Raw genomic sequence first — 115343 nt, forward strand, 5'->3', positions numbered from 1 at the left:
TTCGACGCAACGGTGACCCTGATTCGCCGAGCGTGCAGGGGTGAGCGGGTGTGGCATGCACACCGCGAACATTATTATCAACGCATGGTACGCGGCGGCTTTGCCCACGATGCGATGTGCCTGCGCTGGCTGCTCGTGATGCTGGCCGGCGCGTCACTGGCGGTGCTGATGTTGCTGTTCGTCGAGGCGAGCGGATGGATCGGGGCCGCCGCGTGGAGCGCGGTGCTGGTCGTCCTCGGACGTCGCATCGACCGGCAATGGGATCGTCATATGGAAACGGAGCCCGCAAAATGAACCTGAGCGTGGCGTTGCACTGGCGTTCGCTGGCGGTATTCGGATTCGACCTCGCGGCAGTCATCGCCGCCTGGTTCGGCGCCTTCATGTTGCGCTTCAATTTCGAAGGGCTGGGTCCGTACCTGCCCATCGCCAACTACGGGGCGCTGCTGCTGGTGCCGGTCGAGGCGGTGGTCTTTCGCGCCGCGGGCCTGTACCGGGGCATCTGGGTGTTCGCGAGCCTGCCCGACCTGCTGCGCATCGGCCGGGCGGTCGGGCTCAGCATGGTGGTGATCGCGCTCGGCGCGGTGTTCCTCGCCCCCGCGCCGGCGCTGCCGCGGTCGCTGCTGCTGATCTATCCGCTGTTGCTGGTGGCGATCATGGGCGGCGGGCGCGCCGCTTACCGTGTTTTCAAGGAGCACCGGGAATTCGGTGCGCTGCGTGGCGTCGGCAAGCCCGTTCTGGTGCTGGGGGCCGGTCGCGAAGCGGTGAACCTGATCCAGGAGTTGCGCCGCTCGCGCGAGTGGCATGTGGTGGGCCTGCTCGATGACGATCCGGCGAAACGGCAACGCGAGGTCTGTGGCGTGCGGGTGCTGGGGTCCGTGGGCGAGATCGCCGACTGGGCGGACGCGCTGCGGGTCCGCCACGCGATCATCGCCATGCCCGGCGCCAACGCGGAGCGTCACCGCCGGGTTGCAAACCTGTGCGTGCGCGCGGGCGTGCGGGTGTTCATCCTCCCCGCGATCGAGCAGCTGATCGTTGGGCACGACACGCTGTCGCAAATGCGCAGCCTCGACCTCGAGGATCTGCTCGGGCGCGAACCGGTGGAGATCGACACCCCGCAGGTGCGCGAGATGCTCGCGGGGCGGGTGGCGATGGTGACCGGCGCCGGCGGTTCGATCGGCGCCGAACTGTGCCGGCAGATCGCGCGCTTCGGGCCGGCCCAGATCATTGCGTTCGAACTGAACGAGTTCGCGCTGTACACGCTCAGCGAGGAGTTCGCCGAGGAGTTTCCGGAGGTCGGCCTCGTGGCGATCGCTGGTGACGTCAAGGATCGCCGCCGCGTCATGGAAATCCTCGAGCGCCATGCGCCGGCGGTGGTGTTCCACGCCGCGGCCTACAAGCACGTGCCGCTGATGGAAGAGCAGAACGCGTGGCAGGCCGTGCGCAACAACGTCCTCGGCACGTGGATCCTCGCCCAGGCGTCGGCGGCGCTCGGCGTCGAGCGATTCGTCCTCGTGTCCACCGACAAGGCGGTCAACCCGACCAACGTGATGGGGGCGAGCAAGCGCCTGGCGGAGATCATCTGCCAGGAAATGCAGCGCCAGTCGCGCCGGACGCGTTTCGAGATGGTCCGCTTCGGCAACGTGCTCGGCAGCGCCGGCAGCGTCATCCCGAAGTTCCAGGCGCAGATCGAGCGCGGCGGGCCGGTCACCGTCACGCATCCCGAGATCACGCGCTACTTCATGGCAATACACGAGGCGGCGCAACTCGTGCTGCAGGCCGCCGCGATGGGCGAGGGGGGCGAGATCTTCGTCCTCGACATGGGGCAGCCCGTCAAGGTGCTCGATCTCGCCCGCGACATGATCCGCCTGTCCGGCAAGAGCGAAAGCGAAGTCCCCATCGTGTTCACCGGCCTGCGCCCGGGGGAAAAGCTGTTCGAGGAAGTCCTCGCGCACAGCGAACGCACCCGGCCGACCCATCACCCCAAGCTGCGCGTCGCCCGCGCCTCTTTGCCGGACGGCTTCGAGATGGCCGAGATGCTGCAGTGGGTGCGTTCCGGCAACACCCGGACCGACGACGAGGTGCGGCGCGTGCTGCGTCGCTGGGTTCCGGAATATGCACCGTATAATCCCCCGAAGCCTTTCCTCGTGGCGGCGAAAATGGCACGCGAAGCATGTTGAGGTAAGTCCAGAGTGGGAATTTATGCAATCGGTGACATTCAGGGGTGTTACCGCGAATTTCGTGAACTGATCGACCGGTTCGGCTTCGACCCGTCAAGCGACCGCCTGTGGCTGGTCGGCGATCTGGTGAACCGCGGACCCGCGTCGCTCGACACCTTGCGCTTCGTCCAGTCGCTCGGCGACGCCGCGGTGAGCGTGCTCGGCAACCACGACCTGTACCTCCTCAAGATCGCGTACACCGGCGCCTCGAGCCGCAAGCGCCACGACACGCTGCAGCAGGTGCTCGAGGCCCCGGATCGCGACGAACTCATCGCTTGGCTGCGGACACTGCCGTTGATGCATCTCGAGGGCGGATACGCGATGGTCCATGCCGGGTTGCTGCCCGGGTGGACGGCCGAACGCGCCCGCGCGCTGGCCCGCGAAGTCGAGGCCGCGCTCGCGGGGGATTCCTGCGAAGCGTTCCTGCAGCACATGTGGGGCAATTCGCCGAAAGCGTGGCACGATGACCTCGCCGGGTGGGAGCGGCTGCGGGTGATCGTCAACGCGATGACGCGCATGCGTTTCTGCACGCCCGACGGGCGCATGGAATTCGATGCGAAGGGGCCGCCCGACAGCGCGCCGCCGAATCATCTGCCGTGGTTTGCGCACCCGGACCGGGCCAGCAGCGACACGACCCTCGTCTGCGGCCACTGGTCCGCGCTCGGATTGCGCAGGGAGCCGAACCTGCTCGCCCTCGATTCCGGCTGTGTATGGGGCGAAAAGCTCACCGCGGTGAGACTCGAGGATCGCAAGGTGTTCCAGGTGCATGCGGGGAAGCGGCTTGGGTCGTTCTGAGGCACTGCCGGCGGGGGAAATCCGTGCGACTGCGCCGCTGCGGCAAGCGAGGCTCGCGCTGATCTCGAGCCAGGCGTATTCGATCCACAATTTCCGCGGCCCGTTGATCCGCGACTGGGTCGCGCGTGGCCTGCAGGTGTTCGCGCTCGCACCCGACTACGATGACGCGAGCCGCGACGCCGTGACCGCGCTCGGCGCCGAACCGGTCGATTACAGCCTCGAGCGGGCCGGCATACGGCCGTTGCGCGACGCGCGCGACATCTTCCGGCTCGTGCGCCTGCTGCGCCGGCTGCAGCCCGACTACGCGTTCACGTATTTCATCAAGCCGGTGATCTACGGCACCTTCGCGGCGCGCCTCGCCGGCGTGCCGGATCGCTCCGCGATGGTCGAAGGCGCCGGCTATGTCTATTCAGAAGAAAGCCCCGGCTTCTCGCTGCGCCGCCGCGTGCTGCGCGCCGCGGTCAGCGGCTTGTACCGGGCCGGGCTCGCCGCGGCGCATCGCGTGTTCTTCCTCAACCGGGACGATATCGAACTGTTCGTTCGCAGCCGCATGGTCGCTGCTGAGCGCGCCATCATGCTCGGCGGCATCGGCGTCGATCTCGGCTGGTTCGCCGCCGCAGCACCGGTCACGGATCCGCCGACTTTTCTCCTCGCGGCCCGGCTGCTCGCCGAAAAAGGTGTCCGGGAGTACGTCGAGGCGGCCCGGCGGGTTCGCGCCGTGCTTCCGTCAGCACGTTTCATCCTGCTCGGCAGCATCGACGTGAATCCGGGTTCGGTCAGCGAGGCCGAACTGCGCGCGTGGAACGCCGAAGGCGTCGTCGAATGGCGAGGCCATGTCAACGACGTTCGCCCGGCGATCGCCGAAGCGAGCGTCTTCGTCCTGCCGTCGTACTACCGCGAGGGCGTTCCGCGCAGCATCCAGGAGGCCATGGCGATGGGCCGCCCGATCATCACCACCGACATGCCGGGGTGCCGGGATACCGTCGAGCCGGGTGAAAACGGTTGGCTGGTGCCGCCGCGCGATGTCGATGCGCTGGTCGATGCGCTGCTCGGTTTCATCGAGCAGCCCGAGCGAATCGCATCGATGGGAGCCGCAAGCCGGCGCCTCGCCGAGGTGCAATTTGACGTGCGCCGCGCGAACGCGCGCATCCTGGCGGCGATGGGGTTCGAATGAGCGCCTGCCGTATCCGCCGGGAGCGTGAGCGATGAGTGCCGCGCCGCCGCTGCACATCCTGCTCGCGACATACAATGGTGCGCGTTTCCTGCCGGCACTGCTCGACAGCGTGCTGGCCCAGTCGGACCCGGACTGGGTTCTGCTCGTGCGTGACGACGGTTCGAGCGACGATACGGTGGCAGTGCTGCACCGTTACGCCGCGCGCGATGCACGGATGCGTCTGGTGGTGGACGGGGCTGCCACGGTGGGCATCCGACGGAACTTCGAGCGGCTGCTCGATTGCGCACGTCGAGCCGGGGCGGCAAGCTTCGCGCTGTGTGACCAGGATGATTTATGGTGCACGCACAAACTCGCCCGCATGCGTGCCGCGCTCGATGGTGCGCAAGCACGCCACGGCCCATCGACTCCGTTACTCGCATATGCCGATCTTGCCCTGATCGACGACGCAGGTCGTCCCATCGCCGAATCGCATTTTGGTTGGGCCGGTGCCCCGCAGGTGCGGCATGGCGTCGATACCTGGCTCATCGCTCACAACCTGATCCCGGGTTGCGCGATGGTCGGTAACCGTGCGCTGCTCGAACTTGCGCTGCCTTTCCCCTCGCAAGTATTCCATCATGACTGGTGGCTCGTCCTCGTCGCGTCAGCGGCAGGCCAAGTCATCGCGGTGGATGCAGCACTAACCGGATATCGCCAGCATTCTGGCAACGCGATCGGCGCTGCCTCGCCGACGAGCCGGGCGCTCGACTTCATCTTCCATTTCCGGCGCTCGCTGGACGAAGCCCGCGCACAGTATGGCGGCGCGGTGGATCAGGCCGCAGCCCTTGTCGAGCGCGTCGGCGCCGGTGGGCACCACAACTGGATTGCTGCTGCCGGTGCCGCACGTGACCGGCTCGGCGCCCCGCTGCGCCGCGTGCGCATTAGGGCGATCCTTGCGGGTCCTGTGCGGCGGATCGGGTTGGCCCGCAACGTGCTTATGCTCTCTGCATCCCTGTTCGCTTTGCGCAGCCGACGCCGGGAGCGGTCCGGTGCTCCTTCAGTCCGGTGAAGGAGGGGGATGAGGTGTCCTGCTTCCGGGGTTGTGAACAAGCGCCCGAACCCATCGGTGGCACTGCGCACGAAGACAAGGACGATACCGCTTGCACCGCATCGATTATCGGATGCATCGGATGACCGACTTGGCTATTATCTTCCGTTTATCCGCCAAGTTCTCCTCCCGCAATCCCATGCGTTCGCCCATTTCCGGATCTTCTCGCGAGGGCTGTGCGCAGGGCGCAACCGAACTGTCTGAGGACTCCCCCAGTGGACACTAATCACCCCGGCCGACTCGTAGCGGCTGATGATGTCGCCGAACGCTTCCATCGCTGGTACTACGATAACGGCGTGTGGGAGACGGTGCGCTTCCTCGGCGTGCCTTGCCTCAAGTCCGTCATGGACCTGTGGAACTATCAGGAGATATTGTTCGAGCTCAAACCCTCGCTGATCGTCGAGTTCGGCACGCGCCATGGAGGTTCCGCTCTCTATTTCTCGATGATCGGCCAGGGAATCAATCCGCTGCTGCGCGTCCTGACCGTCGATATCGAGGATCATCTGCTCGACCCCCAGGTGTCTCGCGTACCCGCCATCGAATTCATGAAATGCTCATCGACCGATTCCGCCGTCGCCGCCCGCATCGCCGAGTTGCGCAATAGCCTGCCCGGGCCGATGTTCGCGATTCTCGACAGCGATCATCGCCAGCCGCACGTGTTGCAGGAAATGCTGTCATTGCGCAACGTGATGCGTTCCGGCGATTACCTGGTGGTCGAGGACAGTAACATCAACGGTCATCCGGTTCTGCCGGGCTGGGGGCCGGGGCCGTTCGAAGCCATTGTCGAATATGTCCGGCAATTTCCTGACGACTACGTCAGGGATGAGGCGCGTGAGCACAAGTTCGGCTTTACCTTCGCGCCTGCGGGCTTTCTGCGGCGCGCATGAGCCCTACGGCGCATATCCGCCATCTTCGTGAGTAAAAATGCAAGTTGATTCTGCTGTCGACCGCCCCCGCCTCGGCGAGCTTCTCGTTCGTGAAGGCAAGCTCAGTCAGCGCGACCTCGAACAGGCGCTCATCGCGCAGCAGGAAATGGGGGATCTGCTCGGGCGCGTGCTGATTCGCCTGGGGCTGCTGTCGGAAATCGACATTGCCCGCACCCTGTCCGGGCAACTCGATATCCCCCTCGTCCAGGCGGGCGAGTTTCCGGAAGAGCTAATCGTCGTCGAGGGACTGAGCAGCGAATACTTGCTCAGCCACGGTGTGCTGCCGTGGCGGCGCGAGGATGGCGAGTTGCACATCGTCATGGCGGTTCCGCAGGACGGCTTTCTCACCAAGGCGCTGCACCTGGCCACGGGCCTGCGCATCCGTCCCGCGCTGGGGCTCGAATCCGATATCCAGGCGGCTCTCGATCGCCTTTACCTCGAGGCGACGAACCCGGACGACGAAGAAGACGACGGTTTCGTCGGCGCGCTCGGCAGTGACAACGAGTTCATCGAGCACCTGAAGGATCTCGCCAGCGAAGCTCCGGTCATCCGTTTGGTGACCCAGATCATTGGTCGCGTCATCGACCTGCGGGCATCTGATATCCACATCGAGCCGTTCGAGGATGGCCTGCATGTACGCTACCGGGTCGACGGCGTGCTGCAGGCGGCGGAAAGCGCGGCCCCCAGTCTCGGTGCGGCAGTCACGTCACGCATCAAGCTGCTCGCCCATCTCAACATCGCCGAGCGCCGCCTGCCGCAGGACGGACGCATCCGCACCCGGGTCAAGGGCCACGAGCTTGACCTGCGCGTCTCCACTTTGCCGACTGTGCACGGCGAAAGCGTCGTCATGCGTGTGCTCGACCGGGCAAGCATCCGCATCAATCTCGAGGATATGGGGTTTGCTGAAGACAACCTCGCGCGATTCCGCGACCTGCTGCTGCGGCCGCACGGCATCCTGCTTGTCACCGGCCCCACCGGCAGCGGCAAGACGACGACGCTGTATGCCGCGCTGGCCAAGCTCGACGCAACCGAACTTAAAATCCTCACCGTCGAGGATCCCGTCGAATACCAGCTCGCCGGCGTCAACCAGGTGCAGGTCCAGAGTCAGATCGGCCTCAGCTTTGCGCATGCGCTGCGTTCCATCCTGCGCCAGGATCCGGACATCATCATGATCGGCGAGATGCGTGACACCGAAACCGCACAGATTGCGGTGCAGTCCGCGCTCACCGGTCACCTCGTACTATCTACCCTGCACACCAATACGGCCGCCGGTGCGATCGTCCGGCTCGAAGACATGGGGGTGGAACGCTACCTGATAACTTCGACCGTCAATGGCGTGCTGTCGCAGCGGCTGGTGCGCAAGCTCTGCGAACATTGCCGTGAGGCGGTCGAGTTGCTCGACGCCGAGTTCGACAAGGCCGGCATTGCACGTTTCCTGCCAGAGGGCGAGCGGCGCGTGTTCGCTGCTCGTGGCTGTCCGCGCTGCAAACATACCGGCTACCACGGCAGGACCTCGATCCACGAACTGTTCGTCATGGATGACGCCGCCCACCAGGCGGTGCTGTCCGGCGCGGATGCGACCATCCTGCACAACGTCGCGCGCCGGGCCGGCATGCTGACTCTCTACGAAGACGGGCTGCGCAAAGTTGCCGCGGGCATCACGTCGATGGAGGAGCTGTTGCGCGTGACGCAGGACCAGAGCAATGACTGAATTTGCCTATCGTGCTGCGCATGGTGACGGCAACATGGTGGATGGACGCATCGAGGCCGCTTCCCGGGAGAACGCCCTGCGCCAACTGCGCAGCCAAGGCTTGACACCAATCCGACTGGAAGTCGCGGCCGCGGTTAGGACCATTGCGCCGAAGCCCGCGACACCGCTCCCCTCATCGCCACAGCGGATGTCGGGGCCGGCGAAAATCACCGGCAAGCAGGGTGAACCGGTTGTGCACGCTTCGCGCGGCCTGTTTGCCACGGATAGGAAGCCTGGTCACGTCGATGTTTTTCACCTTACCGGCGAGCTTGCGGTCATGCTGCGGGCCGGTCTGCCGCTGGACCGGGCGCTCAAGGTGATGGTGAGCATGAGCCAGAGACCCGCGATTACCGCCCTGCTCGATGACCTGCTCGATTCGGTCAAATCCGGCAAAGGCTTCAGCCAGGCGCTGCAGCCGCACCAGAGGCTGTTCGGCGAGTTCTACATCAACATGGTGCGTTCCGGCGAGGCCGGCGGCCAGCTCGGCGAAGTGCTGAGCCGTTTGGCGGAACATCTCGAACGTACCCGCGCGCTGCGCGAGAGCGTGGTCTCGGCACTCATCTATCCTGCCATCCTGGTGCTCGTGGCCGCAGTGTCGGTCTTCCTGATGCTTGCTTTCGTCGTGCCGCAGTTCGAATCGTTGTTCAACGACATGGGCGACGCTTTGCCGTTGCCGACACGGATCATCGTCGGTGCAGGTCACCTGGTTGCCGACTGGGGATGGTTGGCAGCACTGGTCGTCGCGTTGGGCGTGGTCGTCTTCCGGCGCTGGTTGCACACACCCGCCGGCCGCAACTGGCGGGATGCGTGTGTGCTCAGCCTGCCAGTGCTGGGCAGCGTGGTGCAGAAATTTGAGATCACCCGTTTTGCCCGCAGCATGGGAACTCTGCTCGGCAATGGCGTTCCGATCGTCACCGCGATCAAGATCGCCTCCGACACGATGGATAATGTCCGCCTGCGCGAGGCCATGCTCGGCGTTGCCCCGGCCATCAAGCAGGGCGGGCGGATGGCGGAAGCGCTCGGTGGAACCGGCCTGTTTACGCCGCTTGCGCTCAACATGGTTCGCCTGGGCGAAGAAACCGGGCGGCTCGACGAGATGCTCCTCGAACTGGCCCGGGTTCACGACGGCGAAGTGCAGTCGGGAATCAAGCGTGCGCTGACGATGCTCGAACCTCTGCTCATCCTGGGGTTGGGCGGGGTTATCGCTGCCATCATCGTTTCGATCCTGATGGGTATTCTGTCGGTCAACGACCTTGCCGTGTGAACCGGGAAAGGGATGCGCCTGAATGCTAATTCATCGCAGAAGCCTCAGCTGTTCGTCTTCGCCCGGTTTAGAATGCCGTGCGATCGACAGGGCAAAAATGTCGTCCCATCGCTTTTTTTGAGGTTCCCGTAAATGTTTTCGTTGCACATGATCCATCGTCCCCGCCATTCGTCGGCCACTGGTTTCACGCTTGTCGAACTCCTTGTCGTGCTGGTCATCCTGGGGCTGCTGGCTGGTTTGGTCGGGCCGCGCGTACTCGGGCAGCTGGGCGGAGCGAAAAGCAAGACCACCGCGGTGCAGATCAAGGATCTCGAACAGGCTGCCGAACTCTTCAAGCTCGATGTCGGCCGTTTCCCGAGCAATGACGAAGGGCTCGATGCACTGTCCAGCCGGCCCGGGTCAGCATCCGGCTGGAATGGCCCATACTTGAAGAAGGGTGAAGTGCCGAAGGATCCGTGGGGCAATCGCTACCACTACGAGAGCCCGGGGAAGCGCACCGATATCGATATCTTCTCGCTCGGCGCCGACAACGCGATCGGAGGCGAGGGCGAGAACGCGGACATCGGCAACTGGCAGTGACACCTCCCGGCGGTCCGGGTGGCGGGGGGGCGGGTTTTACCCTGGTCGAGCTGGTCGTGGCGCTCGCCGTCGCGGCCGTCATGCTCGGCGTGCTGCCGGCCGCGCTGGGTCGCATGTACGACGCGATGGAATACCGCTCGACCGTGCGGAACATGCTGGCGGATCTCAAGGCCGCACGTCTGGAGGCGGTCCGCAGCGGGCAGGCGGCCGTGTTTACCGTAGACCTCGAGGGCCATCGCTTCGGTGTCGGCGCCGAGCCTGCAGAGAAGATCCCGGAAAAACTCAAGGTGCGCGCGATCGTTGCCGACACGGAAATTGCTGCCGGCGAGCGCGCCGGGATCCGCTTTTATCCCGACGGCAGTGCGACCGGTGGCAGCATCGAGCTCGAACGTCCGTCCGGAGACGGCCTGCGCCTGCGCGTCGACTGGCTGCTCGGGCGGGTGTCTCAGGAGCCGCTGGGTGGATGAATGTCGTGCACCGTAGCATTCGTGAGCACGGATTTTCCCTTATCGAGGTGCTGGTCGCGTTTTCCATCATGGCGCTGGCGTTGGGCGTGCTCTATCAGGCCCTGGGCGGTAGCATGCGTGCGGCAGGCGAGGCCGAACGGCACGTGCGTGCCGTCCTCGTCGCCGAGTCCATCCTCGCCCGGTACGATTCGGTTCCGCCCGGAGGTCTGGATGTGTCGGGCATCGCCGACGGCTTCGACTGGCATCTGCGCACCGCACCGGTGCCACCGCTCGATGAGCATCCCGATGCCTGGACGCTGCAAAACATCGAGGTCGAAGTCAGTTGGGAAGATCGCGGCGCCGTGCGCCGTTTTCGCCTCGTCACTGTGCGTCCGGAAGTCGACCCGGCGATCATCGATATCAATGCCGGAGGGGGGCGATGAAGCGGCAGCGGGCGGCGCGCGGCTTTACGTTGGTCGAGATCATTATCGCGCTCAGCCTGCTGTCGCTGGTCATGCTGGCGCTGGTAGCGGCATTGCGCACTTTCGGTGAATCCGGTTCCCGCCTCGAGGCACGCAGCGAGCGCACGGATGATATGCGCCTTGTCAGTGGCTTCCTTCGCCAGATCGTCGGTGAGGCGTCGGTTGCGCACCGACGCAAACTCGACGATGGCACCGAAGTGCCGGATTTCCTCGGCGAGCCCCAAGCGCTCGAATGGCTTGCGCCGATGCCTGCCCGTCACGGGGTCGGTGGGCTGCACTGGCTGCGGCTATCGGTTCGGTCCGAGGAGGAAGGCTTCGACCTGGTGCTGCAATTGGTGCCGTTCGTGCCCCCCCCGCAGGCTTTTGCAGCCGATCCGGATGCTCGCCCGGACTGGGTGACCGAACCCGCCCGCATCCTGGTGCGGCGGCTCGATTCGTTCTCCGTCGCCTATCAGCGCCTGGGGCGCAGCGACTGGCAGGACAACTGGAGCGATGCCGCCGTCCTGCCGGGGCGCGTCGCCTTCAAGTTGCGGATCGGTGGAGCGAGCTGGCCGGACCTCATCGTCCCGGTGCTGGCGGCCGAGCCGGGCCTCGATGTGAATACAACGGCAATGGATCGTGCCCAATGAGGCGCGGTGCAGTCGTCGGTTGCCTGTCCTTGCGCGGTGCTGCGGGCATGGCCCTGGTCGCGGTGATGTGGGTGGTGGCCGCGCTGTCGATATTCGCCATGAGCCTGGCCGCGTCGTCCCGGGGTGAAGTGCGCGGGGCGCAAAGTGCGCGGGGCTTCGCTGAGGCCGCAGCTTATGGCGATGCGGCTATCCAACTCGCCGCGCGCGAATTGAAGTTCGCTACGGGCACGATCGACCGTCGGCTCACCCTGAGCTACACCATCGATGGCCGGCAGCTTGTTGTGCGCGTGTCGCCTGGGGGCGGTTTTGTGGACCTGAACGGCGCACCGGAAGCCTTGCTGCGCGACCTGTTTGTATTCGGCGCCGGCCTCGATGCCGACAATGCCGAACTGCTGGCGCAGCGTATTGCCGATTGGCGTGACCCGGACGAGGATGCGTTGCCGCTCGGTGCCGAGAACCCGGCCTACGAAGCCGCGGGTGTGGCTTTTCGCACGCGGGGCGGTCCCTTCGATATCCCGGAAGACCTGCTCCAGGTGCTCGGGGTCAGTTTTGATATCTATGATAAAGTTCGCAATTTTGTGACGACACAAACCGGTGCGGCGGGCGTGGATCCATTTGCAGCTTCAAAGGGCGTGCTGAGGGTGCTTGCCCAGGGCGACGCCGCAGTCGCGGATGCTTTTTCGGCGGCGCGCGATGCGAAGGAACCCTCGATTGACACGACCGCTTTCACTCAGGAGCATATTCTGTCGTCTTCCGGCACCGTTTATTACATTGAGGCGTTTTACCCCGGCGAAGGCGGGCGCACGCTGGCGCGCGCGCGCTGGGTCGACCTCGGCGCCGAGGGACCGGCCGGGCTGCCATGGCGCAGCATGCACGTCGAACCGGTGCGCAGCTTTGTGAGCGAGGACGGGCATGGCGCTTGAGGCCGGCAATCCGAGCCTGTTCGGCTTTGATCTGCGCAGGATTGGCCAAGTCTGGCGCAATGGCTGGAATGAAGCTTTTCAGTGGCCGTCGCTGGCCTGGCTGACGCCGCAGGAGGCGATCCGGGTTCTGATGCCGGACGGTGGTGAAGCGCTGCGTCTGGGTGCATCGGCCACACCGGCGCCGGCAGGTGCCGAAGCGGCGGCGCTGGCCGTCGTGCTGCCGGAAGACAGCGTGCTGCTGCGCGAATTCAGGTTGCCTCGGCTTGCCGGCGACGAATTGCGCCAGGCGGTCGAACTCGAAGTCCTTGCGGTCAGTCCGTTCCCCCCCGATGAAACCGTGTGGGGATGGCGCGCCGAACCAGCGGGCGCGCAAGTGCGGGTGCGCCTGGCGCTTGCCGCGCGTTCGCATGTGAGGACGGCGCTCGCACAAGAGCAGGCGCGGCTGGCGGGTGCCGAACCTGAAATCTGGGCTGTGGCGGATGCTCCGATCGTGCTTCAGGGTTATGGCGAGCATGGCCGGTTGAAACGCATGCATGTCGCCCGCAATCGCATCCTGCTCGCGCTCGCCGGTGCCTTCGTGCTCATGTTCGCATTGGCAGTGACGCCGGTGCTGCAGGCGCGCGAGCGCGTGTTCGATGCACAGCGCCAGTATGCGGCGCTCGAGACCGAAGTCGCCAGTCTGCTGGGGGCGCGCAACGCACTTGCAGTTGGCAACGAACGTGCGCGTGCGCTGCGTGCTCACCTGGAGCAACGGCAGGAACTGCCTCAGTTGCTTGAACTCATTACGCAGCTCCTGCCTGACGACGCTTTCCTCAGTCGCCTGGAAGTACAGGGACGACAGGTGCGTATCGTGGGGCAAGCGGCCGATGCCGCCCAACTGATGAAGATTCTCGGTGCGCCGAGTTCGCCGTTCCGGAATGTACGTGCGCCGTCCCCTATTTCACGCGCAGCAGGTTCCAATAAGGAGAACTTCGTCATCGAATTCGTCATCCCCAGCGAGGAGAAGGTGCAGTGAAGTTTGTCGTGGACACGCATTTTCCCGGGCGCGATGGTCGTTTCGTCGTGGCGAGCGTACTGGGCGCAGCGCTGGCGATGCTTGTCCTGACGACATATTTGCTGATGGGCAAGCTCTTCTGGGCGCAGGACACGATGGCGTCGATCGAGCCGCGTTACGCCCGCCTGCTGGGTCTGCGCGAAGTAGGGCCGCAGGTCCAGGCCTCCTTGGCCAGCGTCGGTGCAGATCTGTCCCGCTACGCCTATCCGGCCGGCACTGATGCGGCACGTATTGGCACGGACATGCAGCAGCGCATCCGTCAGCTTGCCGAAGCTGCGGGGCTGGGGGTTGCCGGCAGCCAGATCCTGCCCGCACGCACCCATGCCGGCTTCACCCAGATTCCGCTCAAGCTCACGGTCGATGGTAATCTCGAAGGCCTGCGTAGCCTGCTGGCAGGGTTTGACCGCGAAACGCCGGTGATTCTCGTCGATAACCTCCAAGTCAGCGCCTCGGTGCCCCGTGCGCGTCGCGGCGATCCGCAACCTGAAGAGCGGCTGGTGGGGCAACTCGATCTCAGTGTGTTGCACCTCCAACCGTGAAGCCGACGACATTCTCCGTTCTGCTCGGTGTCGATGCAGTGCTGCTCGCCGCTGTCGGGGCAGCGTGGGCTGTAGGAGGCACCAACTGGACGCCGCCCCCGGCGCAACGGCCCGATCCTTCATCCCTGCAGACAGAAAAGATCGAGCGCGAAATTACCGATCTCGTTGCCCTGAGGCAGACACTCGATCGTCCCGTCTTTGCCCAGACGCGTCGGCCGCCGCCTCCGCCGGAGGTTGCGGCAGTCGAAGCGCCGCTGACACCCGATCCGCTCAAGGACGTGTTGCTGCTCGGCATTTTCACCGTCGGCAAAGACAAACATCTGATGCTGCGCGCCGACAACAAAGTCAGCCGGCTCAAGCAGGGGGACAGCTTCGGGCCGTGGACGGTGGGCGCCCTCGACGGCAATCAAGCAAGCTTTATTCAAGGGGGGCAGCGGCGCCTGCTCACACTCAAGCACGCGGCCCAGCCTCTGGCTGCCCGGCTGTCGGCCCCCGTGCTGCCAGGCAGGGGTGCCGCCCCTGTCGCCGGCGGCGCCCAGCCTGCCGCTGCCGACAATGGCAAGCCATCGCCGGAACCTTCCGCCGCCCGGGCGGCACCCGAGGCAGCGCCGGCGACCCCGGCCCCGCCCGCTGCCGCATCTGCCCCGGCCAAACGTGGCGGCGGCTCCCTTGCGCAACGCCTCGCCGAGCGGCGTGCCGCCCGGCTCGGGCTCGAAAAAAAATGACCCCCATCGACATGTCAACCAGCAAGCCATTTTTTCGCGTTTGTCTTATCGTGCTCGGCAGCGTTGCTGTTCTCCTTGCCGGATGTGCCTCTGGCGGCGCGGTGAAGGAGGAGGCGGTTGCCAAGGCGGCAGGCGTAACCGCCGAAGCTGGGGTGAAAACGGCCCCGGCTGCAGCGAAAGGGGGGGGCGAAGCGAAAAAAGCGGAAACTGAAGCCGTCCCGCGCCGCGAGCCCACCCTGCTTACCGGCAACGACCGCGTGATCAATCTGCCGGCCTCGAAAGCGGTCAATATTTCCACAGGGGGGGCAGTTTCGCTCAAGTTTGAGCAGGCTCCCGTCACCGACTTTGTCCATGCCATTCTCGGAGATCTGCTCAAGCTCGATTACACGGTGCATCAGCCCATTGGCGGCGAAGTCACGATTCATACCCAGGGGTCGGTGCCGCCGGATAAAGTTCTGTCGATCCTCGAATCGGTATTGGCCGCAAACGGCTTGACACTCGCGCGCGATGCGCAGGGGCTGTATCACGTCGGCCGCCCCGAACTGCTCAGGGGATTGGGGGTCTCGCCGGTCAATGTCAAGGCCCTCCCCGCCGGGCAAGGGATGGTGGTCGTGCCGCTGCAGTTCGTCGGAGCGGCCGAAATGGCCGACATCCTTCGTCCGGTGGCGCCCGCGGAGGCCTTCGTGCGCGTCGATACCTTGCGCAATCTGCTGATTCTGTCCGGCTCGGGCAACCAGATCGAAGGCTGGCTGGATTTCGTCAATATTTTCGACGTCGATATGCTCAAGGGTATGTCGGTGGGCCTGTTCCCGCTCGAATATGCGTCAGTCAAGGAAGTCGATGCCGCGCTGCGCGCGGTGACCGGCGCGCCTGCGGCTGCGGCACCTGCTGCGCGGGGCGAGGGTCAGCAGCAGGCGCCGGCCGAAATCAGGCAGCTGCCCTCTTTCGGTCCGCTCGGCGGCGTGGTGCGCATCCTGCCCATAGAGCGCCTGAATGCGCTGCTCGTAGTCACTCCGCGGGCACATTATCTGCAGCAGGCGAAGGAGTGGATCGAGAAACTCGATCGCCCGACGGACGGTGGTGCCGAACCGCAGCTCTACGTCTATCCGGTGCAAAATGGCTCGGCTCAGCACTTGGGCAGCCTGCTCAGCGCAGTGTTCGGCGGCGGGCAGGCGGGCGCGGCGCGCACCCCGACCGACAGCGGCGTGGCGCCCGGGCTGTCGTCCAGCGGGCGCACCGGCCTTGGTGGCTCGGGCATGATGTCGCAGGCGCTTAACAACGTCGGCCGCAACGACGGCAGCCAAACGCCAGCGACGACGCAGTTCTCGCTCGGTCCGCTGGTTCGGGTGGTGGCCGACGAGTTCAACAACGCGCTGCTGGTCTATGCGCCCGGTTCCGAATATCGCAAGATCGAAGCCGCGTTGCGCCGCCTGGACCTGTCTCCCACCCAGGTCCTGATCGAGGCCAGCATTCTCGAAGTCACCCTCAGCGATGAAACCAGGTTCGGCCTGCAATGGTTCTTCGAAGGCAAACTGGGTGGCGACTATCGCGGCAGCGGCCTGTTCACCGACCGCGCCAGCGAAACCCTCGGCCGTACCGTGCCGGGTTTTTCCTACAGCATCGCCAATGCCGCGGGGCAGGTGCGGGCAGTGCTCAACGCGATGGCGCAGAAATCCCTGGTGAACGTCATTTCCAGCCCCAGCGTCATGGTCCTCGACAATCACACCGCCGTCATCCACGTCGGCGACCAGCAGCCGATCCGCTCGACGCAAACCGTGACCGACGGCGGCACCACCAGCACATCGATCCAGTACAAGGACACTGGCGTAATGCTGCAGGTGACGCCGTCGGCCAACGCGGGCGGCATGGTCGCGATGGACATCAAGCAGTCGGTCACCGACGTCGGCGCAGTCGATGATGCGACCGGCCAGCGCAGCTTCAATCAGCGCGAGGTAGCGAGCAAGGTCGCGGTGCGCACGGGCGAAACCGTGATCCTCGGCGGCCTGATCCGCGATTCGGACACCAACGGCAAAACGGGCGTGCCCTGGCTGCACGACATCCCGGTCCTCGGCCCGCTGTTCGGCACGACCAGCGATGTCGTCAGGCGCACCGAACTGCTGGTCATGATCACTCCCCGGGTGGTGCAAAGCGACCAGCAGGTGCGTGAACTTGGCATTGAAATGCGTCGGCGCATGGAAGGCCTGAGTGTCCTGCCTGGCTGGGAGCGCTTCGAAGCTGACCCGGGCACCGGCAAGAACATGCCGCCGGCGCCCGAAGAGATTCCCGCCCCCCCCCCCGCCCGCATCCTGAGCACGTACGTGGGTGCCGGCCCCGAATAATCAGAAGGAGAATACCCACCGTGAACCCTCGCTTCCCCAGACGGGCCTTTGCTGCGCTACTGCCGCTCGCTCTCCTGGCCGCCTGCGCTACCGCCACTCCGTCGACGCCAGAAGAAGCAGTGGCGAAGCGCGCCCAGGCACGCTTCGACGCATTGATCGCCAGAGACTTCAAGGCAGCCTACGGTTTCTTCACGCCGTCCTACCGCGATATGGTGAATTACGAGAACTGGATCCGCTCCCGCCCGCCTCGTGCGAGTTTCCGCACCGCCCGCGTGCTGAAAGTCGAATGTCCTTCGGCGGATGCCTGCGAGGTCGAGATGGAGGCGGCGTACGACAGCCCTCGTGGCATAAAGGCAGCGCCGAAAGGCCTCATCGAGCGCGTCGTGCCGGAGCGCTGGGTGCGGGTGGAGGGTGAGTGGTGGTTGTTCCAGGCGCGCTAGTGTTGTGAATATGCAACATGGTCTACAGGAACGGCACTTGCATGATGAAAAAAACATCAAAATGCTTGCGAACGGTTACAGAGCGTTTGCTATGATGGCATTGCAGGTTGCGCCTTGCGCTCAAAAGGTACGTCATGAGAAACTTATCGGGCGTAAGCCAGGCACGTAGTCGAATGCAGGTTGGGTGACTTGGTTTGACGGCAGTTTCATTTCAATCAAAAGGTAGATTTCGCGATGAAGAAACAACTTCTTGCTTCCGTGGTTGCCGGTCTGGGCGTGGTTGGTTCGGCGCATGCCGTTCACGTTAACCCGGACGGACTGGGTCAGGTTCTGCTGTACCCGTATTACACCGTGCAGGACGGCTATGACACGTATGTGCACGTAGTTAACACCACCGACAGCGCCAAGGCCGTGAAGGTCCGTTTCCTGGAAGGCAAGAACAGCCAGGAAGTGCTCGACTTCAACCTCTATCTGTCGCCGAAGGACGAGTGGACCGGCGTGATCACCCGTACCGCGACCGGTGCCCAGATCAGCTCGCAGGACACCTCGTGCATCGCGCCCCGCCAGCTGACCACGCCGGAAGCTTTCCGTACCACGCTGTTCAGGAACGACTCGGTGAACGCCGCTGCGCGTACCCGCGAAGGCTATCTCGAAATCATCGAGATGGGCGACCTTCCGTCCACCGTCGCTGCTGCCGCTACCCACACCTCGGCTGGCGTGCCGACTAACTGCGCGACCGTTCGCGCTTTTGCCGACACCGTTACCCTGCTGCCGGCTAGCGGTGGTCTGTACGGCTTCAACACCCTGATCAACGTCGATGCCGGCCTGTCCACCACGGTCGATGCCGTTGCGCTGGATGACTTCTGGTTTGCGGATCTCGCTAGCCATACCGCTACCGGCACCACCACCCCCAGCCTGAACAACGCTTCCGGCGAAGCTCATATCCTGAACGGCAATCAGGTCGTGAATGCCACGTTCGCCTCGGCAGCGGTCGACTCCGTGTCCGCCGTTCTGGCCCGTACCAACGTGATCAACGACTACGTCGTCGGCCTGGACTTCGATGCGATGACCGATTGGGTCATCACTTTCCCGACCAAGCGCTTCTACGTCAATCCGGGTGTTCTGAGCACTAGTACGGACACGGTTGCTCGTGCACCGTTCAGCCAGAAGTGGCTGACCGACAAGTCGCAATCTTGCGACACCATCGGCATCACCTACTACAACCGTGAAGAAAAGACCGAAGTGGGTGAAGGCGACTTCTCGCCGCTGCCGGAAACTCAAGAAGCTGCGTTGTGCAATGAAGTCAATACCATCTCGATCGTCGACAACGGTGGAGAGGGTGGCCTGCTGGGTGCTGCGTTCACCAACGCGCAGATCGAACTGGCTGCTGGCTTCAATGCCGGCTGGATGGATATCGGTTTCATTAGCGCCGCGGCTGACACTGGCGTGACTTCTCTTGAAGGCGTTAATGTGGCTGGTCTGCCGGTGATCGGCTTTGCACTGTCCTCCTTCACCAACGGCACCCTCGAAGTCGAGGGCGTGAATGTGATGTCGAACTACGGTGGCAGCTCGGTGCACAAGGGCGTGCGCTCCATCACCCTGCCGACGGTGGACTAAGTTCAGTCTTACAATTTGTAGTGCAAACACCGGCCGAAAGGCCGGTGTTTTTTTGTTTTTGGGTGTTAAAATTCGAATGTCGAATTCGAAGGGGGGAATATTATGCAACGTCTTGTCCTTGCCGCCGCACTGGGAGCCGTTGCGTTCCCGACGGCGTATGCTGCCAGCCTGACGCTTTCGGTTGATGGACAGAGTACGACCTATACCCTTCAGTCCCTGAATATCAACAGTGCCGGCAATGTGGAGGTTGTTGCATCGGGAGGAACGGCTCCGACCGACCCGACCGACCCGACCGACCCGACCGACCCGACCGACCCGACCGACCCGACCGACCCGACCGACCCGACCGACCCTCCCCCGAGCGGTTCGGTAGGGTGCGTTGCATCCGATACCCTGACTTGCGTCGATACGCCGCTGCCTACGAAGGTACAGAGCCGCCTTTCGTTCAAACCGGCGCCGACGATGGTTTACGCTTTTAAAGTCACCACTCCGGCTTCAGGAACGTACTTCAATCGTGTTATTGCCACGGCGATGTCGGGTGCAACTTCATCCAAGCTGTTGGTGGTATCGAAAGTGCCGGGTGACGTGAGTCTTTCAGACAAGGATCTAGGTTGCTATCGCCAGGCGACCGAAAGCACGAGCGTGCAACTTGCTGTGAATAATCCGACGGCGAACAAATACCTCACTTGCCGCCTTGATCCGAATGCCGTGTATTACATTAATGCGGCGAGCAAGGATCTTAATGGCAAGACGACATGCACCAGCACTTCGAATTGTGGTTTCTATTTCGAAGGTGGCTGATCTGGTTTTTTTGCATAAAAAGCAGGCCGACTTCGGCCTGCTTTTTTTATTCTCGATATTGAGAGCGTTTTGTATGAAAACAAAGTACGTTATTCTGCTTCTTTCGGCTGTTTTTGCAAATATAACTGCACACGCTGCTGACGAAGTGTTGGTGCGCCAGGGCGAGACCGCGATTACCCGTCATGATGTCCAACTGGCGGTGGAGAATTTTGTGCCGGAGCAGGGGCGTGCCGAACTGATGGCAAGTGAAAAGCGCTTACGCGATTTCGTTGCCCAACTGTTCGCCGTGCGCAAACTTGCCGAGGAGGCGCGTGCCCGCACGCTCGAGGCGAGCGAACGCTGGAAAATCGATGCCTCTACTGAGCGTGCGGCGGCCCAGGTCCAGCTCGATCATCTGATTAACGGCCAGGATTTGCCCGATTTCGAAAAGGCTGCACGTGAGTTCTACGTCGCGCATCCCGAACAGTTCGCCCAGCCCGAGCAAATCAAGGCGCAGCATGTATTGATCAAGAGCGAAGGGCGCAGCAAGGAAGAGGCGCTGGCGCTGGCGAAGCAGGTCGCCGCGCAGGCGAAGAAGGATGGCCAGGATTTCGGCAAACTCGCCGCGGAATTCACTGAAGATCCGTCCGGCAAGGCCAATGGCGGAGACCTCGGTTTCTTTGCTCGCGGGAGCATGGTCAAGCCATTCGAGGATGCGGTGTTCGGTCTGAAGGCGGCAGGCGACATTGTCGGGCCGGTGGAGTCGCAGTTCGGCTTCCACGTGATCCGCCTGGTGGAGCGCAAGCCCGAGGGCTCGGTTCCATTCGAACAGGTCAAGGACAAGCTGGTGCGCGACGAGACGCTCAAGTACCGTCGCATGGCAATCGGTAAGGAGTACGGCCGCATCGGCAAGCTGCCCGGCATCGAGGTGGATCAGGACGCGATCAAGGCGCTGGTCAAGCCGCTCGACTTCAAGGCGCACGCCCGCGCGGCTGAAAAGTAATCGTGGAGGTCGCTCGGAAGGGCGATTCCCTCATCGGTATGAGCACTATTGACGGCGAAGTGATCCGGGTGCGCGGCCTGGGCAAGTGCTATGAAACCTACACCGCGCCCCATCACCGCCTGCTCGATCTGCTGTGGCGCGGCCCGCATCGGCGGGCCAGGCACTTCTGGAGCCTGCGCGACCTGAGTTTCAGCGTCCGCCGGGGAGAGGCCATCGGCATTATCGGGCGCAATGGTGCCGGCAAGTCCACGCTGCTGCAATTGTTGTGTGGCACGCTCGATCCGACCGAAGGGCAGGTGCAGGTGCGCGGGAGGGTCGCCGCGCTGCTCGAACTCGGTGCCGGTTTCAATCCGGACTTCACCGGGATCGAAAACGTATACCTGAACGCCGCCATTCTCGGGCTGTCCCGGGCGCAGATCGATGCTCGTTTGGCCGACATCCTGGCTTTCGCCGAGATCGGCGATTTCGTCCACGAGCCGGTCAAGCACTACTCCAGCGGCATGTTCCTGCGCCTGGCGTTCGCGGTGGTCGCCCACGTCGATGCCGATGTTCTGATCGTCGACGAGGCGCTGGCCGTGGGCGACGCGCTGTTCGCACAGAAATGCATGCGCTTTCTGCGCGAATTCCGTTCGCGCGGCGTGCTGCTGCTGGTGAGCCACGATATTCCGTCGGTGACCAGCCTGTGCGACCGCGCGCTGTGGCTCGAACACGGTTCGCTGCGCATGGCCGGGACCGCCAAGGATGTCACCGAAGCTTATCTGGAAGCGGTCTATGCCGAGCGCCAAGAGGTCGCCGGCCTGCGTCCGAACGAAGGCGGCGCCGGAAGCGACATGGCGCGGCCGGCGACGGGGGGCGAACTCCTCGCCCACGACGCCCGCCGCGACCTGTTGATCCATTCGAACCTGCGCAACGATCTGGAGGTCTTGCCCTTCGACGCCGAGGCGCGAGGTTTCGGTACCGGGCATGTGAGGGTGAACTGGGTCGGCATCCGCGATCATGCCGAGCGCCCCCTTGCCTGGCTGGTGGGCGGTGAGGAGGTCATGCTCGAAGTGCGTTTCGAAGCGTTCGCGCAAGCGGCGGATCTCATCGTCGGCTTCATGTTCAAGGATCGCCTGGGGCAAGTGCTGTTCGGCGAGAATACCTACCTGGCGTGCCTGGATGCGACTCCGGTATTCGAGGCCGGCATGCAGGGCGCAGCACGCTTCGCCTTCCGTCTGCCTTACCTGCCTTCGGGCGAATACGCGATCAGCGTGGGCATTGCCGCTGGCACCCAGGAGCATCACGTTCAGCATCATTGGGTGCACGATGCGCTGGTGATTCGCTGTGTCGCGTCGCATGTCACGCACGGATTGCTGGGCGTGCCGATGGCGTCGATCCAGCTTCAGGTGGTGCATGACGACCAGAACCGGGAAGTGGAGCAGGCCGATGCAATGGCCGGAGTGTGCCATGGCTGAGGCTGCATCGCTGCGCGTGCTGCGGCCGGTGGGGCTGGCCTGGAGGCATCGGGAACTGCTGCGTGAAATGACGCGACGCGAGATCGTGCGCCGCTATCGTGGCTCTTCGCTTGGCGCCATCTGGCTCGTGCTGGCGCCGCTGCTGATGTTGGCGGTGTATGCCTTCGTGTTCGGTGTGGTCTTTCAGGTGCGCTGGGGCGGAGTCGGCGACAGCAAGGCGATGTTCGCCGCCGTGCTGTTTTGCGGGGTATCGGTATTTTCGCTGTTTGCCGATGTACTCAACCGCTCGCCGATGCTGATCCTGGAGAACGTCAATTACGTCAAGAAAGTGGTGTTTCCGCTCGAGATCCTGAGCTATGTGGCGGTGCTCGCGGCGTGCCTGCACTTTGCTTTTTCACTGGTGGTATTGCTGGTCTTCGTCGGTGTCAGCATGGGTGTGCCGCCACTTTCGGTGGTCGCCCTGCCTTTGGTGCTGCTGCCTTTCCTGCTGGTGCTGGTGGGGTTGTCGTGGTTGGTTGCGGCGTTGGGGGTATTCCTGCGCGATGTCGCCCAGGTGACCGGTTTCATCACCACGGCGATGATGTTCCTGAGCCCGGTGTTCTACCCGATCACCGCGGTGCCCGAGAGCTATCGTCACCTGTTGTGGCTCAACCCGATGACCCACGTCGTGGAAATGTTCCGCGGCATACTCATTTTCGGGCGTTGGCCGGCATGGCAGGAGCTGCTGCTGTGGTGGCTCGTCGCAGCGGGCGCGTTACTCGTCGGTCATGCGGTGTTCCGTCGCCTGCGCAGTGGTTTTGCCGATGTCCTGTAGCGCACGCCAGGGGTTGCGATGACTGCCGCGTCAAGGCCGATTTTGCGCCTGCTGCGAGTGGTGGTGGAGGGAGGATTCGATATCGCGCCAGTGCGCGGCGTCGATGAGCGTCGCATCGCGCTGCGTTTCGACGCCGATACCGATGAGTTCGTCGTCGGTGATTGCCATCTCGACGGCGTTCGTCGGCTCAGCGTGCATCCGCGCTGGCGAGCGCTGGGTGCGGATTTCCAGCAGCAACTGGCGAACCGTTATTTCACCGACGAACTGCTGGTGCATCGCCCGGACGTGATCGTCATCGACGGTGTGACCGGTGCGAGCATGGACATGGTGCGTGTCGGCGCGCTGCTCGGCTATCCGGTGCTGATGCGCGTGCCCGGTGTGGCGCTGCCGGCGGCAGGCACGCGCGCGCGGCTGTGGCTGGCCGACGTGGTTGCGCTGGCCTCGGGCATTTATGTCAATGGTGACGAGGCGGCCGATGTCGCTTTCCGCGAAACATTTCCCGCCCGGGCGCCTGCGCTCGCGGCGGGCCTGGAACAGGCGCTCCAGGCCCTTCAGCCGTTGCCTGCGGTGGCTTCCTCGGGCAGTACGGTGTCCGGCTATGCCCACTATGCTTTCGGCCTGCGCGATCACGGCCTGCTATACCGCATGCAACTGCCGCTCGCGGGACATTTCGACGGTTGCAGCGAGGTGCTGGAAGTGGCCTGCGGGACCGCGGTGTTTCTCGACATCCTGCGCGAGCGGGGCATTGCCGCGCGAGGCGTCGAGCGCGATTCCGCCTCGGTGCGCTATGCGCGTGGCCTGGGATTCGACATCGACGAGAGTGATGCGCTCGACTACCTTGCCGACGCCGGCGGCCGGTTTGATGGCATTTATTGTTCGCATTTCGTCGAACACCTCGATATCGCCGGAGTGGACCGGCTGATCGGCCTCATCGCGCACGCGCTGCGTCCCGGTGGCGTGGCCGTGTTCGTGTTTCCCGACCCCGAATCGATCCGCAGTCAGTTGCTGGGTTTCTGGCGCGACCCGGAACATGTGCGCTTCTATCATCCGGACCTGATCGAGCTGATGTGCCGCGGTTATGGCCTCGATCCCGAATTCCATAGTCACCGCGCCGATGGCCGCGAAGTGGTTCCGTTTGCCTGGCAGCCGCCGCTGAATGCTGCCGCAACGGTGCCGAATCCGCCCGCTGCGCTGCCTTCTCCTGCATTTCCGGTGGAGCCGGCCGGGCGCACGGAGCGGATGCTGAGGCGTTTCGGCATCATCTCTCCGGCCGCGCTGCGCAGACTCGAGAATGCTTTCACCAAGCACGTTGCGGTGCAGCACGAGTACACTGCGCGACTGCAGTCACGGGTGGACGAACTGGAGGGAGCGGTGCGCAGCCTGTGGGCGGTCAATCAGACCTGGGCATGGGACGACAACGCGGTGATCCGCGTGCGCAAGCCCGCGTGAGCGTAACAGCAGCAAGGAAGCGAGAGTGAACGATAAACACGTCGGCTCCGACGCCGAGAGCGAGATCCAGCGGCGTGGCTCCGCAGGTGCGGGGGCGGACATCATCGATGTCATCGTGCCGATATTCCGCGGTGCCGAAGAAACGCGCCGCTGCCTGGAGTCCGTGCTGGGCTGCAGTGCGCGGGCACGTTTCGAACTGATCGTCGTGGACGACTGCTCCCCGGAGCCGGAAGTCGTGGCGCTGGTCGATGCGCTGGCAGCGGCGGGCCGTATCCACCTGTTGCGCAACGAGAGCAATCGCGGATTCGTCGGTTCGGTCAACCGTGCCATGGCGCTGCACCCGGAACGCGACGTAGTGCTGCTCAACAGCGACACTGAGGTGGCGAACGACTGGCTGGACCGGATCGCCGCATGTGCGCGGTCCGCGTCGAACATCGCAACGGTAACGCCGTTTTCCAACAATGCGACGATCTGTTCGTATCCGTTCGACGGCTGGACCGGTGAGGTGCCGGGAACCCTTGGATTAGCGGGACTCGATCGGTTGTTTGCGCATGTTCATAGGGGGCTTATAGCAGATCTGCCGACCGCAATCGGCTTCTGCATGTACATCCCGCGGACGGCGCTCGAGAGCTTGGGTCTTTTCGACGAGGTGCGCTTCGGACGGGGCTACGGCGAGGAGAACGACTTCTCGCTGCGAGCGGCTAAGGCCGGCTGGCGCAATGTGCTCTGTGCGGACACCTTCGTCTATCACCGAGGAGGGGTGAGCTTCGGTCAGGAACGGCACGAGCTAATGAAGCGGGCAGAACGGGCGCTGCTTGAAGTGCACCCCGACTACAATGACCGCGTGGCTGCGTTTGCTGCTGCAGATCCGCTGCATGACCTGCGCCAAGCGATCGACGAGGCGCGGCGTAAAGCCGGTGCCGGGGAGGTGGCGGCGCTTGCGACGGAGCAAGCTGTGCGGGGCTCCGACAACGTGCCATTTGTCGTCTCGGATGCCGAGCAGAGTCAGCCTGAGGCGCAGCGGCCCCACGCGAGGCGCGGCAAGCCAGTGGTGCTGCATATATCGCATAGTTGGGGCGGTGGCGTCGATCGTTGGGTTCGCGATTTCGCGAATGCCGATGATCAGGGGTGGAACCTCGTGCTGCATTCGCGCACATGGCGCAATGAGGCGGGCGTGCGCCTCGAACTGCTCGACGTCCTGACCGGAGAGGAACCAGTGCTCGCCTGGGACCTGGACCAGCCGATTGCCACCACTACGGTCTCGCACGGCCCCTATCGGGCGATCCTGGACGGTATCGTCGCTGAATTCGGCGTCGAGGCGGTGATTGTCTCCTCATTGATCGGGCACTCGCTTGACGCCCTCGATACCGGATGCCCCACTATTGTTGTACTGCATGATTTTTATCCGTTTTGCCCGGCTCTGTTCGCTTGGTTTGACGGCGCTTGCCAGAGTTGTGATCGCTCTTTGCTGCAACGTTGTCTCGGGACGAACGCCTTCAATGTTTTCTGGCATCACGATGATACGGACGAATGGCAGGCACTGCGCGAGGAGTATGCAGGCAAGTTGAAATCCGATCTGGTGCGCGTCGCTGCCCCCAGTCATACAGTGTATTCACGCTATGCGACGCTTTTTCCGGTGTTGCGCGACAAGGAAGTGATGCTGATTCCGCACGGCCTCGGTGGAGTGCCGGTCGAGCCCACCATCATCCCCGATGATCTGCTTGAATTATTGGAAGGTTCGCGCCGACTGCGGGTGTTGGTTCCCGGACGCCTGTCACTGCACAAGGGGTTCCATCTACTCCAGGAGGTGTTGTCTGTCCTGACCGGTTTTGCCGAGATCCTGCTGCTCGGGAGCGGAGAATTCGGCGCGCCCTTCGCAGAGATGGAAAATGTCCATGTCGTGCCCGATTACACAAACGCCGAACTGGCCGCAAGGGTCGCGGAATTTCGACCGGACTGTGCGCTGTTGTTGTCCATATTGCCGGAGACGTTCAGCTATACGTTGAGTGAAATGCAGGCACTGGGAGTGCCTGTGGTCGCGACTCGACTTGGAGCGTTCCTTGAGCGAATTGAGGACGGGACAAGCGGATTCCTTGTCGAGCCCTGTGCCGATGAAATCATCGCCCGGTTGCGTGCACTTGCGGCACAACCAGAAGCACTTGCGCATGTCCGCGACGTCCTGCGTGCGAAACCAGTGCGCGTCGCGGCGCAGATGGTGTCGGACTATCGCGTGCTGTTCCAGCAGGTGACTGTCGTTCGTCCGGTAAAGGCAGCAGGAAGGATGGTGACTGCGCTCACAGAAGCGATCGAGCAACGGCAAGTACGGGAGCGCTGGTTTCGAGCGGAGTGCGAACGCCTCCAACGCTTGGAGGCAGAAGCCGCGGGGCGCAATCTCAGCCTCGAAGCGGAACGGGATTCGCTTCAGGCGGCGCTACAAGCAGCTCATACGGAAGTGGTCCGCCTCGAACTGCATTTGGTCGAAATCCAGACCTATCGTGACGCACTGCTCGATTCCACTTCGTGGCGCTTGACGCGACCGTTACGCGCAGCGCGCGAGATCATTACCGGTAAGGCATATCGCGTGCCGTGCTCATCTGCGTCCCTGTCCCAAGAGGCGCCTGTCACACCATCGTGCGGTCCAACGGCGCACGATGAGCAGGTGCCAAACGAGAAGAGCTCTCCGGCGCGGGTGATTGCGTTTAGGCACGGGGACGCGCTTGCGCGTAGGCGAGCAGATTGGCTTGGAAGCCGACTCGGCCTTCCAGTTGTGGAGCTAACTGATCCCATGCTGGCAGGAATGGACTTGGGCATGGGGGTGAGTTTGTCAGTGGGGGTGATCGTCCCGAACTCAGGACAGGAGTTCGTGCCGGAATCGATCTGTTTGGAAGGCCCCGTTGACGTTCGTGAGCAGCTGGATGTTGTTGACAACAGGCTTCCGGAACATGTTGTGGTGCCTTCAGCTGCGATCGCATACAGTTTGAATGAGGCGTTTGGCATCAAACTGCCGCCAGCGAAAGTTACGCCATTTCCGTTGGTCGGGAACTGGACACGTAATCATTTACGAGAAGCAGAACGTGTTCGCCTGCGCGAGGCGCTTGGTGTTCCGGATAAAACGCGAATTATTGTCGGCATCGGCCGGGCAGATGCGCACTCAGGCCTGCTGCGTTTTGCCCGCGTTGCAATGGAGTTCGCCGAGCGAAACAACGGTTACTGCTTCGTGTGGATCGGCGGACGAGATTCGGAATGGTTGCGGGGTCACTGGAATGAAGTCGGTGTCCCGATCGCGTTGCGCCGCCTGTTCCTCATCGATGAAGAGGCATTCGAGCTGTGGCTGCTCGCAGCCGATGCCTACCTCGGCTGCCGGCATGGTGGGGTCCATGACGCCGGCGTGCTCGAGGCGCTCGCGGCAGGACTGCCGGTTGCGGTGGAATTCGGCGGTTCGCTGGCGGATGACTTGCGTTCACAAGCATCCACTCATGCGTTTGATCTCGCAGTCGATGAGCACGCACTATCTCGTCTTTTGCTGTGGACCCGTGCGCCGTTCACCCCGCGCGTCGCCGCAGCACGCCTTGTTCGCGAGCGCTTTGGCAGTGAACATGCAGTGGCCGAATTCGTGGCCGCTTTCACAGCCTGATTTAACATTCGACCGCACGGTGACCGACGCTATGCGAGGCCTGGTGGCGGCGTGGGAGTTGAAAGAATGTCAATGATGATCAGCAGGACAGTCTTGCAGCGGCGCCTGCGTTCGGTCGGGCGAGCAGTGTATTGGCGCTTGCCCCCTGGATGGCGAGAGTCGGTAGTCGAATTTTCTTATCGCCACGCAGGCGGATTGTTTCGGGGAATCGGCCACTACGAGATATGGCGTCAGCAGCGTTTACCTGGCGGTAGCCAGAATACGGCGGTTGGCCCTTCCCGCCTGACTGAACTTGGCAACGTCGCGCCGCTGCAACAGGCTCCCGGGCGAATCGCGATTCATGCGCATGTTTATTACCCTGATTTGGCCAAGGAATTCGCGGCCCGCCTGCGCAACATGCCTTACCCGTATGATCTTTTCGTGTCAGTCGCGAATGAGAAAGGAATGGGCGCCTGCCGTAGTGCATTTGCGCGTTTGCCGTGCATGGGGCGACTTCGGGTCGAGGTGGTGCCCAATCGCGGGCGGGATCTCGCCCCGATGTTTTGTGCTTTCGGTGGCGAGCTGAAGACCTACGACTTTATCGCCCATATCCATACCAAAAAGTCACTCTACAATAAGGGCGCGACCGATGGTTGGCGGGACTATCTGCTTTCATCTCTGTTGGGCAGCGAGGGATGCATACGCCGCATTTTCAGGTTGCTCGTTGATGATGCGGGTATGGTTTTCCCGCAGAACTACTCCAAGGTTCCCTACGCGGGCAGCACGTGGCTTGCGAATCGCGCGAGCGGTGTCGCTTGGTCTCACCGGCTCGGCGTGCGTGCGCCATCGTCGGGTTACTTCGATTTCCCGATTGGCTCGATGTTCTGGGCCCGCATGGATGCGCTGCGGCCATTGTTTGACGTCGGTCTGACACTCGAGGATTTCGACGCTGAAGCGGGCCAGTTGGACGGCACACTCGCACACACTATTGAGCGGCTGCTGGGAGTTGTCGCCCGAGGTTCGGGGCGCCGCATGGCGATACTGAGGGACGCCACCACTCCAAGCTGGTCGCCTTGGCGCTTCGATCAATATTTGCATCGCGGACGTACGGTCAGCGAGGACATGCTGGCGATGCCGGAATTGAAGCTGATAATTTTCGATGTTTTCGACACCCTGCTCGTTCGACCGCTACTGGATCCGGAACAACTGAAAGCGGTTGTTGCTCGTCAAGCCGGTGTACCGCTGGGGAAAAAAATATCTCGCTTGGCGAGCGGAGGCTGAGCGTTGCACCCGCGAGCGCGCAGGGCGTGACGTGGATCTGCATCACATATTCTGTGAGTTGGCACGACTTGCAGATCTGGATGAGCCTTCGACTTTACGTTTGAAAACACTGGAGCTGGCGGCGGAAACTGCCGCTGTTTTGCCTCGCCCCGGAGCTCCCGAGTTACTTCAACACGCGCTGGTTTGCGGCAAGACGGTCGTTCTTGCCAGCGACATGTATCTGCCGGCCGCCTGCATTGCGACAATGCTCGCCGAACACGGCATTACCGGTTGGCACAAGCTTTATGTCTCGTCGGAGATCGGCCTGCGCAAGGATACCGGGAGGCTCTATGACTATATCCTTGAGGATTGGGGCGTCCAGGTCGGTGAAGTGATGGTGGTGGGTGACAATGAACGTTCCGATCTGCAGATACCCGGGGATCGGGGCATGCGAACGTTGCACATGCTTAGGCCAGTCGAGTTGGCGCGGGGGACAGTACGGCTGGCACCGTTGATTGATGAGGTGCAACACGGTGGCTCTCTCGATGCAAATATCGGTTTGGGATTGATAGTGCGGAAGTTTTTCGGCCGGGTGTTCCACGACCGCTTCGATCCCGAGGCAATTATTCCAGCGCCGGATGCTCGCGCCATCGGATATGCTGTTGCCGGGCCGCTGGTGTTGGCTTTTACACAGTGGTTACTCGATCGGGCGTCCCAGGAGGGAGTCGAGCGGCTGCATTTTTTGGCACGCGAGGGGCAATTCCTCAAACTGGTCTACGACCGGGTCGCCCTCGGGATGGAGCACGCGCCATCCTCCTCATATCTGGTGCTTTCACGGCGCGCAGTGAACGTGCCTGCGATCAAGTCGATCGAGGATGTATTGCTTATCGCTCGCACAAGTTTTGGACCGGCTTCCTTGAAAGACTATCTGCTTGAGCGATTCGGTCTCGAACTGACGCAAGTGGAGAAGGACGGCCTGTTCGAGCAAGGCTTATGGCGGAAGGGGAAGCCCGTGGATATTCGCGACGGCGATATCGATGCGCTGCGACCGCTGCTGGATGCACTGCTACCGGCGATATTGCGTCAAGCCGAACTTGAGCGACGGGGCTTGGTAGCCTATCTAAATGAACAGGGTGTGAGCGGTACCAGTGCAACTACGGTTGTGGACATCGGATACTCGGGCACCATCCAGCATCGCCTGAATGCCCTACTTGGGGGAGGGGTCAACGGATATTACATGGCAACTTTCTTGAATACCGAATCGATGGAAGCTCGTTTCGACGTCCGGGCGGAGGGGTGTTTTTGTCATCGCGCCGCACAGGGGGAAGGTGCGCCGCTGTTTATTCGCCGGAGTTTTTTTGCCGAGAAGCTGCTGAGTTCGGACGATCCTCAAGTGATCCGCTACGGGGTGGGCGAAGGTGGGGCGCTGGTACCGGAATTTCGCGTGCTGACACGAGAAGAGCGGGAGACGTCAGGCGTTCGAGCCGACGTAAGGGCAGGAGCTCTTGAGTTCGTCGAGGATGTGATGACAGTTCGCGAAGGACTCCTACCTGATTTCCGCTTTCCGCCTCAACTCGCGATGGCGCTGTTTGAGACCTTTGTCGATCGGCTTTCGTCGGCAGAGGACGCAGTGCTGCGCGGACTAGTGCTGGATGATCATTATTGCGGCCGAGGGCTTGTCGCCTGAATAGATGAGAAGCCATAGGCAAAGAGCGGTCTATTTCTAACCAACTGAGCACATTGGTCTTTCCCGTAAACATTCCGCAGTTATCGGTAGGAGCAGTACAGAAAGATGTCGTGTTCGAGCGGTGAGGCACACGTAGTTGTGAGCGGGAATCTGCAGAGCCACCGGCAGTGGCTATTTTGGTGTGCCGCATTGCTGACCGGGGTGTTGCTCATCTATGTGCCGGGTTTGCAAAACGAGCTCGTCTTCGACGATGGGCGATTCGATGCGGGTGAGGCCCTGCTCGACGGCTACGGCAGCCTGCTGAGCCTGAAGCAGCGGCTGCTTTCCTATGGCTCCTTCGTCTGGGTGAACGCGCTGTTCGGCGAGTGCTGGTGGAAGCAGCGCGTGGTCAACCTGATCGTCCATTTTGGCGTGGCCGTGTCGCTGCTGGGACTATACCGACTGCTTGCCGCGCAGGTGAAATGGCCTGAAGAACTGGCCGCGGAAACGCGCTTCGCCGCCTCGCGCGATGCTGCCGTGTTCGTCGGCGTCGCCGTCTTCGCCTTCAATCCGGTCGCGGTTTACGCGGTTGCCTATCTGATCCAGCGTTCGATCCTGATGGCGACGCTGTTCGTCGTCCTGTCCTGTCTGTTCTTTGCCAGGGGCATCGTCGGCAAGGGCAGGCTGAACTATCTGGGCGCCGCGCTGTGCTACCTCGCCGCCGTGTTGTCCAAGGAGCATGCGCTGATGGCGCCAGTGCTTGGGGTGCCGTTATACGTATTCCTGCGCCGTCCAACGGCGAAGCAGCTTGGGCTGATCGCGGCGGTCGGCGCTCTTGCAGCGGCGGGCGTCGCGGCGGTGCTGTCCAGCATCTACGGCTCGATCGTCGGCGTGGCCTTCGACGAACTATCGCGGACCTTTGTCGCCCAGCTGAAGGCGATCGACCCCGCTATAGAAGCCCGCACCTATCCGTTGAGCATCGTCAATCAGGCGACGCTTTTCTTCCAGTACGGCTTCCTGTGGCTGGTGCCCAACGTGCAGTGGATGTCGATCGATCTGCGGCCGCCATTTCCGCTCGCGTTCGGCGCGTTTCCTCATGTCCTCGGCGCGATCGGCTTCGCCGCTCTGATCCTGGGGGCGGCCTATCTGCTGTTCCGTCGCGAGGGGCCGTTGCGCTTCCTCGGCTTGTGCCTGAGTGTGCCGTTGATCCTGTTCGCGACCGAGTTTTCCACGGTATGGATACAGGATCCGTTCGTGCTGTACCGCAGTTATCTGTGGGCGATTGCGATTCCCGGCATCGTCATGCTGCTGTTCGTCGGCACAAGGACGACGGTCGTCTACCTGGTCGGGCTGGCGGTGTCGACGGTGCTGATCGGCCTGTCGGTCGAGCGTGTGACGACGTTCAGGAGCAGCCTCACAGTGTGGGCCGATGCCGTCGACAAAATCGACGCCGAGGCGCCGGCCAATGCGGTCGGACGCTGGCGCCCCTTCCTCAACCGCGGGACGTACTACCTCGAAAACGATCTCCCGCAACTCGCCTATGCCGACTTCGCACGCGCCGAATCGCTCGGGGAGTCATTCGGTTCGTCGCGCTTCAACATGGGCGTCAGCCTCCAGATCGAGAAGAAGATCCCGGAGGCGGTCGCCGCTTTCGACGCCGCTGAAAAGCAGGGCTTGCGCACGTTCGGCCTCTATTATCACCGGGGCGCCACGCGAGCTATGATGGGCAAATTCGAGGGGGCGATCGACGATCTCAATCTCGCGATCGACAAGGCTTCCGATCACAAGCTGCGCACTCACGCACGCACCTTGCGCGGGGACGCAGCGATGCAAATCCGGCGCTACGACGTCGCCGTTGGGGAATACCAGGCGCTGCTGCGCGACGATCCGCGCAATTACGCCGTCCGCCTCGGCTTGGCGATGGCGCATCTCGGAATGCGGAACCTGGCCGCCGCTGGGCCGCTGCTGGACGAATTGCTGGCCGAGAAACCTCACCATGCTGCCTATTACGGCCGTGCCCTGCTAAACAGCGTACAGGGGTCAAGCGCAGCGGCGGTGGCCGATATCGAGCGCGCCATCGCGCTCAACCCGAAGCACCCTGGCTATCGTTCGCTGCGTTCGCAGTGGGGCGTGCCGCCCGGCCCGCCGGCGCGGTGAGGCGGCGCCGCGCGTGAACTGAACGCCACCCGGCCGGCGCGGCCCGTTCAGGCGTCCCGAGAAACGGTTTCTGCTCTCGCGTCCGCTTGCGGCAGGCGCTGCTCGGCCAGACGCCCCACCAGCGCCAGGTGGGCCATCGAGTGCAGTTGCGAATAGGCGAGCGAGATGGCGCCGACCTTGTGCAGCGAAGCCAAGGTGCTGGTGCGTAGCTTGTTCAGCGCTTCTTCGTCGATACGCAGGAATTGATCCATCGTCCACTGCCGGCTGCCGGTACGCACCGCCGCCGTCCACGGCTGCAGCAGGCCTGCCGCTTCGAGCGCCGAGCAGGCGCCAAGAGAGGGGTCGCGATCCTGCGTGAAGCGGGCGAGAAAACGCGTCACGCCCTGCAGTGCTTCGGACGGTGTTTTGTCTTCGTTGAAGAACGCTTCACCGTCCGGTCCGTCGGTGATTAAGTCGCTGTCCTCGTCGACGCACAGCAGTTTTTCGCCGCGCTCGGCATAGCTCACCGAGAACGGCCATGCCCGGAAGGCCGCCGGCGTGTAGGCACCCAGCCATTGGCCTTGTTCATCGACGAACACGTTGGCCTCCGCTTCCAGGCCCAGGATCGCGACTGGAAAGCAGTTGTTCTGGTGCTTGACGAAGCCGATCGGGAAAGCGCTTGCCGCGTTGCGAACTTCAGTCAGCATCAGCGGGACGAGGGCGGTCTGGGCAGCAAAGGCATACGACGAAAAATGCTGCCAGCGTTTTTTGCCGTACTTGGCGAAGGTGACAGGTTGGATGTTTGCCATGGTCTGAAAGTATTCGGTGCTGAAGGGTGAAGGTGATTTGTGCAGCGCACGGGCTGGCGCGGGAGGGGGCAAGTGTAGCAGAGGCAGTGCGCGGGCCCGCGCGACCGGCGTACATGGCACGAGGCGCGATAGACGGGGTTCGTCCGGGATGGACGGTCGAATACGCGAATCTGGTAAAGTCAGCGCCCGCGCCGGCGCATGTACGCGCTTCAGTCAGCTTGTGTACGATCGCCGGCCAGCATTTTCGGTGCCTTTTCGCCCCCAGCATGATGACATTCCGCCCGCCGCAGTACCCGTTCATCGACATCCTGCATGCTGCCGTGGCCGTGAACTGGCATTTCATCAAGAAACCCTTCGTGAAGCCTCGGCTGGTTCCGGCCGACAAGGAGCGGCGATGAAGGCGGAGTCGCATTACGGGCTCGACGTGATACGCGCGGTGGCGTCGTTTCTGGTCGTTGTGCTCCATGTCGCCGCGGGCGGGTTCTACCGCTTCGACGACAACTGGTTCGCCATCAACCTCTACGATTCCCTCGTGCGCGCCGCCGTGCCCCTGTTCCTGATGGTGACGGGTGTCTTGCTGCTGAACAGGGAACAGCCGCTGGCTTCCTTCCTGTTTCGACGCGCGCGCCGGGTGCTGCCGGCCCTGCTGTTCTGGTCCGCGGTGTACGCGTTCATGCAGGGGTATAGCGTCACCGATGCGGTGGGCTTTGTCCGCCGGCTGACCATCGGCCCCGTCCAGTACCATCTCTGGTACCTGTATGCCCTGTTCGGCATCTACGCGTTTGTGCCGGTGATGCGAGCGGTTCACCTTCATGCCTCGGTGGCGGAAAACCGTTTTTTCCTGCTGATGTGGGCCTTCGTCAGCTGCATATGGCCCGTCGCAGCGGCGCATTTCAATTTCTCGTACGACCTGATCGACGTGTACTGGCTGCACTCGTTCCTGGGGATGGCGGTGTATCTGCTCGTTGGCGCGCATCTTGGCCATCTGCTGCGGCGCAGCAATCGCCTGCCAGGCTTCGCGCTGTTTGCGCTTTCGGCAGCAGCCGTCGCCGCAGCGACGCATTACCGCGCGCTGCAGGCCGGAGCGCCCGATGAGATTTTCTATTCCTACCTGTCGCCTTTCGTCCTGCTCGGATCGATTGGCGCGTTCCTGTTCCTCGGCGCCGCCCAGCGCGCGGATTCGTGGATTTCGCCCGCGGTCAGGATGCTTTCCGCTCACTCGCTGGGCATCTACTGCGTCCACGTCCTGTTCATCGATTTCACGCGCGAAACGCTGGGTCTCTCATTGTCCAGCGGCAGTGCGTGGTGGACCGTGCCGGTGATCTCCGTGCTGGTGTTCGCGCTCGCCGCCGCGATGGCCTGGGTGATCGGCAGGTTGCCGTTATTGCGTCGCGTCGTCTGAAAGGCGCTACAATCGCCCGTCCTGCCGCATCCCCCAACCTGATCTTCGGCCGGTGACTATTCGTCGCGCCTAGCCTTGCGAACATGCGCGTATTGCACATCGGCAAGTTTTTTCCGCCCCATCCGGGTGGCATGGAAGTTTTTCTCGCCGACCTCGTCTGTGCCCAGCGCGCCCGGGGCATCGATGCTGCCGCGCTGGTGCATGGCCAACCCTTGCCGGACGACCCGGAGTGGCTGATGCGCGTGCCGGTCTGGGGCCATCTCGTCTACGCGCCGCTGGCGCCGGGTTTCCGCACCGCGCTCGCCGCGGCGATCAGGCAGTTCCACCCGGATGTGCTGCATCTGCATCTGCCCAACACCTCGGCGTTCTGGGCGCTGCTGCTGTTGCCCGCGCGGGATCTGCCGTGGGTCGTGCATTGGCACTCGGATGTCGTCGTGTCGCGTATTCGCGGCGCGCTGGCGCTGGCCTACCGGCTGTATCGTCCGTTCGAACAGGCGGTGCTCGACCGCGCCGAGCGCATCCTCGTCACCTCGCCGCCGTACCTGGAGGCTTCGGAGCCGCTGTCGCGCTGGCGCGACAAATGCACCGTCATACCGCTCGCGCTTGACAGCGGGCGCTTGCCCGAGCACGCCGGCACTGGTTCCGCGCCATCGTGGCGGGAAGGCAACTTCAGGCTGCTGTCGATCGGCCGGCTGACCTATTACAAGGGATTCGAGACGCTGATCCGCGCGGTGTCCGCGATGCCCGGCGTCGAGCTGCTCATCGTCGGCGAAGGAGCGCTTCGCCCCACGCTTGAAACGCTGATCGACGAATTTACCCCCGCGGGCATCGAGCCGAACATCCGCTTGCTGGGTGGTATTGACGACGCCGGCAAGCACGCCTTGCTGCAGGACTGCGACGTGTTCTGCCTCGCGTCGCGAGAGCGTACCGAGGCCTTCGGCATCGTCCTGCTCGAAGCGATGCGCTACGCCAGGCCCTGCATCGTCGCGGACCTGCCCGGCTCGGGCATGCCCTGGGTAGTCCGCGAAGGCGGCGCGGGGGTGGCGGTGCCGGTCGAAGATGTCGCTGCGTGGCGGGACGCAATCCGCGCGTTCCAGCGTGATCCCCACTATCGCGAAGGCTGCGGCGTGCAGGGACAGCGGGCGCTTTGCAAGAAGTTTGCGCTCGACCGGTGCGTGGAATCGATCGCCTCCGAATATGCGGCGGTCGTGCCCGACGCGGCAGTGGACGCGCCCGACAAGGAACTCCTCATCGTGATACCGGCGCGGAACGAGGCCGAAACGGTCGCGGCTGTGATACGCAGTCTGCACGAAGCCGGCTGGCGCGATGTCATCGTCGTCAATGATCAAAGCACTGATGCGACCGGGGCGATCGCGGCGGCGGCCGGCGCCACCGTGCTGTCGCCGGTCCTGCCGCTGGGCGCCTGGGGGGCGATGCAGACCGGTATCCGCTATGCGCTGCGTCACGGTTACCGCCAGGTCGTCACGATCGACGCCGACGGCCAGCACGAACCGGCCTGCATCCCCGTGCTGCTCGCCGCCGCCCGCAGCCACGATGTCGTCATCGGCGCCTTCCCCCAGCGCGGCAGCCGCCTGCGCAGGATCGCATGGCGCTATTTCCGCGCCATCACCGGCTTCGGCATTGATGATCTCACCTCCGGGTTCCGCTGTTACAATCGCGCCGCGTGTGAGGTCCTCGCCGCGGATGAAGCCACGTTGCTGGATTATCAGGATCTCGGCGTGCTGCTGATGCTGCGTCATGCGGGCCTCGAGATCGCCGAAGTGCCGGTCGCAATGTACCCGCGCGCCACCGGTCCGTCGCGCATCTTCGCCAGCTGGTCTCGCGTCGCCCGCTACATGGCGGAAAGCACGCTGCTATGTCTTGCGCGCTGGCACCCCAAACACCACCTCAGCCGATGATCTCCCTCAATCTCACCACCTCTCTCCTGGGGGCTGCGCTCGCGACGGCGATCCTCGTCCTCGTACGCCGCGACCACCTGCATCTGAGTCACGGTGTTTCATGGATCATCGTTGCCGCCACCGCCGCGCTGCTGGGCGCCTGGCCGATGTTGCTCGACCGCATCGCCTTCGTTGCCGGCATCGCCTATCCGCCGGCGCTGCTGCTGCTTGCGGGTGTAGTCGTCCTGCTGATCAAGGCCCTGCTTGCCGATATTGCCAATACCCGGCTCGAAAGGCAGGTGCGCCGCCTCAACCAGCGGCTGGCGATGTTCGAGGCGGAGTACGAACAGCGCGCACGTGCCGGCGCAAAGGTAGCAGGCGCTGGCAGCGACTTTGGTACTTCCAGTTAACACGCGCGACCACGCACAGCACCTGCTTGCCATCGGGTGTGTTGGCCAACTGGAAGGGATAGCCCCGGTAGGCTGCGGGAATATAGACACCCAGCCAGGCGCCCGTCCGGGCCGACGAACAGGTTCTGCCCTTTGTTCAGACCCAGCACCGCCATCAGGGCAGAGCCCTTCGGGTGCACCATGCGCCTGCGAGCAACATACCGTCCTCAATGGCAATCGATGCCCTATCACTTTGATAACGAACGTGAACGTGCGGAAGGTGATGCTTTTCCTTGATCTCGAAAAACGTCGAAATGATGATGCCGCGCTTGTAAGCAAAAGTCGGTGCTGGCGGAACGGCGGTCAAATCGGCAGCGTGGTCTGCTGCTCCTGCGCATTGCCTGGTTCAGCCATTTTACGCGGCCGACCCCGCGGACGCACCTCGCAGCGACGGCCGATCATCCGTTCGACCTGATCGAGAAAGCGCCCCTTGCCCAACGGTTGCCCCTGGTTCAGCGCCAGGCGGATATCCGTCAGCGCCTCATGATCGAGTTCGCTGCGGAACAAGGCCCGATAGGCCGCTTGGCGAGATGTCGCGTCGCCATCCAGCCCGAGATACAACGCATGCGGCGTCAGCAGCGCATCGGACTGCCCCAGGCCATTCGCCTGATAGCTGCTCCAGCGGTAATGCGCCGGATCGTCCGTGATGTTGGCCCGCACCGGATTCAACTCGATGTAACGTTGACAGAGCAATAAATAATCATTGGCCTGCACCAGCGAAGACTTGTAGCGGCTGTCCCACAAGGTGCCGGTGCGACGGTAGGTCTTGTTGATGTACTGCACATAGCGCCGCCCGAGCGAAATCACCAGTTGCGAGACTGCCTGCGCGGTCGGCGGCGTGAGCAGCAGATGCACATGGTTGGTCATCAGCACATAGGCATGCAAGGCGCAGCCGGTCTTTTGCAGCGCCTCGGCCAGCCATTCCCGATAGGCCAGAAAGTCCTCATCGGTAAAGAAGCAGGCCTCCCGGTTATGGCCGCGCTGCACCAGATGGATGGGAACGCCGGGCAGGTGGATACGGGGACGGCGGGGCAAGGCGTGCTTAGTCCGTCAGCGGAACCGAGAGGTCATAGAGGGTTTCGGGAGCAATATCCAGATCACCCGGCCAGCACACGGTGTCGAGCGCGACGAATGCCTGCTTGAATAGCGCGACATCCTGAAGCGACGTAAACACACCTCGGTTCAAATACGGTCGCGCATCGAACAGGCGATGGTCGCCAGTGTTGAACCAGAGTTCGAGGGAAAAGTCTTCCCGGGGTACAACGCGCGTCACAGATTCCATTTCGCCTCCTAGCGCAAGGGTTCGATGGCAAATGGTTTCTCGCCGTTGACGGCGAGTTCCCAATCGGCCAACAGCGACTCTCGATGAATCTCAATCCACGCCTGAACCAATCGGGCCTTGGCGACCGGAATCTCCCCCTGCCAGAACTGATTCGTCCAGAATCGAGAAAGAAGCATCCTGGCCTTGATATTTCGCATGAATGTGAGGCAATTTGTGCCTCTGATCATCGTAGAAGTAAAGGCTGATGATGATGCCGTAGAACATGCTGATCGTCGGCATGGCGTGTGTCTTTGTAGGCAGATGCGTCATTGTAGGCGAAATACTTAATTAAATGAGCCTGGCCCCTTTTTTCGCTTTTGAGTAAATGAGCCTGGCCCCTTTTTTCGCTTTCTCCCGATGCGCCGGTCGCTCGCGCGTGCCGTTCACGGTGCGCTACAGCCCCTCGCTGAGTCCACGGCAGACGAGGAATGCCGGGTGGTTACCCCGGATCGTGGATATCCGTTACGTCTCCGCTTCGGGGCGCGTGGCTTCGTTGCATCCTGAGCATACAGCGCTCGAGCGGTCGACGAAAAAAGGCCGACCCAAAGGTCGGCCTATGCAAGGGTGGGGCGACCCGCGATGGGTCGCCCTGTCCTGATGCCGCTTACACCGGCACGGCGAAATTGTCCGCCGTCAGCGAGGCCACGCCGGTCAGTTCGATGGCCATGTCGCTGTCGTCGATGACGCCGTTGTCGTTGACGTCGACATAGACGAATTGTTCGCCGGTGACAAAGACCGCGTCGAGGTTGGTGTCACCAGACGCCAGCGCGGTGTTGGCGAGCGTCGTGTTGGCGAAATTGCCGAGGAAGACGATGTCGCCGGCCAGGCCCGCTTCAGCCAGCACGCCTTGCAGGTTGATGACGTCGCCGCCGAATCCACCTGCGAAGTTCGTGATGACGTCGTGGTTCAGACCGGTCGATTCGGCCTGGCTGACGTAGACATAGGTATCGACGTCGGTGCCGCCGGTCAGCGTGTCGCCACCCAGACCGCCGGTCACGATGTTGGCACCGTTGCCTGCGTTGATGAGGTCGCTGCCGTCCCCGCCGACGATGACATCGTCGCCGCCGCCGGTCGTGACCGTGTCGTTGCCGGTGCCGGCGTCGACCGTGGCGGCTTCGTCCAGCACACTGCCGTCGCCGAGCGTGATCGTGTCGTTGCCCGCCCCGCCGTCGATGTCGTGGCCGGTCGGCCCTTCGACGCCGAACAAGCCATGGCCCCCAGTGATGATGTCGTCGCCCGCACCACCGATGATCGTGCTCGCGTGATCACCGACGGTGACGTTGAAGCGGCCGCCACCGGTCGTTTCCGCGGACCCGTCGAACGAGAACCACGTCGTCTGATCGGTTGCATCGACGTTCAGCGTGCCGCCGTCGGCCACCACGGTATCAGCGCCGACGACGAGTTGCATCCACTCGTAACCGTTGGGTCCTTGCTCGATGACGACGTTCTCGAAGCCGGTCACGCCCGTCATATCGGCGGCTCCGCCAAACGTCGAGGTCAGCGTCAGCGTGTCGTTGCCGGTGCCGCCCGTGAGGGTGTCCGCCGCGGTGAGCTGCGTCTCGGTCGCGAAGACGCGAAGGTCGATCGCATGCGCCGCGTCGAGCGTGTCGTCGATCGTGTCCGCGCCGTTCGACAGGTGGATCGCGACGTCGCTCGCAAAGCCTTCGATCAGCGTGATCGTGTCGCCATCCACACCGTCGTTGCTGAGCTGGAGCGTCTGCAGGCCCGCGGCCGTCGCGATTGCGCCGAGCGTCAGGTCGTTGCCGCCCGCGTCGAGGTTCAGGTTTTCAACGGACGACCACTCGAAGAAGAAGTCGTCGTTACGGACGCCGAGGCTGTTGGACAGATCGACGGTGTCGGTGCCTTCGCCGCCGTCGACCAGGTCGGCGGCGCTCAGTTCTGCCGCGTCCCAGTTGAACAGATCGTCGCCGGCGTCGCCGTAGACTTCGTCGATGCCGCCCATGGCATCGATTACGTCATTGCCTTCGCCACCGCGCAGCACGTCGTCGTTGCCGAAGCCTTCGAGGTAGTCGTCGCCCGCGCCGCCGTCTGCGATCAGGCGGCTGGCGGCGTCGTAGAGCACGACGTTGTCGTTGCCGCTGCCGCCCTCGACGGTGACCACGTCCGCGACGTCATCGAGGGCGATGGCAACGCCGGCCGTCGTTCCGGTCGCATCGACCAGTTCGAGGTTCGGGGCGTTGACGTTCAGGAAGTTGAGGCTGACGTCGCCGCTTAAGTTCAGCGTCGTGAGGTCCGCAGAGAAGAGGTTGTCGATGTCCAGCGTGTCGTCCGTGCCGGAGCTCGTGTGCTGCGCCGCGATATTGAGCGTTTCGGTCGTGTCGGCGGTGATCACGCCGAACGAATAGGTGTCCGCAAAGCCGACCGAGAATTCGGCGAGATTCAGGCCGAGCGTCGCGGTGTTGGTGCCGTCGTCCGGCGTCTGCGTCAGCGTGAAGTTCTGGCCTTCGGTGTCGCCTTGAACCAGCGACATGTTGACCGTGACGTCGTGCGCGACGTTCGTCAGCGCGATGTCTTCGCCGGAGGTGTTGCTGTTGAACGCGTACGTGCCGACGCCCGCCGCGTTGGCGCCCGAGATCACGCCGTCCAGGCTGCCGCCGTTGTCGCCATAAAGCTCGAGCGTTTCGACGCTGGTGACGTTCGCGAACGCTCCGATGGCGTCAACCAGGGCCAGCCGCTCGACAATCAAACGGTCGCTGCCGTCGCCGCCTGCGATCGCATGACCGGCCGCGTTGCCGAAACCGTCCTCGAGGCCGTTGCCGCCATAGAGTCCGACGTGGTCGTCGTTGTCACCGACGCTGATATTCGCCGAATCGACCGTGCCGTAGACGTGAACCATGTCCTGGCCGGCGCCGCTGGTGAAGAGCAGCGAGCCGACGGAATCGATGTCTAAATGATTGTCCCCGTCACCGAGCGCGATGTCCGCCGAGCCGACGCTGCCGAGACCCACGTAATCGTTGCCGCTGCCCGCGGCCACGCCGATGCTGCCGACATCGTCGCCGACCAGGGTGTTGTCGCCCTCGCCGAGCGCGAAAGTCGCCGACCCCAGATCGTCCGTTGCGATATAGTCGTCGCCCGCGCCGGTCACGACATTGACATCGCTGCCGTCACCCATGAACAGTTGGTTGTTGCCGTCGCCGAGGTTCGCGTCGAGCGTGGCTGCGGACGGTTCGATGTTGACGACATCGTCGCCGGCGCCGGCGGTGATGACCGCGTCGATGCTGGACGCGGCAGCGACCCCGAGGAAGCCGTCGGGCACTACGCCGCCGAGGATGTCCAGGTTGTTCGCGCCTTCGCCGAGTTCGACCGTGAGGTTCGCGTCGCCTTGGACCTCGATCGCGACATCGTCGTCGTACTGGCCGGTGGCGAGCGTCAGCGTCTGGCCATCAGGCGTGACGACCGTGAGGTTCTTGTCGTCGCTCTCGTTGCCGGTGAAGTCCGCGGCAAGCGTGTCCGCGCTCGATTCGACGACCGTCGTCAGCTCGGTGCCGTTCGCGCCGCCAGTGACGTTGAGCGTGCCGAAGCCGCCCATCAGCGCGAAGTCGTTGTAGAAGGCCGGACCCGCGGCGGCGTCGACGAGGTTGACCGTGCCGACGGCTTCGTCGATCGACAGCGTCGGCTGACCAACAGCGCCGGCCGATTCGCCGAATTCGTTCACCGAAATGTCGACCGCAGCCGGGACGTTCTGATTGTCGAAATCGACGTCGACATTGCCCCGAACATCGTCGATCGTGACCGCGATGCCCGCCTGCAGGTCCTCGATCGCGATGTTGCCGGTGCTCTTGACGATGCGCAGATCGGCCAGCGCGCTGTCGAAGTCGGTCATGCTGACGCGCACTTCGTCTCCTGCGGCGGAGGCAACCGCGCGCAACTCAAGGGCCTCGACGTTCGCGACGTTCACTCCGGCATAGGTGGTGTCGGCTTCGTTGAGCACGAGACTCAGAAGATCCGCGCCTTCGCCGGCGTCGATCGCGTCGCTCGGATTGAACGTCGACGAATTGCCGATGACCTTGTCGTCGCCGGCGGTGTCGGCCGTGCCTGCCGAGCCGATGAGGCCCGGGATCAGGTCGTTACCGGTGGTCAGCGTGAAGGTCTGGCCAGCGACGGGGGCGTCGTCCCCGAACGCGGCGAGGATGCCTTCGATGGTCGGCGTGTCGGCCAGGTAGGCATTCGGCGCATCCATCGTGGCGTCGTCTTCGGTGACGCCGGCGATGATCGCCTGAGAGGCCTGGTACACCGGATCCTCAGCAAGGGAGGCAGGGTCGAGCGGATCGGTGCCCGGTGACAGGTTCGAAGCGTCACCCATTTCCTGGGTGAAGTTGAGCGCGACTGCGGACTTGTTGGTCAGGCGATCCTGGCGCAGGAGCGCGTCGGTCTTCTCCTGCTCGGTGATCTCGCCGCTGGCGACGAGTCCGTCCAGTGTTTCGGGGGTGATGGTAAGCAGGCCATAAACGAAATCGGCGACGAAGTCGGAGCGGGACAGTTCGCCGCTTTCGATCAGTCCGAGCCAGTGCGCTTTGCCGTTGGCATCGGCAGGGGCGCCGCCGATGTTGAGGTAGATGGCGTCGATGAAGGCAGCATTGCCCAAACCCCCGTAGAGGCTATCGAAGCTCGGGTGCTGTGCGAACCCTGCGGCGATGTCGCGCATCAGCTCAAGATCGTTCAGCCCGGAGTTCGCCGCTTCGGTTTCCCAGAAGTTCAGGCCATCGAGGTCGGGGGCCCGATTGAAAAACGCAACATACGCCGCGGCGATTTGTTGTTGAGTTGTTACAGCCATTTATGCTCCTTAGCTAGTTTTTGTTGGTTAAGCGGGACGGCACAGAGGAAAAATATGCAAAAAGTGTTACCGGAAGACCTATGAACTGTGGCGAACTCCCTTTGAAGCAGCGGGTATCGCGCCATTTCGTTCGGGGAAGTCGTCCGCGCAATCGCCATGCGATGATACTCCTGTTTTTTACCTTAATCGTTCGTCGTGTGTCAAATTTGCTTACACATTCATATTAGTTACCGCAAAGAGTATGCATTGAATATCCTGTTTGGGCGGATGCGGCGGGCACACATGCGTGCTTGCCCTGCAATGGCAGATAGGGTGACGGCTCGACGCCTGATAGGTGACTGCTGCCGGCGGCTTCAGGCCCGGTGCGTCTGCGACTTTAGTGCCCGCGTTCGCTTGCCTGGCGCGAGATTGAGTGAAGAGCGCCCGAAGCGCTGTGGGGGGAGCGCAAGTGAGCATGACCCTCGCGACTCGTCCCTGATTGGGTTATCGTCAAACTGGGCGACATGCAGCCTGGCTGCTGCTCCGCAAAGATGGGCCGGATGCTCGTTCAGTTCGCTGACGAGCATCCGATTGCACGGCCGTCAATACGGCCTGCGGGGTGCGCTTGCTGTCATATGTCGAAAACGCCTCCACAACGGGCGTTCCACCCCGTGGTGGCTGAGAAAAGCACAAGCGGTCGCAAGACCCAGTACGGTGGCGAAGGCGCCCGCAGTGAGAATCGGAGGGTTCAGCTCCAGCAGCCACGTGACGGGAAAATGCCACAGAAACACGCCATAGGACAGGCTCGCAAGCTGCTCATCGAAGGCCTTGAGCCGGCCTCGCGGCTGGATTCTGCGTAGCCCTTCCAGCACGGGCACCCCCAAACTGACGCCGAGGGCGACTTCCTGGTTGAACGGTATGTAATGTCCGGTCCACCGCAGCAGGACGGTGTAAAGCACAATGACGGCCCACAGCGCCAGCAATGCTGGGCGCAGCGCCGGCCGGCGCAAACCGGCTCCGGCGAGAAAGATGAACAGGACGCCCGGCAGCAGGCGGTAGCCGAAGTGGTCAGCGTCGAGCCATTGCAGCTGCGCTGCAGTGAAGACGAGCAGGCTGGCGAGGATGGCGCCGCCCAAACGTGCAGCGGTGAGTCCTGCCAGCCAGGGCGCGAGCAGGTAGAACTGGATCTCGACGGCGAGCGACCACGCTGGGGGAACGAGAGCAAAGCCTTCCTTCCCTGTGTACATGAAGTAGGCCAGTGGCAGCACGACGAGGTTGATGACCCATTCGAGCGGCCCGGGCGCCAGGGCCAGAAAGGGGGATTGTGCTCCTGCTGCCCATAACAATGCGGCAGCGCCGAGCGCAGCATAGTACTGTGGCAGCACGCGCCAGAGTCGATCGGCATAAAACTGCCGCAGCGCATGCGGCTGGCTGCGCCATTTCTCCCACAGGCCGCCGACGACATGGCCGGCGAGCAGGTAGAAGACGACGACCGCTGTTACGCCGGGATTAAGGCCAGAGACGCTATGACCGAGATGGCTGGCCAGTACGAGGCAGGCCAGAACGAAGCGCAGCGAGCCCATCACTGGCCGGCCGGCGCGGGGGCGTAACCGAATACGGTGTAATTGGCATACAGCCGTGTGGGATCGTCGGCGGGTACGCCCGGCATGGGGTCGGGGAGGTTGTAGAGGATGCGAACCCCTTGCAACCCCAGCCATTGCAGCACGAAACCAAGATAGTTGTCCGAGAGCGGTTTCTGGTGGGTGGGGTCAGTGTAGAAGCCGTTGATCGCAAGCGGGTGGCGCAGATTGATGGTTTCGACAAGCAGCAGGCCGCCGGGAGCGAGACGAGCGACACACGCTTCGAGCGTGGGGAGTAGGTCTTCGGGCGGCAGATGCTCGATGACTTGCAACAGCGTGATCGCAGCAAAGCACTCGTCAGTACGTTGCAGGAATTCGGCCGCCGTCGCGTGGACAACGTCAAGGCCTGCGGCGACGGCACGCTGCACTTCGGTGGCGGAAAGGTCGATCCCCACGCCCGGGATGCCCTTGTTGCGCAAGAAGGCGAGGAATTCTCCGGCGCCACAGCCGATGTCGAGTATGCGCAGGCCGGTTGCCGGGACAGGGCCGTTGCTGCCCGGCAGCAGTGGCAGATAGGCCGCATACTGCTGCTGCAGGATGTCGGTGTGCCCGCCGCCCATTTCGCTGTAATAAGAGTAGAAGGCGGCACGCTTTTCGGCTGGCGCAAGATTGCTTAGCGACCGGCCGATGCGCCGCTCGGCAAGTTCGATCCAGCGCGGGGCCGGCGCCAGCCACGTGAAATCGATAGGCGCGGGGTGGTGCAGACGGGTCAGCGGCTCGAGACGGGCTTCGAGCGCGCGTCCGTGCGCTTCGAGGGCGCGTCCGTACGCTTCGAGCGCCCGGTGTTGTGTTTCTAACACCAGGTTCCGTGCTTCGACCGTAGCGCAGTGCGTCTCGAGGCTGTCGAGGCGCTGGTTGTGCGCGATCACTCCCGTTTCGAGCCAGTGCAGACGTCGCGGCAGACCGCACAGCCAGCGCAGCGGGGCGGCGAGTCGAGCAAGACCGGCTTGCAGGAGCCTCATGCCTGACTCAATACGAACGGTCGCAGTGGCGGAGGGAAGGTGCCGGGGCTCTGTAGCCAGTCGACAATGGCCCGGACGATGGGGAGCACAGGACAAGAAGACTGGCTGTTTTCGAGGCGGGCAGCACGATGGGCGAACAAGCCCGGCAGCGGCAGCTCGGGCTGGCTCGCAGACAACGTCAGCCAGGCATCCTGGTGGCCCGGCAGCAAAGGCTCTTCCGGTAAGCCTTCGGGAATGCCGAGTGCCGCGCAAACACTCGCGCGATTGGTGCGCCATGCGCTATCGACATGCTCGACGCATTCCATCAGCCAGGGTGTGGGCAACTGCCGCACGAATTCGGGAAGCCATTGGCGAAGAAGCATCGGTGACATGCCAGTGATGTCGAGCAGCAATCGGGGCGGGCGGGTATCGAGCCGGTTGCGGGCGATACAGGCGGCAATCTCGGTGCATTCGTCGGGACTCAGGCTGGGGCCGGCGTCGAGGTTGGCAATGTCGTCGAGCAATCGCGATTCGCTGGCCAGCGGCGCATTCCGATAAAAGGATTCGATGGCGTCTGCATAGCAGCGTGCAGCAAGTCGCGGGGCGTGTTGTTGGCAGACGAAGTCGTGTCCCCGGCGGGCGAGATCCGCACGCAATGCTGGGTCGTCGAATAGTCGCTCGAGCGCATGGGCAAGCGAGGCGATGTGCAATCGATCGGGCAGCTTGATGGCTACATCGTCGGGCAACTCGGCTGCGCTGCCATGCGCATTGAACACCAGTGGCAAACGATAAGCCAGACAGTCAAAAATGGCAGCCGAGGTCTCGCCCCGCGACTGGGCGCGTAACTGGACGCCGACGTCGGCCGCAGCAAGCCACAGCGAGTAGTCCGCAGGGCTGACGAACCCGGTGATGCGGATCGCGGAACCGCTGCCGCGACGTGCGGCTTCGACCTGCATGCCGTAGTCTTCGGACGGATGCTGGCCGACAAAGACGAGCTGCGCCTGTGGGTGGGATGACAAGGCCGAGCCCTGCCAGGCCTGGATCAGTTCAAGATTCAGCTTGGTCGGTGCCATGAAGCCAAAAGCGCAGACGACGAACGCCTCCGCGTCGAGTCCGAGCCGTGTGCGCGCATCGGCCCGGGAGGGCGTAGACAATGCGCGCCGGGCGAAGGGTACGTACGCAAAGCGCGCCGCATAGCGCGAACCATAGTCACTCCCGGCGAGTTCGATGCTGTAACGCGAATGCACGAGCACACCGAGCGCGAAATCGAGTATCGAACGATTGGCGGCATAGTCCATTTCCAGCGCCATGGCGTCGCGCTGCGCCAGATCGACGAGCGCGGCATAGCCGTGCGTGCGGAACAGGCTGTTGCGGAAGGCGTGGGTCTCATGACCGAACGTTTCGGCGTAACGCAGCATGCCGCTCAAAAAATAGTCGTGCAACATGACGACGCCTGGATGGCGCCGCAGTAGCGGCAGCATGTGCACATGGAATTGACTGTTGCCGATATGGTAAAGAACGCGGTCGTAGTGGTCGGCGTGGCGCTGGAACCATTCAGTGCTGCGCACCGGGAAGTTCGCCTGGAGCCAGTCTTCGTCGAGTGGCGTGGCGTCGGTGACGAGTTCGATCTCGTAATGGCGGGCCAACTCCGGGAGCAGTTCTGCGCTGTAATCGGCAATTCCGCTGCGCTCGTTGGGCAGCGGCGAAAAATAGGCCAGGCGCTGCCGCGGGACCGACACGACCGACGGGGCGATGTCGGCCCGCGCGAGCGGCGGGGCGATGGCCTGGAAGGCTTCGAGCGCGCGGCTTGCCGTCGCCCGCCATGAAAACTGCCGTGCGCGCTCGAGTCCGTGGCGGCCGAGTTGTTGACGAAAGGCGTCGTCACGCAGCGCGTGTACGATGGCGGCGGTGATGGCTTGCTGGCTGGTGGGGTCGAACAGGGCGTCCGCCCGGCCGATGACCTCGGGAATGCTGCTGCGATCGGCACCGATGGCAGGCGTGCCGCAGGCCATCGCTTCGAGGACCGGCAGGCCGAAGCCTTCATGTAACGACGGAAACACGAACAGCTTGGCAAGGTTGTAGAGCCTGACGAGATCCGCTTCCGGCACGTAGCCGGTCAGAACGAGTTCGTCAGGCAACATCCCGCGATTCCGCGCTTCTTCGTGCAGACGCCTCTCGTCATCCGGATTGATGCTGCAGACGATGACGAGCTGGTGGCGTGTGCGCAGGTCGGCGGGGAGCATCGCGTAGGCGTGGATGAGCCCCTCGACGTTCTTGCGGTAGTCGATGCCGCCGGTGTAGAGCACGAAGTCGCGGGCGATGCCAAAGCGCCGACACAGCATACGTTGTTCGTCGGGGGCAATATCGACGGGCACGAAGTGCTCGTCGATCGCTGATGACATGTTGACGACCTGGCTCGCGTCGATGCCGAGCGCCGCAATGGCCTCCTGACGCGAACTTTCGGAAATCGCGAGCAGCAGGTCAGCGTTCCTGAGCGCCTGCAGGCGGCGGTAGTACCAGTGCCGCGTGGCAGGATTGGCCAGATACACTGTCTGATGAAGATAAGGGATCAGGTCATACAGGGTCACGGCCACGCGCTGCATTGCGCCGGGGGGCGGCTCGATCGAAACCACCGCATCGTCGCCCAGCCCTTCGAAGAGGCTGCTGACGTGCACGATGTCGGGGTTGATCTGGCGAATGGCATGAGCGCGAATGCGTTCGGCAATGCGTAGTCGTGTGAAATTGGACGGGTCGAGGTAATGGCATCCAGCCGGCAAGGAGATGGTGTGGATGTTTGCGGCGCCGACCAGCGGGGAAAAAACGTCGCGGAGACCTGTCACGGTATCGGGGAAGCGATCCGATAGCAGCACGCTAACGCGATGTGTGCCTGCCGCTACCCCGGCCATCGCGCGGGCCAGCGCCAGCGAATAGCGGCCGATGCCGCGATTGCGGCTGCCGAGGGTCTGACAGGCCTGCAGATCGATCAGGATATGCATGTCAGCTCCGGCGGCGTGCGTGCAGGGCGTGCTGCAGCCGATGTCTGACGTGATCCAGGTCGGAAGTCGTGGCGCCAAGTGGACGGGGCGGGTCTTCCGGGAATCCCGCGGTCACGATGGGAGCGGGAGCGGGGGCGGGGCTCAGTTGCCGGATGAGCCACCGATTGACCCCCGGCAGGAGCGTCAGCACGCGCTGCGCGAGGCGATGTAGTCGCGGATGGGCCTGTGTGACGCGCATAAGTGCAAACAGCGCGGAGCGCGTTGCCGAACGAAACCGCATGCTGGTGCTGTTCATGTGCAGGATCAAGATGGGACCCGTACCGGTGCGTCGACACCGGCGGTCTGCCGCGCAGCGGGCGCGTGACGGTCGATGGCGATGGCCGGGTTCATCCAGTTGCAGCCGGCGAACGGAATGCGGGATCCGTTGATGACCTCGAACACGAGGGCGAGATCGCGCCATTCGTAGTTGTTCTGATGGTGGTTCTCGCTGCTCGTCAGCGCCGTCGAAACGGAATATGAGCCCGGCCCGAGCCGTGCGTCGAAGCTGAACCGGAAGTCCATCATTTCGCCGGCTTCGACGTCATGCTGGACCAGGTCCTGAAGATGCGTGTTGGTGCCATAGATGGCCTGCCCAAGGCGGTCGCGCAGCATGTAGCCGAGCACGAGCCGTTCGATGGGGGCGATGGCGCGAGCCTGTATGTGCAGGCAGACCTGCTGGCCCACTTCGACGATGTCGACGGGCGTGCCATCGACATCGAGCAACTCGATCTTGGTGACGGTGGCTTCGCCGGTGCCGGAGAGTGTTTGCGACCGGCCGCCGTCGTTGTGCACGACGCGAACGGTGTCGATGCCTTGCTCGCCAATGATGGCATTGTAGAAATCCATGGCCTCGGCCGGCTCGGCGTCCTTCACGATGCGGCCTTCATGCAGCACGAGGGCGCGGTCGCACAGGCTCATGATCGCGGCGCGATCATGCGAGACGATCAGCAAGGCAGTACCCTTCTCGCGGAATTCACGGATGCGGTTGAAGCTCTTGTGCTGGAAGTAGGCGTCGCCCACGGACAGCGCTTCGTCGACGATCAGAATGTCCGGGCGAAACGCGGTGATCGCGGCAAAGCCGACGCGCATTTGCATCCCGCTGGAATAGACTCTTGCCGGCTGGTCAAAGTAATTACCGATCTCGGCAAAGGCTTCGATCTGTTCGATCACCGAACCGATCTCGTCGGGTAAATAACCCATGAGCGACAGACTGTGCCAAGCGTTCTGGCGACCGGTCAAGGCGGGATTGAAACCCATGCCGAGTTCGAGGATGGAGCCGACCGTGCCGACAATACGGATGTGACCTTCATTGGGCACGAGTGTGCCGGTGATGAGCTTGAGAAGTGTGCTTTTGCCCGCGCCGTTCTGCCCGACGACGCCGACCGCCGAGCCTGCCGGAACGTCAAAACTGATGTTTCTGAGCACCCAATGCTCGTCGCGGGCCTTGATCCGTTTGTCGAACCAGGAGCGGACCCGCTGCGATTCTGACTTATAGGTCCGAAAGGCTTTGCCGAGATCGATCACACTGAGCACGGCGTTCATAACATGTCCACGATTTCGGGCTTGGCACGGCGATAAAGCGACATTGATAGCATCAGTAGCCCAATGCCCAGCACCAGCACGGCAGACACGCCAGTGAATGAAGGCATTTGATGGAATACGAGGATGCTCTGGTAGGCGCTGCTGAGGTGATACATGGGGTTGAGCACAAACAGCCAGCGATAAGCTTCGGGAATGGTCTGCTCAGGATAGACGATCGGCGTCAGCCAGAAGCCGAACTGCAGAATGACCGGCACGATCTGGCCGACGTCGCGCATGAAAACGTTGAGCGTGCCAAGAATCAACCCGAGACCAAGGCCGAACACGACGGTGGTCATGACGAGAAGCGGCAGAAACAGAAACTCTGTACCCGGAAAATGACCCACCAGGCCGAAAATGAACGTGATGGCAACCAGCAGGAGAAGGTTGTTGGTGAGAGCCGATCCACTGACGATTAGCGGCAGGCAGATCGCAGGGAAGGCAATTTTCTTGAGCAGATGGGCGTTGCTGACAAAGACGTTGAGGCAACGGTTGACCGTCTCGGAAAAGAGCGTCCACGCCAGAATGCCTGCAGTCAGATAAATCGCATACGAAAAGCGGTTGTCGATGCCGGCTAGCCTGGTCGACATCAGGGATGACAGCACCAGGGCATACATCAACACCTCGATCAACGGGTGTAGCAACATCCAGAGCCCGCCCAGCCGACTGCCCGCGAACCGGATGCGCAGTTCGTTGAGAATCGACGAGAGAATGAAGCCGCGGTAGGTCCATGCTGAGCTGATGTTTTGGATCATCTGTACGGTTCGTTCTATGGGCCAAGTAGGCCAAGTACTCGCGTAGCTGCAATCTGTGCGGCCACGCTGCGGCAGTCAGCGTGCCTGCCCGACACTGTGTTACAGACATCGAGCGTTTTAGCCACACAGCGTTGTCGGCTGTATGCGTGGCGATCTCCAGCCCGCGTGCGATGGTGTGAGTCTGCGATTGGCCGTCTACTTACAGGGGCCGAACTATACCACCGCGCAGCGCGGTATCGTCATGCGGATCCATGCGCAATCTCGCGCCCCGTGCAACCTCGGGGAGGGGGATTGGCTGGGGGTGGGAACCGGCGCACCGCTGGACATGGGCCTCGATGGCCGGAAGCCTCAATCCTTCGTAAACTATCCCCTATACCCAAGGCTCGAATCGCAAGTAGAATCGGATAAATTTGATTTGCATAGGAAAGGCGGCGTGAATTGCATGCTTCAACGCTTCCGGGGGCGTACTCTCCTGGTTGGTTTCGCTACCTCCGCGTCGTGCCGGGGGGCGTTGTGGTTCGGGGTAATGCTCATTCTGTCCTGCCTTTGGGTGCCGCCAGCCAAGGGAGCCTTGCTGGGCAAGACACACTATTCGGTCGGGCTTTTCGACGCAGCCGAGGACATTGTGCGGCTCAACCGTGAAGACCAGGCCGCACTATCGGGCAACGCAGAGATTTCCATCATCGTCGAATACGAGGACGATGAGGTGCTACCAGCGGTTCCCGGCGCGTCAGGGGGCTTGAAGCTGCCGTTCGAGGCTGCTGAAGTACTGGAAAGACGGGCGCGCACCTACCGTTCGCGCAAGGATCAGGTACTGCAGGCGCTCGACAAGCGTCTGGTTATCGAAGTGCGTGACTATAAACACCTGCCGATGAGTGTACTCCGCCTGCATACGCCGGAGGCGCTCGCCGCATTGCTGCGCCAGCCAGGGGTCAGGCGAGTGCATTCGGACGTCAGGCTCAAGCGCACGCTGTCGGCGAGTCTGCCGCTCATCGGCCAGCCGTCGGCGGTCGCCACGGGCAGAACCGGCAGCGGTACAGCCATTGCGATCCTCGATACCGGCGTCGATTACACCCACCCGGCTTTCGGGAGCTGTGCGGCGCCGGGGGCGGGATGCCGTGTTGCCTTTGCACGGGATTTCGCGCCCGATGATTTTGTGCGCGATGATGCGATCAGGCACGGCACCAACGTCGCTGCGATCGCGGCAGCCGTGGCACCTGGCGCGCGAATCGTTTCGCTGGATGTGTTCGATGGCGAGTACGCTTGGTCGAGCCACATCATTGCGGCAATCGACTGGGTCATCGCCAACCGTGCGGTGCATAACATTGTCGCCATGAACCTCAGCCTGGGGGCGGGGAGATTTCCTGTATCCTGCGGTGCGGATGTCTTTGCCGCGCCGATCAACCGCGCCCGCGCGGCGGGGGTGCTGGCTTCTGTGGCTTCGGGTAACGACGCCTACAAGGCTGCGCTTTCCACGCCGGCGTGCGTGCCTTCTGCCGTTTCGGTCGGTGCGGTTTATGATGATGCGCTTGGTACGATGCGTTGGGGCAACTGCACCGACACGCAGTCCCGGGCAGACGAGACTACGTGCTTTTCCAACAGTGCCGATTTTCTTGTGCTGCTTGCTCCCGGGGCAATCATCAACGCTGGCGGCATTGCAATGGGCGGGACATCCCAAGCCGCTCCGCACGTGGCCGGAGCGGTTGCGGTGCTGCGTGCCCAGTACCCCGATGAATCACCGGACGCGATCGTTGCCCGCCTGACGAGCAGCACGGTGCGCATCACCGACACCAATGGCATCTCCACACCCCGTCTCGATCTGTTGACGGCGCTTGATCCGCCTATAGATGCACAGCCAGTGACCATCGGAAGATCCGGCACGGGCTCGGGGCGCGTAACCAGTACTCCGACCGGGATCGATTGCGGTAGCGTCTGCACCGGCTATTTCCAGTTGCATGGTCTCGTTACCCTCGAAGCATACCCCGAGTCGGGATCTGTCTTCGCCGGGTGGGAGGGGGACTGCTCTGGCACTTTGCCTTATTGCGCCATTGCCTTGAATGCGCCGAAGTCGGTTACGGCGCTGTTTTCCAGTATGGGTGACGGAGCCTCCCTGTCGGATGCGCTCGACATGCCCGATGCCGTATGGGATACGTCGGGTGAGGCTCCCTGGCACGCCGAGGTACGTTCCGGCCGGCTTGCCGCACGGAGCGGGCAAATCGGTCATGGGCAATTGTCGCTGCTGCAGACCTCGCTTGCCGGACCCGGCATCCTCTCCTTTCAGTGGCGCGTCTCGTCCGAGAGGGGCTATGACTACCTTGATCTATACATCGACGATGGCTTTGCCAACGGGATCAGCGGTGAAACCGACTGGCGAACCGTTTCCATTCCGCTCGGCACCGGTAGATATACTCTGAGTTGGGTCTTCAACAAGGATAATTCGGTATCCGCCGGGGAAGATGCCGCTTGGGTAAACGAGGTGAACTTCGTTCCCACCATGACAGGAAGCGCCAACCTGGTCCCCGTTCAGGTTGGCAGCTCCGATGTCGGGCAGCCCGGCGGAGCGATCGCCGTCTCGGCAACGATTTCCAATCAGGGGGAGGGAACCGCCCTCCCCTTCCTGGTCCGCTATTACCTTTCGCCCGACAGGGTGATCGATGCCGGCGATCTGGATACGCTTCAAGGGTGCACCATCGTCGGCCTGGCACAAGGTGGAAACGTTGACTGCAGCGGAAGTGTGGTGATCCCACCGGACACTCCGCCCGGCACCTACTACGTGGGCATTCTTGTCGATCCGGACAACCAGGTTGCGGAAACCAGCGACGAGGACAACGGATTGGCCGCTTCCAGCGAGGTAACCATCTCCCTCGAGTTGAGTACGGTCACGGTCGTTCCAATCGGTGCCGGACTTGGCCGTGTCACGACACTGCCGGCCGGCATCGACTGCGGTACGAACTGCAGCGCACTATTTCCGGGAGGCTCGGCGATCGCGTTGCGTGCCGTTCCGGTATCCGGGTCAGCCTTCGCCGGCTGGAGCGGTTCCTGCAGCGGCATGCATCCTGAGTGCAGCATTGTTGTAGATGGTGATGCCAGCATCGGTGCCAACTTCGTGCTGTCGGGTGTCGATGGTCGTGCGCTCACCCACAGGCAGGTGATCGCTGCAATGTATGCAGCCTTCTTCGATCGCGCGCCCGACGCAGCGGGGCTGGCGTTCTGGTTGGACAACATGGGCGCAGGCCAACAGGGAAGTGACATTGCCGCCGGTTTCGCTCGGCACCCTGCATTTGCGACGCTTTATGGAGGTCTGAGCAACTCGACCTTCGTGGAGCGGATATATGTCAACATGCTTGGGAATGGCGGTGATCCCGATGGCATTGCCTACTGGACCAGCCTGCTCGATCACGGGCTGTCGCGATCGTCCATGGTCGCAGGACTGGTCGAGGGGGCAATGCTCATCGATCTGGATGCCATGTACGCGAACGGGGAACTGTCGCAGTTCGAATATGAGCGCGCTCTCGTTCGTCAACGACAGATCACCAACAGAGCGGTTGTCGGACAGTACTTTGTCGAGCAGTTTGGCGCGGTCTCCGACCTTGCCGCACAGACCGATCCGCTTGATCTGGCCAGCCTCGAGCGTGACCTCGCCTACCTGGCCTCGAGAGCTGTGCTGGCTCTTGTCGACGACACCGACCTGTCGGTGGTCCGGGCGAAGACCGCTATCGATTCCGCATTGACCGCACCCGACCCGAGGACCGCACTCATAGATGCATGACAGGCATCTGCGGCACGCACCAAAAAAAGTGATAGTGATAAACAGGCTGAAGTGTCGGCACGGTGTCGTGCCGATCTTCCGTGCGATTCCAGAAATTTCAGGCTGTTGAAGAAGCCGCTCTGTTGCGCATCAATCCAGGCGTACTTCACAGGGCATCTTTCGCGCAGTACGCCATCGCTTTTTTTATATATTTCGCATTCCATCCGGAGCTGGGCAGTCTCGGTCCGCAAGCGCGACAGTTCCACCTGCTCCGGCATGGCCATATCAGAGTAGCGGGCGGGGCAGGCCTCAGTCGCTGTTCAGGTCGATCGCGACATCGGCGAGGAAGTCGTTGGCTGTAGCGATCGCAGCGTCGTCGAGTTCTCCGGCAGAGGCTTTCAGTTCGAGCAGGCCGAGGACGAATTCGGCGTTGGCGCGGGCACGGTTCTGGCGGGCCTCGAACAGCTGCTGGCGGGCGTTGAGGACGTCGATGAAGCTGCGCGTGCCGGCCCGCAGACCTTTTTCGGTGCCGACGAGCGCGGCGGCGGCGGAGTCTTCGGCGCGGGCGAGGGCCTGGACGCGCTGGCTGGCGGCCTTGAGGCCCTCGACGGCACGCGCGCTGCGCAGGGTGATCTGTTCGACGGTGGCGTCGAGTTCGGCTTGGGCGCGTTCGAGCCGGGCCGCTGCCTGGCGGGTGGAGGCGGTGACGTAGCCGCCGGCGAACAGCGGAATGTTGGCCTGGAAGCCCCACAGATTAGTGTGGGTGCGGGTGCCCAAGGTGCTGATCGAATCGCTTTCGGCGAGTTGGCGCTGGGCGATGAAATCCAGCGTGGGGTAGTGGCCGGCGCGCTGCAGGCGGGTTTCGTCGCGGGCAAGGTCGACGGCGAGGCGGGCAGCAGCGATTTCGGGATTGCCGGCGAGGGCGGCCTCGCGCCAGTCGTCGATGCGGTTGGACAGGCTGCCCAGTACGAGGCGGTCGGCGTCGATGGTGCGGATGGCGTCGACTGGCTCGCCGATCGCGGCTTCGAGCGTGCGGCGTGCGGCGTCGATGCCGTGCCGGGCTTCGATGAGCTTGACGCGGGCACTGTCGAGACGGGCTTCGGCGTCGAGTACGTCGGTGCGCGTGGCGGTGCCGGCGGTCAGCCCGCGGGTGGCCGATTCGAGCAGGCCTTCGAGGGCGGAAACTTCGGCGCGAGCGAATTGGGCAACGGCGTCGGCGAGCAGGCAGTTGAGGTAGCTTTCGCCGACGCTCAGGATGAGGCTGTCATGCGCGAGTTCGACCTGTCTGCCGGCATGTTCGACGCGGGTATCGGCCTGGCGATACTTGATCCAGCTGTCGTAACGGACGAGCGGCTGGCGCAGCGTGACCGAGTAGTTACTGCTGACGTAGTCGCTGTCACGGCTGGTATTTTGCCCCAGCGCGTTCGTCTGCGTGATGTCGGCGCGGTTATCGGTGCGCGAACCGCTGGCCGAGAGTTGCGGTAGCAGGCCGGCGCGGGCGCGCGGGATTTCCTGCTGCATGGCGGCGTACTCGGCGCGAGCGGCGCGGTACTTGGCCTCGGCAAGCAGGGCGCGATCGACCGCGGTGCGCAGATCGAGCGTGGTGGCGTGAGCGAGACCGGCACCGGAGCACAGTCCCGCCGCGGCGAGCAGGGACAGCAGGCGGCGCAAGCGCGGCCGCGCTGCGATCCGGGAGAGCGTCGGGCGCATGGTCAGTATTCAGTCATCGCCGATGACGCGCGGCGGATCAGCGGCCGTACCAGGTAGTCGAGCAGGCTGCGCTCGCCAGTCTTGATGACGGCCTCGGCCGACATGCCCGGGACGAGGACTTTCCCCTCGAGGTGCTTCATCGTTTCCGGCAGGACTTCGATACGGCCGAGGAAGTAGGGCTCATGGGTGGCGGGATCGGTGAGGCGGTCGGCGGAAATCGAGGTGAGCCGCCCTTCGGTCACCAGCTGGGGCGCATCCTGGAAGGCGTGAAAACGGACGTCCGCGATCAGTCCGGGATGAACGCTATCGACGAGATGGGGTGGAATGCGCACCTCGAGCATCATCTTCTCGTCGGCGGGAACGATGTCCATGGCCTTGCCGCCGGGCGGGATGACGGCCCCGACGGACTGCACCTGCAAGCCGACGACGGAACCCGTGACCGGTGCCACCAGGCGGGTGCGGAGGAGGTCGGACTGGACGGCGCCGAGACGTTCCTTATACGCCGGTGCGTCACGCGAGATGTCGGCCAGTTCGGCGTCGACGCGCTGGCGAAAGTCGTTTACCCGGGCCTCGCGGCGTGATGTCGTCTCGGCCACGCTGCTGCGGTTGGCGGCAATGCCGGCTTCGAGGTCGGCAATCTGGGAAAAGACATCGGCGGCGAGACGCTCTTCCTCGAGCAGGCGATTGCGCGGCAGGTAACCTTCGGCAGCGAGACCGCGGCTACCGGCGAGCTGTTCCTCGATGAGACGGTATTGTGCGCGACGCCCGGCAAGACGGGCTTCAAGGCCGGCGCGCTGGGACACGAGCGACGAGACGCCATTGTCGATGGCGCGCAGCTCGGCTTGCAATGCGTTACGGCGGCTGACGAAAAGCTGTTCCTGCATCAACATTTTCTGCCGGGCGCTGCCGTCTTGCGCGGCGGCCTCCTTCAGCTCGGCCGGAAACGCTATCTTGTTCGCGCCTTCCCGTTCGGCCTCGAGCCTCGCTTTGAGTGCGAGAGCTCCGTGATGCTGGGCCTTGACTGCTTCGAATTCCGCACGCAGGCGTGAGTCATCCAGTTCGATCAGAATCTCTCCGGCCTGCACACGCTGTGCTTCACTGACGAAAACCCGGCGAACGATGCCGCCGCCAAGATGCTGGACGGGCTTGCGCTGGGACTCAACGACAATGGCGCCTTGCGCCGGCACGCCCTCGTCGAGCGGCGCGAAGGCGGCCCACAGCAGGAAACCTCCCAGTCCCAGGACGAGAAAAGCAATGCCGAGCCGCATCGGGCGGGCGGGATCGCCGGAAAGGTCAAGGCCGTCTGTCGAAGCCTCCAGAGCGCGGGAACCATCATCTTCCGATGCCGTGGACGCTTTTCCGCGACGCAAAAACTGAAGCAGCATTGAATCGAATATCCTGAATGAGCGCGGCGGTCAGGCCGCCGCGGGCTGGGCGGCGGGCGTGACGGCGGACTTCTGGGCAAGAGCGCCCTGTTGCGCCTGCTGGGCCGCCTGGTTGAGCGCAGCCAGAACCTCATTGCGCGGACCATAGGCCTGGACCGCCCCGTCGCGCAGTACGAGCAGCAGATCGACCGCGGACAGCACGTTGGTGCGGTGGGTGATGACGAGCACGGTCTTGCCTTCTGCCTTGAGCTGGTTGATGGCTGCGACCAGCGCAAGCTCGCCGACATCGTCGAGGTTGGAGTTGGGTTCGTCGAGTACAACGACCGCCGGATCGCCGTACATCGCGCGCGCCAGGCCGACGCGTTGGCGCTGCCCCCCGGAGAGCACACTGCCGCCCGCGCCGATCGGGGTGTCGTAGCCCTTGGGCAGGCGCAGGATCATCTCGTGCACCCCCGCGCGCTGGGCGGCGCGCACCACGGCGTCGGCATCGAGCTCACCGAACCGGCTGATGTTCTCGGCCACCGTGCCGTCGAACAGTTCGACATCCTGCGGCAGGTATCCGATCCAGGGGCCGAGCTCCTCCTTGTTCCAGGTGTACACATCGGCGCCATCGAGGCGCACCTTGCCGCTTGCGACGGGCCACACGCCAACGAGCAGGCGAGCCAGCGTGGATTTGCCCGAGCCCGACGGCCCGACGACGCCGACAACCTTGCCCTTGGGAATCGCGAAGCTGGCACCGCGCAGAATGGGCGCATTGGCGCCGGGAGCGCCAGCGATGACGTTTTCGACACGATACTCGCCCTGGGGGGGCGGCAGACTCATGCCCGCCGGGGCTGGGCCGAACTCGCCCAGCAGCCTGGCGAGCCGATCATAGGCGGAGCGCGTGGCAACGAGCTGCTTCCAGGTTCCGATCGCGAGTTCAACCGGTGCGAGCGCCCGTCCCATGAGGATGGAGGCGGCGATCATGGTGCCTGCCGTGATGCTACCTTCGATGACCAGCAGGGCGCCCGCGCCGAGAATCAGCGACTGGACCGAGACCCGGGTGAAACGGGTGCACGCCGAGATGATGCCGGCGCGGTCGCTGGCGAGGGTCTGCAATCCCAGCATCTTGCCGTGCAGCGCGTACCAGCGCTTGCGTAGTGCGGGGAACATTCCCATCGCTTCGACCACTTCCGCATTGCGGAAGCTGTTGGTGGCGAACTGGTTGGCGGTGATGCCAGCAGCATTGGCGGCGGCGAGCGGCTGCCGGGTGGCCTTCTCGGTCACGTAGGTCAGCAGGAGCAGCAGCAGGCCGCCGCCGAGCGACACCAGGCCGAGCAGCGGGTGCATCAGGAAGATCACGATGAGGAAGATCGGCGTCCACGGGGCATCGAAGAAGGCGAACAGGCCGTTGCCGGTCAGAAACTGGCGGACGTTGGTCAGGTCGGACAGGGCCTGACCAGCGTTGGCGCCGCTCTGCCGCAGATTGAGCCGGAAAGACGAGGACAGCACGCGCTGGTTGAGATCGGCGTCGAGCCGCAAGCCGGCCTGCACGAGCAGCTTCGATCGCAGCCATTCCAGCCCCGCCATCAAGGCATACAGTACGAGAATGATCAGGGTGAGCATCAGCAACGTGGTTTCGTTGCGGCTGGCCAGCACTCGGTCATACACCTGCAGCATGTATATCGCCGGGACCAGCATGAGGGCATTGATGAAGAAGCTGAAGACGCCCGCGGTAACGAAAAACCGCCTGAGACCCCCGAGAATCTGGGCCAGCTCGTCGCCAGCCGGTTTAGACGGTTTCATGCACCTTCACCCTTCAAGTAAGCGCGCGAGTCTAGCAGGTTTCATTCTGATGCAGTGCATCAGAGCCGGCATGAGATAATTAAACGTTTTTTAGTTTTTCAGCATGGCGGGTGGCCGACGTGCCGCGCCGTGCAATGACCGTGGCTTCGCCCTGTCGTTGTGCAAACATTGGGGGCTGGCGGGTGGGGAAGGTTTTTTCGGATAAGGAATGAGGCGTGAGCAAATCGGCAATCGTAACCGGAATCACGGGACAAGACGGGGCCTACCTGGCGGCGCTGCTGCTGGAGAAGGGGTACACGGTATTCGGGGCTTACCGTCGGACCAGTTCGGTGAATTTCTGGCGGATCGAAGAACTGGGCATCGCCGGTGATCCCAAGCTGAAGCTGGTGGAGTACGACCTCACCGACCTGTCTTCCTGCATTCGCTTGCTGCAGTCGTCCGAGGCGACCGAGGTCTATAACCTTGCCGCACAGAGCTTCGTCGGCGTGTCTTTCGAGCAGCCGGTGACGACGGCTGAAATCACCGGCATCGGGGCGGTGAATCTGCTCGAGGCGATTCGCATCGTCAATCCGGCGGTACGGTTCTATCAGGCCTCGACGTCGGAGATGTTCGGCAAGGTCCAGGCCATTCCGCAGGTGGAATCCACGCCCTTTTACCCGCGCAGTCCATATGGCGTCGCCAAGCTCTATGCGCACTGGATGACGGTGAACTACCGTGAGAGCTACGGCATCTTCGGTGCCAGCGGCATACTCTTCAACCACGAATCGCCGCTGCGCGGGCGTGAGTTCCTGACGCGCAAGGTGTCGGACAGCATTGCCAGGATCAGGCTCGGAAAGCTCGATGTGCTGGAATTGGGCAATCTGGATGCAAAGCGCGATTGGGGCTTCGCCAAGGAATACGTCGAAGGGATGTGGCGGATGCTGCAGGCAGCAAGACCCGACACGTATGTGCTGGCCACGAACCGCACGGTGACTGTGCGTGACTTCGCAACGATGGCGGGTAAGGCCGTCGGATTCGAGCTGCTCTGGGAAGGCAGGGATGAGCGCGAGATCGGCATCGACCGCGCGACGGGGCGGACCCTGGTAAAGGTCAACCCGAAGTTCTACCGACCGGCCGAGGTGGACCTGCTGATTGGCGATCCGGAAAAGGCGAGGCGGGAACTTGGCTGGGAGCCGAAGACGACGCTCGAAGAGCTGTGCCTGATGATGGTCGAGGCTGACATCAGGCGAAACGAGCGCGGCTTTTCGTTCTGACGCTCCTCGCGGGCTGCCAGCGCTGCGATGACGCGATGAAGGGGGCTATTCGGCTATTGGTGGGGGCAAAGAATGCGCGTTTTGGTGACCGGTATTCAGGGATTTACTGGCCGTTACGTACGGAGTGAGTTCGAAGCTGCCGGATGGCAAGTTTTCGGCACTGGAGTCCATGAAGACCCGGGTGACGGGCAGTATCGGCGGGTGGACCTCGCGGATCTGGCCGGATTGCGCGACGTGATCAGCGAACTGAGGCCCGATGCGGTTGTGCATCTCGCGGGGATCGCTTTCGTCGGACATGGCGACGCCGATGCCTTTTATCGGGTAAATCTGATAGGGACGCATAACCTGCTGGCGGCCCTTGCCGCTTCGGGTGTGCGGCCGGACTGCGTGCTCTTGGCGAGCAGCGCCAATGTGTATGGGAATGCGACGGAAGGGCTGCTGGCCGAGTCGAGTCCGCCCAACCCCGCCAACGATTACGCGGTGAGCAAGCTGGCGATGGAGTTCATGGCGCGTCTATGGATGAACAAGCTGCCGATCGTCATCGTACGGCCGTTCAATTACACGGGGGCCGGTCAGGCGGATTCGTTTCTGTTACCGAAGATCGTCGCGCACTTTCGTCGCCGTGCAGAAGTCATCGAGTTGGGAAATCTGGATGTGTGGCGCGATTTCTCGGATGTGCGCGCGGTTGTCCATGCTTATCGGCGACTCATCGAGCTGCGGCCGGCAGGGGAAATCGTGAACATATGTTCCGGTCGCAGCTATTCGCTGCGGGAAGTGCTGGCAATGGCGGAGAAGATTTCCGGACACCGGATTCGCGTGACGGTGAATCCTGCCTTTGTTCGCGCGAACGAGGTGAAGACCTTGTGCGGGGATCTGTCGAAGTTGCGCTCCCTGATCGGGGCATGGGAGACGCCGCCGCTCGACGAAACGCTTCGCTGGATGCTGGATGCTCACTGAGGCGATGCGAATCGGCTTCGGTGTCACCGCGCTCGCAAACGGGATGGATGGGAACGGCGTAGATGGTATTGGCAACGTCACGCGCGAGCTGATGCTGCGCCTCGCCCGGCAGTCCGACTTGAATATCGTGCCGTATGTTTACGCTGAGCAGCCGCCGGCGTCGATGCCGAATGCGTCGGGTGTCGGCAGGTTCGGGCCACAGGCGTTGTTCGCGCTGGCGGCGGGACGCCCGTTTCCGGAAATGCAGAGGCGGCTGTGCGAACGGGTCGACCTGGTGCATGCGACTGATCATTTCGTCCCGCGATTGCGCGACGTCCCGGTGCTGGCGACGCTGATGGACGCAATTCCGCTGGCGCATCCCGAATGGGTGTCCTATCGCTTCAAGCGGCTGAAAAACGAGTTGTGGCGTCGCAGCGTGCGATGGGCGGACCATCTCGTAACGATTTCGGACTTTTCCCGCCAGGAGATCGTGCGCTGGTTCGGGGTAGCGGAAGAGCGTGTGAGCGTGGTGCCGCTCGGTGTGGACGGTCGCTGGTTTGAGCGCCCTACGGCGGAAGCCCGTGACCGGGTGCGTCGGGCGTATTGCTTGCCCGACCGGTTTTTCGTCTTCATCGGAACGCTGCAGCCGCGCAAGAATCTCGAACTCCTGATCGCCGCGCATGGCGCGTTGCCGATTGGGACGCGGCACGAGTTGCCGCTGATCGTGATCGGACGGAACGGCTGGGGCTGCAACGCCTTGGTAGCACGCTTGCGTGCCGGCGAGCATGCGCAGGTGCGCTGGCTGGAGTATGTTGCGGACGAGGACTTGCCGGCATTGCTCGGCCTGGCGAGTGTGATGGTGTTTCCCTCGCTGTACGAGGGCTTCGGCTTGCCGGTGCTCGAGGCTTTTGCGGCAGGCGTGCCGGTGATCGCGTCGACAGCGTCCGCAGTGCCGGAGGTCGCGGGGGACGCGGCGCTGCTGGTGGACTCCTTCGCGGTCACGGACTGGCGTGACGCGATGCTGGCTTTGGCCGGCGCCTCCTCGCTGAGCAATACCCTCCGGGAGCGGGGGAGGCTGCGAGCGCGGACGTTTTCGTGGGAGCAGACTGCATCGGGGATGCGAGCGATCTACGAGCGGATGCTGTAAGCGGGCGTCCCAGGAAAAGTCTGGCGTATTTGCCGCCCGCCTTGTTCATGGGCAGCAGCATCGGCAAGTCGGCGGTGTTGAGGCCCGACGCCCACCTGGGTCCGCCGTACACCCAAGCGCCGGCCCGCAGATAACCCTTGATCACTGGGCGGTGCTTCGACGGGCAGATCGCCGCGCAGGTGGTCCAGAGGAAGCGGGCAGCGCGGGAAGACGTGGTATTCGAGTGGCGATGCGTGCTGATCCTTGAGCCGAGGGCCCGCCGTGCGCTTCCAAGATTTCGGTTTCGCAGCTCGCGAGCCCGACCTGGAGCCTGCGATCTGTACGGGCAGCGGGTTGTTGCAGTGCCTGGAGCATGACGTCTGACCTCGTTGGTAGCGGTGACGCCATTCTCGAAACGCCGCGTTGCGGCACCGTGATCTGGCCGTTACGATGCGGTGACAACAAGTCCCGCCAACCCGAGGAGAAAGCATGGAAACCTGTGTGTTCTGCCGTATCGCCAAAGGCGAGTTGCCGGCGTCGAAGATATTCGAAGACGACTCGACGCTCGCCTTCATGGACCTGCAGTCGGTCAATCCCGGCCATGCGCTGGTGGTCGTGAAGCCGCATCGCGCCAACATCTACGAACTCGACGACGATCTGGCGTCGGCGGTGTTCCGGACGGCGGCACGGGTGGCGCGGGCGGTCAAGAAGGCGTACGGCTGCGAGGGTGTGACGCTGTTCCAGGCGAACGAGTTGGCCGGGGCGCAGACGGTGTTCCATTTCCACATCCACGTGCTGCCGCGCTGGGAAGGCGACGGGCTGGCGCTGGCGTGGCCGGCGAAGAATCCGCCGCGCGAGGCGCTCGAGGAGATGGCGGCAAAGCTGCGCGCGGTGATCTGAGCGCGCGCTGTTGCCGTGTGTGTGCGTCCGCGGGCGGGTGAGTAAGAGTTCTATAATGGCCGCCTTTTCCGTCCGGTAGGTGTGCCATGTCCATTCTCGTCTGCGGCTCCGTCGCCTACGACACGATCATGGTCTTTCATGATCGTTTCAAGAGCCACATTCTCCCCGAACAGATCCACATCCTGAACGTGTCGTTCCTCGTGCCCGACATGCGGCGGGAGTTCGGCGGCTGCGCGGGCAACATCGCCTATAACCTCAAGCTGCTCGGCGCCGATCCGCTGATCATGGCGACGGTCGGCGACGATGCGGGACCGTACCGGGAACGGCTGCGCAAGCTCGGCCTGCGCGAGGACCACGTGACGCACGTGCCCGACACATTCACCGCGCAGGCCTTCATCACGACGGATCTGGACGACAACCAGATCACCGCGTTCCATCCGGGGGCGATGAATCATTCGCACCTGAACCGCGTGCAGGACGCCGCGGGCGTGAAGCTCGGCATCGTGTCTCCGGACGGGCGCGACGGCATGCTGAACCACGCGTCGCAGTTCGCCGAGGCGGGGATTCCGTTCGTGTTCGACCCCGGGCAGGGGATGCCGCTGTTTTCCGGCGGCGAGCTGCTGGAATGCCTGAAACTGGCTCGTTACTGCACGGTCAACGACTACGAGGCGAAGTTGCTGAGCGAGAAGACCGGGCGCACGCTCGCCGAACTCGCCGAAGAGGTTGAAGCGCTGGTCGTGACGCTCGGGCCGGAAGGCTCGCAGATCTACGCGGAAGGCCGGTGCATCGCGATTCCCTGTGTCGCGCCCGACCAGCTGGTCGATCCGACCGGCTGCGGCGACGCGTATCGCGCGGGTTTCCTTTACGGCATTGCGAACAGCTACGACTGGTGGCGGACGGGGCGGCTCGCGTCGGTGATGGGGGCGATCAAGATTGGGCACCGCGGCGGGCAGAACCATGCGCCCGCGCGCAACGACATTGCCGAACGGTATGCAGCAGCATTTGGAGAGGCGTTATGGTGAGCGGGATGAGGGTGAATGGCAGTAAAACTCGCAGTAAAACGCAACGGCTCGCGCTGGTCGCGGCATTGGTCGCGGCGCTCGGCGTGACGGGTTGCGCGTCCGGCCTCGGCGGTGACGCTTACGAGCGCGGCGAGGCGCGGCGCACGATGGTCGTCCAGTACGGCACTGTCGAAGCGGTGCGCGCAGTGAAGCTCGAAGGCACGAAGACGCCAGTGGGACCGCTGGCCGGTGCGGCGGTCGGCGGGATAGCAGGCAGCGGCGTCGGCGGCGGGCGCGGACAGGCGATCGCGACGGTGATCGGTGCGGTGGCGGGCGGTCTGGCGGGCGCTGCGGTAGAGGAAGGCGCGACGCGCCAGCCGGGCGTCGAAGTCACCGTGCGGCTCGAGAACGGCCAGGTGCTTGCGGTGGTGCAGGAGGACGGCGGCGAGAACTTCCGCATCGGCGAACGCGTTCGCCTGGTGCGGGACGCGGGCACGACGCGGGTCACGCGCTGACGCCATCGGTGACGTCTTTTCGCTCCCGGGTCGGCAAGCCACTCGGGGCCCGGGAGGGGTTTCAGCCGAATGACACCCCCGTCCCATTCTTGCCCCGATCGCGCCCCTTGTTTCTCCAGACTGGCTCCATTACGGTGCTCACTGACGTTCGGCCATCTGTTCTTGTTGCGAGATGCGTTTTGCATTGCGTGACACAAAAGTGTCGTTCCTTTGACGCCCCCGCGCGATAAGGAGCGACAGTTTCCTGCTTAGTTATCCAAGGGCACGGCGTGCCCCATCGCCTTTTCCAGCAAGGCCAGCCCTCGTCCATCTGTCGCAGGTCATGATCGCTCAGCTTCATCGCATACGCCGTCTTCGAAGCCGGCGTTATCCCGCAAGACTACGCCGGGCAACCAATGAAAATCCGGGTGAGGTCTGAACGGTTACGTTCAAACGACGAAGCGCGCACGAAGAAAGTACGGCCCCTGCCGAGAAACTGATGAGCGTGGTCATGTTCTAAAAATCGATTCCAGGTAGTCGGATGTCTGAATCCTGCTCGATGGCGCTGCGCGCGCGGGCGAGCATGTCGACGCTGAAGAATTTGAGACTGGCGGTGTCGAAGGGCAGCGCCGGCAGGTGGGTCTGCACCAGTGCCGCAACCATCACGGCTTGTGCACGGTCGCGGCGCTTCTTGACCGGTTCGCGGTCCGGTTGCTGCGATAGCCAGGCCTTGTGCAGGGCGAAGGCGCGCGGGTCGGGGACGCGCATCATTACCGGTGCGCCATTGGCGGCGATGGCGACCACGTCCAGCTTTGGTGCATTGACGAGCCAGTGCAGGTTGGGGACTTCGACCGCGACGAGATCGTCGGCGCCGAAGGTGACGGCCTCCGTGATCTGCAATTCGCGTTCGGGGATGATGAGATCGACCGTGAAACCATTGCTGTTGGCAGCGCGAAAGCGGGTGTCCGGCAGCCTTTCGAAGCTGGCGTCGACCTTCTGCAGCAGGCCCAGCAGGCCGTGACCCTCCAGTTTGTCCGTCACGAGGGCAAGTCGTCGACGCGGGTCGTAAAGGAGGTCCACATCGCCCGACGCCAGCAACTCCATCTGGCAGTGCACACCGGCCATGGCCTCGTAACCGTGAATCGCGTGTGTGCCGACCACGCAGAAATCCCGCGCCACATTCGAGGCTGCCAGCGCCAGCAATACCTCGCCGACGATGGTCGGCAGCCGGCCCAGCCGGGCGGCCTTGTTTAACCGGGCCTGTTCCTTCATGCGTCGCGACAACTGCTGCAAACGCGCATCGGCGCGCGCCTTGCCTTCGGCAAACGCGGCAAAGGTGGCTTCTGTTTCGGTGTTGCGTGGGCCGAGCGACTTGCCATTGCCGCGTGCGTCGTGTCGTCGCACGAGGTATTGCCGCCCTTTCGACGACACCCAGCGCATGCCGTAGCGATAGGAGCGGGCGTGCCTGAGCGCTTCGATCCACGTACGGTAAAGTTGGTCGGATTCGACCATGAAGAGCTGTTGCTGATGATCAAGCGCCTTCATGAGCGTTTTCCTGTAAAAGTGTAAAAATCAAAATAACAGGAAAACCTCTGGAAAAACAATGGAATAAATATCTGATTGATACGTTTTTAATATTAAAAACATATCAAGTCGAGTGCCGTGGTGAAGAACCGGCCGTGGCTGTCGCCGCGTGGCAAGCGCCCGGCGCCTGTAGCACGGGTGTTTCTTCTCACGCCACCTTTCGCTCAAACAACCTCTTGACCACTGCCATGCCGCGCGCACTCCTTGCCCAGGAGCGGCTTCAACCGAAGATCACCAGTCCCCAGACTATCGCGAGATTGACCAGCGCGAGCAGCACCGCCGCGCTGCCGATGTCTTTCGCTCGCTTGGCCAACAGGTGATGCTCCAGCGATACGCGATCGACGGTCGCTTCGATCGCGGAGTTGACGAGTTCGACGATCAGCAGCAGCAGCACGCTGCCGACGAGCAGCGCTTTGCCCGCACCGCTGGCCGGCATGAAGAGCGCGAGCGGGACCAGTACGGCGGCCAGCAGGCATTCCTGGCGAAACGCGTCTTCATGTTCGAGCGCGGCGCGCAGTCCGGCGAACGAGTAGCGAAGGGCGTTCCAGATCCGTAGCAGGCCGGTCTTGCCTTTGAACGGGCTTTGGCGGGTGTCCGGGGAGCGATGTTGCATCGGGGTTCCAGATTATCGGAGACGGGCCCGGCAGCCGCCTGAGCGCGTGCAGGCGGGCCGGTTCACGGATAGAAAGCATAGACCCGGTAGCCGGTGGCCTCGACGCCCGGGGCCTCGAACGGCAATTGCACGACGATGTCGCGTCCGGCGTCGAAGCTGCGTTCGGCGCCTCCCTGTTCGAGGAGGCCGGCGGGGAGCCATTGCGCCGGCCCCAGCACGCGGCGCACGAGCGGCTGGTCCTGGACGTCGGTCAGCGTCAGTTCGAGATGCGGATAGGCCTGAGGGTGGGGGGCGCGGTTCCGGATCGTCGCGTTCAGCACAAAGCGCGCGGCGCGGCCGGGCTCGGATTGCAGCTCCGAGGCTTCGATGCTGATCGCGCCGGCGACGCGCGGCAGCGGCAGCGTGCATTTCAGGTGCGCGCACGCGGAGAGGTAGGCCGGGCGCAACTGCGGCCACCTGCGGGTGATGTCGTCACGGAAGACAAAGACGCTCTGCACCGCCAGCGCGCCCAGCAGGATGCCGACTCCCAAGCCGGGCAGCCAGCGCTTGCCGGACGAAGCCGGTGGGCCGTAGGTCGCGTCGAGATGCTCGCCCTCGTTCGCCTCATCGGCTGCCTGGGCGCGGGAGGAAGCGTGTCCGGCCGGCGGTTCGTCATCGTCATCCTGGCGCGCCGGTAGCGTCGCGCTTGCGGGCGCAGCGGGGGCGTCGAGCGGTTGCGGCGCGATGCCGCCGGTGCGCGCGCGCCGGATCGGCGGCAGGGGGTCATCTTCGGCGGCCGTGTCGCCCGTTGCGATGGAAAAATGCCCGTCGCCCGGCAGGACGGGCTCGTGGTGATCCCATGGTTCGAACGGCTCCGGGATGAATGTCGCAGCGGCTTCGGACTCGCCCCGGTCTCCGTCGCCGGCGGCGTCGAACGGGGGCTGCGGGCGGTCGACGAACTTGTCAAACGCGTCAAGCGTCTCGTAACCGCCTTGCCGGGGCCACGACTGCGCGGAATGTACGGGCGGCTGCGCGGCGACTGGGCGGGAGGTCAGGAAAGTTTCCGGGATCTCGAAATCCAGGCTGTCGCTGAAATCGTCGAGCTGCGGGATTTTGATTTCGGCCTCCCGCCCGGTGGCGGCACCCGGCCCGGTTCCTGTTTCTGTTCGGTCATCAGCACCCTGTTGTGTCACCGCAGGGGCCGAAGGTGGGTCGTCGAGGATGAAGAAGCGGTCGTCGCGGTCCGGAACCGATTCGGGGGTGCGGGGCGCTGCGGTAGCGGGCGATTGGGGCACGTGTGTGGCGGGTGCCGATGCTGCGGGCGCGACGTGCAGCACGCGATCGAGCGCGTTGAACGACGCGTAGCAGCGTCCGCAGCGGACCTCGCCCTGATGCACGCGCAACTGCTCCGGCTGCACCCGGAATACCGTCTGGCAGGCCGGGCAGCGCGCGAACATCACTGGCTCCCGGTTTGTCGCGGAGAGCCGCTTTCGAGCCGCGCCCAGCCTTCATGTACTGCACCAACGCGCAGCGGCAGGAACGGTGCGTATGCCGCGATCACCTGTTCGGTCTGCGTCTCGAGCACGCCGGACAGCGCGATCCTGCCGCCGGGAGCGACGCGGGCCGCGAGCAGCGGCGCCAGCACGCACAGCGGATTCGTCAGGATGTTGGCGACGACGACGTCGAAGCGCGCGTCGAGTGGCTGGCGGGAGTGCTGCAGCCGCAGCGCGACGTGGTTGCGCCCGGCATTGTCGCGCGCGGCGTCGAGCGCTTTGTCGTCGATGTCGATGCCGAGCACGTCGCCCGCCCCGAGGCGCACTGCCGCGATGCCGAGAATGCCCGAGCCGCAGCCGTAGTCGAGCACGCTGTCGCCCGGCTGCACCGCGTCGCACAGCCACTCCAGGCACAGGCGCGTCGTCGGATGCGAGCCGGTGCCGAAAGCCATGCCGGGATCGAGCTCGATGTTGATCGCCGCCGGGTCGGGCGCGGCGTGCCACGACGGCACGATCCACATCCGATCGGTGACGCGGATCGGCTCGAACTGGCTTTGGGTGAGCTGCACCCAGTTCTGCTCGGCGATCTCTTCGAGCGTGAAAGGCGGCACCGCATCGAAGCCGGCGTCGGCCGCCGCGCGGGCGAGCGCGACGGTGAGGTCGGCGTCGGCATCGAACAGCGCGATGACGCGGCTGTGATCCCACAGCCCGACCGGATGATGCCCGGGTTCGCCGAACTGCGGCTTCTCGGCGTCGGTGCCGGCGTCGGCGTCCTCGATGCTGATCGACAGCGCGCCGGCGTCCATCAGCGCCTCGGACAGCGCTTCGGCCTTGTGCGCTTCGGCCTGCAGGGTTACCGAGATCCACATGATGTGCGCGTCCGTGGCCTGGTCAGGCAAGGTTCTTGACTTCGTTGCGTTCGGCGAGCTTGTGCTCCAGGTAATGGATGCTCGTGCCGCCCTCGACGAAGCGTGCATCGAGCATCAGCTCCTGGTGCAGCGGCACGTTCGTCTTGATGCCTTCGACCGCCATTTCCGACAGCGCGATCCGCATCCGCCGGATCGCCTGTTCGCGCGTGTCGCCGAACGCGATCAGCTTGCCGATCATCGAATCGTAATGCGACGGGATCGTGTAGCCGTTATAGACGTGCGAATCGACGCGGATGCCGGGTCCGCCCGGCGTGTGCCAGTTTGTGATCTTTCCCGGGCAGGGAGTGAATTTGAACGGATCCTCGGCGTTGATGCGGCACTCGATCGCGTGGCCGTGGAATTCGACGTGACGCTGGCGGAACCACAGCTTTTCGCCGGCCGCGATGCGGATCTGCGCCTGCACGATGTCGATGCCGGTGATCATCTCGGTGACGGGATGCTCGACCTGCACGCGCGTGTTCATCTCGATGAAGTAGAACTCGTCGTTCTCGTAGAGGAACTCGAACGTGCCCGCGCCGCGGTAACCGATCGTGCGGCAGGCTTCGGCGCAGCGCTCGCCGACTTTCGCGATGGCCTTGCGGTCGATGCCCGGCGCGGGAGCTTCCTCGATGACTTTCTGGTGGCGGCGCTGCATCGAGCAGTCGCGTTCGCCGAGATAGACCGCGTTGCCGTGTTCGTCGGCGAGCACCTGGATCTCGATGTGACGCGGGTTCTCGAGGAATTTTTCCATATAGACGATCGGGTTGCCGAACGCCGCTTCGGCTTCGGCGCGCGTCGTCGCGACCGCGTTGAGCAGCGCCGCCTCGGTGTGGACGACCCGCATCCCGCGACCGCCGCCGCCGCCGGCCGCCTTGATGATGACAGGGTAGCCGACGGCGCGGGCGATCTTGACGATCTCCTTCGGCTCCTCGGGCAGCGCGCCTTCCGAACCCGGTACGCATGGCACGCCGGCGGCCTTCATCGCATCCTTGGCGCTGACCTTGTCGCCCATCAGCCGGATCGTGTCGGAACGCGGGCCGATGAAGACGAAGCCGGACTGCTCGACGCGTTCGGCGAAGTCGGCGTTCTCGGACAGGAAACCGTAGCCCGGATGGATGGCTTCGGCGTCGGTGACTTCGGCCGCCGAGATGATCGCGGGGACATTCAGGTAGCTCAGCGCCGACTGCGCCGGGCCGATGCACACCGACTCGTCGGCGAGCTTGACGTACTTCGCTTCGGTGTCCGCGACCGAGTGCACTGCGACGGTGCGGATGCCCAGCTCGCGGCACGCGCGCAGCACACGCAGTGCGATTTCGCCGCGGTTGGCGATCAGGATCTTTTCAAACATGAGGTGCCTCCGCGGCGAAATCGCGCCCGCACGCTGCGCGTGCCGCGCGATTTGGCTGCGCCGCTGCGCCGCCTGCCGGCGGCTGGTCACCACGGTTGGCGATCAGTATCTTTTCGAACATGAGGGCGTTCAGGCGATGATGAACAGCGGCTGGCCGTATTCGACCGGCTGGCCGTTTTCGACGAGGACCGCCTTCACCGTGCCGGCGAACTCGGATTCGATCTCGTTCATCAGCTTCATCGCTTCGATGATGCACAGGCGGTCGCCGACTGCGACGGTCTGGCCGACATCGACGAGGGGTTTCGCGCCCGGCGCCGAGGCGCGATAGAACGTGCCGACCATCGGCGATTTCACGACCATGCCTTCGGGTACGTCATCGACGGGCGGAGTGAGCACGATCGCCGGGGCCGGGGCCGCAAATTGCGGCACGCTCGCCGGCATCTGCGTGAGGTAGTTCGAAACGGGGGCGGTGCTGTGTTTGGCGATACGGACCTTCTCTTCGCCCTCGGTGACTTCCAGTTCGGAAATGCCCGACTCCTGGACGAGGTCGATCAACTTCTTCAGCTTGCGCAGATCCATGCTGTTCTCCGAGCGGGGCGCCGCCGTACGGGGGCGCCCGGGGGTTTTGGTGTCAGGGTTTCCGGAGCTGCGAGAGCGCGTATTCGAGCGCGGCCAGGTAGCCGTACGGGCCCAGTCCGCAGATCACGCCGGCTGCACAGTCGGAAAAATAGGAGTGATGCCGGAAGGCGTCACGGGCATGAATGTTGGAAAGATGCACCTCGACGTACGGGATCGCGACCGCGAGGAGGGCGTCGCGCAGCGCGACGCTGGTATGGGCGTAAGCGGCCGGATTGAGGATGATGAAGCTGATCTCTTCCAGCGGAGACGCCTGCACCCGGTCGATCAGCTGGCCTTCGTGGTTGCTCTGGAACGACTCGACCAGGACGCCTTCGGCGCGCCCGCGGGCTTCCATCGCGGAATGGATGTCGGCAAGCGTCGTGCGGCCGTAGACATCGGGCTCGCGGGTGCCGAGAAGGTTGAGGTTTGGCCCGTGCAGGACCAGGATCCGGGGCTGCGGCGGGGGCGCGGCATCTGGGTTTTTACTGCGTTTTTGGCGCGTCATGCCGGCAAGTTTGCCGCAATTAGGCGCATTTTGTCCAGTGCCTCGCGGCGCGGTGCGGTGAATTACTCGCCGAGGAGTGCGCGGATTTTGCCTTCTAGTTCAGTGCGATTCAAGGTGCCGAGCTTGATGTGTGCGATCTTCCCGGTGCGGTCGAAGATGATCGTGTAGGGCAGCGCCTGTACGGCGTTTCCGAGCGCGGTGGTCAGCCCCAGCGTTTGCTGCGTGCCGATCAAGAGCGGATACGGGACGTCGTGCTCCGCGCCGAATTTTCGCACGCTCTCGGCCTTGTCGATGGCGAGGCCGACGAACTGGACCGGGGAATCGGCAAAGCCGCGGCTGACCGCGGCAAAGTCCGGAATCTCGGTCAGGCACGGCGGGCACCACGTCGCCCAGAAGTTGACCACCAGCACCCGGCCGTGCCATTGCTGCAGCGCCTGCAGTTCGCCGTGCGAATCGGGCAGCGCCAGCGCGAGAATCGCGTTCCCGGCCGCCGGATCGACCTGTGCGGCGGGGGCCGGATCGGATGTGCCGCGAGAAACCAGGAAACCGGCCACCGCGGCGAGCACCGCGACGGCGACGACGATGAGGTGACGCCCGCCGACCCGCTTCATGCGCTCCGGCCTTCGCTTGCCTGAACGAGCGCTTCGACCGCCGGCAGGCGTGCGCGCTCGATGTTGCGGCGGCTGACGCGCTCGGCCTGGACGGTGTAGAGCGAAAGCCTGATCGGCACGTGGTTCCAATCGAAGCTCAGGATCGCTTCCGGAGCATTCGCGGCGCCGCGCCGGGGTTCGCGGTGCTCGTAGCCGATGTCGTGGTTGAGGAAGAAGATCTCGACGTCCTTGGCGCTTTCGGGATACAGCTCGATGTCGACTTCGGTGTAGCGCCCGGCGGTGCCGTCGAGCGTGCCGCCCGTGAGGTAGGGTCGGAACTCGCCCAGCAGGCGCATCACCTCGATCGCCGCGCAGCGCATTTCGAGCAGGCGCTCGGCCTGCTCTTCGTCCTGGTACAGGGCCTGCCACGCGCGCAGCTCGGCTTCGATCTCGGCGTTGTTGGGCAGCGCTTCGGATTCGGAGATGCCGAGCTGGCGGGCTGCCTTGCGTTTCGCGAAGCCGAAGTCGCTGATGCCGTCCTCGGCCATCATGCGGGCGGCGAGCGCGGCAACTCCGCGCCGCAGGTTGCCGCTTCGGGAAGCATTCGCGCGGGAAGTCATGGTCGCGAGTCCGGCAGACGGTCGATGTAGAATGCCGCCCATTCTACACGGACGGGTTTCAATCACCCTCAGACGCCGCCCGGCTCCCGGAGTTTTCATGCATATCCACATTCTCGGCATCTGCGGCACCTTCATGGGAGGCGTTGCGCTGCTGGCCCGCTCGGCGGGGCACACCGTTACCGGCTGCGACGCGAACGTCTACCCGCCGATGAGCACTCAGCTCGAGGCCCAGGGAATCGGCCTGACCGAAGGCTACGACGCGGTGCAGGTCGATCTCGCGCCGGATGTCTACGTCATCGGCAACGCGGTGTCGCGCGGCAATCCGCTGCTCGAGGCGATTCTCGATCGCGGCCTGCCATACGTGTCGGGGCCGCAGTGGCTGGCCGAGAACGTGCTGCAGGGGCGTTGGGTGCTCGCGGTCGCGGGCACGCACGGCAAGACGACGACGACGTCGATGCTCGCGTGGATGCTCGAGGACGCCGGTCTCGAGCCCGGTTTCCTCGTCGGCGGCGTGCCGGGCAATTTCGGCGTTTCGGCGCGCCTCACCGATTCCCCGTTCTTCGTCATCGAGGCCGACGAATACGACACGGCGTTCTGCGACAAGCGGTCGAAGTTCGTCCATTACCGGCCGCGCACCGCGATCCTGAACAACCTCGAGTTCGATCACGCCGATATCTTCAGCGATCTGGCCGCGATCGAAACGCAATTCCATCATCTCGTGCGCACGATTCCGGCATCGGGCCGGATCATTGCGAACGCCGCCGAGGAGAGCCTGAGGCGGGTGGTGGCGCGCGGTTGCTGGTCCGAGCTCGAATGGTTCGGCAACGGGGCGCAATGGTCGGCGGCAGCGGGCGCGGATGAGAGCGAAGCCGTATTCCGCTTGCGCGACGAAATCGTCGGCAGCGTGGCGATGCCGATGAGCGGCAGCCACAACCGCAGCAATGCGCTGGCGGCGATTGCCGCAGCCCGCCATGTCGGCGTGACGCCGGCGCAGGCGATCGCGAGCCTGGCCGGCTTCCGGGGAATCAAGCGCCGCATGGAAGTGCGCGGAAAGGTCCGCGGCATCACCGTGTATGACGACTTCGCCCACCACCCGACCGCGATCGCGCTGACCGTCGAAGGCCTGCGCCGGCGCGAACCCGCAGGCCGCATCCTGGCGGTGCTCGAGCCGCGCTCCAACACGATGAAGCTGGGCGTCATGAAGGACCGGCTGCCGGAGAGCCTCGCGCAGGCGGATCGCGTCTATTGCTACGCAAACGGGCTGGGGTGGGACGTTGCCGGCGCGCTGGCGCCGCTCGGCGAGCGGGGTGCGACGTACGACGATCTCGACCGGCTCGTCGCCGACGTCGCGGCAGCAGCGCGGCCCGGGGACCATGTGCTGGTGATGAGCAACGGGGGATTCGGCGGCGTCCATGACAGGCTGCTCGCCGCGCTCGCGCACACGGGACGCTAGGCGCAGGCCGCAGCGCGGCCGCCGCCGGTTCGCAAAACGCCTGTTACGTACCGCTGCTGCGCTGGCCGTCGAGCCGGCGCGCTTCCTGGTCTGTGATGTATTCGAATACCCGCACAACCTTGCGTACGCCGGAGGTGGTGCGCGCGACGTCGGTTGCGGCATCGGCTTCGCGGCGCGTGACCAGGCCGAGCAGATAGACGGTGCTGGCTTCGGTGACGACTTTGACGTGGTGCGCACCGAAGGTCGCGGCGTCGACGAAGCGGGCCTTGACCTTCGACGTGATGACCGAGTCGTTGCTGCGCGACGTCAGCGATGCGATGCCGGCGACCTGCACTTCGTTCGTGATACCGCGCACGTTCGACACGCCGCTGACGACGCGTTCGATTTCGGCGCGGTGCGCTTCGCTAGGCGCTTCGCCGGTGAGGAGGACGTTGCGGTTGAACGAGGTCACGTTGACGTGCACCGCGTCGCCCATGCGGTCGCGCAGCGCACTGGCGGCGCGCCATTCGATCCCTTCGTCCTCGACGTAGGCCCCCGACGTGCGCCGGTCGGCCACCATCGCCGCTCCGGCCCCGACGCCGCCGGCGACGAGGGGGAAGCAACCTTGCAGGACCGGCAGCGCGGCTGTGGCGGTCAGGCCGAGAAGGAAGGTCCGGCGCGTGACTTGCGGGCGTGATTCGCTCATTGGTCTTCTACTCCGAGTAACAGACAATCGATGCCGTCGCACAGGCAGTGCAGGGTCAGCAGGTGAACTTCCTGGATGCGCGCGGTGCGCTGCGCCGGAACGCACAGATGGACGTCGCCGTCGCCGAGCAGCTCTCCGATGCGTCCGCCGCCGTTGCCGGTCAGCGCGATGACGCGCATTTCGCGTTCGTGCGCGGCCGCGATCGCCTCCACGACATTGGGCGAGTTTCCGCTTGTCGAGATCGCGAGCAGCACGTCGCCGGGATGTCCGAGCGCCCGCACCTGCTTGGAGAATACCTGCGTGAAGTCGTAATCGTTGGCGATCGATGTCAGGGTCGAACTGTCGGTCGTCAGCGCGATCGCCGCGAGCGGAGGGCGTTCCATCTCGAAGCGATTGACCAGTTCGGCCGCGAAATGCTGCGCGTCCGCGGCCGAGCCGCCGTTGCCGCACGCCAGGATCTTGCCGTTGTTCAACAGGCTGCCGATCATGATTTCCACAGCCCCGGCGATCGGCGCGGCGAGCGCTTCGAGCGCGTCGAGCTTGATGCGCGCGCTGTCTTCGAATTGTCTGGAGATGCGATGGATGAGGTCCATGGGCGGCCTTCGGGTCACTTCGTCGGGGGCAAAAGTCTAGCATGCGGGCGCGCGGACGCCGCGTCGCACGGGCGAGCGGTGAAGCGTCTTTGCCACGTGCTTACGATCCATCGGCGTCGAAGGCGGCTTTCAGCCATTCGACGCCGTCCTCGTCGAGGTCGGCGAGCAGCGCCGCGTCGAAACGGCATGGCCGTCCGGCATGACGGCGGCCGGCCCCCGCCAGCCACCACCGAGCCGCGAGGACGATGCGCCGCTGCTTGGCCAGCGTGATGCTGGCCGCGGCGCCGCCGAAGCGCGGGTTGGTGCGCAGCCGCACTTCGACGAACACGACAACGCCCTGGTCGAGGCACACCAGATCGATCTCGCCGCCGCGGCAGCGCACGTTGTGCGCCAGCACGACGAGCCCCCGGCGCGCGAGGAAGCGTTCGGCGAGCGCTTCGGCTGCCGCTCCCGACGCTTGCTTCCGGGTCGCGGGGGCGCCGACAATGGCGCCTTCCTTCACGTTCTGGTCACCTTTCATGGCTCACGGCTCCTCGCCCCTTTCAAGTACGCCGTCATTGTATGTGGTGGCGACGCCGCTCGGGAACCTGCAGGACATCAGCGCGCGCGCGCAGGCCGTGCTGGCGGGCGTGGATGTGATCGCGGCCGAGGACACGCGCCACAGCCAGCGCCTGCTCGATGCACTCGGCATCGCTACACGACTCGTCGCGCTGCACGAGCACAACGAGCAGGCGGCCGCCGGGCAGGTGATCCGCATGCTGCAGGCGGGGCAGCACGTGGCGCTGATCAGCGACGCCGGCACGCCGGCAATCTCCGACCCCGGTGCACGCGCGGTCGCGCGGGTGCGCGAGGCGGGCTTCCCGGTGGTGCCCGTTCCCGGCCCGTGCGCCGCGATCGCCGCGCTGTCGGCGGCCGGCTTTGTTGACAACGGCTTTCATTTCGTCGGCTTCCTGCCGCCGAAGTCCGCCGCGCGCCGCGCGGACATCGAGGCGCTGCGCGCCCTCGCGGTGCCGCTGGTGTTCTACGAGTCGCCGCACCGCATCGTCGAATGCGTCGCGGACCTCGCCGCAGTGCTCGAAGCCGAGCGCGAGATCGTGATCGCGCGCGAGCTGACGAAGCTGTTCGAGCAGATCGTGCGGGTGCCGCTCGGCGAGGCGACGGCGTGGCTTGCCGAGGACCCGAACCGGGTGCGCGGCGAATTCGTGCTGGTGGTGTCAGGGGCGCCCGCGCGCGAAGGACTGGATCCGCAGGCCGAGCGGGTGCTGGCGCTGCTGATCGCGGAGCTGCCGGTCAAGACCGCCGCACGGCTCGCAGCGGATATCACCGGCGCGGCGAAGAACGCGCTCTATGCGCGGGCGCTGGAACTCAGGGGAGATTGAACCGCGCCTATAATTGCCGGCGCCGCATCCCGAACCCCGTTCCAGCTTCCCGACTCCGAATTCCCGCATCCGGGCTTCTCTTTCGAATCGAAGATCATCATGCAGACGATTTCCCTGATCCGCCCCGACGACTGGCATCTGCACGTGCGCGATGGCGCAGCGCTGGCGACGGTCGTGCCGCATACCGCTCGCCGTTTCGGTCGCGCGCTGATCATGCCGAACCTGCGACCGCCGGTGACGACTGCCGCGCAGGCGCTCGAATACCGTGCCCGCATCCTCGCCGCGGTGCCGCCCGGCCTGCGCTTCGAGCCGCTGATGAGCCTGTACCTCACCGACAACACGCCGCCCGATGAAATCGACCGCGCGAAGGCGAGCGGCGCGGTCGTCGCCGTCAAGCTGTATCCTGCCGGCGCGACGACGAACTCCGACGCGGGCGTGACCGGCATCGAAAAAGTCCACGCGGTGCTCGAGCGCATGGAAAAGCTCGGCATGGTGCTGTGCGTGCATGGCGAGGTCACACACGGCGACGTGGACGTGTTCGACCGCGAGCAGGTATTCATCGAGCAGGTCCTGGCGCCGCTGGTGGCGCGCTTTCCCGCCCTGCGCGTCGTCTTCGAGCACATCACGACCGTCGAGGCCGCGCGCTTCGTGCAGGACGCCGGCCCCAATGTCGGCGCGACCGTGACGGCACATCACCTGCTGCTCAACCGCAACGCGATTTTCGCCGGCGGCATCCGCCCGCATCATTACTGCCTGCCGGTGCTCAAGCGCGAAACCCACCGCCGCGCGCTGGTCGAAGCGGCGACGTCGGGCAACGCGAAGTTCTTCCTCGGCACCGACTCCGCGCCGCACTCGCGCGCCGCAAAAGAGGCTGCCTGCGGCTGCGCCGGCTGCTACACCGCGCACGCCGCGATCGAGCTGTACGCCGAAGTGTTCGAGCAGGCCGGAGCGCTCGACCGGCTCGAGGCCTTCGCGAGCCTGAACGGCCCCGCGTTCTATGGCCTTGCGCCGAACACCGAGCGGATCACGCTGGCGAAAGACGCGTGGGAAGTGCCGAGCGCCTACGAATACCTGCACGACGACCCGCTGGTGCCGCTGCGTGCCGGCGAAACGGTCGCGTGGCGCGTGCTCTGACAGGACGTCGCGATGAACCTGCCGATTGTGCTGCGTGCCCTCGTCGCCGTCGCGATGCTGCCGGCGCTGGCCGCGTGCGAGAACAGCGCCACCGCCTACGTCATCGATGGCAGCCAGCACGCGTTGATCCTGGTGCGCGAAAAGCCGTATTTCTGGCGCAGCACGGTCAATCAGGCCGTCATCGCGTCGCGCCTGCCGCAGTGCCAGCGGCGCGTCGAGATCCATCCCGACAGCACCGAACTGACACGCGTCGAAGTGTTCGAGGTCGGCGACCGGCTGTGGGCGCTGCATCAGGGGGATCGCTGGTATCTCGTCAGCACGGCCGGATGCCAGGTGCAGGACTGGGAGAATGCAGCCGGAACGCCACCGGGACCGCTCGTCGGCACGTTCGAGCTGAAGGAAGGCGTAGCCGCTTTTATCCCTGCGGCGCGGTGACCGCGCGCGTATAATCGCCGCGGGAAGTTCGCCAGGCAGTCGCTGCGTGCACTCGTGTGCGTGGAGGAAAGTCCGGGCCCCGCAGAGCAGGATGCCGGCTAACGGCCGGGCGTCGTGAGGCGACGGAAAGTGCAACAGAAAGCAAACCGCCGATGGCTCCGCAAGGAGATCAGGCAAGGGTGAAATGGTGCGCAGCGCGCGTTGAGCGTCGTTGCGGGCAGGGCGCAAGCCTCGTCGGGTAAGAGCCCACCGCAGGACTGGCGACAGGACTGGCACGGCAAACCCCATCCGGGGCAAGGCCAAATAGGGGAGCAATGGCGTGGCTCGCGCTGCTCCCGGGTAGGCTGCTTGAGCGCCGCGGCAACGCGGCGCCCAGAGGAATGACTGCCCGGTGCCTGTGATGCGAGTCGCAGGCGCTCGACAGAACCCGGCTTATCGGCGAACTTCCCACCCCCCCCTTCCCGAAAGTCTCCCGGAAGCACCGTGTCATCCCTGCGAAGGGGTAGTCCGCCGCGGGTAAACCTTACCGGCATTTTACTCATTTTTCATTGATTTCCATCATATGCCTTGATTTTTCAGGGTTTATATGGAGCCTTATGTTTTTCATAAGTCATTGTGTAGCAACGGAAAAGTCCGTTTTTGCGGCTTGACCGGGGTTTACCTTTCCTCTAGAGTGGGAACCGGTGGGAATTGGTGGGTCAAAGTGTCATACGACGTTTCATTCGAAGAAGAATTGCGGGGGATGAATGTTCCAGGGAGCCATTGCGCTCAGTCTCGATGCGAAGGGTCGCCTCGCGATTCCGGCACGGCATCGTGACGCACTCGTCCCCGATGGCGCGCCCCTGGTGATCACCGCCCACCCCCACAAGTGCCTGCTCGTCTATCCGCTGTCGGTATGGGAACCGATTCGCGACCAGATCGCGGCAATGCCCGGCTTCGATCCGCGCACGTCCGCATTCAAGCGGCTGCTGGTCGGTTTCGCCCAGGAGGAAGGCCTCGACGCGGCGGGGCGGGTGCTGCTCGCCGCATCGCTGCGGCAATGGGCGCAGCTCGAAAAGCAGGTCTGGCTGGTCGGTCAGGGGGCCCATTTCGAGCTTTGGTCCGATGCGGGCTGGCAGGCGCAGCAGGAGACGATGCTGGCGCTGTCGGGCGACGCGCTACCCCCCGGATTCGAGAGTCTCGCGCTGTGAGTGCCGCTCCGCAACATGTCACCGTGCTGCTCGCGGAGGCCGTCGAGGCGTTGGCGATCAAGCCTGGCGGGGTCTATGTCGACGGCACGTTCGGCCGCGGCGGCCACAGCAGGGCAGTCCTCGCGAAGCTCGATGCCGGCGGACGGCTGATCGCGTTCGATCGCGATCCCCGCGCGATCGAGGTCGCCCGCGCGTTGCCCGATCCGCGGCTGACCGTCGTCCACGCCCCGTTCAGCGCGTTCGCCGAGGAACTCGACCGGCTCGGGCTGGAACACGTCGACGGCGTATTGCTCGATCTGGGCGTGTCCTCGCCGCAGCTCGACGAGGCGGCGCGGGGCATGAGTTTTCGTTTCGACGCGCCGCTAGACATGCGGATGGATACGAGCCGCGGGCAGACCGTGGCGCAATGGCTGGCCGATGCGTCGGTCGCGCAAATCACCGAGGTGCTCAGGGATTATGGGGAAGAACGGTTTGCTTATGCGATTGCAAAGGCGATTGCAGCTGCTCGGGCAGGGGGGGCTGTCGCAAGCACTCGACAGCTTGCCGAGATCGTGGAAAAAGCGGTCCGTACACGCGAGCCGGGGCAGCACCCGGCGACGCGCAGCTTTCAAGCTCTACGGATTTTCATCAATCAGGAGCTCGAAGAGCTGTCGCTAGTGCTGCCCGCTGCGGTCGAGCGGCTCAAGCCCGGCGGCCGGTTGGTGGTGATCAGTTTCCATTCGCTCGAAGACCGCATCGTCAAGCGCTTCATGCGTGACGAATCGCGTCCGCCGCAGCTGCCGTCGCGGCTGCCGCTGCGGGCGGCCGAACTGCCGCAACCGCGCCTGCGGCTCGTCGGCAAGAGCCAGCGGCCGGGGCCGGCCGAAGTGGCCGCCAACCCGCGCTCGCGCAGCGCGGTGATGCGTGTCGCTGAGCGGGCAGGGGGCGCGGCATGATCCGCGTGGACGCGTTTCTGGTCGCGCTCGTCGTGAGCAGCGCGCTCGGGGTGGTCGCAGCCCAGCATCAGGCGCGCAAGCTGTTCTCGGAGCTCGAGCGGGAACAGGCGCGCGCCCAGAGCCTGGAAGTCGAGTGGGGGCAGCTGCAGCTCGAACAAAGCACCTGGGCCGCGCATGCGCGGGTCGAGAAGATTGCGCGCGAACGGATCGGCATGCGCCCTCCTGCACCGGGACAGGTCCTCACGGTGGGAGGAGGGCACGAGTCCGCCGAACCAGGACTGCCGAAGTGAGGACGTGCGCATGAGGAAACAGCGCCCGTTGCCCTTCAACCACAACCCGCTGCTGAAGAACGTTCTTCCGGCATGGCGTTCGCGGCTGGTGATGTCCGCCCTTCTTGCCTGCCTGCTGGCACTGGTCGGGCGTGCGCTGTATCTGCAGGGGGTCAACAACGAGTTCCTGCAGGCGAAGGGCGAATCGCGCTACGCCCGCGCGATCGAGGTGCCGGCGACGCGGGGCCGCGTCATCGACCGGCACGGCGACGTGCTGGCGATCAGCACGCCGGTGCGCTCGATCTGGGCGATTCCGTCGGATGCGCGGCTGTCGCCGGCGGACGGGCGCAAGCTCGCCGAACTGCTTGAAACGAGTGTCGAGGAGCTGAACGGACGGCTCGCGACCAGTCACGACTTCGTCTATCTGAAGCGCCAGCTGTCGCCCGAACTGGCGCAGGAAATCGCCGCGCTGAAGCTTCCCGGCATCCACCAGCAGCAGGAATACCGGCGCTACTACCCGGGCGGCGAAGTGATGGCGCACGTGCTCGGTTTCACCGGCGTCGACGACAAGGGCCAGGAAGGCGTCGAGCTCGCATTCGACAAGCTGCTGACCGGCACGCCCGGCGCGCGGCGGGTCATCCGCGACCGGCGCGGCCAGGTTGTCGAGGATGTCGAGGCGATCCGTCCGCCGCACGACGGCCAGGACCTCGTGCTGGCGATGGACGCCAAGATCCAGTATCTCGCCTACTCCGCGCTGAACCAGGCGATGCAGACGCACAAGGCCAAGGCGGGCGCGGCGGTGGTGCTCGACGTGCGCACCGGCGAAGTGCTGGCCCTGGTCAACGCGCCGACCTACAACCCGAACAACCGTACCAACCTCAGCGGCGCGCAATTGCGCAACCGCGTCTTCACGGACACGTACGAGCCCGGCTCGACGATGAAGCCTTTCGTCGTCGGACTCGCGCTCGATCGCGGCAAGGTCGAGCCGACCACCGTCATCGACACCGCGCCGGGGCGGGTGTCGATCGGGCGGGCGACGATTTCCGACTCGCACCGGCACGGCGCGCTGACCGTTATGGAAGTGATCCAGAAATCGTCGAACGTCGGTACGGTCAAAATGGCGATGAACCTCACTCCCGAGGAAATGTGGCGCATGTTCAACGAGCTCGGTTTCGGCACGCCGCTCGATCTTGGCTTTCCCGGTGAAGCGAGCGGGCGGCTGCGTCCCGTGAAGACGTGGAAACCGATCGAGCAGGCGACGATGTCGTTCGGCCACGGCATTTCCGTGAGCCTCATCCAGATGGCGCACGCCTATCTCGCGTTCGCGCGCGACGGCGAACTGCTGCCGCTTTCGCTGACGCGCGTCGACATCCCGCTGGCTGCCGGCAAGCGCGTGTATTCGGTCGAGACGGCGCGCGAGATGCGGTACATGCTCGAGCTCGCGGCCGGCCCCGGCGGCACCGCGCCGCGCGCGCAGATCCGCGGCTACCGCGTTGCCGGCAAGACCGGCACGGCGCACAAGATCGAGGGCGGACGATATGCGAACAAATATGTATCGTCCTTTGTCGGTTTCGCCCCGGCGTCCGATCCGCGACTTATCGTAGCGGTGATGATCGATGAACCTTCTGCCGGTCAATATTTTGGCGGGACGGTCGCGGCGCCGGTTTTCGCGCAGATCACCGAAGGCGCGTTGCGGGTCCTGGGCGTAGCGCCGGATGCGCCGCTCGTTCCGCTGCAGGTTGCCAGCAAGGCGGAGCAGGCACGAACCGCACGGAGGGGCATGTGAGCGCCGCCCGCGCCCGTGAAATCCTCGAACGGCTGCGTCTGGCCGGTGTCGCCGTGGCGGGCATCACGGCTGACTCGCGCCGCCTGCAGCGCGGCGAGCTGTTTGCCGCGTGGCCCGGATTCGCGACCGACGGTCGCCGCTACGTTGCCGCCGCCATCGAGCGCGGCGCCGCCGCGGTGCTGTGGGACGACAGCGACGGTATGCGGCTCGAAGCGCTGTCGGTGCCGGCCCTGCCGGTGCCCGGCTTGCGCAGCGTCGGCGGCTTCCTCGCGCACGAGATCCACGCCCGTCCGTCGCACAAGCTGTGGGTCGCCGGCGTGACGGGCACCAACGGCAAGACGACGGTGAGCCAGTGGCTCGCCGGCGCGCTGGCCGGGCTTGGCCTGCGCTGCGGCGTCATCGGCACGCTGGGCTGCGGTTTTCCCGGCCGGCTCGTCGATAGCGGCAATACGACGCCCGACGCGCTCGAACTGCACCGCATGCTCGCCGCGTTCGTCGCCGAGGGGGCTGGCGCGGCGGCAATGGAAGTGTCGTCGATCGGGCTCGACCAGGAGCGCGTCAATGGCGTCGAGTTCGACGTCGCGGTGTTCACGAACCTGACCCGCGATCATCTCGATTACCACGGCAGCATGGAAACCTATGCCGCGGCCAAGGCGCGCCTGTTCGACCTGCCGGGCATCCGCGCCGCGGTGATCAATTTCGACGACGGCTTCGGCCTCGCCCAGGCGCGGCGGCTCGCGGCGGGCGGTATGCCGGTGATCGGCTATACGCGCTTCGCGGACCGTGCCGGCGCGGTGCCGGGCGCGCGCATGCTGGTCGCAGCAGGGGAGCGGCACGTCCCGTCGGGCCTGCGCTTCGCGCTCGGCTGGGACGGCGGGCTTCATGACGTGCAGGTACGCATGGTCGCGCCATTCAATGTCTCGAACCTGATGGCGGTGATCGGATCGCTGCTGGTCCGCGATGTGCCGATGGACGACATCCTGCGGGCCGTGTCGCGGCTGACACCGCCGGCGGGGCGCATGCAGCTGGTGGGCGGCGTCGGCGAGCCGCTGATAGTCGTCGACTACGCGCACTCGCCCGACGCGCTCGCCAAGGTGCTCGAGTCGGTGCGCAGCACGGCGCATGCGCGCGGTGGTCGCGTGGTGTGCGTGTTCGGCTGCGGCGGCGACCGCGACGCGGGCAAGCGGCCGATGATGGGTGATGTCGCGCGCACGCTTGCCGACCGCGTCATCATCACCAGCGACAACCCGCGCAGCGAAGATCCGCTGAAAATCATCGACGCGATCCTGCAGGGTGCCGGTCCCGACGCCGAACCGGTCGTCGATCGCGCGCAGGCGATCCGCATCGCGATCGGCGAAGCGGGGGCCAACGACGTGATCGTGCTCGCCGGCAAGGGGCATGAGCCTTACCAGGAGGTGCTGGGCGTGCGCTTGCCGTTCTCCGACGTCGAGCAGGCGCGACTTGCGCTGCACGCATGGAATCGAAGCCAGGGAGCAGACCAATGATGACGCTGCACGAAGCGGCGCAAGCTCTGGGTGTGGTCACGACGACGCCGGGGCAGTTCGGTTTGGTGGGAACCGACAGCCGGAAGATCACGGCCGGGCAGCTTTTCGTCGCGCTGCGTGGCGAACGCTTCGACGGCCATGAATTCGTCGCGCAGGCGGCGGCCGCAGGGGCGGCTGCGGCGCTCGTCGATGCGCAGTGGGCGGGCGCGCAGGGCGGCCCGTCGCCGTTGCCGCTGCTCGTCGTCGCGGACACGCGGCTAGCCCTCGGGCGGCTTGCGGCGCACTGGCGGGCGCGCTTTGCGATCCCCGTGATCGGGGTCACGGGCAGCAACGGCAAGACCACGGTCAAGGAGATGTGCACTGCGGTCATGCGCGCGCAGGCCCGGCGCGACGGCTACGGCGCGGAAGCGGTGCTGGCGACGGCCGGCAACCTGAACAACGACATCGGTCTGCCGCTGACGCTGCTCGAACTGCGCAGCAGTCACCGTGCGGCGATCGTCGAGATGGGCATGAACCGCCCCGGCGAAATCGCCTATCTCGCCGGCCTCGCGCGGCCCACCGTCGCGGTCGTGACGAATGCGCAGCGCGCGCATCTGCAGGGGATGGGCACGGTGATCGGGATCGCCCGCGAAAAGGGCGCGATCTACGAGGCGCTCGGACCGGACGGTGTCGCAGTCATCAACGCCGACGATACGCAGGCGGGGTACTGGCGGAAGCTCAATGCGGCTCGTCGCGTCCTCACCTTTGCGCTCACGCCCGAGGCGGATGTCGCCGGCCTCTGCACGCTGCGCGGGCTTGGCTCCCATGTCGACATGACGACTCCGGCAGGGCGCATCGCCGTCGACCTGCAGGTGCCGGGCGAACACAACGCCAGGAACGCGACCGGGGCCGCTGCGGCGTGCCTTGCCGCCGGGGCGAGTCCCGAGGCCATCGCTGAAGGACTCGCGGCCTACACGGGCACACGGGGACGGCTGCAGCGGCGGGCCGGGCCGAACGGCGCAGTGGTCCTCGACGACAGTTACAACGCGAATCCCGATTCGCTGCGCGCCGGGATCGACGTGCTGGCGGCGACCCCGGGGCAGAAGATCCTGGTCCTCGGCGACATGGGCGAAATCGGCTGGACGAGCGCGCAGGTACACGACGAGATCGGCGGCTATGCCAAAAGCAAGGGTGTGGACGCGCTGTTCGCGCTCGGCGAAATGAGCGCGGTGGCGGCGAGCAACTTCGGCGACGGCGGGCATCATTTCGCGAGCGTCGAAGCGCTGGTCGCGGCGCTGACGAGAAAGCTCGATGGCGACACCGTGGTGCTCGTCAAAGGCTCGCGCTTCATGCGCATGGAACGGGTGGCGGACGCCCTTGCGGCGGTGCACAATGGCGCCCCCTCAACGGAAACAAAGTAATCGATGCTGCTCGAATTCGCCCTCTGGCTGGGCCAGGACATCCGCGCCTTCAATGTGTTCGGCTACATCACGTTGCGCACGGTCATGGCGGCGATGACCGCGCTGCTGATCTCGTTCGCCTTCGGCCCGGCGCTGATTCGCTGGCTCACGGCGAAGAAGATCGGCCAGGCGGTGCGTGACGACGGACCGAAGTCCCACCTGACGAAGGCCGGCACGCCGACGATGGGCGGCGCGCTGATCCTCATCGCGATCGCCGTCACGACGCTGCTGTGGGGCGACCTGCGCAACCAGTACGTGTGGGTGACGCTGCTGGTGACGCTCGGTTTCGGCGCGGTGGGCTGGGTCGATGACTGGCGCAAGGTCGTGCATCGCGATCCGAAAGGGCTCGCGAGCCGCTGGAAATACCTGTGGACCTCGCTGATCGCGCTCGCCGCGGCGCTGTTCCTCGGCCTGACGGCCAACGAACCGGCGCAGACCGAGCTGATCGTGCCGTTCTTCAAGGCCGTGTCGTACCCGCTCGGGATGCTGGGCTTCGTCGCGCTGTCGTATTTCGTCATCAACGGCACGAGCCACTCGGTGAACCTCACCGACGGGCTCGACGGCCTGGCGATCATGCCCACGGTGATGGTCGCAGGCGCCTTGGCGATCTTCGCCTATGTCGCCGGCCATGCCGGGTTCTCGAAATATCTCGGCGTGCCCTACATCGCCGGCGCCGGCGAACTCGCGGTGTTCTGTGGCGCGCTGGCCGGCGCCGGGCTCGGCTTCCTGTGGTTCAACGCGTATCCGGCCGAAGTGTTCATGGGCGACGTCGGCGCGCTCGCGCTCGGCGCGGCGCTGGGCACGGTCGCGGTCGTCGTGCGCCAGGAGATCGTGCTGTTCATCATGGGCGGGCTGTTCGTCGCCGAGACGCTGTCGGTGATGGTCCAGGTGCTGTATTTCAAGGCCAGCGGCGGCAAGCGCATCTTCCGCATGGCGCCGCTTCATCATCACTACGAGCTGGGCGGCTGGAAGGAAACCCAGGTGGTGGTCCGTTTCTGGATCATCACGATCATGCTGGTCCTGTTCGGCCTGTCGACGCTGAAGCTGCGATGAGCGCATTGACCGGAAAACACGTTCTGGTTCTCGGGCTGGGCGAGTCCGGGCTGGCGATGGCGCGCTGGTGTGCGCTGCGCGGGGCGCGCCTGCGGGTTGCCGACAGCCGGCAGACGCCTCCCGGGCTCGACGCGCTGCGTGCCGATGCCCCGCTGGCCGAGATCGTCGTCGGCAACTTCGGCGCGGAGGTGCTGCGCGGTATCGACCTGGTCGCGCTCAGTCCGGGGCTCGACCCGCGTGTCGGCGTCGCCGCCGAAGCGCGCCGCCGGGGATTGCCGCTCACCGGCGAGATGAGTTTGCTGGCCCAGGCGCTCGACGAACTCGGGGTGCGTGCGCAGAGCCGCATCCTTGCCATCACCGGCACCAACGGCAAGACCACCACCACCGCGCTCACCGCAGCCCTCGCGCAATCGGCAGGGCTGGACGCGGTGGCGGCGGGCAACATCAGCCCGGCCGCCCTCGACGTGCTGATGGAGCGGCTGGCGCAGGGCGCACCGCTGCCCGAGTGCTGGGTGCTCGAACTGTCCAGCTTCCAGATCGAGACGATGCGTGCGCTCGACCCCGAGGCCGCGACGGTGCTCAACGTCACCGATGACCATCTCGATCGCTATGCCGACCTCGACGAATACGCTGCCACCAAGGCCGCGATCTTCGAGGGCGGCGGCGTGCAGGTGCTCAACCGCGACGATGCACGGGTGGCGGCGATGGCCTTGCCCGGACGCCCGCTGATCCGGTTCGGCGCTTCGGCGCCGGCGGCGACGGACGACTACGGCATCGCGGATGTCGCCGGCGAAGCCTGGCTGGTACGCGGCCGGCAGCGCCTGCTCGCGCTGGCCGACCTGCCTCTTGCTGGCCGGCACAATGCCGCCAATACGCTGGCTGCGCTGGCCTTGTGCGAAGGCGGCCTGGGCATCGCGCCGCAGCGCCTGACAGGTGCTGTCGTCGCGTTTCGCGGCCTGCCGCATCGGGTCGAGCTGGTCGCCGAGCGCAGCGACGGCGTGCGCTTCTATGACGACTCCAAAGGTACCAACGTCGGCGCTACCGTGGCTGCGCTCGACGGGATGGACTGCCCGGTCGTGCTGATCGCCGGCGGCGACGGCAAGGGGCAGGACTTTTCACCGCTGCGCGAAGCCGTTGCGCGCCACGCGCGCGCGGTGGTGCTGATCGGGCGGGATGCGGCGCAAATCGAGTCGGCGCTGCAAGGATCGGCGGTCGCGATCGAGCGCGCGCCCGACCTCGACGCCGCGGTCGTTCGCGCCAACGAGCAGGCGCAGCCCGGCGACGCGGTGCTGCTGTCGCCCGCATGCGCGAGCCTCGACATGTTCCGCAACTACGCGCACCGCGCCGAAGTGTTCATCGCCGCGGCACGGCGGCTGCCGGAGGTGCACGCGTCATGAAGTTCGCCAGCGCGTTCGCCGGTTTCTTTGCCACGCGCCCGGCAAACGGCGGCACGCAGACCAGTCGCGCCGTCAACCGCCTGATGCGCCCGGCCGATTCGCTGCGCGAACTCGATCCGCTGCTGATCTGGTCGGCGGCCGGGCTCCTGCTGATCGGGCTGGTGATGGTTTATTCGTCGTCGATCGCCATCGCCGAAGGCAGCCGCTTCACTGGCCACCAGTCGCATTACTTTCTGCTGCGGCACGCGCTGTTCCTGGCGGTCGGGGTCGGCGCCGGGCTCGCCGCGTTCCAGCTGTCGATGCGCCAGTGGCAGCGCTGCGCGCCGTGGCTGTTCCTCGTTGGCGTCATGCTCCTCGTCGTGGTGCTGATCCCGGGCGTCGGCCGCGAGGTCAACGGCGCGCAGCGCTGGCTGCCGCTCGGTCCGCTGAACCTGCAGCCGTCGGAGCTGATGAAACTGTTCGTCGCGCTGTATGCCGCCGACTACACGGTGCGCAAGTTGCCCGACATGGGCAGTTTCCGGCGCGGCTTCCTGCCGATGGCGGCGATGATCCTGCTGGTCGGCTTCCTGCTGCTCGGCGAGCCCGATTTCGGCGCCTTCGTCGTCATCACCGCGATCGCGTTCGGCGTGCTGTTCCTCGGCGGCATCAATGTGCGGGCGTTCGCGCTGCTCGCGCTCGTCGCGGTGATCGGCTTCATGCTGTTGATCTGGCTGTCGCCGTATCGCCGCGACCGCATCTTCGGCTTCATGGACCCGTGGCAGGACGCGTTCGGCAAGGGCTACCAGCTGTCGCACGCGCTGATCGCGTTCGGCCGCGGCGAGTGGTTCGGCGTGGGGCTCGGCGCGAGCGTCGAGAAGCTGTTCTACCTGCCGGAGGCGCACACGGATTTCCTCCTCGCGGTGATCGCCGAGGAGCTCGGTTTCGCCGGGGTGCTGACGGTGATCGCGCTGTTCGCGATCCTGATTCATCGCGCGCTCGTCCTCGGGCGCGAGGCGGTCAAGCTGGAGCGCTATTTTTCCGGCCTCGTCGCGATGGGCATCGGACTGTGGCTCGGTGTCCAGTCGTTCATCAACATGGGCGTCAACATGGGTTTGCTGCCGACCAAGGGTCTGACGTTGCCGCTGATGAGTTTCGGCGGCTCGGGCATCGTCGCCAACTGCCTCGCGCTGGCGATCCTGCTGCGGATCGACTGGGAAGTGCGGCAGTTGAAGCGGGGGACGGGAGCATGAAGACGCTGCTCGTGATGGCCGGCGGCACCGGCGGCCACATCTTCCCCGGTGTTGCCGTCGCCGAGCAGTTGCGCGGGCGCGGCTGGCGCATCGTGTGGATGGGCAACCCGGACGGGATGGAAGCGCGGATCGTGCCGCAGCACGGTTACGAGACCGCATGGGTGCGCTTTGGCGCGCTGCGCGGCAAGGGCCTGCTGCGCAAGCTGCTGCTGCCGCTGAACCTGCTGCGCGGCTTCTGGCAGGCGCAGGGCGAATTGCGGCGCATCCGGCCCGATGTCGTGCTCGGCATGGGCGGCTACGTCACCTTTCCAGGCGGCATGATGGCGGCGCTGCTGGGCCGTCCGCTGGTGCTGCACGAACAGAATTCGGTCGCCGGGCTCGCTAACCGCGTGCTCGCCGGCGTTGCCGACCGGGTGCTGTCGGGTTTCCCGCATGCGCTGAAGAAGGCCGGCTGGGTCGGCAATCCGGTGCGCGCCGACATCGCCGCGGTGGCGCCGCCCGATGAACGCTTCGCCGGGCGCAGCGGGCCGCTGAAGCTGCTGATCGTCGGCGGCAGCCTCGGCGCGGCGGTGCTGAACGACACCGTGCCGAAAGCCCTCGCGCGGATCGACGCGGCGCAGCGGCCGATCGTCACGCACCAGGCCGGCGCGAAGCAGATCGAAGCGCTGCGCGCGGCGTACGCGGCGGCCGGCGTCGAGGGCGAGTTGCTGCCGTTCATCGATGACATGGCGGCGAAATATGCAGACGCGGATCTCGTCGTCTGCCGTGCCGGCGCGCTGACGGTCGCGGAACTCGCGGCGGTCGGCGCGGCGAGCCTGCTGGTGCCGTTCCCGCACGCCGTCGACGACCACCAGACGGGTAACGCCCGCTTCCTCGCCGATCGCGGCGCGGCCTACCTGCTGCCGCAGCCGGAGCTCGATGCGGAGCGGCTGGCAGGCATCATCACGAGCCTCGCCCGCGAGCGCCTGCTGGACATGGCGACGAAGGCGCGGGCGCTGGCCAAGCCGCGCGCCGCCGAAGCGGTTGCACAGGTCTGCGAGGAACTCGCCGCAGGGAGAAAAAAGAAATGAAACACAAGGTCAAGCGCATCCACTTCGTCGGCATCGGCGGCGCCGGCATGAGCGGGATCGCCGAAGTGCTGGCGAACCTCGGCTACATCGTCAGCGGCTCGGATCTGGGCGAGAACGCCGCGACGCGGCGGCTCTGCGCGCTCGGCGTGCGCGTGATGTCGGGCCATGCGGCCGAGAACGTCGCCGACGCCGACGCGGTGGTGATCTCGACTGCGGTGCGCAACGACAATCCGGAAGTCGTCGCGGCGCGATCGCGCCATGTGCCGATCGTGCCGCGCGCGCAGATGCTCGCCGAACTGATGCGCCTCAAGCACGGCATCGCGATCGCCGGCACGCACGGCAAGACGACGACCACTTCGCTGGTCGCGAGCATCCTCGCCGAAGGCGGCATGGACCCGACTTTCGTCATTGGCGGCAAGCTCAATGCCGCCGGCGCGAACGCGCGGCTTGGCACGGGCGACTTCCTCGTTGCCGAAGCCGACGAGTCCGACGCGTCCTTCCTGCTGCTGACGCCGGTGATTTCGGTCGTCACGAACATCGACGCGGACCACATGGACACCTACGGGCACGACTTCGCGCGGCTCAAGCAGGCGTTCGTCGACTTCCTGCAGCACCTGCCGTTCTACGGCGTCGCGGTGCTGTGCGAGGACGACCCGCACGTGCGCTCGATCATGCCGCTGGTGTCGAAGCAGGTCGTGCGCTACGGCCTGTCCGAGAGCGCCAACATCCGCGCCGAGAACGTCCGTGCCGAAGGCGGGCGGATGCTGTTCGACGTGGTGCGCACCAACGGCTCGGTGAGCCGGCTGCCGATCGAACTGAACCTGCCCGGCGTGCATAACGTGCTGAACGCGCTGGCGGCGATCGCGGTGGCGACCGAAGTGCAGGTGCCGGACGCGGCGATCATCAAGGCGCTGGCCGAATTCCGCGGCGTTGGACGGCGCTTTCAGCGCTATGGCGAGGTGGCGCTGCGCGACGCCGAAGGTACGCCGCAAGGTAGCTGCACGCTGATCGACGACTACGGCCACCACCCGGTCGAGATGGCGGCGACGCTCGCCGCGGCGCGCGGCGCGTTCCCGGGCCGGCGGCTGGTGCTGGCGTTCCAGCCGCACCGCTTCACGCGCACGCGCGACTGTTTCGAAGATTTCGTCAAGGTGCTGTCGACCGTCGATGCGCTGCTGCTCGCTGAAGTCTATGCCGCCGGGGAGTCGCCGGTCGTGGCTGCCGACGGCCGCTCGCTGGCGCGGGCGATCCGCGTCGCGGGCAAGGTCGAGCCGGTGTTCGTCGAAGACATCGACGAGATGCCGGCGACGATCCTCGCGGCGGCGCGCGACGGCGATGTGGTGATCACGATGGGCGCCGGCTCGATCGGCGCGGTGCCCGGCAAACTGGCAAGCAGCGAGGAACTGGTGTGAGCGGCAACGGCGTGGGCGCAAAATTCGGGAAAGTCGCGGTGCTGCTCGGCGGCACGTCCGCGGAGCGGGAAGTCTCGCTGATGTCCGGCAACGCAGTGCTGGCGGCGTTGCAGGCAGCGGGCGTCGATGCACATGGCTTCGACCCGGCGCAACAGGATCTGCACATCCTCAAGGAGCAGGGCTTCGACCGCGCGTTCATCGCGCTGCATGGTCGCGGCGGCGAGGACGGCACGGTGCAGGGGCTGCTGGAACTGCTGAAGATCCCCTACACCGGCAGCGGCGTGATGGCGTCCGCGCTGGCCATGGACAAGTGGCGCACGAAAATGGTGTGGGCCGCGTGCGGCCTGCCCACGCCGCGCTACGCGATCCTCGCTGCCGACACCGACTGGGACGCCGTCGTCGCCGAGTTGGGGCTACCGATCTTCGTCAAGCCGGTGCACGAAGGCTCGAGCATGGGTGCGACGAAAGTCACTGCAGCCGGCCAGCTCAAGGCGGCGTGGGAACTCGCGGCACGCTTCGACGACCTCGTGCTGGCCGAGGAATTCGTTGCCGGCGCCGAGCTGACGGTGCCCTTTCTCGGCGAGCGTGCGCTGCCGGTGATCCGCATCGAGGCGCCGGGCGGGAAATACGACTACCAGAACAAGTATTTCACTGACGAAACCCGCTACCTGTGCCCGAGTGGCCTGCCCGCCGAACAGGAGCAGGCGTTGCAGGCGCTGGTGATGAAGAGCGCGCGGGTGCTCGGCTGCCGCGGCTGGGGCCGCGCCGACCTGATGCTGACCGCGGACGGCCGGCCGTACCTGCTCGAGATGAACACTTCGCCCGGCATGACCGGCCATTCGCTGGTGCCGATGGCGGCGAAAGCCGTCGGGCTGGACTTCACCGCGCTGTGCCTGGCGATCCTGGAGGACGCGCGACTTGGCTGACTTGCGTCCTCGCAACGCGTTGCGCCACGGCGGCCTCGGCGGCGGCCGGGCGCCGGGACGCGCGCGTGAAAAGGAAGGATTGTGGGACAAGCCGGCGACGCTGAACCTGATTTCGGAGGTGCTGATGCTGTTCGCCGCGGTCGCGCTCGGCTACGCGCTGGTGGTGTGGTTCCTGTCGCGGCCGCTCTTTCCGCTGCGCGAAGTCGTCGTGCTGACGCCGCCGGCGCAGGTCACGACGGCGCAGCTCGAATACGTCGCGCGCACCGCGATCCGCGGCAATTTTTTCTCGGTCGACCTCGAGCAGGTGCGCGGGGTGTTCGAGAAGCTGCCGTGGGTGCGCCGCGCCGAAGTGCGGCGGCGCTGGCCGGACGTCCTCGAACTGCGGCTCGAGGAGCACCAGGCGGCGGCGTACTGGACGGTGTCGGAGAGCGGCGAATCGCAGCTCGTCAATCGCTACGGCGAAGTGTTCATCGCCGCGAGCAATGCCGACATCCCGGCTTTCTCGGGTCCGCAGGGCTCGGCGGCATACATCCAGGCGCGGCATCGCGAGTTCGAGCGTGTGCTCGAGCCGCTCGGTCGCCGTCTCGTCAGCCTCGCGATGTCGGCACGCCAGGCGTGGCAGTTGCGCCTCGACGACGGCCTGGTGATCGTGCTCGGCCGGGACCATGAAAAGGCCCCGACCGATCAGCGGCTGGCGCGCTTCGTTCATGCGTGGCCGAACGCGCGCGACAGCGTCGGAGTACAGGTTGCGGTAGCGGATCTCCGCTATCCGAGCGGATTCGCCCTCACTCCGGTGGGCGACTTGAAAGCAACAAAAGGCAAGCAATGAGCAAGGAATACAAAGACTTGGTCGTCGGCCTCGATATCGGTACCGCCAAGGTCACCTGCATGGTGGCCGAGTCGCGCCCGGATGGGCGCCTCAATGTCATCGGGCTCGCGACGCAGCCGACGAGCGGCCTCAAACGCGGCGTGGTCGTGAATATCGAGGCCACCGTCGATGCGATCGCGCGCGTGATCCAGGAAGTCGAGCAGATGGCCGACTGCAAGGTCCGCGACGTCTATACGGGAATAGCCGGCAGCCACATCAAGAGCTTCAACTCCAACGGCATGGTCGCGATCAAGGACAAGGAGGTCACGCCGCTGGACGTCGAGCGCGTCATCGAGGTCGCGCGCGCGATGCCGATTCCGGCCGAGCAGCAGATCCTGCACATCCTGACCCAGGAATTCATCATCGACGGCCAGGGCGGCGTGCGCGAGCCGATCGGCATGAGCGGCGTCAAGCTCGAGGTCAAGGTGCATATCGTCACCGGCGCGGTGTCGGCAGCGCAGAACGTCATCAAGTGCGTGCGCCGCTGCGGCCTCGAGGTCATGGACCTGATCCTGCAGCCGCTCGCGTCGAGCTACGCGGTGCTGACCGAGGACGAGAAGGACCTCGGCGTGTGCCTCGTCGACATCGGCGGCGGCACGACCGACATCGCCGTCTTCACTCATGGCGCGATCCGCCACACCGCGGTGCTGCCGATCGCCGGCGACCAGGTCACCAACGACATCGCGATGGCACTGCGCACGCCGACCTCCGAGGCCGAGGAGATCAAGATCCGCCACGGCGTCGCGCTGCACACACTCGCTGACCCCGAGGAGATGATCGAAGTGCCCGGCGTCGGCGACCGGCCGCCGCGGCCGCTGTCGCGCCAGCGTCTCGCCGACGTCATCGAGCCGCGGGTCTCCGAACTGTTCGAGCTGGTACAGGCCGAATTGCGCCGCAGCGGCTACGAGGAGCTGCTGTCGTCGGGGGTCGTGCTGACCGGCGGTTCCTCGGTGATGCTGGGCATGGTCGAGCTCGGCGAGGAAGTGTTCCACATGCCGGTGCGCATCGGCTCGCCGCAGTATGCAGGCGGGCTTGCGGACGTGGTGTGCCAGCCGCGCTACGCGAACGCGATGGGGCTGGTGTTGGAAGGGTCCGCGCAGCGCCGGCGGGGCATGCTGGCGCGCGAAACGCGCAGTGTCCGCCAGGTGTTCGGGCGGATGAAGTCATGGTTCGAGAAGAATTTCTGAGCGGACGTCGAATTGTCCGTCGAATTTGAAAGTGCGCCCGTGTCGATCGCCTATTTAGTTATAAAATTTTCGTTTGACACTAAATGCAGGGTAGGCCGGGTGCCCGGTGCGCAAAACGGTTGATATTCAGGAGGCGAGGCAAATGTTCGAAATCGTTGAAAAGGAACAGACCGGCACGGTGATCAAGGTGATCGGCGTCGGCGGGGCGGGCGGTAACGCCGTCGACCACATGATCCGCGAGAATGTGCAGGGCGTGGAGTTCATCGTCGCCAACACCGACGCCCAGGCGCTGAGCCGCTGCCTCGCGCCGAACAAGATCCAACTCGGCAGCTCCGGGCTCGGTGCCGGATCGAAGCCCGAGGCCGGCCGTGCCGCCGCGCAGGATTCGCGCGACGCCATCGCTGCGGCGCTCGACGGCGCGCACATGTGCTTCATCACCGGCGGCATGGGCGGCGGCACCGGCACCGGCGCCGGCCCGGTGGTCGCCGAGATCGCCAAGGAAATGGGCATCCTGACCGTCGCGGTCGTCACCAAGCCGTTCGACTTCGAGAACCGCCTGCGTGTCGCCGAGAGCGGCGTCGAAGAACTGACCCGCTACGTCGATTCCCTGATCATCGTGCTCAACGACAAGCTGCTCGAAGTGTATGGCGACGACGCCGGCTTCGAGGACTGCTTCCGTTCGGCCGACAACGTGCTGCGCAGCGCGGTCGGCGGCATCGCCGAGATCATCAACGTGCCGGGCCTCGTCAACGTCGACTTCCAGGACGTGCGCACCGCGATGGGCGAGATGGGGCGCGCGATGATGGGCTCGGCCGAAGCGGGCGGCCTCGATCGGGCGCGCATCGCCGCCGAGCAGGCCGCGGTCAGCCCGCTGCTCGAAGGCACCGAACTGTCGGGGGCACGCTGCGTGCTGATCAACATCACCGCCAGCCGCTCGCTCAAGATGTCGGAAGTGCGCGACGCGGTGAAGACGGTGCAGGCGTTCGCCGCCCCCGAAGCCTTCGTGAAATACGGCACCGTGTTCGACGAGGCGATGGAAGACCGCGTGCGCGTGACCGTCGTCGCGACCGGCCTGGGCGCGCCGCGCACCGCCCGCCAGCCGGTGATGCAGGTCGTGCAGGGTACGGGCACTTATGGCCCGCTCGGCGGCAATGTCAACATGGCCAATCTCGACGTCCCCGCCGTGATCCGCCACACCCGGCGCACCACCGTCGAGGCAATGAGCGCAAACGGCATGGGCACGTACGACATCCCGGCTTTCCTGCGCAAGCAGGCCGACTGACGCCGGAGTCTCGTCCCGTTTGACGGGCGCCCTGAGCGCGGACCGCTGCCTCCGGTCCGCGTCGGGCGCCCGTGGCCGTTCCACGTTCCCGCCTCGTGATTTCCCCGGAGCGAAACGATCCTGCCGCGGTCCAATGAGCCGTTGCAGGTCGTGCCGCCCGTGGACCCGCGTGGGGCGCGTGTGCCGGAAGGCGCCGGTTGCCGTGTTAAACTGCTGGCCGGAAACAGGAATAATTCAAAAATGATCAGGCAGCGCACCCTCAAATCGATCGTCAAGGCCACCGGTGTAGGGCTGCACGGGGGACGCAAGGTCCAACTCGTGCTGCGGCCGGCGGCGCCCGACACGGGGGTCGTCTTTCACCGCGTCGATCTCGATCCGCCGCGCGACCTGCCCGCCGATCCGTATTCCGTCTGCGACACGCGCATGTGTTCCGGGCTGGAGCGCGACGGGGCGAAAGTGGGCACCGTCGAGCACCTGATGTCCGCAGTGGCCGGCCTGGGCATCGACAACCTTCACGTCGACGTCGATGCACCCGAGATCCCGATCCTCGACGGCAGCGCCGGCCCGTTCGTGTTCCTGTTGCAGTCGGCGGGCATCGAGGAACAGAAGGCGCCGAAGCGCTTCCTGCGCGTGAAGAAGGCGGTCGAGTACCGCGAGGACGACAAGTGGGTGCGGCTCGAGCCGCACGACGGTTTTCGGCTGACGTTTTCGATCGTCTTCGACCACCCGGCGATCAACAAGACCTCGACCAGCGTGACCGTCGATTTTGCCGAACATTCGTACGTGCGCGACGTCGCCCGTGCCCGTACCTTCGGTTTCATGCAGGATGTGGACTTGATGCGCGCCCACGGGCTGGCCCTCGGCGGTAGCCTCGATAACGCGATCGTCATGGACGAGTACCGCGTGCTCAATTCCGACGGCTTGCGCTACGTCGATGAGTTCGTCAAGCACAAGGTGCTCGACGCGATCGGCGACCTGTATCTGTGCGGCCACCCGCTGCTCGCGGCCTACAGCGCGCACAAGGCGGGGCACGCGCTGAACAACCAAATCCTGCGGGTCCTGCTCGAGGACCGATCAGCGTGGGAAATCGTCACTTTCGAGCAGCCGGGGCTGACTCCCGCCGCGGTGAGCCATCAGTTCGAGCTCGCGCCGGTGACCTGATCCCCGACGATGCTGGCCATTCGTCTTCTCGCAGTCCTCGCGGCGATCGGCATCGGCGCCTCGCTGATCGCGTGGATGCTGACCGGCAACCCCCGTTATCGCCGCTGGGCGTGGAATTTTCTTCGCGCCGGCCTCGTCGTCGTCTTCGTATTCCTCGCGCTGCTCGCGCTCGAGCGGGTGTTCCTGCCGCTCGTATGAGCGCTTCAGCCGGCCCGGCTGCGGTCTATCAGTCGCTCCAGCGATTCGCGCAGCGGCGAATCGGCCGGCAGGCTCGATGAAAAATCGGCGAGGCTGCGCCGCCCCGCCTCCGACAGCGTGCGGTCCGGGGCCGGGCGCGGCGCTTCGTGCTCCTCGATCACCTGGACCTTCACCTGGATCGTCCGGATCGGCAGGCCGGCCGCGCCGAACTGTTCCGCGAGGGTCGGTGCGATCTGCTTGAGCCGCGCGGCGACGGCCCCGCCATGCGCGAGCAGCACGAGGGTGTCGTTCTTGACGTTGGCGACCGCGCAGGCGGACGCCAGGGCTGGCGGAAGATGCTGTTCCAGCACCGCCTGCAGCCTGCGCAGGCGCGCAGCGTGGTCGCGCAAACGTGCCAGCGCATCGCCGGTGCCGAGAAAACGCTGGATAAGCTGGGTCATGGAAGTGCGCTCGCGATCATTCACCATGGTAGGTTTCGTGCCCCGCGTCTGCAAGCGCTGCGAGGGCGGCACCTTGTCACGCCCTTGCAGTAGGGCGTGACTTGCAATGCGGATCGATTCCACCCACATGCTAAACTTGCGCCTTTGCCGAATCGTCTGACCCCACCATCCATGATCTCCGGCCTACTCAAGAAAATTTTCGGCAGTCGCAACGAGCGCCTGATCCGCCAGTATTCCCAGACCGTACGTGCGATCAATGCGCTCGAGCCGGAAATCTCTGCGCTGTCGGACGAGGCCTTGCAGGCGAAAACTGCCGATTTCAAGCAGCGGGTCGCCAACGGAGAGGCGCTCGACAGCATCCTGCCGGAAGCGTTCGCCGTCGTGCGCGAGGCCGGCAAGCGGGTGCACGGCATGCGGCACTTCGACGTGCAGCTGATCGGCGGCATGGTGCTGCACAACGGCAAGATTTCGGAAATGCGCACGGGTGAAGGCAAGACGCTCGTCGCGACGCTGCCCGCGTATCTGAATGCGCTCACCGGCAAGGGCGTGCATGTCATCACCGTCAACGACTACCTCGCGAGCCGTGACGCGGAGTGGATGGGGCGTATCTACGGCTTTCTCGGCCTCACGACCGGCTGCAACCTGTCACGCATGGGACACGAGGCGAAGCAGGCCGCCTACGCATCCGACATCACCTACGGCACGAACAACGAGTTCGGCTTCGACTACCTGCGCGACAACATGGTCTATTCGGTCAGCGAGCGGGTGCAGCGCGGGCTGAACTTCGCGATCGTCGACGAGGTCGATTCGATCCTCATCGACGAGGCACGCACGCCGCTGATCATCTCCGGCCAGGCCGAAGACCACACCGACCTCTACCTCAAGCTCAACCAGGTCGCGCCGATGCTGACCGAGCAAGAAGGCGAAGGCGACAACGTCATCAAGCCGGGCGACTACACGCTCGACCTGAAGGCGCGCCAGGTGCTGCTGACCGAACAGGGCCACGAGAACGCCGAGCAGATCCTGACCCGCATGGGCCTGCTCGCCGAAGGCACGAGCCTCTACGACCCGGGCAACATCCTGCTCGTGCATCACCTGTACGCCGCGTTGCGCGCGCATGCGCTGTACCACAAGGACCAGCATTACGTGGTGCAGAACAACGAGGTCGTCATCGTCGACGAGTTCACCGGCCGCCTGATGGCCGGCCGGCGCTGGTCCGACGGCCTGCACCAGGCGGTCGAGGCGAAGGAAGGCGTGCGCATCCAGGCCGAGAACCAGACGCTCGCGTCGATCACCTTCCAGAACTATTTCCGCATGTACGGCAAGCTCGCCGGCATGACCGGCACGGCCGACACCGAAGCCTTCGAATTCCATTCGATCTACGGCCTCGAGACCGTCGTCGTGCCGACGAACCGTCCGATGATCCGCAAGGACGAGAACGACAAGGTCTACCGCACCGCGAAGGAGAAGTGGGATGCGGTCATCGCCGACATCCGCGGCTGCGTCGAGCGCGGCCAGCCGGTACTGGTCGGCACGACGTCGATCGAGATCAACGAATTCCTGTCGGGCGAGCTGAACCGCGTCAAGCTGCCGCACCAGGTTCTGAACGCGAAGCAGCACGAGCACGAAGCGGAGATCGTCGCGCAGGCGGGCCGGCCGGGCGTCATCACGATCGCGACGAACATGGCCGGCCGCGGCACCGACATCGTGCTCGGCGGCAGCATCGAACGGCAGATCGCGGCGGTGCGCGACGACGAGACGCTGACGCCCGAGCAGAAGGAGGCGCGCACGGCCGCACTGCGCGAGGAGTGGAAACCGGTGCACGAGCAGGTGCTCGCCAACGGCGGCCTGCACATCATCGGCACCGAGCGGCACGAGTCGCGCCGCATCGACAACCAGCTGCGCGGCCGCGCGGGACGCCAGGGCGACCCGGGCGGTTCGCGCTTCTACCTGTCGCTCGAAGACCCGCTGATGAAGATCTTTGCCGGCGAGCGCCTCAACGCGATCATGGTGCGGCTGAAGATGCCTGAGGGCGAGGCGATCGAGCATGCGATGGTGACGCGCTCGCTCGAATCGGCGCAGCGCAAGGTCGAGCAGCGCAACTTCGACATCCGCAAGCAGCTGCTCGAATACGACGACGTCGCGAACGACCAGCGCCGCGTCATCTACCAGCAGCGCAACGAGCTGCTCGAGAGCGAGGACATCTCGGAGACGGTCCGCGCGATGCGCCAGGGCGTGCTGCACGACAGTTTCCGCATCCACGTGCCGGTCGACAGCGTCGAGGAGCAATGGGACATCGCGGCGCTCGAACAGGCGCTCGCCGCCGAGTTCCAGCTCCGGCTGCCGATCGGCCAATGGCTCAAGGCGGAACCGAACCTCGACGACGAGACCATCCTCAAACGCCTCCTCGCCGCCGCCGAGGAGGCGTACGCGGCGAAGACCGCGCAGGTCGATCCGGTCGCGTGGCACCAGTTCGAGCGCAACGTGATGCTGCAGAGCCTCGACACCCACTGGCGCGAGCACCTCGCGGCGCTCGATCACCTGCGCCAGGGCATCCACCTGCGCGGCTATGCGCAGAAGAATCCGAAGCAGGAATACAAGCGCGAGGCCTTCGAGCTGTTCGAGACCCTGCTCGATACGGTGCGCAACGACGTCTCGAAACTCCTGATGACGGTCCAGGTGCGCACCGAGGCGCAGCTCGAGGAGGCGGAGGTGCCACCCGAACTCGAGAACGTTCAGTACCAGCATGCCGCTTTCGACGAGGCGCTCGGTGTCGCCACCGCCGCGGGGGCCGCGCAGGCAGCGCCCGCCGCCGGACTGAAGGTCGGTCGCAACGATCCGTGCCCGTGCGGATCGGGCAAGAAATACAAGCATTGCCACGGCAAACTGAGCTGAGGCGCGATGCGCGGGGAACTGCCGGGACTCGCGTCCGGAGCGCTCGCATGATCGCCGGGCGTGCTCCTGATTTCAACCATCCCGGGCATGGCCGAACCCGTTGACCGTGGCGGCCGGCGACCTTCCGTGCCGCCGCTGTTTCCCGAGCTGTCCCTCGGCATGCCTGCCGCGGGTCCGTCCGGACTGCGCGAGCAACGCGAGCCGCGGGAGCCGCGCGCACTCGTCGAATGGGTTGCGCTGATCCGCGAACAGGAAATGCCCGTCCTCGGCGCGACTGTCGCGCTGATCCATTCGGTCACTGACGACGAAAAGGCCTCGACCGGCAGCCTTGCCCAGGTGATCCTGCAGGACGCGGCGATGACCGCCAAGGTGCTCACGCTCGCGAATAGCGCGCTCTACAACCCTGCGCATCAGACAATCAGCACCATCAGCCGGGCGATCGTCGTGCTCGGTTTCAATGTCGTCGCCGATATCGCGATCGCCATCCGGCTCGTCGATTCGCTGCTCGCCGGCGGTGTTCGCGAGCGCGTCCTCGAGGAGATGGCGCACGGCTTTCATGCCGCGGTACAGGCCCGCTCGATCGCAGCGATGCGCAAGGACGGACGCAGCGAAGAAGTGTTCATCGCCGCCTTGTTGTCGCGGGTCGGCGAGATGGCATTCTGGTGCTTCGGCGGCAGCGGTGCTGAGCGCCTCGACCAGGCGCTGAGCACCGGGCAGGCGCCGGATGAAGCGCAGATGGAAGTGCTCGGCTTTCGCCTGCGGCAGCTCTCGCTCGGCCTCGTGCGCGAATGGAAACTCGGACCACTGCTGCAATCGGTGCTCGAAGGCGGCCGCTTGATGACGCCGACCGCGCAGGCGGTCCTGTTCGGCCAGCGGCTCGCTGCGGAGGTCGAGCACGGGTGGGATGCGCCGGCGACGCGCAAGCTGATCGCCGACACATCGGTCTTCGTCGGCGTCCCTGCCGACAGGCTGCGCGATGAACTCGCCGCAAACGCCCGCGAAGCGGTGAAGATCGCCACCTATTTTGGCGCTCGCGACGCCGCGCGACAAATTCCGCAGCTTTCCGCGGCGTCGCCCGACGAACCCGCGGTGCCTGTAACGCCCGTAGCCCCCGCCATGATCGCGCCCGATCCGCGGCTGCAGCTCCACATCCTGCGCGAAATTTCGGGACGCATCGCCGCCGGGGCGCCTCTCAACGAGATCCTGCAACTGGTTCTCGAGGGAATTTTCCGCGGCGTCGGTTTCGACCGCGTGCTGTTCGCGCTACTGTCGCCGAACAGGCAGCAGCTGATCGGCAAGGCGGCGCTCGGGGCCGGCGCCGAAGGCCTGCGCCAGCGGTTTATTTTTTCCCTCGATTCGACCCCGGGCGACGTGTTCAATGAATTTTTCCGGCACCCGCGCGCGATGCGCTTCACGCCCGGCAACGAGTGTCCCGGCGTCCGTCCCGAACGCCTGCAAGCCCTCACCGATGCAACCCTCGCATGCCTCGCGCCGATCCAGATCAACAGTCGTGCAATTGGCCTCTTCTATGCGGACCGACTGAACCTCGCGATGGGGATCGACGACGAAGCCTTCGAGGCTTTTCAGCTGTTCGCGCAGCAGGTTTCGCTCGCGGTGACCGCCGTGACGTCGAGCCGCCGCGTCCAGTGAGTCCCCGGCGCCGCCGAAAATCGTCCACCCCGTGAAGGTCCAACAACGACCTTGTATCCTGTCTGATGGAGAACCCATGCCTGTCAATCTCACCGCTGTGCAGCCGTCCAATCTCATTCCGGTGCCCGGCGTTCGCGTCGGGGTCGCGGAGGCCGGTATCCGCAAGGCCAACCGGCGTGACCTGACGCTGATCGAACTCGCGGCCGGCAGTCGTGTGGCCGGTGTCTTCACCCTCAACCGCTTCTGTGCGGCGCCGGTGCAACTGTGCAAGCAGCACATCGCCGGCGGCGAGGTGCGTGCGCTCGTCATCAACACCGGCGTCGCGAACGCCGGCACCGGCGAACAGGGGCTTGCGGATGCGCACGCGACCTGCGTCGCGGTGGCGCGCGCGCTGGATATCGCGCCCGAGCAGGTGCTGCCGTTTTCGACCGGCGTGATTCTCGAACCACTGCCCGTCGACCGCCTGATCGCCGGACTGCCCGCCGCGCATGCGAATTTGCGTGCCGAGGGCTGGTTCGATGCGGCGCACGCGATCATGACGACCGACACGCTGGCGAAGGCGGTGTCGCGGCAGGTCGAGATCGGCGGTCGCACCGTCACCTTGACCGGCATCAGCAAGGGCGCCGGCATGATCAAGCCGAACATGGCGACGATGCTCGGATTTCTCGCCTGCGACGCAGCCGTCTCGCAGGCCCTGCTCGATGCGCTGACGAAGGAGGCCGCGGACCTGTCCTTCAACAGCATCACGGTCGATGGCGATACCTCGACCAACGACTCGTTCATCGTCGTCGCCACCGGCCAGGCCGGCAACGCCGAGATTGCCGATCCGCTGGGCCCGGACTTCCATGCGCTGCGTGATGCGGTCATCGATGTGTCGATCCGGCTCGCACAGGCGATCGTCCGCGACGGCGAGGGCGCGACCAAGTTCATGACGATCGCGGTTGAAGGCGGTCTCGACATCGTCGAATGCCGCAAAGTGGCGTATGCGATCGGCCAGTCGCCGCTCGTCAAGACCGCGTTCTTCGCGTCGGACCCGAACCTCGGTCGCATCCTCGCCGCGATCGGCTATGCCGGCATCCAGGACCTGGACGTCGGGCGCCTGCGCGTGTGGCTCGGCACCGCGGCCGAAGAGGTGCTCGTCGCCGAACTCGGCGGCCGCGCCACGACCTACCGGGAGGAGGACGGCGCCCGGGTAATGAAGGAAGCCGAGATCACCGTGCGTGTCGACCTCGGGCGAGGCCGTGCACGGGCGACCGTGTGGACATGCGATTTTTCATACGACTACGTGAAGATCAACGCTGACTACCGCAGCTGATTGCAGGGCAGTTCCCCGCGCCTCGCTGTACCCACCAGATCATCACTCGTCTGTTGATTTGTGCACGTGATTCAGCCAATGGCGAAGCCATAATATGTCATTTTTCATGACATCGATGCGATGCTTATGGTATGAAAGTAATGGACGTCCGTCGGGCCCCGTCGCGGTCCGGGAGGTCGAATGGCTTAGATAAAGGCATGAACCTGCAATCGAAAATATGGCTGGGCGTCGTGGCCGTGATCGTCACGATCATGACTGCCGACCTGTATCTCGGCTATCGCGGGATCGAAAAACACGTGCGCGCCGGACTCGACGAGAATGCGCGCGTCGTGCGGGCGCTGCTGATGGCGACGCGACGGGTCTATCACCAGCAGTTCGTCGCCAGCGGCCTGCCGGTCGACGAAAGAACCATCGGCTTTCTGCCGGCGCATGCGCTGTCCCGCATCTCGAGCGATTTTCCTCAATGGATCAAGACCGGCTTGCGGTTCAACAACGTCTCGGACCGTCCGCGCAATCCGGCCAATGGAGCCGATGCGCATGAGCGGGCTGCGATGGACTGGTTTCGCGAGCATCCGACGGCCAGCGAACGCATCGCCGAAATCCGCGACGAGGCCGGGCGGGAGCTCTATCACTTCACCGCGCCGATCTGGCTCGAGCCGTATTGCATGGGTTGTCATGGCGAGCGCGAGGCCGCGCCCGCGACGATTCGCGACACCTATGGGGAGGCCTACGGTTACAGGGTCGGTGACTTGCGCGGCCTCATGAGCATCAAGCTGCCGATGGACGAGGTGCGGGCCCGCGCGGGGGAGGTCTGGTGGCAACAGTTCGGCCTGCGCAGTGGAGGCTATGCGCTGCTCCTGGTCCTGCTCGGCGGGCTGCTGCAGCGACTCGTGGTGCGGCCGTTGCGCGAGTTGCGCACGGTCGCGCAGCAACTGGAGCGTGGCGAGCTGTCGGTCCGCGCCGCGGTGTCGGGGCGCGACGAGGTCGGCGAACTGGCGACCAGTTTCAACGACATGGCCGCAGCGCTCGCATGTCACGATGCGCAATACGCCCGGCTGAACCGGATCTATGCGGCGCTCTCGGCGACGAACCAGATGATCGTGCGGGTCGACAACGAAGCCGAGTTGCTGCGGCGCATCTGCGAAATCGCGGTGGAGCATGGCGGCGTGGCGATGGCATGGGTCGGACGGCGCGATCCGGACAGTGGCAACATCGTCCCCGTCGCGCGTTTTGGCGCGGGTGTCGAGTATGTCGACGGGCTGGCGATTCCGCTCGGGCCGCCCGGTCCCGCATCCACCGGGCCGACTGCCACCGCGTGGCGCAGCAATCGTCCGGTTGTCGTGCAGGATTATCTCGCCGAGAGTGCGACACGGCCCTGGCATGCCCGGGCGCGCGAATTCGGATGGCGCTCGGCTGCGGTGTTCCCGATCCTGCGCGGCGGGCAGGTGCATCTGGTGCTCAAGCTCTACCACACCGCTGTCCAGGCGTTCGATGGGAAGATGCAGGATCTGATCACCGAGATGGTGACCGACATCGGCTACGCGCTCGACCGCATCGACCTGGTCGCCGAGCAGGCACGAACCAGCGCCGCGCTGTGCGAGAGCGAAGCGAAATACCGCAAGGTGCTCGAAACGTCGCAGGACGGCTTCTGGCTGCTCGACCGCAACGGCCTGCTGACCGAAGTCAATGACGCTTACGTCGAGTTCTCGGGCTATCGCCGTGACGAGCTGGTCGGCATGCACGTCACGCAGCTCGATGCCTCCGACGCCTCGGAAGTGGCGTGGCATATCGAATCCATCGTCGAGGACGGCAGCGCCACTTTCGAGACGCGCCACCGCACGAAGTCGGGCGAAATCAAGCCGGTCGAAGTCAGCGTCACCTTCGATGGCGGGCGCGCAGCATGTTTCTCGGCGTTCGTGCGCGACCTGTCGCGGCGCGACGAGGCGCAGGAGCATATCCGGCGCCTGTCCCATTTCGACACGCTCACCGGGCTGCCCAACCGCAGCCTGTTCGCGGACCTGTTGCGCCAGGCGATCGGGAACGCGCAACGCAGCGGCGAGTCGCTGAGCGTGATGTACGTCGACATCGATCACTTCCAGCACATCAACGACACGCTCGGTCATCGCATCGGCGACAGGCTGCTGGTCGAGATCGCCGAACGTTTCCGGAATGCCATGCGCGCGGAAAACACGCTGGCACGTCTCGGCGGAGACGAGTTCCTGATCCTGCTGCCGCACGCTCAGGCCGAGAGTACCGCCCATGTGGCCGAGAAACTGATCGTCGTCGCCGCCGACCCGATGCTGATCGAAGGTCACGAGATGCTGGTGACGTCGTCGATCGGCATCGCGATGTATCCGGCTGATGGCGAGGACTTCGAGACGCTGCTGCAGAGGGCCGATACCGCGACGAACCGGGCGAAGAGCGACGGGCGCAACACTTACCGGTTCTTTACCGCGGAGATGCAGCAGCGTTCGGCGCGCACGCTGCGGCTCGAGGCTGCGCTGCGGCGCGCGCTGGAGCGCAACGAACTGGTGCTGCACTATCAGCCGCAGATCGATCTCGTCGACTTCGGGCGGGTGGCCGGCGTCGAGGCGCTGATCCGCTGGCAACATCCGGAGCTCGGTCTGGTGTCGCCGGCGGAGTTCATTCCGATTGCGGAGAGCAGCGGGCTGATCCTGCCGATCGGGGAGTGGGTCATGCAGACTGCGCTCCTGCAACTCAAGGCGTGGCAGCTCGCCGGGCTGCCGCTGGGCCAGGTGGCGGTCAACCTGTCGGCGCACCAGTTCCGCCAGCAGAACCTGCCCGCCACCGTGGCGCGCATTCTCGCCGAAGCGGGCCTGCCCGCCAGTTGCCTGGAACTCGAGCTGACCGAAAGTGCGATGATGGATGATCCTGTCGCGGCGGTGGCGATGATGGACGCGCTGCACCGGGATGGCGTGCGCATGTCGATCGACGATTTCGGCACCGGATATTCGTCGCTCAATTACCTCAAGCGCTTCCGCATCGACAAGCTCAAGATCGACCAGTCGTTTGTCCGCGACCTGACCCAGGACCCCGAAGGCGAAGCCATCGTCGAGGCGATCGTCAGCCTCGCCCGCACGTTGAGGTTCCGCACCATCGCGGAAGGCGTGGAAAAACCGGAACAGCTCGCCTTTCTGCGCGCGAGCGGCTGCCAGGAGGTGCAGGGCTACCTGTTCAGCCGGCCACTGCCGCCCGACGAATTGGCTTTGTGGCTGCGGGCGTGGCGTCCGGAACTGGCAGCGAAATGAATTCCGGAATTCCCTCCTGCCGCGTGCAGCCGGATGCTCCGGTCAGTGCAGCACGCGCGGCATCGCCAGCATGAAGGGCGGGATCTCGGCGTCGAAACGGTGGCCATCCTCGGCCGCCATCTGGTAGCTGCCCTGCATCGTGCCGACCGGGGTTTCGAGGACGGACCCGCTCGAATAGCTGAACTGCTGCCCCGGCGCGAGCATCGGCTGTTCGCCTATCACCCCGAGTCCGCGCACTTCCTGGACCTTGCCGACTCCGTCGGTGATGATCCAGTGCCGGCTGATCAGCTGCGCGGGCACCTGGCCGGTATTCGTCAGCGTGATGTGGTATGCGAATACGTAACGGTTTTCGTCCGGGTCGGATTGTCCCGGGACAAACTCGGCGGTGGCTTCCACCTTGATGCGATATTTTTCGGATTCGCTCATGTCTGGTCTCTCGGCTGGGGGCGGGTCTTATTGGTTCGACAAGTTGTTCAAACGAGCGGCGGAACATCGTCGCCGGCGAACGCTCGCCGGGGGGCCGGAAGGGTAAAATAGCATTTTTGCCCGGAAATTCCCTTATGTCCGTTTCGCCCCTGACCGCTCTTTCTCCGCTTGACGGCCGTTACCACGACAAGGTCGCGGGCCTGCGCGAACACTTCTCCGAGCATGGCCTGATCCGCAACCGGGTGAAAGTCGAAGTTGCCTGGTTGAAGGCGCTCGCCGCCGAACCGGGCCTCGCCGAGATCGCGCCGTTCTCCGCGGCAACCGTCGCCGAACTCGATGCCCTGGTCGCCGATTTCTCGCCCGCTGACAGCGAAGCGGTCAAGGCGATCGAGGCGACCACGAACCATGACGTCAAGGCGATGGAGTACTGGCTCAAGGCGCGCCTCGAGCATAACGCCGAAGTCACGAAAGTCTCCGAGTTCATCCATTTCGCGTGCACCTCGGAAGACATCAACAACACCTCGCACGCGCTGATGCTGCGCGAGGGGCGCGACGCGGTGCTGCTGCCGGCGCTCGATCGCGTCATCGCCCGGGTGCGCGAGCTCGCGCACCAGCACGCCGACCTGGCGATGCTGTCGCGCACCCACGGCCAGCCGGCGAGTCCGACGACGCTCGGCAAGGAGATGGCCAACATCGCCGCACGCCTGATCCGCGCGCGCGCCGCGATCGCGCGCGTGTCGCTGATGGCGAAGTTCAACGGCGCGGTCGGCAACTACAACGCCCACCTGTCGGCGTGGGACGAGTTCGACTGGGAAGGTTTCAACCGCGGCTTCATCGAGTCCCTCGGCCTCGAATTCAACCCGTACACGATCCAGATCGAGCCGCACGACGCGATGGCCGAGCTCTTCGATGCGATGGCGCGCACGAATACGATCCTGATCGATGCCTGCCGCGACTTCTGGATGTACATCTCGCTGGGCTACTTCAAGCAGAAGCTCAAGGAAGGCGAGGTCGGCTCGTCGACGATGCCGCACAAGGTCAATCCGATCGATTTCGAGAACGCCGAAGGCAACCTCGGTATCGCGAACGGCGTGTTGCGTCATTTCTCGGAAAAGCTGCCGGTGTCGCGGATGCAGCGCGACCTGACCGACTCGACGGTGCTGCGCAACATGGGCGTCGGTTTCGGCCACATGGTGCTGGCGCTCGATTCCTGCCTGCGCGGGCTGAACAAGCTCGAAGCCGAACCGGCGCGGCTCGCGGCCGACCTCGACGGCGCGTGGGAAGTGCTTGCCGAGCCGGTGCAGACGGTGATGCGCCGTTTCGGCATCGAGAACCCGTATGAGCAGCTCAAGGCGATGACGCGTGGCAAGGGCATCACGCGCGAGGCGCTGCACGAGTTCATCCGCAGCCTCGCGATTCCCGAAGCCGACCGGGCGCGGCTGCTGGCGATGACGCCGGCGAGCTACATCGGCAAGGCGGCCGCGCTCGCGAAGCGCATCTGACGGCCCCCCTGAGCCGGGTCTCGACGAACGCCACCTGCGGGTGGCGTTTTGTCGCAATCAACCACGGAGTTTCGATGCCTTTTGCCGACAACCTCAAGCAGTTGCCGAAAATCTCGCATCTGGCCGCGCTGAACCTCATCGATGCGGACGATTCGATCGTCGGCACGATCGAGAACAAGGCCGGGCAGGCGGGCTCGCTGGCAGTCTATAACCACCTCGCGCAGCTTTACGGCGCGATCGGTCCCGAAGCGGCGCGGAAGGGGCTCGAACTGTACGCCGAGCACAGCGAGGACGCCCGCGCGAATCCTGGCAAGCATCCGAACATCGACCGCCTGATCGGCCTGATCGAGCGCGGCGCGACGCTGCGGGTGAAGCAGGTTTTCGCGGTATGACGCCCGCGCGTTGAAAGTGCCTCGGGCCGGGCGGCGTCGAGGTGCGGCACCGGGTGGTATTGCACTGCAGGGGGGACTGACGTCGCCCCCGCACGCCGATCAGACGACCGCTTCTTCCTTTTCCCGCTTCGGCTTGACGAACTGCTCGCGCGATACGCCGAGCCACATCACGAGCGGGCTTGCGACGAGCACCGACGAGTAGATGCCGAACAGGATGCCGATCGTCAGCGCCATGGCGAAGTAGTGCAGCGTCGCGCCGCCGAACAGCAGCATCGACAGCACCATCATCTGCGTGCTGCCGTGCGTGATGACCGTGCGCGAGATCGTCGAGGTGATCGCGTGGTCGAGCACCTCGGGCGTCGAGAGGTTGCGGCGCTTCTTGAAGGTTTCGCGCACGCGGTCGAACACGACGACCGACTCGTTCACCGAGTAGCCGAGCACCGCCAGCACGGCGGCGAGTACCGGCAGCGAGAACTCCCACTGGAAGAACGCGAAGAAGCCCAGGATGATGACGACGTCGTGGAGGTTGGCGATGATCGCGGACACCGCGAAGCGCCATTCGAAGCGGATCGCCAGGTACACGACGATGCCGAAGATCACCAGCAGCAGTGCCATCGCGCCGTCGGCCGCGAGTTCCTTGCCGACCTGCGGGCCGACGAACTCGACGCGCCGCAGCTCCGGAGCAGGGCCGGCGACCGACTGCAGCGTCGCCATCGCCTGCTCGGAAACCCGCGTGGTGTCGAGATCGTCGCGGTTCGGCAGACGGATCAGCACGTCGCGGGCGCTGCCGAAATTCTGTACCTGGGCGTCAGGGTAGCCGGCGTCGCCGAGCGCCTCGCGAACCGTTTCGAGCTCGGGCGCCTCGGGGTAGGTGACTTCGATCAGCGTGCCGCCGGTGAACTCGACCGACAGGTGCAGGCCGCTGGTCGCGAGGAAGAATACCGCGAGCAGGAAGGTGATGAGCGAGATGATATTGAACGTCAGCGCATGGCGCATGAACGGGATATCTTTCTTGATGCGGAAGAATTCCATTTCTCAAGCCTTTGGTTGCGTCAGGGGCGGCGCCGGGCGCCGCTTTCCTTGCGTGTTCGCCCGGTTGCCAGCTCAGTTGCCTGCCTTGCCGGGCTTCCAGATCTGGCCGATCGACAGGCTCTCGACCTTGCGGCGGCGGCCGTAGATCAGGTTCACGAGCATGCGCGAGATCAGGATCGCGCTGAACATCGAGGTCAGGATGCCGAGGCAGTGCACGACCGCGAAGCCGCGCACCGGGCCGGAGCCGAACACCAGCAGCGCGATACCGGCGATCAGCGTCGTGATGTTCGAGTCGAGGATGGTGTCGAACGCGCGGTCGTAGCCGGTGTGGATCGCCGCCTGGGGCGATACGCCGTTGCGCAGTTCCTCGCGGATGCGTTCGTTGATCAGCACGTTCGCGTCGATCGCCATGCCCAGCGTCAGCGCCATCGCCGCAATGCCGGGCAGGGTCAGCGTCGCCTGCAAGAGTGACAGCAGTGCGACCAGCAGCAGCAGGTTTGCCGCCAGCGCGATCACCGACACCACGCCGAACAGCAGGTAATACGCGCTCATGAACACCGCGATCGCGACGAAGCCCCACAGCGTGGAATTGAAGCCCTTGGCGATGTTGTCGGCGCCGAGGCTCGGGCCGACAGTGCGTTCCTCAATGATCTCCATCGGCGCGGCGAGGCTGCCAGCGCGCAGCAGCAGCGCGACGTCGTTCGCCTCGGTGGTGGTCATGCGGCCGGAGATCTGCACGCGCCCGCCGCCGATCTCGCTGCGGATCACCGGCGCGGTGACGACTTCGCCCTTGCCCTTCTCGATCAGCAGGATCGCCATGCGCTTGCCGACATTCTCGCGCGTGATGTCACGGAAGATGCGGCTGCCGGCGGCATCGAGTGTCAGGTGCACGGCCGGCTCGTTGGTCTGTCCGTCGAAGCCGGGCTGTGCGTCGGTGAGGCGGTCGCCGGTCAGCACGACCTGCGATCGCACCAGCAGCGGCGAGCCGCCGCGCTCGGTGTAGAGCTCGGTGCCGAACGGCACGTTGCCGGCGAGCGCGGCTTCGAGTGCGCCCGGGCTGTCGTCGACCATGCGCACTTCGAGCGTCGCGGTGCGTCCGAGGATGTCCTTCGCCTTTGCGACGTCCTGCACGCCCGGCAGCTGCACGACGATGCGGTCGGCGCCCTGCTGCTGGATCACCGGCTCGGCGACGCCGAGTTCGTTGATGCGGTTGTGCAGCGTCGTGATGTTCTGCTTGATCGCGAAGTCGCGGATCGTCTGCTGGGCGACCGGCGTCAGCGTCGCGATCAGCTTCAGGTCGGTCGAGCCGTCGTCGCGGTCGACGAACTGGAGGTCACGCGTACTGTTGAGGATCGCGTTGCGCGCCGCGTCGCGCTGTGCGGCATCGCGAAAACGCAGCTGGATGGCGTTGCCTTCGCGCACGATGCCGGCGTGGCGCACGTCCTTGTCGCGCAGCAGCGTGCGCAGGTCGCCGGCGGTTGCGTCGAGCCGCTTCGTGATCGCGCCCGGCATGTCCACTTCGAGCAGGAAATGCACCCCGCCGCGCAGGTCGAGGCCGAGGTACATCGGCAGCGCGTGGATCGCGGTGAGCCAGGTCGGTGAGGCCGACAGCAGGTTCAGCGCGACGATATGGGAAGGATCGCTGGGGTCGGGATTGAGCCGCTTCTCGATCGCGTCCTTGGCGCGCAGCTGGTCCTCGCTGCTGCCCAGCCGCACGCGGATGCTGTTGGCGTCGACGAACAGGCCGTCGTAGGGAACCTGCGCGTCGCGCAGCGTCTGTTCGATCGGGGCGACCAGCGCGGGGTCGAGCTTGAGCGTCGCTTTGCCGCTGGAGACCTGAACTGCGGGGACTTCACCGTAGAAGTTGGGAAGGGTGTAGATCAGGCCGAAGAACAGGACCAGACCAATGAGGATGTTCTTCCAGAGCGGGTAGCGGTTCATGACTTGAATGAAGTGGGGTGGGGAGGCGCCCTGCGCGCGCAGGGGCGGCGGAGCGGGAGGCTCACGCCGCCGCGGGCCTCACAGGGTCTTCAGCGTGCCCTTCGGCAGCACGTTGGTGACCGACTGGGCCTGGACGATGATATTGACGTTGTCAGCCACTTCGACGTGCAGGAAATTTTCGCCCACCTGGGTCACGCGGCCGGCGACTCCACCCTGGGTGACGATTTCGTCGCCTTTCGCGATCGCAGCGACCATTGCCTTGTGTTCCTTGGCGCGCTTCATCTGCGGGCGGATCATCAGGAACCACAGCACGATGAACATCAGGATCAGCGGCAGCATGCCCATCAGGCCGCCGGTCGGATCGCCCGCAGGTGCGGCCTGGGCGTAAGCGTTGGAAATGAACACGTGGGACTCCGGGTAGTTGCGTAAAGCGGCCGATTATAGCAGCAGGATAAGTCGCGACCCGTCGCGACGGCCCGCCCGGCGTCGCGACCGTTCGTTTGTCAACGGGTACCGGTCGAACGATCCGAGCGGAAGCGCGCGACGTGGCTACCGAAGTCGCCGGCAACGATCGCCGCGCGCAGCTCCGCGGTCAGCGTCTGGTAATAGCGCAGGTTGTGGATGGTGTTCAGCATGCTGCCGAGGATTTCGCCGGCGCGGTGCAGGTGATGCAGATAGGCGCGGCTGAAGTTGCGGCAGGTGTAGCAGTCGCACGACGGGTCGAGCGGGCGGGTGTCCTGCTTGTGCGTCGCGTTCTTGATCTTGATGTCGCCATAGCGGGTGAAGAGCCAGCCGTTTCGCGCGTTGCGGGTCGGCATCACGCAGTCGAACATGTCGATGCCGGCGGCCACGCCGGCGACAATGTCCTCCGGCGTGCCGACGCCCATCAGGTAGCGCGGCCGGCCGGCGGGCAGTCGCGGCGCGGTGTGGGCGAGGATGCGCGCCATGTCTTCCTTCGGTTCGCCGACCGACAGGCCGCCGATCGCATAGCCGGAGAAACCTATCGCGTCGAGTGCAGCCAGCGATTCATCGCGCAGATCCTCGAACATGCCGCCCTGGACGATGCCGAACAGCGCGTTGGGGTTCGCGAGCCGGTCGAACTCGTCGCGCGAGCGCCGCGCCCAGCGCAGGCTCAGCTGCATCGACTTCGCCGCCTCGTCGTGCGTCGCGGGGTGCGGTGTGCATTCGTCGAAGATCATCGCAATGTCGGAGTTCAGCACCGTCTGGATGCGCATCGACTCTTCCGGCGTCAGGAAGAGTTTCGCGCCGTCGATCGGCGACGCGAACTTCACCCCTTCCTCGCTGATCTTGCGCAGCGCGCCGAGGCTGAACACCTGGAAACCGCCGGAATCGGTAAGGATCGGCCGGTCCCAGTTCATGAAGCGGTGCAGCCCGCCGTGCGCCGCGACGACGTCGAGCCCGGGGCGCAGCCACAGGTGGAACGTGTTGCCGAGACAGATCTGCGCGCCCGTGTCGGCGAGCGCGGCGGGAGTCATTGCCTTGACGGTGCCGTAGGTGCCGACCGGCATGAACGCCGGGG

At 64.8% G+C, this 115343-nt stretch carries 98 protein-coding genes, 1 other RNA gene and 2 pseudogenes (2 of these 101 running past the window's edge); 66 read left to right on the top strand and 35 right to left on the bottom strand.

The annotated features are described in order from the left end of the window. From pbN1_RS12845 to pbN1_RS12980, 28 genes are all read left to right on the top strand, one after another. Positions 1-294 carry the 3' end of an MraY family glycosyltransferase gene (locus tag pbN1_RS12845; protein ID WP_210147490.1) on the top strand. 696 nt of this gene lie to the left of the window's left edge, so 294 of the gene's 990 nt are visible here — the last part of the coding sequence; the start codon falls outside the window, past its left edge; the stop codon is at positions 292-294. Next, positions 291-2177 (top strand): polysaccharide biosynthesis protein, encoded by a 1887-nt coding sequence (locus tag pbN1_RS12850; RefSeq protein ID WP_169202766.1) that lies wholly within the window; start codon positions 291-293, stop codon positions 2175-2177. The genes pbN1_RS12845 and pbN1_RS12850 overlap by 4 nt, the downstream gene beginning before the upstream one ends. A gap of 12 nt (positions 2178-2189) precedes the next feature. Beyond that, positions 2190-3011 (top strand): symmetrical bis(5'-nucleosyl)-tetraphosphatase, encoded by an 822-nt coding sequence (locus pbN1_RS12855; RefSeq protein WP_169202767.1) that lies wholly within the window; start codon positions 2190-2192, stop codon positions 3009-3011. Continuing rightward, positions 2998-4185, top strand: coding sequence for a glycosyltransferase family 4 protein (locus pbN1_RS12860; RefSeq protein ID WP_169202768.1), 1188 nt, complete (start codon positions 2998-3000; stop codon positions 4183-4185). Before pbN1_RS12855 ends, pbN1_RS12860 begins: the two co-directional genes overlap by 14 nt. A 31-nt stretch (positions 4186-4216) precedes the next feature. After that, positions 4217-5230: a glycosyltransferase family 2 protein gene (locus pbN1_RS12865; RefSeq protein ID WP_169202769.1), complete on the top strand. Its 1014-nt coding sequence runs from the start codon at positions 4217-4219 to the stop codon at positions 5228-5230. Positions 5231-5484: 254 nt separating this feature from the next. Next, on the top strand, positions 5485-6156 hold the full coding sequence (locus pbN1_RS12870) for a rhamnosyl O-methyltransferase (RefSeq protein ID WP_169202770.1): 672 nt from the start codon (positions 5485-5487) through the stop codon (positions 6154-6156). Between the two features lie 37 nt (positions 6157-6193). Further along, positions 6194-7906 (top strand): type II secretion system ATPase GspE, encoded by a 1713-nt coding sequence (gene gspE / locus pbN1_RS12875; RefSeq protein WP_169202771.1) that lies wholly within the window; start codon positions 6194-6196, stop codon positions 7904-7906. Then, positions 7899-9209 (top strand): type II secretion system F family protein, encoded by a 1311-nt coding sequence (locus pbN1_RS12880; RefSeq protein WP_169202772.1) that lies wholly within the window; start codon positions 7899-7901, stop codon positions 9207-9209. The genes gspE and pbN1_RS12880 overlap by 8 nt, the downstream gene beginning before the upstream one ends. A gap of 132 nt (positions 9210-9341) precedes the next feature. Beyond that, positions 9342-9788 (top strand): type II secretion system major pseudopilin GspG, encoded by a 447-nt coding sequence (gene gspG, locus pbN1_RS12885; protein WP_169202773.1) that lies wholly within the window; start codon positions 9342-9344, stop codon positions 9786-9788. Then, positions 9785-10255, top strand: a complete 471-nt coding sequence (locus pbN1_RS12890) for a GspH/FimT family protein (RefSeq protein ID WP_169202774.1) — start codon at positions 9785-9787, stop codon at positions 10253-10255. Before gspG ends, pbN1_RS12890 begins: the two co-directional genes overlap by 4 nt. Continuing rightward, the gene (locus pbN1_RS12895; RefSeq protein ID WP_169202775.1) at positions 10252-10677 is read left to right on the top strand and encodes a type IV pilus modification PilV family protein; all 426 of its coding nucleotides are present in this window, start codon (positions 10252-10254) and stop codon (positions 10675-10677) included. Before pbN1_RS12890 ends, pbN1_RS12895 begins: the two co-directional genes overlap by 4 nt. After that, the gene (locus pbN1_RS12900; protein WP_169202776.1) at positions 10674-11345 is read left to right on the top strand and encodes a prepilin-type N-terminal cleavage/methylation domain-containing protein; all 672 of its coding nucleotides are present in this window, start codon (positions 10674-10676) and stop codon (positions 11343-11345) included. Before pbN1_RS12895 ends, pbN1_RS12900 begins: the two co-directional genes overlap by 4 nt. Positions 11346-11392: 47 nt before the next feature. Next, on the top strand, positions 11393-12268 hold the full coding sequence (locus tag pbN1_RS12905; RefSeq protein WP_169202777.1) for a type II secretion system minor pseudopilin: 876 nt from the start codon (positions 11393-11395) through the stop codon (positions 12266-12268). Beyond that, positions 12258-13283: a PilN domain-containing protein gene (locus pbN1_RS12910; protein WP_169202778.1), complete on the top strand. Its 1026-nt coding sequence runs from the start codon at positions 12258-12260 to the stop codon at positions 13281-13283. Before pbN1_RS12905 ends, pbN1_RS12910 begins: the two co-directional genes overlap by 11 nt. Then, positions 13280-13861 (top strand): type II secretion system protein GspM, encoded by a 582-nt coding sequence (gene gspM / locus pbN1_RS12915; RefSeq protein WP_169202779.1) that lies wholly within the window; start codon positions 13280-13282, stop codon positions 13859-13861. Before pbN1_RS12910 ends, gspM begins: the two co-directional genes overlap by 4 nt. After that, positions 13858-14586 carry a hypothetical protein gene (locus pbN1_RS12920; protein WP_169202780.1) on the top strand — a complete coding sequence of 243 codons (729 nt, stop codon included), beginning with the start codon at positions 13858-13860 and terminating at the stop codon, positions 14584-14586. Before gspM ends, pbN1_RS12920 begins: the two co-directional genes overlap by 4 nt. After that, complete coding sequence (gspD, locus tag pbN1_RS12925) at positions 14583-16925, top strand: type II secretion system secretin GspD (protein ID WP_210147491.1); 2343 nt, start codon at positions 14583-14585, stop codon at positions 16923-16925. The genes pbN1_RS12920 and gspD overlap by 4 nt, the downstream gene beginning before the upstream one ends. 119 nt (positions 16926-17044) lie before the next feature. Then, entirely contained in the window at positions 17045-17365 is a 321-nt protein-coding gene (locus tag pbN1_RS12930; RefSeq protein ID WP_210147492.1) for a hypothetical protein, read from the top strand. A 234-nt stretch (positions 17366-17599) separates the two neighbouring features. Further along, a complete protein-coding gene (locus pbN1_RS12935; protein ID WP_169204020.1) occupies positions 17600-18982 on the top strand; it encodes a hypothetical protein in 1383 nt (460 codons plus the stop codon). Between the two features lie 102 nt (positions 18983-19084). Further along, positions 19085-19783 (top strand): hypothetical protein, encoded by a 699-nt coding sequence (locus pbN1_RS12940; protein ID WP_169204018.1) that lies wholly within the window; start codon positions 19085-19087, stop codon positions 19781-19783. Then, a complete protein-coding gene (locus pbN1_RS12945) occupies positions 19725-20765 on the top strand; it encodes a peptidylprolyl isomerase (RefSeq protein ID WP_169204021.1) in 1041 nt (346 codons plus the stop codon). The genes pbN1_RS12940 and pbN1_RS12945 overlap by 59 nt, the downstream gene beginning before the upstream one ends. A gap of 38 nt (positions 20766-20803) precedes the next feature. Beyond that, entirely contained in the window at positions 20804-22219 is a 1416-nt protein-coding gene (locus pbN1_RS12950; protein WP_211161535.1) for an ABC transporter ATP-binding protein, read from the top strand. Further along, positions 22212-23033 (top strand): ABC transporter permease, encoded by an 822-nt coding sequence (locus pbN1_RS12955; RefSeq protein ID WP_169204023.1) that lies wholly within the window; start codon positions 22212-22214, stop codon positions 23031-23033. Before pbN1_RS12950 ends, pbN1_RS12955 begins: the two co-directional genes overlap by 8 nt. A gap of 18 nt (positions 23034-23051) precedes the next feature. Continuing rightward, on the top strand, positions 23052-24482 hold the full coding sequence (locus pbN1_RS12960) for a class I SAM-dependent methyltransferase (RefSeq protein WP_169204024.1): 1431 nt from the start codon (positions 23052-23054) through the stop codon (positions 24480-24482). A 25-nt stretch (positions 24483-24507) separates the two neighbouring features. Then, positions 24508-28116, top strand: a complete 3609-nt coding sequence (locus pbN1_RS12965; protein ID WP_169204025.1) for a glycosyltransferase — start codon at positions 24508-24510, stop codon at positions 28114-28116. A gap of 66 nt (positions 28117-28182) precedes the next feature. Then, the gene (locus pbN1_RS12970) at positions 28183-29376 is read left to right on the top strand and encodes a rhamnan synthesis F family protein (RefSeq protein WP_210147493.1); all 1194 of its coding nucleotides are present in this window, start codon (positions 28183-28185) and stop codon (positions 29374-29376) included. Between the two features lie 31 nt (positions 29377-29407). After that, positions 29408-31042 carry a hypothetical protein gene (locus tag pbN1_RS12975; RefSeq protein WP_210147494.1) on the top strand — a complete coding sequence of 545 codons (1635 nt, stop codon included), beginning with the start codon at positions 29408-29410 and terminating at the stop codon, positions 31040-31042. Between the two features lie 138 nt (positions 31043-31180). After that, positions 31181-33178 (top strand): tetratricopeptide repeat protein, encoded by a 1998-nt coding sequence (locus pbN1_RS12980; RefSeq protein WP_169204232.1) that lies wholly within the window; start codon positions 31181-31183, stop codon positions 33176-33178. Between the two features lie 47 nt (positions 33179-33225). On the opposite strand, the gene pbN1_RS12985 is transcribed toward pbN1_RS12980, so the two are convergent. Further along, positions 33226-34038: a SapC family protein gene (locus pbN1_RS12985; protein ID WP_169204231.1), complete on the bottom strand. Its 813-nt coding sequence runs from the start codon at positions 34036-34038 to the stop codon at positions 33226-33228. Positions 34039-34114: 76 nt separating this feature from the next. Here pbN1_RS12985 and pbN1_RS12990 point away from each other — a divergent pair, with 76 nt between their 5' ends. The 3 genes from pbN1_RS12990 to pbN1_RS13000 all read left to right on the top strand — a co-directional run bounded on the left by pbN1_RS12990 (position 34115) and on the right by pbN1_RS13000 (position 37676). Continuing rightward, positions 34115-35368 carry an acyltransferase gene (locus pbN1_RS12990; protein ID WP_210147495.1) on the top strand — a complete coding sequence of 418 codons (1254 nt, stop codon included), beginning with the start codon at positions 34115-34117 and terminating at the stop codon, positions 35366-35368. A gap of 83 nt (positions 35369-35451) precedes the next feature. Next, positions 35452-37287, top strand: coding sequence for a glycosyltransferase (locus tag pbN1_RS12995; protein ID WP_210147496.1), 1836 nt, complete (start codon positions 35452-35454; stop codon positions 37285-37287). After that, positions 37284-37676, top strand: a complete 393-nt coding sequence (locus tag pbN1_RS13000; RefSeq protein ID WP_210147497.1) for a DUF2304 domain-containing protein — start codon at positions 37284-37286, stop codon at positions 37674-37676. The genes pbN1_RS12995 and pbN1_RS13000 overlap by 4 nt, the downstream gene beginning before the upstream one ends. Positions 37677-37830: 154 nt before the next feature. Here the strand turns inward: pbN1_RS13000 and pbN1_RS21160 are convergent, their stop codons facing one another. The 11 genes from pbN1_RS21160 to pbN1_RS13050 all read right to left on the bottom strand — a co-directional run bounded on the left by pbN1_RS21160 (position 37831) and on the right by pbN1_RS13050 (position 51759). Continuing rightward, a complete protein-coding gene (locus pbN1_RS21160; protein WP_169202942.1) occupies positions 37831-38022 on the bottom strand; it encodes a DUF4160 domain-containing protein in 192 nt (63 codons plus the stop codon). Continuing rightward, on the bottom strand, positions 38019-38750 hold the full coding sequence (locus pbN1_RS13010) for a transposase (RefSeq protein ID WP_169202941.1): 732 nt from the start codon (positions 38748-38750) through the stop codon (positions 38019-38021). The genes pbN1_RS21160 and pbN1_RS13010 overlap by 4 nt, the downstream gene beginning before the upstream one ends. Positions 38751-38757: 7 nt before the next feature. Further along, positions 38758-38997: a DUF2442 domain-containing protein gene (locus pbN1_RS13015; RefSeq protein WP_169118573.1), complete on the bottom strand. Its 240-nt coding sequence runs from the start codon at positions 38995-38997 to the stop codon at positions 38758-38760. 8 nt (positions 38998-39005) lie between these two features. Continuing rightward, positions 39006-39107 carry a DUF4160 domain-containing protein gene (locus pbN1_RS21165; protein ID WP_425305739.1) on the bottom strand — a complete coding sequence of 34 codons (102 nt, stop codon included), beginning with the start codon at positions 39105-39107 and terminating at the stop codon, positions 39006-39008. Then, positions 39088-39276, bottom strand: a complete 189-nt coding sequence (locus tag pbN1_RS13020; RefSeq protein ID WP_210147498.1) for a DUF4160 domain-containing protein — start codon at positions 39274-39276, stop codon at positions 39088-39090. The genes pbN1_RS21165 and pbN1_RS13020 overlap by 20 nt, the downstream gene beginning before the upstream one ends. Before the next feature lie 364 nt (positions 39277-39640). After that, on the bottom strand, positions 39641-43831 hold the full coding sequence (locus pbN1_RS13025) for a beta strand repeat-containing protein (RefSeq protein WP_169202940.1): 4191 nt from the start codon (positions 43829-43831) through the stop codon (positions 39641-39643). 581 nt (positions 43832-44412) lie between these two features. Beyond that, positions 44413-45393: an acyltransferase family protein gene (locus pbN1_RS13030; RefSeq protein ID WP_169202939.1), complete on the bottom strand. Its 981-nt coding sequence runs from the start codon at positions 45391-45393 to the stop codon at positions 44413-44415. Beyond that, a complete protein-coding gene (locus pbN1_RS13035) occupies positions 45393-46412 on the bottom strand; it encodes a class I SAM-dependent methyltransferase (protein WP_169202938.1) in 1020 nt (339 codons plus the stop codon). The genes pbN1_RS13030 and pbN1_RS13035 overlap by 1 nt, the downstream gene beginning before the upstream one ends. Continuing rightward, a complete protein-coding gene (locus tag pbN1_RS13040; RefSeq protein WP_169202937.1) occupies positions 46409-49387 on the bottom strand; it encodes a glycosyltransferase in 2979 nt (992 codons plus the stop codon). The genes pbN1_RS13035 and pbN1_RS13040 overlap by 4 nt, the downstream gene beginning before the upstream one ends. Before the next feature lie 303 nt (positions 49388-49690). Continuing rightward, positions 49691-50968, bottom strand: coding sequence for an ABC transporter ATP-binding protein (locus tag pbN1_RS13045; RefSeq protein WP_169202936.1), 1278 nt, complete (start codon positions 50966-50968; stop codon positions 49691-49693). Then, positions 50965-51759, bottom strand: coding sequence for an ABC transporter permease (locus tag pbN1_RS13050; RefSeq protein WP_169202935.1), 795 nt, complete (start codon positions 51757-51759; stop codon positions 50965-50967). Before pbN1_RS13050 ends, pbN1_RS13045 begins: the two co-directional genes overlap by 4 nt. Before the next feature lie 526 nt (positions 51760-52285). Between pbN1_RS13050 and pbN1_RS13055 the strand changes: the two genes are divergently transcribed. Further along, positions 52286-55528, top strand: coding sequence for a S8 family serine peptidase (locus pbN1_RS13055; protein WP_169202934.1), 3243 nt, complete (start codon positions 52286-52288; stop codon positions 55526-55528). A gap of 122 nt (positions 55529-55650) precedes the next feature. On the opposite strand, the pseudogene pbN1_RS13060 reads toward pbN1_RS13055, so the two are convergent. The 4 genes and pseudogenes from pbN1_RS13060 to pbN1_RS13075 all read right to left on the bottom strand — a co-directional run. Beyond that, positions 55651-55782 (bottom strand): annotated as a pseudogene (locus pbN1_RS13060) (IS3 family transposase); the annotation flags it as partial. A 34-nt stretch (positions 55783-55816) separates the two neighbouring features. Beyond that, the gene (locus tag pbN1_RS13065; RefSeq protein ID WP_169202933.1) at positions 55817-57217 is read right to left on the bottom strand and encodes a TolC family outer membrane protein; all 1401 of its coding nucleotides are present in this window, start codon (positions 57215-57217) and stop codon (positions 55817-55819) included. Between the two features lie 2 nt (positions 57218-57219). Beyond that, entirely contained in the window at positions 57220-58485 is a 1266-nt protein-coding gene (locus pbN1_RS13070) for an HlyD family type I secretion periplasmic adaptor subunit (protein ID WP_168954823.1), read from the bottom strand. 147 nt (positions 58486-58632) lie between these two features. Next, positions 58633-60387: a type I secretion system permease/ATPase gene (locus pbN1_RS13075; protein ID WP_169202932.1), complete on the bottom strand. Its 1755-nt coding sequence runs from the start codon at positions 60385-60387 to the stop codon at positions 58633-58635. A gap of 215 nt (positions 60388-60602) precedes the next feature. On the opposite strand from pbN1_RS13075, the gene gmd reads away from it, so the two are divergent. From gmd to pbN1_RS13090, 3 genes are all read left to right on the top strand, one after another. Next, positions 60603-61640 (top strand): GDP-mannose 4,6-dehydratase, encoded by a 1038-nt coding sequence (gene gmd, locus pbN1_RS13080; RefSeq protein ID WP_169202931.1) that lies wholly within the window; start codon positions 60603-60605, stop codon positions 61638-61640. Between the two features lie 72 nt (positions 61641-61712). Further along, positions 61713-62597, top strand: a complete 885-nt coding sequence (locus pbN1_RS13085; RefSeq protein ID WP_169202929.1) for a GDP-mannose 4,6-dehydratase — start codon at positions 61713-61715, stop codon at positions 62595-62597. Continuing rightward, entirely contained in the window at positions 62587-63723 is a 1137-nt protein-coding gene (locus pbN1_RS13090) for a glycosyltransferase family 4 protein (RefSeq protein WP_210147499.1), read from the top strand. Before pbN1_RS13085 ends, pbN1_RS13090 begins: the two co-directional genes overlap by 11 nt. Positions 63724-63727: 4 nt before the next feature. Here the strand turns inward: pbN1_RS13090 and pbN1_RS20810 are convergent. Next, positions 63728-63974, bottom strand: a pseudogene (locus pbN1_RS20810) (GNAT family N-acetyltransferase); the annotation flags it as partial. A gap of 217 nt (positions 63975-64191) precedes the next feature. Between pbN1_RS20810 and pbN1_RS13095 the strand changes: the two are divergent. The 3 genes from pbN1_RS13095 (at position 64192) to pbN1_RS13105 (ending at position 66118) form a co-directional block, all read left to right on the top strand. Then, positions 64192-64602: an HIT family protein gene (locus tag pbN1_RS13095; protein WP_169202928.1), complete on the top strand. Its 411-nt coding sequence runs from the start codon at positions 64192-64194 to the stop codon at positions 64600-64602. An 86-nt stretch (positions 64603-64688) separates the two neighbouring features. Next, the gene (locus pbN1_RS13100) at positions 64689-65624 is read left to right on the top strand and encodes a carbohydrate kinase family protein (protein WP_169202927.1); all 936 of its coding nucleotides are present in this window, start codon (positions 64689-64691) and stop codon (positions 65622-65624) included. A 5-nt stretch (positions 65625-65629) separates the two neighbouring features. Continuing rightward, positions 65630-66118, top strand: coding sequence for an outer membrane lipoprotein (locus pbN1_RS13105; protein ID WP_169202926.1), 489 nt, complete (start codon positions 65630-65632; stop codon positions 66116-66118). Between the two features lie 495 nt (positions 66119-66613). Here pbN1_RS13105 and pbN1_RS13110 read toward each other — a convergent pair whose 3' ends face one another. The 9 genes from pbN1_RS13110 to pbN1_RS13150 form a co-directional block, all read right to left on the bottom strand. Beyond that, on the bottom strand, positions 66614-67642 hold the full coding sequence (locus tag pbN1_RS13110; RefSeq protein ID WP_169202925.1) for a GSU2403 family nucleotidyltransferase fold protein: 1029 nt from the start codon (positions 67640-67642) through the stop codon (positions 66614-66616). Between the two features lie 259 nt (positions 67643-67901). Continuing rightward, positions 67902-68294 carry a diacylglycerol kinase gene (locus pbN1_RS13115; protein ID WP_169202924.1) on the bottom strand — a complete coding sequence of 131 codons (393 nt, stop codon included), beginning with the start codon at positions 68292-68294 and terminating at the stop codon, positions 67902-67904. A gap of 62 nt (positions 68295-68356) precedes the next feature. After that, positions 68357-69730 (bottom strand): DUF3426 domain-containing protein, encoded by a 1374-nt coding sequence (locus pbN1_RS13120; RefSeq protein WP_244856952.1) that lies wholly within the window; start codon positions 69728-69730, stop codon positions 68357-68359. Beyond that, entirely contained in the window at positions 69730-70635 is a 906-nt protein-coding gene (prmA, locus tag pbN1_RS13125; RefSeq protein ID WP_169202943.1) for a 50S ribosomal protein L11 methyltransferase, read from the bottom strand. The genes pbN1_RS13120 and prmA overlap by 1 nt, the downstream gene beginning before the upstream one ends. A 22-nt stretch (positions 70636-70657) precedes the next feature. After that, the gene (gene accC, locus pbN1_RS13130) at positions 70658-72022 is read right to left on the bottom strand and encodes an acetyl-CoA carboxylase biotin carboxylase subunit (protein WP_169202922.1); all 1365 of its coding nucleotides are present in this window, start codon (positions 72020-72022) and stop codon (positions 70658-70660) included. A gap of 129 nt (positions 72023-72151) precedes the next feature. Continuing rightward, complete coding sequence (accB, locus tag pbN1_RS13135; RefSeq protein ID WP_169202921.1) at positions 72152-72601, bottom strand: acetyl-CoA carboxylase biotin carboxyl carrier protein; 450 nt, start codon at positions 72599-72601, stop codon at positions 72152-72154. Between the two features lie 52 nt (positions 72602-72653). Beyond that, positions 72654-73145 (bottom strand): type II 3-dehydroquinate dehydratase, encoded by a 492-nt coding sequence (aroQ, locus tag pbN1_RS13140; protein ID WP_169202920.1) that lies wholly within the window; start codon positions 73143-73145, stop codon positions 72654-72656. A gap of 62 nt (positions 73146-73207) precedes the next feature. Continuing rightward, positions 73208-73756 (bottom strand): TlpA family protein disulfide reductase, encoded by a 549-nt coding sequence (locus tag pbN1_RS13145; RefSeq protein WP_169202919.1) that lies wholly within the window; start codon positions 73754-73756, stop codon positions 73208-73210. Beyond that, the gene (locus pbN1_RS13150) at positions 73753-74355 is read right to left on the bottom strand and encodes a hypothetical protein (RefSeq protein ID WP_169202918.1); all 603 of its coding nucleotides are present in this window, start codon (positions 74353-74355) and stop codon (positions 73753-73755) included. The genes pbN1_RS13145 and pbN1_RS13150 overlap by 4 nt, the downstream gene beginning before the upstream one ends. A 97-nt stretch (positions 74356-74452) precedes the next feature. Here pbN1_RS13150 and mpl point away from each other — a divergent pair, with 97 nt between their 5' ends. Beyond that, a complete protein-coding gene (gene mpl, locus pbN1_RS13155) occupies positions 74453-75808 on the top strand; it encodes a UDP-N-acetylmuramate:L-alanyl-gamma-D-glutamyl-meso-diaminopimelate ligase (RefSeq protein ID WP_169202917.1) in 1356 nt (451 codons plus the stop codon). Positions 75809-75851: 43 nt separating this feature from the next. Here mpl and pbN1_RS13160 read toward each other — a convergent pair whose 3' ends face one another. The 3 genes from pbN1_RS13160 to pbN1_RS13170 all read right to left on the bottom strand — a co-directional run bounded on the left by pbN1_RS13160 (position 75852) and on the right by pbN1_RS13170 (position 77606). Then, positions 75852-76493, bottom strand: a complete 642-nt coding sequence (locus pbN1_RS13160) for a BON domain-containing protein (RefSeq protein ID WP_169202916.1) — start codon at positions 76491-76493, stop codon at positions 75852-75854. Beyond that, positions 76490-77086, bottom strand: a complete 597-nt coding sequence (locus tag pbN1_RS13165) for a phosphoheptose isomerase (RefSeq protein WP_169202915.1) — start codon at positions 77084-77086, stop codon at positions 76490-76492. Before pbN1_RS13165 ends, pbN1_RS13160 begins: the two co-directional genes overlap by 4 nt. A gap of 100 nt (positions 77087-77186) precedes the next feature. Next, a complete protein-coding gene (locus tag pbN1_RS13170) occupies positions 77187-77606 on the bottom strand; it encodes a YraN family protein (RefSeq protein ID WP_169202914.1) in 420 nt (139 codons plus the stop codon). On the opposite strand from pbN1_RS13170, the gene rsmI reads away from it, so the two are divergent. The 21 genes from rsmI (at position 77605) to pbN1_RS13275 (ending at position 98941) form a co-directional block, all read left to right on the top strand. Further along, positions 77605-78465, top strand: a complete 861-nt coding sequence (rsmI, locus tag pbN1_RS13175; protein WP_169202913.1) for a 16S rRNA (cytidine(1402)-2'-O)-methyltransferase — start codon at positions 77605-77607, stop codon at positions 78463-78465. The genes pbN1_RS13170 and rsmI overlap by 2 nt on opposite strands. 99 nt (positions 78466-78564) lie before the next feature. After that, the gene (gene pyrC / locus pbN1_RS13180) at positions 78565-79599 is read left to right on the top strand and encodes a dihydroorotase (RefSeq protein WP_169202912.1); all 1035 of its coding nucleotides are present in this window, start codon (positions 78565-78567) and stop codon (positions 79597-79599) included. A gap of 12 nt (positions 79600-79611) precedes the next feature. Next, a complete protein-coding gene (locus pbN1_RS13185; protein WP_169202911.1) occupies positions 79612-80034 on the top strand; it encodes a hypothetical protein in 423 nt (140 codons plus the stop codon). Between the two features lie 23 nt (positions 80035-80057). Beyond that, an RNA gene (gene rnpB, locus pbN1_RS13190) (RNase P RNA component class A) lies at positions 80058-80485 on the top strand. A gap of 295 nt (positions 80486-80780) precedes the next feature. Next, positions 80781-81224 carry a division/cell wall cluster transcriptional repressor MraZ gene (gene mraZ / locus pbN1_RS13195; protein ID WP_169201383.1) on the top strand — a complete coding sequence of 148 codons (444 nt, stop codon included), beginning with the start codon at positions 80781-80783 and terminating at the stop codon, positions 81222-81224. After that, the gene (rsmH, locus tag pbN1_RS13200) at positions 81221-82159 is read left to right on the top strand and encodes a 16S rRNA (cytosine(1402)-N(4))-methyltransferase RsmH (RefSeq protein ID WP_169201382.1); all 939 of its coding nucleotides are present in this window, start codon (positions 81221-81223) and stop codon (positions 82157-82159) included. The genes mraZ and rsmH overlap by 4 nt, the downstream gene beginning before the upstream one ends. Then, positions 82156-82449, top strand: coding sequence for a cell division protein FtsL (gene ftsL, locus pbN1_RS13205; protein WP_169201381.1), 294 nt, complete (start codon positions 82156-82158; stop codon positions 82447-82449). The genes rsmH and ftsL overlap by 4 nt, the downstream gene beginning before the upstream one ends. Before the next feature lie 10 nt (positions 82450-82459). Beyond that, a complete protein-coding gene (locus pbN1_RS13210) occupies positions 82460-84214 on the top strand; it encodes a peptidoglycan D,D-transpeptidase FtsI family protein (RefSeq protein WP_169201380.1) in 1755 nt (584 codons plus the stop codon). After that, positions 84211-85719 (top strand): UDP-N-acetylmuramoyl-L-alanyl-D-glutamate--2,6-diaminopimelate ligase, encoded by a 1509-nt coding sequence (locus tag pbN1_RS13215; RefSeq protein ID WP_169201379.1) that lies wholly within the window; start codon positions 84211-84213, stop codon positions 85717-85719. Before pbN1_RS13210 ends, pbN1_RS13215 begins: the two co-directional genes overlap by 4 nt. Continuing rightward, a complete protein-coding gene (locus pbN1_RS13220; RefSeq protein WP_169201378.1) occupies positions 85716-87119 on the top strand; it encodes a UDP-N-acetylmuramoyl-tripeptide--D-alanyl-D-alanine ligase in 1404 nt (467 codons plus the stop codon). The genes pbN1_RS13215 and pbN1_RS13220 overlap by 4 nt, the downstream gene beginning before the upstream one ends. A 3-nt stretch (positions 87120-87122) precedes the next feature. Beyond that, complete coding sequence (gene mraY, locus pbN1_RS13225; RefSeq protein WP_169201377.1) at positions 87123-88211, top strand: phospho-N-acetylmuramoyl-pentapeptide-transferase; 1089 nt, start codon at positions 87123-87125, stop codon at positions 88209-88211. Then, on the top strand, positions 88208-89608 hold the full coding sequence (murD, locus tag pbN1_RS13230) for a UDP-N-acetylmuramoyl-L-alanine--D-glutamate ligase (RefSeq protein WP_169201376.1): 1401 nt from the start codon (positions 88208-88210) through the stop codon (positions 89606-89608). Before mraY ends, murD begins: the two co-directional genes overlap by 4 nt. Next, positions 89605-90837: a putative lipid II flippase FtsW gene (ftsW, locus tag pbN1_RS13235; protein WP_169201375.1), complete on the top strand. Its 1233-nt coding sequence runs from the start codon at positions 89605-89607 to the stop codon at positions 90835-90837. Before murD ends, ftsW begins: the two co-directional genes overlap by 4 nt. Beyond that, positions 90834-91907, top strand: a complete 1074-nt coding sequence (murG, locus tag pbN1_RS13240; protein WP_169201374.1) for an undecaprenyldiphospho-muramoylpentapeptide beta-N-acetylglucosaminyltransferase — start codon at positions 90834-90836, stop codon at positions 91905-91907. The genes ftsW and murG overlap by 4 nt, the downstream gene beginning before the upstream one ends. Next, positions 91904-93319 carry a UDP-N-acetylmuramate--L-alanine ligase gene (gene murC, locus pbN1_RS13245; RefSeq protein WP_169201373.1) on the top strand — a complete coding sequence of 472 codons (1416 nt, stop codon included), beginning with the start codon at positions 91904-91906 and terminating at the stop codon, positions 93317-93319. Before murG ends, murC begins: the two co-directional genes overlap by 4 nt. Before the next feature lie 11 nt (positions 93320-93330). Next, the gene (locus tag pbN1_RS13250) at positions 93331-94245 is read left to right on the top strand and encodes a D-alanine--D-alanine ligase (RefSeq protein ID WP_169201390.1); all 915 of its coding nucleotides are present in this window, start codon (positions 93331-93333) and stop codon (positions 94243-94245) included. Then, a complete protein-coding gene (locus pbN1_RS13255) occupies positions 94238-95074 on the top strand; it encodes a cell division protein FtsQ/DivIB (RefSeq protein WP_169201372.1) in 837 nt (278 codons plus the stop codon). The genes pbN1_RS13250 and pbN1_RS13255 overlap by 8 nt, the downstream gene beginning before the upstream one ends. Next, positions 95071-96300: a cell division protein FtsA gene (gene ftsA, locus pbN1_RS13260; protein WP_169201371.1), complete on the top strand. Its 1230-nt coding sequence runs from the start codon at positions 95071-95073 to the stop codon at positions 96298-96300. Before pbN1_RS13255 ends, ftsA begins: the two co-directional genes overlap by 4 nt. Before the next feature lie 142 nt (positions 96301-96442). Then, complete coding sequence (gene ftsZ, locus pbN1_RS13265; protein WP_169201370.1) at positions 96443-97582, top strand: cell division protein FtsZ; 1140 nt, start codon at positions 96443-96445, stop codon at positions 97580-97582. A gap of 240 nt (positions 97583-97822) precedes the next feature. Then, positions 97823-98743, top strand: coding sequence for a UDP-3-O-acyl-N-acetylglucosamine deacetylase (gene lpxC, locus pbN1_RS13270; RefSeq protein ID WP_169201369.1), 921 nt, complete (start codon positions 97823-97825; stop codon positions 98741-98743). 9 nt (positions 98744-98752) lie between these two features. Further along, the gene (locus tag pbN1_RS13275) at positions 98753-98941 is read left to right on the top strand and encodes a hypothetical protein (protein WP_169201368.1); all 189 of its coding nucleotides are present in this window, start codon (positions 98753-98755) and stop codon (positions 98939-98941) included. Between the two features lie 5 nt (positions 98942-98946). Here pbN1_RS13275 and pbN1_RS13280 read toward each other — a convergent pair whose 3' ends face one another. Next, positions 98947-99381 carry a DciA family protein gene (locus pbN1_RS13280; RefSeq protein WP_169201367.1) on the bottom strand — a complete coding sequence of 145 codons (435 nt, stop codon included), beginning with the start codon at positions 99379-99381 and terminating at the stop codon, positions 98947-98949. Positions 99382-99552: 171 nt separating this feature from the next. Here pbN1_RS13280 and secA point away from each other — a divergent pair, with 171 nt between their 5' ends. The 4 genes from secA to pbN1_RS13300 all read left to right on the top strand — a co-directional run bounded on the left by secA (position 99553) and on the right by pbN1_RS13300 (position 108510). Further along, a complete protein-coding gene (secA, locus tag pbN1_RS13285; RefSeq protein ID WP_169201366.1) occupies positions 99553-102276 on the top strand; it encodes a preprotein translocase subunit SecA in 2724 nt (907 codons plus the stop codon). An 87-nt stretch (positions 102277-102363) separates the two neighbouring features. Continuing rightward, positions 102364-103926 (top strand): HDOD domain-containing protein, encoded by a 1563-nt coding sequence (locus tag pbN1_RS13290; protein WP_169201365.1) that lies wholly within the window; start codon positions 102364-102366, stop codon positions 103924-103926. Between the two features lie 76 nt (positions 103927-104002). Beyond that, positions 104003-105241 carry a bifunctional glutamate N-acetyltransferase/amino-acid acetyltransferase ArgJ gene (argJ, locus tag pbN1_RS13295; RefSeq protein WP_169201364.1) on the top strand — a complete coding sequence of 413 codons (1239 nt, stop codon included), beginning with the start codon at positions 104003-104005 and terminating at the stop codon, positions 105239-105241. Positions 105242-105381: 140 nt separating this feature from the next. Continuing rightward, the gene (locus pbN1_RS13300; protein ID WP_210147500.1) at positions 105382-108510 is read left to right on the top strand and encodes an EAL domain-containing protein; all 3129 of its coding nucleotides are present in this window, start codon (positions 105382-105384) and stop codon (positions 108508-108510) included. Between the two features lie 42 nt (positions 108511-108552). Here pbN1_RS13300 and apaG read toward each other — a convergent pair whose 3' ends face one another. Beyond that, positions 108553-108936, bottom strand: coding sequence for a Co2+/Mg2+ efflux protein ApaG (gene apaG, locus pbN1_RS13305; protein ID WP_169201362.1), 384 nt, complete (start codon positions 108934-108936; stop codon positions 108553-108555). A gap of 134 nt (positions 108937-109070) precedes the next feature. On the opposite strand from apaG, the gene purB reads away from it, so the two are divergent. Together purB and pbN1_RS13315 are read left to right on the top strand one after the other, a co-directional pair. Beyond that, a complete protein-coding gene (gene purB / locus pbN1_RS13310) occupies positions 109071-110438 on the top strand; it encodes an adenylosuccinate lyase (protein ID WP_169201361.1) in 1368 nt (455 codons plus the stop codon). Between the two features lie 74 nt (positions 110439-110512). Next, on the top strand, positions 110513-110830 hold the full coding sequence (locus pbN1_RS13315) for a DUF2322 family protein (protein ID WP_169201360.1): 318 nt from the start codon (positions 110513-110515) through the stop codon (positions 110828-110830). A gap of 99 nt (positions 110831-110929) precedes the next feature. Here the strand turns inward: pbN1_RS13315 and secF are convergent, their stop codons facing one another. From secF to tgt, 4 genes are all read right to left on the bottom strand, one after another. Continuing rightward, positions 110930-111862, bottom strand: coding sequence for a protein translocase subunit SecF (secF, locus tag pbN1_RS13320; protein ID WP_169201359.1), 933 nt, complete (start codon positions 111860-111862; stop codon positions 110930-110932). A 72-nt stretch (positions 111863-111934) separates the two neighbouring features. Further along, the gene (gene secD, locus pbN1_RS13325) at positions 111935-113803 is read right to left on the bottom strand and encodes a protein translocase subunit SecD (protein WP_169201358.1); all 1869 of its coding nucleotides are present in this window, start codon (positions 113801-113803) and stop codon (positions 111935-111937) included. Positions 113804-113881: 78 nt separating this feature from the next. Continuing rightward, positions 113882-114208 carry a preprotein translocase subunit YajC gene (gene yajC, locus pbN1_RS13330; protein WP_169201357.1) on the bottom strand — a complete coding sequence of 109 codons (327 nt, stop codon included), beginning with the start codon at positions 114206-114208 and terminating at the stop codon, positions 113882-113884. Between the two features lie 98 nt (positions 114209-114306). Beyond that, a protein-coding gene (tgt, locus tag pbN1_RS13335; protein ID WP_169201356.1) for a tRNA guanosine(34) transglycosylase Tgt crosses the window boundary here: on the bottom strand, positions 114307-115343 show its 3' portion. It continues 76 nt past the right edge of the window; 1037 of the gene's 1113 nt are visible here — the last part of the coding sequence; its start codon lies beyond the right edge, outside the window; the stop codon is at positions 114307-114309.

This window comes from Aromatoleum bremense (assembly GCF_017894365.1).
GTDB classification, from domain to species: Bacteria; Pseudomonadota; Gammaproteobacteria; order Burkholderiales; family Rhodocyclaceae; genus Aromatoleum; species Aromatoleum bremense.

Coding starts and splice junctions, on each gene's coding strand:
- pbN1_RS13020 (WP_210147498.1), bottom strand. CDS start 39,276: ATGCCGACGATCAGCATGTTCTACGGCATCATCATCAGCCTTTACTTC.
- pbN1_RS13160 (WP_169202916.1), bottom strand. CDS start 76,493: ATGAGCGAATCACGCCCGCAAGTCACGCGCCGGACCTTCCTTCTCGGC.
- pbN1_RS13105 (WP_169202926.1), top strand. CDS start 65,630: ATGAGGGTGAATGGCAGTAAAACTCGCAGTAAAACGCAACGGCTCGCG.
- pbN1_RS13185 (WP_169202911.1), top strand. CDS start 79,612: ATGAACCTGCCGATTGTGCTGCGTGCCCTCGTCGCCGTCGCGATGCTG.
- pbN1_RS12955 (WP_169204023.1), top strand. CDS start 22,212: ATGGCTGAGGCTGCATCGCTGCGCGTGCTGCGGCCGGTGGGGCTGGCC.
- murC (WP_169201373.1), top strand. CDS start 91,904: ATGAAACACAAGGTCAAGCGCATCCACTTCGTCGGCATCGGCGGCGCC.
- pbN1_RS12895 (WP_169202775.1), top strand. CDS start 10,252: ATGAATGTCGTGCACCGTAGCATTCGTGAGCACGGATTTTCCCTTATC.
- gspG (WP_169202773.1), top strand. CDS start 9,342: ATGTTTTCGTTGCACATGATCCATCGTCCCCGCCATTCGTCGGCCACT.
- purB (WP_169201361.1), top strand. CDS start 109,071: ATGTCCGTTTCGCCCCTGACCGCTCTTTCTCCGCTTGACGGCCGTTAC.
- mpl (WP_169202917.1), top strand. CDS start 74,453: ATGCATATCCACATTCTCGGCATCTGCGGCACCTTCATGGGAGGCGTT.
- pbN1_RS12865 (WP_169202769.1), top strand. CDS start 4,217: ATGAGTGCCGCGCCGCCGCTGCACATCCTGCTCGCGACATACAATGGT.
- lpxC (WP_169201369.1), top strand. CDS start 97,823: ATGATCAGGCAGCGCACCCTCAAATCGATCGTCAAGGCCACCGGTGTA.
- ftsW (WP_169201375.1), top strand. CDS start 89,605: ATGAAGTTCGCCAGCGCGTTCGCCGGTTTCTTTGCCACGCGCCCGGCA.
- pbN1_RS13170 (WP_169202914.1), bottom strand. CDS start 77,606: ATGAAAGGTGACCAGAACGTGAAGGAAGGCGCCATTGTCGGCGCCCCC.
- pbN1_RS13055 (WP_169202934.1), top strand. CDS start 52,286: ATGCTCATTCTGTCCTGCCTTTGGGTGCCGCCAGCCAAGGGAGCCTTG.
- pbN1_RS13025 (WP_169202940.1), bottom strand. CDS start 43,831: ATGGCTGTAACAACTCAACAACAAATCGCCGCGGCGTATGTTGCGTTT.
- pbN1_RS13015 (WP_169118573.1), bottom strand. CDS start 38,997: ATGGAATCTGTGACGCGCGTTGTACCCCGGGAAGACTTTTCCCTCGAA.
- secF (WP_169201359.1), bottom strand. CDS start 111,862: ATGGAATTCTTCCGCATCAAGAAAGATATCCCGTTCATGCGCCATGCG.
- pbN1_RS13035 (WP_169202938.1), bottom strand. CDS start 46,412: ATGAGGCTCCTGCAAGCCGGTCTTGCTCGACTCGCCGCCCCGCTGCGC.
- pbN1_RS13315 (WP_169201360.1), top strand. CDS start 110,513: ATGCCTTTTGCCGACAACCTCAAGCAGTTGCCGAAAATCTCGCATCTG.
- prmA (WP_169202943.1), bottom strand. CDS start 70,635: ATGTGGATCTCGGTAACCCTGCAGGCCGAAGCGCACAAGGCCGAAGCG.
- pbN1_RS13300 (WP_210147500.1), top strand. CDS start 105,382: ATGGACGTCCGTCGGGCCCCGTCGCGGTCCGGGAGGTCGAATGGCTTA.
- rsmI (WP_169202913.1), top strand. CDS start 77,605: ATGGCTCACGGCTCCTCGCCCCTTTCAAGTACGCCGTCATTGTATGTG.
- ftsL (WP_169201381.1), top strand. CDS start 82,156: ATGATCCGCGTGGACGCGTTTCTGGTCGCGCTCGTCGTGAGCAGCGCG.
- pbN1_RS13220 (WP_169201378.1), top strand. CDS start 85,716: ATGATGACGCTGCACGAAGCGGCGCAAGCTCTGGGTGTGGTCACGACG.
- apaG (WP_169201362.1), bottom strand. CDS start 108,936: ATGAGCGAATCCGAAAAATATCGCATCAAGGTGGAAGCCACCGCCGAG.
- pbN1_RS12960 (WP_169204024.1), top strand. CDS start 23,052: ATGACTGCCGCGTCAAGGCCGATTTTGCGCCTGCTGCGAGTGGTGGTG.
- pbN1_RS13030 (WP_169202939.1), bottom strand. CDS start 45,393: ATGGGCTCGCTGCGCTTCGTTCTGGCCTGCCTCGTACTGGCCAGCCAT.
- pbN1_RS13090 (WP_210147499.1), top strand. CDS start 62,587: ATGCTCACTGAGGCGATGCGAATCGGCTTCGGTGTCACCGCGCTCGCA.
- pbN1_RS13040 (WP_169202937.1), bottom strand. CDS start 49,387: ATGCATATCCTGATCGATCTGCAGGCCTGTCAGACCCTCGGCAGCCGC.
- pbN1_RS12880 (WP_169202772.1), top strand. CDS start 7,899: ATGACTGAATTTGCCTATCGTGCTGCGCATGGTGACGGCAACATGGTG.
- gspD (WP_210147491.1), top strand. CDS start 14,583: ATGACCCCCATCGACATGTCAACCAGCAAGCCATTTTTTCGCGTTTGT.
- pbN1_RS12850 (WP_169202766.1), top strand. CDS start 291: ATGAACCTGAGCGTGGCGTTGCACTGGCGTTCGCTGGCGGTATTCGGA.
- pbN1_RS13045 (WP_169202936.1), bottom strand. CDS start 50,968: ATGAACGCCGTGCTCAGTGTGATCGATCTCGGCAAAGCCTTTCGGACC.
- secD (WP_169201358.1), bottom strand. CDS start 113,803: ATGAACCGCTACCCGCTCTGGAAGAACATCCTCATTGGTCTGGTCCTG.
- murG (WP_169201374.1), top strand. CDS start 90,834: ATGAAGACGCTGCTCGTGATGGCCGGCGGCACCGGCGGCCACATCTTC.
- ftsA (WP_169201371.1), top strand. CDS start 95,071: ATGAGCAAGGAATACAAAGACTTGGTCGTCGGCCTCGATATCGGTACC.
- pbN1_RS12995 (WP_210147496.1), top strand. CDS start 35,452: ATGCGCGTATTGCACATCGGCAAGTTTTTTCCGCCCCATCCGGGTGGC.
- pbN1_RS13280 (WP_169201367.1), bottom strand. CDS start 99,381: ATGACCCAGCTTATCCAGCGTTTTCTCGGCACCGGCGATGCGCTGGCA.
- pbN1_RS12935 (WP_169204020.1), top strand. CDS start 17,600: ATGAAGAAACAACTTCTTGCTTCCGTGGTTGCCGGTCTGGGCGTGGTT.
- pbN1_RS13100 (WP_169202927.1), top strand. CDS start 64,689: ATGTCCATTCTCGTCTGCGGCTCCGTCGCCTACGACACGATCATGGTC.
- pbN1_RS13095 (WP_169202928.1), top strand. CDS start 64,192: ATGGAAACCTGTGTGTTCTGCCGTATCGCCAAAGGCGAGTTGCCGGCG.
- pbN1_RS13050 (WP_169202935.1), bottom strand. CDS start 51,759: ATGATCCAAAACATCAGCTCAGCATGGACCTACCGCGGCTTCATTCTC.
- pbN1_RS12990 (WP_210147495.1), top strand. CDS start 34,115: ATGGACGGTCGAATACGCGAATCTGGTAAAGTCAGCGCCCGCGCCGGC.
- pbN1_RS13085 (WP_169202929.1), top strand. CDS start 61,713: ATGCGCGTTTTGGTGACCGGTATTCAGGGATTTACTGGCCGTTACGTA.
- pbN1_RS13110 (WP_169202925.1), bottom strand. CDS start 67,642: ATGAAGGCGCTTGATCATCAGCAACAGCTCTTCATGGTCGAATCCGAC.
- argJ (WP_169201364.1), top strand. CDS start 104,003: ATGCCTGTCAATCTCACCGCTGTGCAGCCGTCCAATCTCATTCCGGTG.
- gspE (WP_169202771.1), top strand. CDS start 6,194: ATGCAAGTTGATTCTGCTGTCGACCGCCCCCGCCTCGGCGAGCTTCTC.
- aroQ (WP_169202920.1), bottom strand. CDS start 73,145: ATGACGCGCCAAAAACGCAGTAAAAACCCAGATGCCGCGCCCCCGCCG.
- pbN1_RS13065 (WP_169202933.1), bottom strand. CDS start 57,217: ATGCGCCCGACGCTCTCCCGGATCGCAGCGCGGCCGCGCTTGCGCCGC.
- pbN1_RS13075 (WP_169202932.1), bottom strand. CDS start 60,387: ATGAAACCGTCTAAACCGGCTGGCGACGAGCTGGCCCAGATTCTCGGG.
- pbN1_RS13165 (WP_169202915.1), bottom strand. CDS start 77,086: ATGGACCTCATCCATCGCATCTCCAGACAATTCGAAGACAGCGCGCGC.
- pbN1_RS12900 (WP_169202776.1), top strand. CDS start 10,674: ATGAAGCGGCAGCGGGCGGCGCGCGGCTTTACGTTGGTCGAGATCATT.
- pbN1_RS12945 (WP_169204021.1), top strand. CDS start 19,725: ATGGCAAGACGACATGCACCAGCACTTCGAATTGTGGTTTCTATTTCG.
- pbN1_RS12950 (WP_211161535.1), top strand. CDS start 20,804: ATGAGCACTATTGACGGCGAAGTGATCCGGGTGCGCGGCCTGGGCAAG.
- pbN1_RS13210 (WP_169201380.1), top strand. CDS start 82,460: ATGAGGAAACAGCGCCCGTTGCCCTTCAACCACAACCCGCTGCTGAAG.
- pbN1_RS12905 (WP_169202777.1), top strand. CDS start 11,393: ATGGCCCTGGTCGCGGTGATGTGGGTGGTGGCCGCGCTGTCGATATTC.
- accC (WP_169202922.1), bottom strand. CDS start 72,022: ATGTTTGAAAAGATCCTGATCGCCAACCGCGGCGAAATCGCACTGCGT.
- pyrC (WP_169202912.1), top strand. CDS start 78,565: ATGCAGACGATTTCCCTGATCCGCCCCGACGACTGGCATCTGCACGTG.
- pbN1_RS13000 (WP_210147497.1), top strand. CDS start 37,284: ATGATCTCCCTCAATCTCACCACCTCTCTCCTGGGGGCTGCGCTCGCG.
- murD (WP_169201376.1), top strand. CDS start 88,208: ATGAGCGCATTGACCGGAAAACACGTTCTGGTTCTCGGGCTGGGCGAG.
- pbN1_RS13070 (WP_168954823.1), bottom strand. CDS start 58,485: ATGCGGCTCGGCATTGCTTTTCTCGTCCTGGGACTGGGAGGTTTCCTG.
- pbN1_RS13115 (WP_169202924.1), bottom strand. CDS start 68,294: ATGCAACATCGCTCCCCGGACACCCGCCAAAGCCCGTTCAAAGGCAAG.
- pbN1_RS13120 (WP_244856952.1), bottom strand. CDS start 69,730: ATGTTCGCGCGCTGCCCGGCCTGCCAGACGGTATTCCGGGTGCAGCCG.
- pbN1_RS13290 (WP_169201365.1), top strand. CDS start 102,364: ATGGCCGAACCCGTTGACCGTGGCGGCCGGCGACCTTCCGTGCCGCCG.
- pbN1_RS12940 (WP_169204018.1), top strand. CDS start 19,085: ATGCAACGTCTTGTCCTTGCCGCCGCACTGGGAGCCGTTGCGTTCCCG.
- mraZ (WP_169201383.1), top strand. CDS start 80,781: ATGTTCCAGGGAGCCATTGCGCTCAGTCTCGATGCGAAGGGTCGCCTC.
- pbN1_RS12910 (WP_169202778.1), top strand. CDS start 12,258: ATGGCGCTTGAGGCCGGCAATCCGAGCCTGTTCGGCTTTGATCTGCGC.
- mraY (WP_169201377.1), top strand. CDS start 87,123: ATGCTGCTCGAATTCGCCCTCTGGCTGGGCCAGGACATCCGCGCCTTC.
- secA (WP_169201366.1), top strand. CDS start 99,553: ATGATCTCCGGCCTACTCAAGAAAATTTTCGGCAGTCGCAACGAGCGC.
- pbN1_RS13145 (WP_169202919.1), bottom strand. CDS start 73,756: ATGAAGCGGGTCGGCGGGCGTCACCTCATCGTCGTCGCCGTCGCGGTG.
- pbN1_RS13275 (WP_169201368.1), top strand. CDS start 98,753: ATGCTGGCCATTCGTCTTCTCGCAGTCCTCGCGGCGATCGGCATCGGC.
- ftsZ (WP_169201370.1), top strand. CDS start 96,443: ATGTTCGAAATCGTTGAAAAGGAACAGACCGGCACGGTGATCAAGGTG.
- accB (WP_169202921.1), bottom strand. CDS start 72,601: ATGGATCTGCGCAAGCTGAAGAAGTTGATCGACCTCGTCCAGGAGTCG.
- pbN1_RS12970 (WP_210147493.1), top strand. CDS start 28,183: ATGTCAATGATGATCAGCAGGACAGTCTTGCAGCGGCGCCTGCGTTCG.
- pbN1_RS13150 (WP_169202918.1), bottom strand. CDS start 74,355: ATGACTTCCCGCGCGAATGCTTCCCGAAGCGGCAACCTGCGGCGCGGA.